This window comes from Campylobacter sp. CFSAN122748 (assembly GCF_045277125.1).
GTDB classification, from domain to species: Bacteria; Campylobacterota; Campylobacteria; order Campylobacterales; family Campylobacteraceae; genus Campylobacter_D; species Campylobacter_D jejuni.
On the sequence record NZ_CP116953.1, the window covers coordinates 1,556,364 to 1,668,024 of the forward strand.

Sequence of the window (111,661 nt, forward strand, 5' to 3'; positions counted from 1 at the left end):
GTAATTGTATATTCATTTGATGGACAAAATCTTTCGCAAAATCCACATTCCATACAGGTATTTAATTTCTCATCAATCCAACTGACTTGTTTGATATTTTTCTTATAAATATCTTTATCATCGCTAATGATTACATCGGGATTAAATAAACTATCCTTATCAAAGATACTTTTGATTTTTTTATTGATCAAATAAGCTTGCTTACCCCACTCTACCTCCACAAAAGGTGCCACCATACGCCCTGTGCCGTGTTCAGCTTTTATACTTCCACCATAAGAAGCTACTATATTAGACATTTCTTTAACTAGATTTGAAAAATTATCAAATTCAAGCTTATTGTTTAAATCCGGTGTGATAATAAAATGGATATTGCCTGCTAATGCATGGCCAAAAATGATTCCATTATCACCAAAGCCATATTTATAAAACAATTCTTGAATGCTTTTAATTCCATCGGCTAAATCCTCGATATTAAAACACACATCTTCAGTAATTACCGTTGAACCTGCCTTTCTAAGACTAGCTGCTATAGGCAAGAGTGCTTTTCTAATCTTCCACCATAAATCATATTCGGCCTTATTCTTGCTAAAATATGACTTATAAGCCAGTTTGGAAATTTCTTTTATTTTATTTATATTTTCATCAAGCTTAAGCTCATTACTATGCTCACTTTGGATCAATACACAAGTATTACCCTCTTTAATATCAGCTAAAATATCTCTTAACTCATCATAAGTTGATGCAGCTTTTAAACTTGCATAGTCCATTATTTCAGCAGAACTTACAAAATCAACTTTAGCAAATTCTTTTATAGTGTTTGCAGCATTATTGATATTATCAAAAAACAATAAAGCACAGGCCTTAAATTCCAAATCATCCAAAACAGCAAGCTTAACTTCGCTTACAAATCCCAAAGTCCCTTCAGAGCCAATAAGCAAGTGTGCTAAAATATCTATTTCATCATCATAATCAACAAAGGCATTAAGGCTATAACCTGTGGTGTTTTTGATTTTAAATTTTTTGATTATTAAATCTTTTAATTCTTTATTGGCATTAATCTCTTCTTTGATCTCTCTAAGTTCATTAATTAATTTTTTATTTTCATCTTTAAATCGAGCCACGCTTAAAGCATCACTGGTATCAAGCATACTACCATTTGCCAAAATCACCCTAATACTTCTTAAGGTTTTATAGCTATTATCCTTAGTTCCGCAGCACATTCCGCTTGAATTGTTATTTACAATCCCTCCAATTAAAGCTGAATTTATAGTAGCTGGATCAGGTCCTATTTTTTTCTTCAAAAAAGCAAGACTTTCATTAGCATGAATGCCTACTACACCACATCCTAAAGTAATTTCACTAGCGTCTTTGTTAATTTTTATTTTTTTAAAAGCAAATTTAATCACTACAAGTACTCCATCACAAGAGCTTTGTCCACTTAAACTTGTACCTGCTGCTCTAAATGTTATAGGAGTTTTATAAGTATTTGCTAATTGAATAATTTGCTTAATTTCATCTTCATTTTTAGCAATAATCACTATTTTTGGAATATAAAAATAACACGACGCATCAATGCCATAAGCATAGCATCTAGCATAATCATTAAAAATTCTATCCTTAAAAATATACTTAGCCTCATTATAAAAAGCTTTAAAATTTGCCATAGTCCCTCTTTTTAATTTATTATCAATTATATAATTTAATAATTTAAAGATAATTTTAAATTTATATTTTTGAGCATAATTTTAACACAAGTCAATTTTTTTCTCCTTTTTAAGATATAAAATATCTCTTTTACAACAAAAAGGAGAAACTATGACAAAAGAACAAATTCAAATCATCAAAGATTGTGTGCCTATTTTGCAAAAAAATGGAGAGGATTTAACCAATGAGTTTTATAAAATAATGTTTAATGATTATCCTGAGGTAAAACCTATGTTTAATATGGAAAAACAAATTTCAGGAGAACAACCAAAAGCTTTAGCAATGGCGATTTTAATGGCGGCTAAAAATATAGAAAATTTAGAAAATATGAGAAACTTTGTTGATAAAGTTGCCATAACTCATGTTAATTTAGGAGTTAAAGAAGAGCATTATCCTATAGTTGGAGCTTGCCTTTTAAAGGCTATTAAAAATCTTTTAAATCCTGACGAAGCTACTCTTAAAGCTTGGGAAGTTGCTTATGGAAAAATTGCTAAATTTTATATCGATATAGAAAAAAAGCTCTATGATAAATAATATAAGCCCATTTTGGGCCTTAATCAAATTTTTCTACTAAATTTTTAGCTAATTCCTTTATATTCTCACCCTTTAATTCGCTGATTTCACCATTTTGAGCCAAGAAAATTCTATCAGCACTATCAAAATATGCATCATCATGTGTGATAGCAAAGATTGTTTTACCTTGCTCTTTTAGCAAAGGTAAAAGTTTTTTATAAAAAAATCTTCTAAAAACAGGATCTTGATCAGCCGCCCATTCATCAAGCACTAAAATATCCCTTTCTTCAAGCAAGGCTATAAGCATAGCTAAACGCTTTTTTTGCCCTGTAGAAAGTTTGGTTAAGGTCAGTTCATTATCTTTGACACTTGTTTTATTTTTAAGTTCTAAAAACTCCAACCAAAAAGCAATTTTTTCTTCGCTTGCAAAATTTTCTTTATTTAAGGTTTTAGTAAAAAGATGAAAATCGCTAAAAACAGCAGAAATAAGAGATCTATACTCATCTAAATTTTTATCATCTATAAGCGTATCATCAACATAAATTCCGCCTTTGCTTGGCTTAAAAAGTCCTGTCAAAAGCATACAAAAAGTGGATTTACCACTTCCATTTTTACCTATTAAAAATACCAATTCACCTTTTTTAAGTTCTATATTTACAGGATTTAAGTGAAAATTTTCTTCATAAGCAAATTGAGTATTTCTAAAAGAAATTTTTTTCCATTCGCTAATATAATGTGTTTTTTTAAAACCTTCTATATAATCATCTAATTCCAATTTTGCGATCTTATCCAAAGCGATTTTTGCCAAAAGCAAAGTAGGAAAAGATCCTATCATAGATACTAAAGGGGTTCGTAAAAACAAAATAGAAAGAGCTATAGTTGTAGCATCTGCAACACTTGCCCATTCAAATTTTAAAGCTAAGTAAAACTCTACACCCACTAAAGCCAAAAGAGTTACATTTGTCCAGTTGTTTGAGAGATTGTTAAAAAGATTGCCTAAAGTACTATTTTTCTTTTTCAATCTTGCATTATTTTCAAATTCATCTTCATAGTAAAGTTTGGCTCTATCACGATTGATCAAAAGTTCTTTATGTCCATCTAGTATATTTTGGTAATTATTTTGCAAAGCATCATCATTTTCCCTTGCCTTTCTAAAATACTGATATACTTTCATCATCAAAAAATTATTAGTAATAAAAATAACCATAATCCATACCACACACAAAGCAAAAATTTGTGGTGAAAGATAACATAAATAAACACTAGTGCATAAAATCAATATACTTGATTGTAAAAAATCAGGCAATCTTAAAAGCCCAAAAGATATATTTCTCACATCACTTCCTAAAGAAGCTAAAATTCTAGCCTTACCTACTTTAGCCACTCTTAACAAAGGGGTATCTAATATCTGCTTTACTACACGCCTTTGCATTTTAAAAATAAAATTTTGTCCAAAAATACTAAGTCCAAGTTCAACTATGGTAGAACTTATAAAAAATATCAAAAGCAAAACAATAAAATAAAAAATAGGAATGTTTTGTGCATTTTTAAGCAAATAATCATTGATAAAAACAAGAGTTAAAACTCCAACAGCGCTTGTAATAAAAGAAAAAAGCAAAAAAGAAATCAACTTTAATTTATTTTGCTTAAGTAATTCCATAATAAAAGGCATTTATAAACTCCAAAATATAATTTTAATTATAACATTTTAAGAGTGATTATCAAAATTTTATTTTATCTTTTACTATAAAAACAGCACAAATAGCCAATAACGCTAAAAAAATCATATATATACTCATACCATATAAAAATGGATTTTCATTTTTACTCGCAAGTGTATTAAGCCAAAAAACGAGTTGCGGAGTAATACCGCCTGAAATTGCATAAGCAATATTATAAGAAAAAGAAATTCCTGAAAATCTTATTTTAGCTCTAAAAACTTCACTCATTAAAATAGGTGCGAACACATTAATCCCACCTAAAAAACAAACAATCGAATACAAAATACACACCAAAACCAAATTTTTAAGCTCATATAAAGCATAAAAATATAAAAAAGAAAAAAATACAAAAGTTAAAGAAAAGAAAATGCAAATTTTAAATAAACCAAATTTATCTACAAGATAACCCATAAAAGCCCCGCCTAAAGCTATTCCCAAAATTCCTAATATCTGTAAATAACTTCCTTCAACCCCACTTAAATTTAAAATACTAGGCATAAATTTAGGCATTAATAAAACAAGCACAATAACACAACCTGTTAAAACCCAAGTCATCATCATTGATGAAAATAAATTTTTTACAATATCCTTTTCTTTAAATAAATCTTTAAGCGGAAAAGAACTAAGCGATGATTCTTTTTTCATTTGTTTAAAAACAGGAGTTTCTTGCAAAAATCTACGCAAATAAATAGAAATAATCCCAAAAATTCCACCTACAAAAAAAGCAATACGCCATGCATAAGTAGCAATTTCTTCTATACTAAAAAAAGCATTAATGATTAAAATACTATACTTCCTAACAAAATTCCTAAAGCCATAGCTGAATTTAAACAGCTTAAAAAGAAAGCTTTTTGTTTTTCTTGACAATGTTCTCTTACAAAAACCCAAGCTCCAGGCAATTCTCCACCTATAGCTATGCCTTGAAAAATTCTTATAAGTATCAATAAAATAGGAGCTAAAAACCCAAGAGTTTCATAACCTGGAATAAAAGCTAAGACAAAGGTGGGAAGAACCATTAGTAAAATACTTAGCATAAACATATTTTTACGCCCAAATTTATCTCCAAAATGTGCCATAACTATACCACCTAAAGGACGTGCTAAATATCCAGCTGCAAATGCTCCATAAGTATTTAATAAAGCCCAAAATTCACTCATACCTTTAGGAAAAAATACATTGGCTATATATTCAGCAAAAAAGACAAAAATAATAAAATCATAAAATTCTAAAGTTCCTCCTAGTGAAGAAAGTCCTAAGATCTTAATTTCCTTTGTTCCAAATTTTGATTTTCTCATTGATTAATTACCTTAAATTTTAAAAACATTGTTTTTATTATACTATAATCATTTCCAAAATATTATCTAAAAAATTTAAGGATAAATATGTTTAATTTTATAACCACCCTTTTAAAAACCAATCTTTATTTTTTAGAAGAAAAAACCACAAGCAAAAGTTCAAATCAAACCCATATAATCTCGCTTAAACAATCTGATGATGAATTTTTAAATTTATTATTTTCTTTTTTAGTGCCACAAAACGATGAAGATAAGAATTTTATAGAAAAAACTCGCACAAAAATCAAAAGAAATGAGCATAATATTGCTCTGATAAAAAATCCAAATTTTAATGCTTTAATAGACACAGGGTTTTTAGATACTATTGATACATTAAAGAAAAATTACATATCCACAAAACCGATTTTAAAGATATCACTCATATTATCTTAACACATGCACATCCTGATCATATAGGAGCTTTAATGAGCGAAGAAAATCTTTTTCCAAAAGCTCAAATTTTAATCGATAAAAAAGAATATGATTTTTGGATCAAAAGTGATAGACAAGAAATTAAAAACACCTTGCTTAAACTTAAAAATATAGAATTTATTAACCACTCTAAAGATTTGATCTTTCAAAATTCAGGCATTAAAGCCATACCTGCTTACGGGCATACCCCAGGTCAAAATGCTATCATAATTGATGATAAAATAGTCTTTTGGGGAGATTTACTTCATCTTTATGATATACAAATCCCAAAACCTAAAATCGCTATAAAATTTGATATAGATCAAAATGAGGCTATACAAACAAGGGAAAAACTACTTAAAGAATTTAAAGAAAGAAAACTCAAAGTTATAGGGACTCATGCATCTTTTATCGAACCTGAATTTTTAGATTAATTACTTAAAAATTACTAAAAATTAAGTAAAAATTTTAATAATTTTTGCTAAAATTATAGCCTTTTTATTTCATGAAAGGAGAAAATTTTGGCAAAAGATGATGTAATTGAAATTGATGGCACCGTACTTGAAGCATTGCCTAATGCAAATTTCAAGGTTGAACTTGACAACAAACATGTAATTTTATGTCATATTGCAGGAAAAATGCGTATGCATTATATAAGAATAATGCCAGGTGATAAAGTAAAAGTAGAACTTACACCTTATAGCCTTGATAAAGGGCGTATAACTTTTAGATATAAATAATCTAAGTTATTTAAAAGCTAATTTTAGGTAAAATTAGAGTTTTTGCGGCAAATTACATCGAACTATATGAAGAAGTATTTTTAAAATCCACCACTTATTTTGAAAATAGTTGGTTATTCATAAAACCTGATGTAGTCGTAAATCAAGTGGAATTCATTCAAGGAGACGCTCATGAAAGTGAGACCATCGGTTAAAAAGATGTGCGACAAGTGCAAAGTAGTTCGCCGTAAAGGCGTGGTTCGCATTATTTGCGAAAATCCAAAACATAAACAAAGACAAGGATAAACATGGCTCGTATTGCAGGTGTGGATTTACCAAAGAAAAAAAGAATTGAGTATGGACTAACCTATATTTATGGTATAGGACTTTTCACTTCAAGAAAAATTCTAGATAAAGTAGGAATTTCTTATGATAAAAGAGTTCATGAGTTAAGTGAAGATGAAGCAGCAGCTATCCGTAAAGAAATTCAAGAAAACTATATGGTTGAAGGGGATTTGAGAAAACAAGTTGCTATGGATATTAAAGCACTTATGGATTTAGGAAGCTTTAGAGGCTTAAGACACAGAAAAGGCTTACCAGTTCGCGGACAAAAAACAAAAACAAACGCAAGAACTAGAAAAGGTAAGAGAAAAACTGTTGGTGCAAAATCATAAGGATAAATCATGGCAAAAAGAAAAATCGTAAAGAAAAAAGTAGTTAAAAAAAATATAGCAAAAGGTATTGTTTATATCAGTGCGACTTTTAACAATACTATGGTTACAGTGACTGATGAAATGGGAAATGCTATCGCTTGGAGTAGTGCAGGTGGTTTAGGATTTAAAGGTTCTAAAAAATCAACTCCTTATGCAGCACAACAAGCAGTAGAAGACGCTTTAAATAAAGCAAAAGAACACGGAATTAAAGAAGTAGGCATTAAAGTACAAGGACCAGGAAGTGGTAGAGAAACTGCTGTTAAGAGTGTAGGTGCTATGGAAGGAATCAAAGTAACTTTCTTAAAAGATATCACTCCATTAGCTCACAATGGTTGCAGACCGCCTAAGCGTCGTCGTGTCTAAGATATAAGAAAAATTTAGGAGAATATTATGGCAAGATATAGAGGACCAGTAGAAAAATTAGAAAGACGCTTTGGTGTTAGCTTAGCATTAAAAGGAGAAAGAAGACTAGCTGGCAAAAGTGCACTAGACAAACGCCCTTATGCGCCAGGACAACACGGAGCAAGAAAAGGTAAAATTAGTGAGTATGGACTTCAATTAAGAGAAAAACAAAAAGCTAAATTTATGTATGGAGTAAGCGAAAAGCAATTCCGTCGTTTATTTGCTGAAGCAGCAAGAAGAGAAGGAAATACAGGGGTATTACTTATCCAGCTTTTAGAACAAAGATTAGACAATGTGGTATATAGAATGGGTTTTGCTACAACACGTCGTTTTGCAAGACAACTTGTAACACATGGACATATTTTAGTAAATGGTAAAAGAGTGGATATTCCTAGCTTTAGAGTAGAAGCAGGTGCTAAAATCGAAATCATCGAAAAAAGCAAAAACAATCCTCAAATAACAAGAGCTATCGAACTTACAGCACAAACTGGAATCGTTGCTTGGGTTGATGTTGAAAAAGATAAGAGATTTGGAATTTTCACAAGAAAACCTGAAAGAGAAGAAGTTGTCATTCCGGTTGAGGAAAGATTTATCGTTGAGCTTTACTCTAAGTAATAGGGGCTAAATATGAGAAATATTACAACATCTGCTTATACGCCAACAGAATTTACAATAGAAAACATTAGTGATACTGTGGCTAAAATCAGTGCTTGGCCTTTTGAGATCGGCTATGGAATCACCCTAGCCCATCCTTTACGCCGTTTGCTTTACACTAGCACCATAGGATATGCTCCAACTGCGATCCATATTGATGGCGTAGCTCATGAATTTGATAGCATGCGTGGTATGCTTGAAGATGTAGCACTTTTTATCATTAATCTAAAAAAACTACGCTTTAAAATTAAAGGCGAATCAAATAAAGAAATAGTAGAATTTAGCTTTAAAGGCTCAAAAGAAATTTACGGCAAAGATCTAAATAATGATCAAGTAGAGGTAGTAAACAAAGACGCCTATCTAGCAACTATCAACGAAGATGCTGAACTCAAATTCACATTGATCGTTGAAAAAGGTATTGGCTATGTACCAAGCGAAGAAATTAAAGAGCTTATAAATGATCCTAAATTTATAGCTTTAGACGCTTTCTTTACACCTGTAAGAGAAGCAACCTATGATATTGAAAAAGTTTTGTTTGAAGATAATCCTGATTATGAAAAAGTGGTTTTAACTGTAACAACTGATGGACAAATCACTCCAAATGAAGCTTTTCAAAATGCTCTAGAAGCTATGTATAAACAATTATCAGTATTTGATAAAATCACCAATGTTAGAAGCGTAATTAAAAATCAAGCAACAAGCAATGAACTAGAAAATACTAAATTATTGCAAAACATTACAGATTTAAATTTAAGTGCTAGAAGTTATAATTGTCTTGAAAAAGCAGGAGTAGTTTACATAGGCGAGCTTGCTTTGATGAGTGTAAGTGAACTTGCAGGGCTTAAAAATTTAGGTAAAAAATCTCTTGATGAAATTAAAAACATCATGGAAAGCATAGGTTTTCCTGTGGGAACTTCTAAGCTTAGCGATAATAAAGAAATACTTAAAAATAAAATCGCAGAATTAAAAGCACAAAACGAAGGATAAAGAATGAGACATAAACATGGATATAGAAAACTTGGCAGAACTTCATCTCATCGTACTGCCTTATTAAAAAATTTAACTATAGCTTTAGTAAATAGCGGAAAAATCGAAACTACTCTACCAAAAGCTAAAGAATTAAGAGGTTATGTAGAAAGATTGATTACTAGAGCAAGACTTGGAGATTTTAACGCTCATAGAGCAGTTTTTGCTTCATTACAAGATAAAAACGCTACTAATAAATTAGTGACTGAAATTGCTCCAAAATTCAAAGATCGCAATGGTGGATATACAAGAATCATCAAAACAAGAATTCGCCGTGGTGATGCTGCTGAAATGGCTTTCATCGAATTTGTAGCTTAATCAAATCCTAGCTTTTGCTAGGATTAATACTTCAATTAAATACCTTAAAAATAAAAAGTTTTAAATAATTATTTTAAATAAAATTAAATTTATTTATTTTCTAAAACCCTTGCTAAAAATTCAACTACTTATGCTAATATAAGTTTTTAATTTTTAATTTCAAGGATATGTTATGCAAGAAAACACTCGTTTACGCATTGCGATACAAAAATCAGGTAGACTTTCAAAAGAATCCATAGAGCTTCTTTCAGAATGTGGTGTTAAAATGCATATCCATGAACAAAGCTTGATCGCTTTTTCTACAAATTTACCCATAGATATTTTACGCGTTAGAGATGATGATATCCCTGGGCTTATTTTTGATGGGGTTGTAGATTTAGGCATTATAGGGGAAAATGTTTTAGAAGAAAATGAACTTGAACGCCAGTCTTTAGGAGAAAATCCAAGCTATAAGCTTTTAAAAAAGCTAGATTTTGGATATTGCCGTCTTTCTCTTGCCTTACCTCAAGAAAATAAATTTCAAAATTTGAAAGATTTTGAAGGCTTAAGGATAGCTACTTCTTATCCACAACTTTTAAAGCGTTTTATGAAAGAAAATGGGATTAATTATAAAAATTGTACGCTTACAGGTTCTGTTGAAGTAGCCCCTAGGGCAAATTTAGCCGATGCGATTTGCGATCTTGTTTCAAGCGGGGCAACTTTACAAGCAAACAATCTTAAAGAAGTTAAAGTCATTTATGAATCTCGTGCTTGTTTGATTCAAAAAGAAAATGCTTTAAGTAAAGAAAAACAAGCCTTAGTGGATAAAATTATGTTGCGTGTAGCAGGAGTAATGCAAGCAAGAGAATCTAAATACATTATGCTTCATGCTCCAAAAGAAAAACTTGATAAAATTCAAGCCCTACTTCCAGGAGTTGAAAGACCGACTATCTTACCTTTAGCACACGATGAAAAAAATGTAGCTTTACATATGGTAAGTAAAGAAAATCTTTTTTGGGAAACCATGGAGGCTTTAAAAGAAGAAGGTGCGAGTTCGATTTTAGTTCTGCCTATAGAAAAAATGTTAAAGTGAGTAAAAAATGCAAATTTTAGTATATGATAATTTGGATGAAAAACAAAAAGAAGAAGCGTTAAAACGCCCTGCTATAAGTGCGAAAGATGAAATTTCAAAAATAGTAAGTTCTATCATTAAAGAAGTGCAAGAAAAAGGCGATGAAGCTTTGATAGAACAAGCTTTGAAATTTGATAAGGCTGAAATTTCAAAGATTAAAATCACTCAAGAAGAAATCACTCAAGCAAGCAATCGTTTAGATAAAGATTTACAAGAAGCTATTTTAGTGGCTTATGAAAATATCAAAAAATTTCACGAAGCCCAAATCCCACATGAAATCGCTCTTGAAACTACAAAAGGCGTTAAATGTGAAGTTTTAACACGCCCTATAGAAAAAGTAGGACTTTACATACCAGGGGGTTTGGCACCTTTGTTTTCAACGGTTTTAATGCTAGCTATTCCTGCAAAAATTGCAGGTTGTGAAAAAATCGTTTTAGCAAGTCCTGCAAAAATCAATGATGCTGTGCTTTTTTGTGCTAAGCTTTGTGGCGTGGATGAAATTTATCAAATGGGCGGTGCAGGAGCTATAGCAGCTTTGGCTTACGGTACCCAAAGTGTTTTAAAGGTGGATAAAATTTTTGGCCCAGGAAATGCCTTTGTAACCGAAGCAAAACGCCAAGTAAGTAGTGATATAAACGGAGCAGCTATTGATATGCAAGCAGGACCTAGTGAAGTTTTAGTCATAGCTGATGATTTAGCTAATGAAAAATTTGTAGCTAGTGATTTGCTTTCACAAGCTGAACATGGTGCAGATTCTCAAGTGATTTTAGTGTGTTTAAGTCAAGATTTTACTAAAAAAGCAAGTGATGAAGTCCAAAGTCAATTAGAACTTTTGCCTCGCAAAGAACTTGCAAGCAAAAGCATTGCTAATTCACGCATTATCATAGCTAAAGATTTAAATCAAGCCTTAGAAATTTCAAATCTTTACGCCCCTGAACATTTGATCATACAAACTCAAAATCCACGAGAACTTTTAAAAGGTGTAAAACACGCAGGATCAGTATTTTTAGGAGCTTATTCCCCAGAGTCTATGGGTGATTATGCAAGTGGGACAAATCATGTTTTACCTACTTATGGACTTACTAAAACGCATTCTAGTTTAGGTTTGGCAGATTTTAGTAAAAGAATGACCGTTCAAGAGTTAAGTAAAGAAGGTTTTTTAGCTTTAGGTAAAAGTGTTGAAATTTTAGCACAAAATGAGCATTTAGACGCGCACAAAAATGCAGTAACTTTTCGTTTAGAAAGCTTAAAATGAGTCAAAAAATCCTTTTTATAGATAGAGATGGCACTTTAATAGAGGAGCCAAAAAGCGATTTTCAAATCGATACTCTTGAAAAATTGCGTTTTGAAAAAGATGCTATTCCCACTCTTTTAAAACTAAAAAAATTTGGATTTAAATTTGTTATGGTAAGCAATCAAGACGGTCTTGGAACACCAAGTTTTCCAAAGGAAAATTTTGAAATCGCTCATGAAAAAATGCTTGATATTTTAAAAAGTTGCGGTATAGAATTTCAAGATATTTTTATTTGTCCGCATTTTGAAAATGAAAATTGTGCTTGCAGAAAACCTAAAACCGCTATGTTAGAAGAGTATATCAAACACGAACTTTATGATAAGGAGCAAAGTTTTGTTATAGGAGATCGTGAAAGTGATATGATCTTGGCTTCAAATTTAGGCGTGCGTGGTTTAAAATACGGCGAACTTTCTTGGAAAGAAATAGAAAATGAAATTTTAAGTTCTTTTAGAAGCGCGAGTTATCAAAGAACTACTAAAGAAACAGATATAAAAGTAAAGGTATGCTTAAATGGGGGTAAGATTAGCATTAAAACAGGTATTGATTTTTTTGATCACATGTTAGAGCAAATCGCTGTACATGGAGGTATAGGGCTTGAAATTTCTTGTAAAGGAGATTTGGAAATCGATGAGCATCATAGCGTTGAAGATGTAGCCTTAGCACTTGGAGCTTGTATCAAAAAAGCTTTAGGGGATAAAATCGGCATTGCAAGATATGGTTTTGCTTTACCTATGGATGAGTGTTTGGCAAGTTGTGCGATGGATTTTTGCAATCGTCCCCATTTAGTCTATAAAGCCAAATTTAAAAAATCTCATTTAGGGGCTTTAAGCACAGAAATGATCGAGCACTTTTTTTATTCTTTAAGCTATGCTATGGGCGTGAGTTTGCATTTAAAAGTTAAAGGCAAAAACGATCATCATAAAGCCGAAGGGCTTTTTAAAGCCTTTGCAAAAGCTTTGAAAATGGCAGTAAAAATAGAAAGTGAAAATTTAGCCAGCTCTAAAGGAGTGATATGAAAATCATCATCATCGATACAGCCTGTGCGAATTTAGCATCTTTGAAATTTTGTCTAGATAGATTAGGTTTTAATGCAACTATCAGTAGGGATTTAAAAGAACTTGAAAGTGCGGATAAGCTTTTTTTACCTGGAGTGGGTACCGCAAAAGAAGCAATGAAAAATTTAGAACAATTTAATCTTATTGATTTTATTCAAAATACCAAAAAACCTTTGCTTGGTATTTGTTTAGGTATGCAAATTTTAGGAAATTTTTCTGAAGAATTAAATCAAGAAACCTTAAAACTCATAGATTTTACAACTCAAAAATTTAAAGCTAAAGAAGGCTTTACTTTTCCACATATGGGATGGAATGAAGTTTATAGCTCTCATGCTTTGTTTAAAGGCTTAGAAGGGGCTTATTTTTATTTTGTGCATAGTTATTGTGTAGGACTTGGGAAATACACTATAGCAGATTGTGAGTATTCGCAAAAATTTAGCGCAAGCGTAATGAAAGATAATTTTTACGGAGTGCAATTTCACCCTGAAAGAAGTAGCGAGGCTGGGGAAATTTTAATTTCAAATTTTATTAAGGATATAGGATGACTCAAATCATACCCGCACTCGATCTTATAGATGGCGAAGTGGTGCGTCTTGTAAAAGGGGATTACGAACAAAAAAAAGTATATAAATACAATCCCTTAAAGAAATTTAAAGAATACGAAAAAGCAGGAGCGAAAGAACTTCATCTTGTAGATCTTACAGGTGCAAAAGATCCTAGCAAAAGACAATTTGCTTTGATAGAAAAATTAGCCAAAGAAGTCAGTGTCAATTTGCAAGTAGGTGGAGGTATACGCTCTAAAGCAGAAGTTAGAGCTTTGCTTGATTGTGGAGTAAAAAGAGTAGTTATAGGATCTATGGCAATTAAAGATGCGACTTTATGTCTTGAAATTTTAAAAGAATTTGGTAGTGAAGCTATAGTTTTAGCCTTAGATACGATTTTAAAAGAAGATTATGTTGTGGCTGTAAATGCTTGGCAAGAAGCAAGCGATAAAAAGCTTATGGAAGTTTTAGATTTTTATAGCAATAAAGGCTTAAAACACATACTTTGCACAGATATTTCAAAAGATGGCACCATGCAAGGAGTAAATGCAAGACTTTATAAACTTATCCATGAAATTTTTCCTCATATTTGCATTCAGGCAAGTGGTGGAGTAGCGAGCTTAAAAGACCTTGAAAACTTAAAAGGAATTTGTAGTGGGGTTATCGTAGGAAAAGCTTTATTAGACGGAGTTTTTAGCGTAGAAGAAGGGATAAGATGTCTAGCAAATTAAGCTACAAAGAACTTACTTTAGAAATTTTAAAACAAAGTGACAGACCTTTAAGTGTTAATGAAATTTGGCAAAAAGCTCTTGAACAAGGCTTAGATAAAAAGCTTTCTAGCATAGGACAAACTCCAATTGCTACTTTAGGGGCTAGGATATATGTTGATATAAAAGAATTGCAACACAATTCTTTGTTTATCAAAGCTTCCCAAAAACCTACAACTTTTTGGCTAAAAGAAAGAGAAAATGAACTTTTAAAGCTTGATAATAAAAATGAAATTACTAACGAAAAACAAGAAAAAAATAAATTTCATGAAAGAGATTTACACCCCTTGCTTGTAAAATTTTTATATGAAAATTTAGATTTTAATTTAAATTGCAAAACAATTTACCATGAACAAAGCAAAAAGGGTAAAGGTGGGGAAGATAAGTGGAATTATCCTGATATTGTAGGGGTTTATTTTCCTTATGATGATTATGAAAAAGAGACCATAACACTTTTAGAAAATATCAAACAAAATAGTTATAAGCTTTTTTCTTTTGAACTTAAAATTGCTTTAAATTTTTCAAATTTAAAAGAATGCTATTTTCAAGCTGTAAGCAATTCTAGCTGGGCAAATGAAGGCTATTTGGTTGTTTTACAAGAAATTGATAGCGAAGTTTTAAGTGAGTTAAGACGCTTAAATCAAAGTTTTGGCATAGGAGTGATAAAACTTGAAAAAGATATTTCAAATTCTCAAATTTTAATTAGTGCAAAAGAAAAAGAACTTGATATTCAAACACTAAATATGCTGATCAATAAAAATCCAAATTTTAAAGAATTTATTGATGATATAAACAAACAAATTAAAGTGGGCAAAGAAGCAAAAATTCAAGCTAATTTTGATGAAATTAAAAGCGATGAAGAAATGGAAAAATATCTTAAAGAAAAATGTATTTTGGAGAAATAAATGCTTACAAAACGCATAATTGCATGTTTAGATGTTAAAGATGGCAGAGTAGTAAAAGGAACACAATTTAAAAACCATAAAGATATGGGAGATATCATAGAGCTTGCTAGGTATTATTCTCAAAATGGTATTGATGAGCTTGTTTTTTATGATATTGCTGCAAGTGCTAGAAAAGAACGCATATCAAGAGAATGGGTAAGTGAAGTAGCAAAAAATATCAATATTCCTTTTTGTGTTGCAGGGGGTATTAAAAGCGAAGAAGATGCAGCTGAACTTTTGGCTAATGGGGCAGATAAAATTTCTATCAATTCTCCTGCTTTAAATGATCCAAGCCTAATCACACGCCTTGCTAAAAGCTTTGGCGTGCAATGCGTAGTAGTAGGGATTGATAGTTTTAAAGATGAAAATGGAAATTTAAAAGTATTTCAATACACAGGGGATGAAAAAACAAGTAAACATAGTGGAAAAAGCACTTTAGAATGGGTTAAAAAAGTGCAAGATCTAGGTGCAGGCGAAATTGTTTTAAATATGATGAATCAAGATGGTGTTAAAAATGGCTATGATTTAGAACAATTAGAAGCTGTATATAAAATTTGTAAAGTACCTTTGATCGCAAGTGGGGGAGCGGGAAAAATGGAACATTTTTTAGAAGCTTTTAAACTAGGTATAGATGGTGCTTTAGCTGCTTCTGTTTTTCATCAAAAACTTATAGACATTAAAGAATTAAAAATTTATCTTAAAAATCAAGGCTTAAGTATAAGGATATAATATGCAAAATTTCAAAGAACTTAATGAAAAAATCGCTTGGCAAAAAGTGGATAATCTTTTACCTGTCATCATCCAAGATGCAAAAACTTGCGAAGTTTTAATGCTAGGCTTTATGAATAATAAAGCCTTAGAAAAAAGCTTAGAAAGTGGCAAAGTAGTCTTTTTTTCACGCACAAAACAGCGTCTTTGGATGAAGGGTGAAGAAAGTGGAAATTTCTTAAATATCATAGATTTAAGCTTAGATTGTGATAATGACACGCTTTTAATTTTAGCAAATCCTGTAGGGCCTACTTGTCATACGGGCGATATTTCTTGTTTTGAAAAAATTTCTAAAAATGCAGATTTTGTTTTTCTAGACAGACTTGAAAAACTTATTAATGCACGCAAAAATGCCGATGAAAATACTTCTTATACAGCAAAACTTTTCAAAAGTGGTACAAAACGCATCGCACAAAAAGTTGGTGAAGAAGGCGTAGAAACAGCTTTAGCAGCGACAGTAAAAGATAAAGAAGAGCTTATTTGTGAAGCAGCGGATTTAATGTATCATTTAAGTGTTTTACTTGCAGATGCAAATCTTAGTTTCTCAGATGTGATTTCAAAATTAAAAGAAAGACATAAAGCTTAAAGCTTTATGTAAAATAAATTTATATCAATGCAAGGCTTCATTAAGTTTGACTGCTTTTTTATTTAAAGCTACTATCATAGCACCACTTATAGAATCTTGACGGAAATGTAGCCCATTTAAACCTTTAAGCTCTAAGCCTTTGTAAATTTCTTTATCAAAATTAAAATAAGGATTAAGTTTAGCAAGTTCTTCGGCATCTTTGAGTAAAAATTTCGTTCCTTCTAGCACTGCAATACCTGCATCAACTATACAATTATCCCCTAAAGGAATTCCTGTCACTGAATTAGCCCCTAAAAGACAAGCCTTGCCTACGCTTATAGCATTGCCACTTGTTCCACTTAAAACACCTAAAATCGAAGCTCCGCCACCTACATCAGAACCTTCTCCTACTATAGCACTTGAACTAATACGCCCTTCAACCATACAAGCTCCTGTTGTACCTGCATTAAAATTCACATAACTTGCCCCTGGCATGATGGTTGTTCCTGCTGCTAAAGACGCACCCATTCTTACTTTAGAACTTTCTAAAATTCTTGTATTATCCTCAGGGATAATATGTGCTAAAAATCTTGGGAATTTATCAACAAAATCGATTTTTGGATATTGATTGCTCATTTTTAAACGCATTTCATTTGCTCTTAAATACTCAAGCTCGATAGGCTTATCATCACTCCAAGCTACATTGCTTAAAAGTCCAAAAGCTCCATTTAAATTGATACTTCTTAAAGGTACTTTTTTAGTAGAAAGCAAATAAAGTTTTAGATAAATACTTTCTACACTTAAAGGTTCTTTATCTTCAAAAAGACAAACAAAAGAAAATTCATCGTCTTTAAATTTATCTTTGATAATCTTTAATAAATCAATATTTTGATGCCCATCTTCTTCTAAAAAAGGTTTAAAACAAGAAAGTGCAAAATCAATATCTTCTAATTTCAAAGTTTGCACAAACTCACTCGCATTAAAATCAATCTCCACGCCCCTTTGCATAAAAGCTTCAAGCATGATTGCCGCTGAGCCAAAATTTTGCTCATAGTTAATCAAAGCAAAACTTGCTTGTAAGATTTTATTTTTATTTAACTGTCCTCTATCAAGCCTTGCTATACCAAAAGCTTTAGGTTTTTTATAGCCACTTTTTTGCTCGATTTGTTTGATTAAAAGTAAAAAATCTTCTTTAGTATTAATCATTTTCTTTTCCTTATCCACTTAATTTTTAATGCGAACACGCACTTTTTCCATTCATCACAGGTTGTATAGCAGAATTATCCGCACCACCTTCATTGTTAATCTTTTCTATAAAACTCCAAATTTTTTCAGCCGCCATTAAATAACGCCTTGAACTCACACTTTCAGGGTGATAAAAACTCACAGGCTTGCCTTCATCTCCACCTTCTCTTACTATCATTTCTATAGGAATTTGTGCTAAAACTTCACTTTTATAGGCTTTTGCCATATCTTCAGCTGTTCCTTTACCAAAAATATCATACTCTTTACCATTATCAGGACATAAAAATCCACTCATATTTTCAATCACACCCGCTATAGGAATATGAAGTTTATTAAACATATCTAAAGCTCTTTTGCTATCGTCTAAAGATACGGTTTGAGGCGTGCTTACACAAACTCCTGCAGTAATAGGAATACTTTGCGCAGAAGTAATTTGTGCATCGCCTGTTCCTGGAGGCATATCTAAAAACAATACATCAAGTTCAGGCCAAATCACATCAGCTAAAAGTTGCTCGATTGCTTTCATAATCATAGCTCCACGCCACATAAGGCCTTGACCCTCTTCGATCAAAACCCCCATACTCATCATATAAACACCATGAGTTAAAATAGGCTTTAATCTCTGCCCTACTACTTCAGGCTGAGTTTTGGTTTCACCTAGCATTCTTGGAATATTTGGCCCATAAATATCCGCGTCTAAAATACCTACTCTTTTTCCCATTTTAGCCATGGAAATTGCTAAATTTACTGTAGTTGTAGATTTACCCACACCACCTTTTCCACTTGAAACCATGATGAAATTTTTTACTTGTGGAGCGATATTTTTTCCACTTCTTGAATTACTTTTTTCTTCAGGAATTTTTGGAGTAATGATATTAAGTTCAATATTTTTTAAAGCCAAACTCGATAAAGCTTCAATAGTATTTTTACGAATTTCATTAGCTACTTCAGGATTTGCTGAAACGATTTCTATATCAATGAATACACCATCATCTTGAATTTTAATATCTTTTACAAAGTTAAAACTCACTATATCCTTTTCAAAACCAGGATATTTTACAGTTTTTAATTTCTCTAAAATTTGTTCTTTCATATTTTTTCCTTGTCTTTTAAAAAAATCAATTTTACTAATAAAATGATAAAATTTAGCTTTTTATAAGTGTATAATATGGTAACATTATAAAAACCAACAATATTAAAAAGAGGAATGAAAAAATGAGTGAAATGAGCCTCATTATGTTAGCAGCTGGAAATTCTACTCGTTTTAATACAAAGGTAAAAAAACAATTTTTACGACTTGGAAATGACCCTCTTTGGCTTTATGCAACAAAAAATTTAAGCTCTTTTTATCCTTTTAAAAAAATAGTTGTTACCTCTAGTAATATCACTTATATGAAAAAATTTACCAAAAACTATGAATTCATAGAAGGTGGTGATACCAGAGCAGAATCCTTAAAAAAAGCCTTAGAGCTCATAGATAGCGAATTTGTTATGGTAAGTGATGTAGCAAGGGTATTGGTGAGTAAAAATTTGTTTGATCGTTTGATTGAAAATTTAGATAAAGCAGATTGTATTACCCCTGCTTTAAAAGTTGCAGATACAACACTTTTTGACAATGAAGCCTTGCAAAGAGAAAAAATCAAACTCATTCAAACCCCGCAAATTTCTAAAACCAAATTGCTTAAAAAAGCCTTGGATCAAAACCTAGAATTTACAGATGATAGCACAGCTATAGCTGCAATGGGTGGAAAAATTTGGTTTGTTGAAGGTGAAGAAAATGCAAGAAAACTAACCTTTAAAGAAGATCTTAAAAAACTTGATTTGCCTACACCTAGCTTTGAAATTTTTACTGGCAATGGTTTTGATGTGCATGAATTTGGAGAGAATCGCCCTTTGCTTTTAGCAGGAGTGCAAATTCATCCTACTATGGGGCTTAAAGCACACAGCGATGGAGATGTTTTAGCTCACTCTTTAACCGATGCGATTTTAGGTGCTGCAGGACTTGGAGATATAGGAGAGCTTTATCCTGATACTGATATGAAATTTAAAAATGCCAACTCCATGGAGCTTTTAAAACAAGCTTATGATAAAGTCAGAGAAATAGGTTTTGAACTCATTAATATAGACATTTGCGTCATGGCACAAAGCCCTAAACTTAAAGACTTTAAACAAGCTATGCAAAGCAATATAGCTCATACTTTAGATTTAGATGAATTTAGAATCAATGTTAAAGCCACAACAACGGAAAAATTGGGTTTTATTGGAAGAAAAGAAGGTATGGCGGTGCTTAGTAGTGTAAATTTAAAATATTTTGATTGGACAAGATTATGAAAGTTTTAATTATTGAAAATGAAATTTATCTAGCGCAAAGCATTAGCATTAAACTAAGTGATGCTGGATATAGCTGTGAAATTATTAACTCGTTTGATGAATACAATGGTGAAAAATACTATGACATTATACTGCTTTCTACAAATACTAATAATTTTCTAAAAGCCGTAGGTCAGTTTAAACATAGTATTATTATTTTGCTTATTTCTTATATAAGTACAGATACAGTTTCAAATCCTTTGAAATTAGGTGCTAGTGATTATATTCAAAAACCCTTTATGATAGAAGAGCTGATTAGAAAAATAAAGCATTATCAGGATTTTAGAAAACTTTCAATCCTTAATAAAGCTTATCAAAGCTATATCAAATCAAGATTAGAAACAATCAAAATTCCAGAGTATAATTATAAAAAATTAAAACTTCCATTGATATTAAAATCCAACAAGCAAAGCAGTGCTGATGCTTTTGTTTTTAATTATGCAAATGAATGTGACATTACTCTTTCTTTTATTGATTTAACATCTACAAATTCAGTTGAAAAAGTTATGAAACTTCCCACAGAAAACAATCTTTTATTTTTGAGTAATTTTCAAGCATTAAAAGCAGCAGAAAAGGAAAAACTCCTAGATTTTATACAAAACAAAAATGTTATTTTGCATACCAATTCAAATACAGATGATTTAAAAATAAACTGCATTAATTTAAATGATAATGAAAAAAATATCAATAGCAATGAAATTTTAACTATAGATGAGTATGTAAAATATGTTATTATAAATTACCAAAATATATTTCCTGATACTGATCTTTCAAAAAAATTAGGCATTTCACGTAAATCTTTATGGGAAAAAAGGAAGAAATATGAAATCAGCAAGAAAAAATAAAAACATTATCATAGATCAAAATGAATTTGGCATCTTATCACTTATTAAAGAAGGTTTGCTAGGCACTTGCACTCATTTAATGAATGAAAAAGAAGTCAATGAAATCATTAAATCAGGAAAATTTAAAGGAGAAAGCTTTCCCTATCCCTTAAGCTTTGCACCAAAAAATGCCGAAGAAGCACTAAATGATATAAAATCTGGCGATAGAATCGATCTCATGCTAGATGAAAAAGTAGTAGGACATATAGATTTTAAAAGCCAATTTAAAAATAATAAAAATTTTTCTGATATTTTCAGTCCTAACACTTGCTCTTTAGAAGACATGGGAACAACTTGCATAAGTGGAAAAATAGAAATTTATAATTCTCAAATTGAAAAAATAAAAGAAAATTTTCAACAAATCAAAAACAATCTTAATGCACAAAAAATTACTGCTATAGTTTCAAGTTTTGATCCTTTGCATCGTGCCCATGAAAGAATGTTTCGTTGGACTATTGATAAAGCAGATTTAGTTGTAATTTTTCTTGTAGAATCTTTTGATGTAAATGGGTTTGAATTCGAACTTAAAGAAGCATATTTGAAAAAATTTATTCAAAACTATCTTCCACCGGATAGAATTTTCATTTTTCCATTAAAAAATATTAATATTTTTCACGCTCATTTAAATCCTGGCTTAGAAAGTATTATCGCAAAAAGTCTAGGTTGTACCAAACTAGTAGTAGGACAAAATCATACAGGACTTGGAATGTTTTATGATGATAACCAACCAAAAACCATACTTGATGATTTTTCCAAGGACTATGGCATAGAAGTGATCGTTTTGCCTGAATTTGTATTTTGCGATCAATGTCGCATGATTGTTAGCACAAGATCTTGCCCTCATGGTTGTCATCACCATTTGCACTATAATTCTCAGTCTTTAAAAGATTTACTAAGAGCGGGTATCATTCCTCCAGCAATTTTCATACGCAAGGAAGTATCTAGTGTTATTTTAACTTCTCTTTTTCCAAATAGATTAAAAAATATGCAAAAAATTTATAATGAGCTTTTTCCAACTGATGGAATTTTAGAATACAAAAATGATGAAGAATTTTATCAAAAACTTTTAGAAATTCATCAAATGTCTTATATGGTGTAATAAAATGCAAAAATTATTTTTAACTTTTTTTTATTCAGGTTCTGTAAAAAAGGCAAGTGGGACTTTTGGTACTATCGCTGCTTTAATACCTGCTTTTTTTATACTTAAATATCTCGGGATTAATACTTTGTTTTTACTAAGCATTTTAATTTTTGTTGCAAGTATTCGTGTTATAGATGATTATGAAAAAAAAACAGGAATTCACGATGACAAACACATAGTTATCGATGAGGTTGCTGGAGTTTTTCTTGCTTGTGCTATTGCAGCAAGTGTTGAAAACTCGATAGTCAATTTTATTTTGGCTTTTGTTTTATTCAGACTCTTTGACATTACAAAACCTTCTATTATTGGTAAGATAGATAAAAAAGTCAAAGGCGGACTAGGTGTAATGCTTGATGATATGTTAGCAGGATTGTTTGCTGGACTTTTAAGTGCGGTAATTTATGGATTTTTACTTAAATTTAATTTAGTTTTTTGGGATATAAATTTAAAAGATTTATTTTGAAATTTTGCTTAAATTAATTAAATTTTAAATTTTATTCTTATATAATTTAGTCTTTAATTTCAAAAAAAGGAAAATATAAATGGCAAACCATAAATCTGCTGAAAAAAGAGCAAGACAAACTATTAAAAAAACAGAAAGAAATAGATTCTATAGAACAAGACTTAAAAATATAACTAAAGCCGTAAGAGAAGCTGCAGCAAATGGAAATAAAAATGCTGCTAATGAAGCTTTAAAAGTAGCTAATAAAAGCATTCATGCTATGGTAAGTCGCGGTTTCATTAAAAAACAAACTGCTTCTCGCCGTGTAAGCCGCTTAGCCCTTTTAGTAAATAAAATCGCATAATTTTCTATATAGTTTTTAATGTTAGCTAGCAAACTAGATCCTTTTTTTAAACGCTTTGAAGAGTTAAATTCTCTTCTTAGCAGTTCTGATATACTCAACGATATCAGTAAAATGACTACACTCTCTAAAGAACAAAAAAATTTAGAACCTATCGTTTTAAAAGCTAAAGAGTATTTAAAAACTTTAGACAATATAGAAGAAAATAAAGCTTTGCTAAACGATCCAGAACTTGGGGAACTTGCAAAAGAAGAACTAAAAACTTTAGAAGAATTAAAACCGAAACTTGAAGAAGAGATTAAAATTTTACTTCTTCCTAAAGATCCCAATGATGAAAGAAATATTTTTCTTGAAATTCGTGCAGGCACAGGTGGCGATGAGGCATCTTTATTTGTGGGAGATCTTGTAAAAGCTTATGCAAGATATGCTGAAAATCGCGGCTATAAACTTGAGATTGTAAGCTCTAGTGAAGGAAGCGTAGGTGGATTTAAAGAAATCATCATGCTTGTTAAAGGAACAGGGGCTTATTCAAGACTTAAATATGAAGGTGGAACGCACCGTGTTCAAAGAGTTCCTCAAACAGAATCCCAAGGACGCGTGCATACTTCTGCTATCACCGTGGCAGTAATGCCAGAAGTTGATGATATAGAAATCGAAATCAATCCAAACGATCTTAAAGTTGATGTTATGCGATCTTCAGGACATGGTGGACAAAGTGTAAATACTACTGATTCAGCTGTTCGTATCACTCATATCCCTACAGGTATAGTTGTAGTCAATCAAGATGGAAAAAGCCAACACAAAAATAAAGAAAGTGCGATGAAAGTCCTAAAAGCAAGGCTTTATGAAATGCAAGAGAGTGAAAGACTAGCAAAAGAAAGTGAAGCAAGAAAATCACAAGTAGGAAGCGGAGATAGAAGCGAACGCATTCGCACTTACAATTTTCCACAAAATCGTATCAGCGATCATAGAATAAATCTTACTTTATATCGCTTAGATGCCATTATGCAAGATGGGCTTTTTGATGAAATCATAGAACCTTTAATCACTCATCATCAAGCCCAAGCTTTACAAGAACAAAATTTATAAGATTTTATATAAATTAATGCTTATGTAGGAATTTATGTGGATTTCCACTAGCACCTACATGTGCAACATTTCCATTTTCTATATCATAAGCTTGACCAAAACCTTTTACAAAGCGTCCTTTTTTAAATTCAAGCTTTACTAGATGAAAATCAAGCATCTTACGTATAGTTTTAATGCCTCCTTCTCCTCCGGTTTGTTTTTCAAACTCATCATAAATTTGATCAAATCTTTCATCTCTCTCTAAAAAACTTGCATCTACTCTATAGCGCAATCTTTTACGAAGTATAACAGAAGCGGCTTTACTCTCATCCTCTAAAAACATTATTTCTATATTGTTTGGATTTACTTTGATGTTGTTAAAATGTTCACTTACTTCACTTATATAAATATAATTTCCCCATTGTGTGCTTACAAAAGGTGCATACGAGCAAACAACTTCTCCATTTGCATTTAAAGTTGCCAAAGCTACAGAATTAAAACTTAGCATAAATTCATTTAATTCTTTTTCTACACCACTAAAATTTTGCTCGCTCTTTGCACTCATGCAAAGGGATATTATAGCATCTTTAATCGTGTTTTCATCGGCTTTTTTAGGAAATTCCACTCGTAAATTTTCTTTATCATTGTAAACAAGATCTAAGCCATTAAAATCAACACTTTTTAGAAAAACATCTTGTACTTGCTCAATACCACCAAATTTTTTACAAAGATCGACTAAATTTGATTTATGATGATCATTCATATGAGAAATAATGCTTTCAAAATTCATTTTTATCCTTTCTTGATTTTAAAATAAAATATTAAAAAAAATGGTATCAATTATCAAATTAAAAAGCACTTAAAATATATAAATTATCTATTTTAACAAAAATTTATACTAGATTAAGTTAATAAAGGATAAATTTATTTCTAAATTATTATGATATAAATTATCATTATTTATTTTATTTAAGGAGTAAAATTTGCACCCAAATAAAAAGTTTTATAAGTTATTTAAGTTATCTTTATTTGCATTATTACTAATAACTAATTTAAATGCACAAGAATCAAATGAAGCTATCAATCTACAAAAAGTTGTTGTTAGTGCAACAGGTTTTGAACAAGATGCAGACTCAAATTTACGCAATGTAATCAGCATTGAAGGCAAAGATCTGCAAAATAAAGGTTATGTTTCCTTAGAACAAGCCTTAGAAAGAATTTCGGGCATTAGTTTTGTAAATTTTGGACTTGGACGCAATATAGACATGCGTGGACAAGGAAATAAGTCCAATATAGCTGTAAAAGTTATGATCGATGGGCGTGCTATTAATGTTCTTGATAATTCCCATGGTGTAACCCCGCTAAATAGTATCAATTTAGATAATGTAGAACGCATAGAAATCATACCTGGGGGTGGGTCTGTGCTTTATGGAAATGGTACTAGAGGGGGTGTGATTAATATCATTACAAAAAAACAAAAATCAGATGCTTTTGCTATAAATTTAAAAAGCAGTGCTTATGATCATGGTAGATTAGATGGGAATTTAGGTATCAATGGCGCCAAACAAATAAATGAAAATTTAGCTTTTAGCTTTGATATACAAAGTTTTAACCTTGATGGATATCAAGAAGGTTATAATGAAAAAGGCTATTTTATCAACACAAAAACCTATATTGATATCAATGATAATAGCGATTTAACTTTGGGTTATAATTATTTTAAAAGCAAAAATACTAGCAGTGGTTATCTAACAAAAGCACAAGCTCAAAGCAATCCAACTCAAAAAGGTAAGAGTGATAATATCACACAAATCAATCGCCCTGAAATTTCTTTGGATTATCATTACTATTTTGATGATATATGGGAATTTAACCTAGAAGCTTTTTGGCAAAATCAAAAAATCAATTATCTAAAAGATGAAATTTCTATGAAGGGAACTACAGCTTATCAAAATGGAAGTGGCTTTGAAGACACACTTACAGGGATAAGTTTAAAAAACAAGCTAAATTATGCAAATAATTCTTATTTTATTTTTGGTTATGAATTTGCAAACCATGATGCAAAAAGAAAGAGTTTGGTGTATTATAGCGTTCCAGGTGTCATAAATTATCACAGGATGACAACTTTAATGGATATGGATAAACAAAGCCATTCTATTTTCGCTCTTGATTCTCATGAATTTAATGATATTTTTAGTATTTCAGGTGGAGCAAGATATGAATTTAGCACTTATAATACCAATAGATCTTATAGAAATGAAATGAGTATGAACGGAAAACCGCCATCATCAAATCCTATGATCACAGACCAAACAACCCTTTTTGATACCGATAAAAACACCAATAATTTTGCTTTTGAAATCACCCCTAACTTTAAATACTCTGACACAGGAAAGCTTTATATCAAATACGAAAGAGGTTTTGTCTCTCCAAGTCCAGCACAATTTGTCAATAAGGATCAAAAAACTCAAAAGTATTATTCTGCAAATTTAAATCCTGAGATCTTTGATACCTTTGAACTAGGAATTGATGATTTTTGGTGGGATTTTTACGGCTTTAATCTAACTTTATTTTACACTCTAAGCAAAGATGAAATTTCTTATCTTGGAAACCCTCATTCTACTAGTGGATCTTGGTGGAAATATTATAATATAGATCAAACTCGCCGTTTAGGAGTAGAATTAAGTCTGAGTCAAAATTTTTTAGATGATGATTTAATCTTTAGAGAAAGTCTAACTTATCTTGATGCTAAAATTTCTAAAGGTGTTAATGACAGCATGAGAATTCCTTATGTTTCAAAAATCAAAGCCACAGCTGGGCTTGAATACGCTTGGAATAAAAATTTCTCAAATTTTGTTGATTTAACCTATTTTTCTAGAGCAAAAGATGGTGGAACTATAAATGAAAATACAGGAAAAATGTCTAAAAATTCTTGGATAAGGGATTATTTTTTAACAGATATTGGCATGAAATATAATTATAAAAAATTACAAATTTTAGCAGGAATTCGCAATCTTTTCGATAAAAGATACTACACCTATCAAGACAGTATAAATGATCAATACCTAGCTGGGAATGGCAGAAACTACTATATTGAATTTAAATACGCATTCTAAAATTTTAGTGATTATAGGGCTTTTGGTAGCTTATATAATCGCTTCTTTTATAGCACTTTGCTTAGGAGATGAGAATTTAAACCCAAAAGAACTTTTTTCATATATCTTTAGCCAAGATGAAATTTTAAGACAAATCATCATAGATGGACGCTTACCACGCATTATAATGGCGATTTTAATCGGTATGCTTTTAGCTAGTAGTGGGGCTATCACTCAAAATGTATTTTCAAATCCTATAGCTGATCCTTATATCATAGGTATAGCTTCTGCGGCAACCTTTGGAGCGGTTTTGGCGTATTTGTTAAAATTGAATGATTATTATTATGGAATTTTAGGTTTTGTTTGCTCTGCCTTTTTTGCCCTAGGAGTTTTTAAAATTTCTTCTAAAGCTTCTATAGCAACTTTACTCATTATCGGCATAGCAGCTTCATCTTTTTTAGGGGCTTTTACTTCTTTTTTCACTTATCTTATAGGCGAGGATTCCTTTAAAATAGTCGCTTGGCTTATGGGAAATATAGGCAATGCTTCTTGGTTTCGTGTGGGAATTTTAATCTTACCTTTAATTTTTTGTTTGTTTTATTTTTACGCTCATAAAAACGAATTAAACATACTTTTAAGCGGAGATGATGAAGCTAGAAATCTAGGGGTAAATGCTCAAAAATTAAAGATAAATTTACTCATTGTCTCATCCTTGGCTGTATCTTTTGCGGTTGCTTTTAGCGGACTTATAGGCTTTGTTGGACTCATCATTCCTCATACTATAAGACTTTTGCTTAAAAATTATGACAATGCCTTGGTTATCCCTTTATGTACAGCATTTGGAGGATTATTTTTACTTATTTGTGATACTTTAGCAAGAACTCTTTTAACCCCTGTACAAATTCCGATTGGAATTTTAACTGCATTTTTTGGAGCTCCTATTTTTTTATACTTGGCTTTAAGCACTAGGAGATTTTTATAATGCTAAAAATACAAGATTTAAACTTTGCTTATCACCAAAAAGATTTACTAAAAAACATTCATTTAGAACTTAAAAATCAGGCTTTTATAGGAATTTTAGGGCCAAATGGCTCAGGCAAAAGCACTCTTTTAAAACTTATACTTAAAAATTTAAGTCCAAATAAAGGAGAAATAAGTCTTTTTAATACAAATATCAAAGATTTTTCTCTTAAAGAATTTGCCAAAATTTGTGGCTTTGTGCCTCAAAAATCAGAATTAAACACCCCTTTAAAAGTCATCGATGTGCTTTTAATGAGTAAATATGCGAATTTAAAACACGCTTTTAGTTCTTATTCTAAAGAAGATATTTTAGAAATTAAAGAATTTGCTAAGGATTTAAGACTTGAAAATTTTCTAGAAAGAAGCATACTTTCTTTAAGCGGAGGTGAATTTCAAAGAATGCTTTTAGCAAGAGCTTTGCTTAAAAAGCCAAAAATTCTTTTTTTAGATGAACCCACTTCAGCCCTTGATTTAAACTATGCTATAGAGCTTTTAAGCCTTTGCGAAAAACGAGTTAAAGAAAAAAATATAGCCGTTGTTGCTATCTTGCATGATTTAAATTTAGCTTCTATGTTTTGTGATAAAATCCTTTTTTTAAAAGAAGGGGAAATAAAGTATTTTGGAACGAGTAAAGAGCTTTTTACTCAAGAAATTTTAAAAGAAATTTATGATTTAAACTGCGAGATTATTTATAAAAATTCTAAACCTTATATTTTAGCTTTAAAGGAGAAAAAATGAAAAAAATTTTAATTATTATGAGTTTGTTTTTAATCACACTAAATGCAAAAGAACGCCTTGTAGTGCTTGATCCTGCAAGCATAGAAACCCTTTTTATGCTTAAGGCTGAAGATCAAATCGTAGGCATTGCCACTTTACAACACTCAAATATCTATCCCAAAGATCAAACCTCAAAACTTACAAGTGTAGGCACTTTTTCAAATCCTTCGCTTGAAAAAATAGTAGCATTAAAACCAAGTTTGGTGATTTTAAGCTCTTATTCTTTAAATTTAGAAGAAGGACTTAAAAATTTTGGTATCAAAAGTATCAATTTAAAAGCCGATCGTTTAGAAGATATAACAAAAAATATCACAACCTTAGGCCAAATCACGAAAAAAGAAAAAGAAGCAGAGCTTTTAAAACAAGAATTTGCTCAAAATTTAAAAAAATTAAGCGATAAACCCTTAAATAAAAGTGCGATTTATCTTTATTCTAGCAACCCTTTAATGGCTTTTAATGATAATTCTTTAATAGCTGATATTTTAAGACTTATAGGGATTAAAAATTTAAGCCCACAAAGTCAAATTTCAAGACCTGTTATATCAGCAGAATACATACTGAAACAAAATCCGGACATACTCATTCTTGGAATCGGTGCCAAGAATAATCTTTTAGATACAAATGCTTTATTGAAAAATACTAAAGCAGTTAAAACAGGAAGTATTTATTTTAACAAAGATACACCTATATTATTACGTCTTAGTCCTAAGATAATAGATAGAATTCAAGAATTTAAAACAAAGCTAGAAAATAACAATTTTTAATCACTCAATCTTACTTTAAAAAATTCGCAAGTTTGACAAAGTTTTTCTATGCGTTTATCTTCTTCAAAAGCTTTTTTTATCATCTTGATACGCGGTGATTTAAAAAGCTTATCAAAGTTATTTTCAAAAACATTTCCCAAGTTAATATCTGCTTTAGTATCCAAACAGCAAGGCACCAAACTTCCATCACTTAAAATCCCAATTTGCTCTTTTAAAGCATGACATTTTCCTTTTTTATAAAGGGGTTCATCTTTTAAATTTGGCCATTTAAAAAGTTTATTTTGATGAAGCAAAATATGTCTTTGTAAGCGATTTTTACTTAATCCTGTATCGATCTTAGCTTCAAATTCTTTGGCCAAAAACTCATAAATTTTTAAATTTGACTTAGGCACTTTAAAATTAGTGTCTAAATTCCAAAGTCTTAGATTGATAAAAGAAAGGCTTTTTTGCTCTAAATGCTTTTTGCAAAGTTCTAAAATAGGCTTAAAATACTGCTCTAAAGAAATTTTACTTTGACTTAAAAAAGACATTAAAGAAATATTGATTTGATGGATATTCTCATACCCTAACAATAAAGCTTGATTTTTAGAATTTAGATAAAAGCCACTTGTAGTGATTTCAAGTTTCATAGCTTCATCTTTTGCGATTTTTAGATAATTTTCCAAATTAGGCAAAAGCAAAGGATCACCCAAAAGATGAAAGGTAAAAAGCTCAGCTTTATTAGAAATTTCATAAGCTAAGTTTTGAAATTTTTCTTCACTCATTACCCCGCGAATTCCTTTTTGAGAAGGACAAAAATCACATTTTAAACCACAAATATCGCTTAATTCTATATATATTTTTTTAAATTTCATTGTATTTCCTAGAGTAAACATTTTACTGAAATTTATTAAAATATGTAACATTTTTATCAATATTTTTATCTTTTTTATTTCTCTTCTTTATTTTTAAATATATTAAACAAAAATCACACTATACTTAAATAAAAATCTAAAATTAAGGAAGGGTTTATGCAAGAGCTTACTCGCACGAAAAAAATTCGCTCTATTATTGCTGCAAGTAGTGGAAATTTAGTAGAGTGGTTTGACTTTTATATCTATGCTTTTACAGCAACTTATTTTGCTCATACTTTTTCAACTTCAGATAATCCTGTTATCCAGCAAATCAATGCCTTTGGAGTTTTTGCAGCAGGATTTTTTATGCGTCCTATAGGTTCTTGGCTTTTTGGTTCTTTGGCTGATAAAGTAGGTCGTAAGAAATCTATGGTTATATCAGTGGTTTTAATGGCTTTGGGCTCTTTTATGATAGCAGCCTTACCAAGCAAAGATACAGTGGGCGATCTTGCTATTATCTTACTTTTAATAGCAAGACTCATTCAAGGTCTTAGTGTAGGCGGGGAGTATGGTATAGCAGCCACTTATCTTTCAGAACTTGCTACAGAAGGAAAACGCGGTTTTTACTCATCTTTTCAGTATGTAACCCTAATAGGTGGTCAACTTTTGGCCGTTGCAAGCATTAGTATAATGTTTTTATTTTTTAGCATTGATGATATGAAAGATTATGCTTGGAGAATACCTTTTGTAATAGGTGGAATTTTAGCACTAGGCTCGCTTTTTGTAAGAAAAATGATGAATGAAAGTGCTACAAAACTTCACCAGCATGAAAATCGTGGTACTTTAAAAGCATTATGCAAGTCTTGGAAACCTTTTTTAATGGTGCTTGGGGTTACTTCTGGAGGTTCTTTAGCTTTTTATACTATTACAACTTATACTAAAACTTTCATGGAAAACGCGGGTATGGATAAAATGCTTGTTAATAATCTTTTCTTAGGTGCTTTATTTATACTAATGATCATTCAACCTCTTTTTGGATACATAGGAGATAAAATAGGACACAAACGATCTTTAATTGTATTTTGTATTTTGGCATTGGTAGGAATTTATCCTATTTTTTCACTTATAGCCAATAACGCGCAAAATAATCCTTCTTTGACATTTATGTTAGTAGTATTATTGTTTGTTATTTTAAGTTTTTATACTTCAGTTGCTGGGATTTTTAAAGCAAAACTTTTTCCTGAACATGTAAGAGCTTTAGGGACAGGTTTGGGTTATGCTATTTCAAATGCTGTTTTTGGAGGATCTGCTCCTTGGGTTGCTTTACAATTTAAAAATGCAGGTATAGAAAATGGCTTTTTTATATATATAGCTATTTTTACAATCATCATGCTTATAGCTACTTTATGTTTGCCTAAAAAATCAGAGCTTAATTAATTTTAACGCTTTTAAAGAAAGTGCCGAAAGTGCGGTACTTTCTAACTCTTTTAAGGTTTTAAATTCATAATTTTTATTTTCATTGTTTAAAATTTGATGATAAACCTTGATATTAAGTTTATACTTAGTATAGCTGTGCTTAAACTCCCCTACAAAACCCATATCTTTAGAAAGTTTATACTCTCCTTCTTTAAAAAAAGGAAAATTATACATACCCTTATAAAGCTTATCTTGGCTTTGCCCTATGGCAAATTTTTTATTAAATTCAAACAAAAAAAGATTTAAATTTACACTCTCATAAAGTATTTTTTTAGCTCTTGGATAAAGCTCTGTATGAAATTTGCCTTGACAAAAATCATACAAAGGACAAATCCCACACTTTGCATTTTTACTCACACAAACCAAAGCCCCTATATCAAGCAAGGCTTGGTTATGATCAAAAGCATGATTTAAATTTAAAAGCTCTTTAGCTCTTTTTTCAAGTTCTTTCATGCTAGGATTTTCTAAAGCAAAAAGACGAGAAAGCACACGGCGTATATTACCATCAACAAAAGAAACCTTTTGATCATAACCAAAACAAGCTATAGCACCTGCTGTATAAGCTCCTATACCGCTTAATTTTTTTAGATCCTCAACTTCTTTGGGTAATTTAGCTTCAAACTTATCCACACATTCTAAAGCTGCCTTTTTTAAATTTCTAGCACGAGTGTAATAACCAAGTCCTTGCCAAGCCTTTAAAAGCTCATCTTCATTAGCATTAGCCAAACTTTCTAAAGTAGGAAATTTTTGCAAAAAAGGGAAATAAAACCTTTCCAAAACTGATTTAACTTGAGTTTGCTGAAGCATAATTTCGCTGATATAAACTCCATAAGCTCTATCAATATGCTTTAAACTTTCATCACAATTTTGACTTTGTAAATTACGCCAAGGTAAAGTTTTGCGTCCATTTTTTTCATACCAAAGAAGTAAATTTTCTTGTAGTTTTTCAAGCTCTTTTTTTTGCATAAATGAGAGTATAACAAAAAATTTTAAAATTTTTTGCTAAAATTAGCTCAAATTAAATTATTAAGGATATCCATGTTAGCTTTTTTTAAAGGTTTAGGTATAGGTTTTTTATGTTTATTACTTTTTGTTGCAGGAGTAGTTTTTAATGTAGAATTTTTAGGCAAAAAAGACTCTAATCATGATTTATATTTTTCAAGAAATATAGAAGTAAGCAATACACTAAAACCCGATATTTTATATGCAAATATTAATTTTTGGGCAAATGAAAATTTAAGCTCAAAAATCACATTAGACAATAGTGAAAAAGCCGAAATCACAAATACTTTCAATCAAATTTTAGAACGCTCAAAAAAAGAAAATTTTTGTAGCGGAGGAAGTTTTTCTTTAGAACCTAATTTTTCCTATAAAGATGGTATACAAACTCCAAAAGGTCAAAGATTTGATGCGAATTTAGAATGTGAATTTAAAGAAAACCAACTTGCAGATTTTAACAATCTTTTAAATGACATCAATTCTATCATAGCTAAAAATAATTTCATCAGCGTTTCAACACCAGCCATACAAACAAAATTTTCAAAAGATACACTAAACAACAACAAAGAAAATCTCTACAAAGAGCTTTTAAAAACATCATACGAATATGAAAAAACTTACTCTTTAGATCTTAATAAAACTTGTGTATTGAAAAATTTACAAGTAAATGCCAATACCAATATCGCACCTAGAATGCTAAATGCAAAATCTGATAATATAGAACTTTCATCTCCAATTATCAGCGAAAAAGAACAAATTTTAAACGCGAAAGCTTTATTTATTTGCAAATAACTTAAGGCAAAATAAACTCCTTTTAAGTTTATTTTGCTATACTTTTATCTTCAATTCTTTCAGAAATTTATGCGGGAATAGCTCAGGGGTAGAGCACAACCTTGCCAAGGTTGGGGTCGCGAGTTCGAATCTCGTTTCCCGCTCCATAATCACCCGCCCGGGTGGTGGAATTGGTAGACACAAGGGACTTAAAATCCCTCGGAATTTTTCTTCCGTGCCGGTTCAAGTCCGGCCTCGGGCACCACTTTTTCAACATTATCAGGGCGACATAGCCAAGCGGTAAGGCATGGGCCTGCAAAGCCTTGATCTCCGGTTCGAATCCGGATGTCGCCTCCAAAAGGCAAAACTTTACTTTATCGGGAGATGGCTGAGTGGTCGAAAGCGGCGGTCTTGAAAACCGTTGAGGGTCACACCTCCAGGGGTTCGAATCCCTTTCTCCCGGCCACCAAGACTTTCTAGTTTATTAAGCTTATATCATTCCTGAAATTATAAAGGATACTACAAATGAAAAATAATACTTCAGTCTTACTATTTTTGTTATATCCTAAAAAACTTAGAAAAACTATGACTAATATAATTAAAAATAAGAAATACAAATGGAAAATTTAGAATTTATTATTTTAAAACAAAAATATAAAATTTTAAAAATATGTCAAATTTTAAAATACAAGGTAGCTAAATGAAAGAATTTTATATGAATTTAGCTTTAAATGAGGCTTGGAAATATCAGTTTTTAACCTATCCAAATCCAGCCGTAGGCTGTGTAATCTTAGATAAAAATGAAAAAATTTTAGCCATAAAAGCTCATGAAAAAGCTGGATTGGCTCATGCAGAACTTAATGCCATAGCTCATGCTTTTAAAAGCTTAAGACCTGAAATTTCATTGCCTAAAGAAGTAAACGCCTTACATGAGTTTATTTGCAAAAACCATCAAGGTGTATTTAAAGATAGTATAGCTTTTGTCACACTTGAGCCTTGCTCTCATCAAGGAAAAACGCCTCCTTGCGCAAAACTCTTTAGCGAGCTAGGTTTTAAAAAAATTTTCATCAGCGTTAAAGATGAAAATAAAATCGCAAGTGGTGGAGCTGAATTTTTAAAAAAACAAGGCATAGAAGTTGAATTTGACATACTTAAAGAAGAAGGAAAAAAACTTTTAAAACCTTTTTTAAAATGGCAAAAAGGGCAATTTAAACTTTTTAAATTAGCCCTTTCTATGAATGGCTCACCTTTTGGCAAAATCGTAAGCAATAAGCTAAGTCGCACTTATGCACATAAAATTAGAGCGGTGATTGATTTGCTTGTAGTCGGTGGAGAAACCATAAGAAAAGATCGCCCTATACTAGATACTAGGCTTTGCAAAGCAAAAGCGCCTAATCTTTGTATCTTAAGCCGTCAAAATATAGATAATTTTGATAAAAATATCCCTTTATTTAAAGTTCCAAACCGCCAAATTTATACCCAAATTCCAAGTGAGGCTAAATTTTTAATGTATGAGGGTGGAGAAAATTTTCTCAAAATCTTTAAAGATGGAATAGATATGTTTTTGATTTTTCAAAGTTCAAGTTTAAATGATGAAAAAAATGTTACAATACCTTTAAATTTCAAGCCACTTTATAGGAATTTTTTAGGGAGTGATACTTATGGCATTTATGAACTTTAGTGGATTTTTTTATGCAAGAAATGATTTAAGATTATTTAAAATAGAAAAGAAAAATGAATTAAAATCCTTTTTTTACAAAGACTACACCTTATCAAGCTACAAAGATGATTTAAATTTAAACAATGAAATCTTTTTTTATCAAAGTTTAAAAGAAGGCTTATTTAAAGAAAATGATGAAATTTTAGTTTCAAATTTGGGTAAAAAGATCATACTTTTTAGAAATTTCACTCAAAATTGCGATAATTTTAATGAGGCAAAATTAAAACAAATATTGCTTTTATTTTTTTTGTTATTAGCGAGCGTATTTTTTGCAAGTTTGGCTATGATTAATGAATTTGGAGCCATAGATCTTGTTTTTTTAATGATTTGCTTATTGCTTTTAGTGATGGGAGTAATCAATCTTGGCTTGCTTTTTAAGCAAATTCGTATTCTTAAAAGTTTTTCCAAAGAAGAAATGAAAGAATTTTTAAGTCTAAGAATGAAAAAATACACTAAAGTGTAAAAACACTTTAGCATACTGTTTTTAAATTTGTAGCAAGACCACCTAAAGAAGTTTCTTTGTATTTATAATTCATATCTTTTCCTGTTTCATACATGGTTTCTATAACCTCATCAAGGCTTACCATAGGAGTAGATTTGCGTGTCATTGCCATTCTAGCAGCACTTATAGCCTTAATAGCTCCAAAGGCATTTCTTTCTATGCAAGGAATTTGCACAAGCCCTGCAACTGGATCGCAAGTTAAACCTAGATGATGTTCCATTGCCATTTCAGCAGCGTTGCATGCTTTAAAAGCATTAGCCCCTAAAACTGTTGCCATAGCTGCAGCTGCCATAGAGCTAGCACTACCAATTTCTGCTTGACAGCCTGCTTCTGCTCCGCTAATGCTTGCATTTTTCTTATAAAAAGAACCTATAAGCATTGCTGTTAATAAAAACTCTATAGCCTTTTCATCACTAAAACCTATAGTATGGTTTTTAAGATAAAGCATAACAGCAGGGATAACAGCACATGCTCCATTTGTTGGTGCGGTTACAACTTTTGCTCCGCTAGCATTTTCTTCAGCAATCGCAATAGCATATAAAGAAATAAAATCGATAATGCCCATAGGATCAGCTGTCATCGCCACTCTTTCTTTAAGTCCTTTAGCTCTACGCTTTAAATGAAGTTTTCCAGGCAAATAATCTTCATTTGGATGAGTGCCATTATAATACACTTCTTGCATTACTTCCCAAATTTCAAGACAATAAGCACGAATTTCCTCTTTAGTGTGAAATTGCAATTCGTAACGATAAGAAAGCTCTGCTAAATCCCAATCTCTTTTATCGCAAAGCTCTAAAGCTTCTTTTGCATTGTTAAGCTCTATATCTAGTTTTTTCTTTTTATTTTGGTTGGAATTTTTATCTTTTTTTTCTAATTGTGCAGCTGTTAAAACAAAGCCTCCACCTACAGAATAATAAGTTTCTTCATCAACTAACCCACCTTTACAATCATAAGCTTTAATCTTCATACCATTCTCATGTAAAGGTAAAAAATCTTTGGAAAATATCAAATCTTTTTCATAATTAAAACAAAGTTTTTTCTCACCACAAAAATCAATTTGAGCATTTTCAATAGCATTTTTATTTACTTCATCTTGTATTGCTGTGCTTAAATTTTTAGCTTCTAGGCCATTTAACCCCCAAATTACAGCCTTATCACTCAAGTGTCCTTTACCTGTTAATGACAAAGAACCATAAAGAGTAACCTCAACTCTATCAATTTCATCAAGCTTTTTAGCGACTTTTTTACAAAATAAATTTCCAGCAAGCATAGGCCCTAAAGTATGAGAAGAAGAAGGACCAACACCTATTTTAAAAATGCTTAAATTACTCATTTTTTATCCTTAATTTATAAAAGATCATGAATTGCAGCAGAAATTGCAACTATCCCCATTACCAAAATAAAAAGATCTAAAAATTTATTACGAAATCTTGCCAAAATATCAAAACGATAAATACAATAAAGTGGCATTAAAAAAAGCAAAATAGCCAAAACAGGGCCACCAATAGCCTCGATAATTCCTATAACACTTGGATTTTTATACGCAACAAGCCACGCGATAGCAAAGGTAATGATCGCTGTTAAAGTTTGAGCGAATTTACCTTGAATTCTACCATTACTTGCTTTATATAAAATACCATTTAAGCCTTCTTGAGAACCAAGATAATGCCCTAAGAAACTTTTGCTAATAGCCACAAGTGCAACAATAGGTCCAACATAAGCTAGTAAAGAAACTTCAGGAAATTTATTTGCTATAAAAGTAAGAATATTGATATTTTGATCTTTTGCTGATGCAAAATCTTCTGGTGTAAAGGTTAAAGCACAAGAAAAAACAAAAAACATTACAACAAAAACCATAAGAATAATTGCCAAAGAAATAATTTTTCTAGCGCGAGGTTCAGCATAACCACCATATTCTTTTTTACAATAACAAGCAAGTGAAGAAATGATAGGAGAGTGATTAAAACTAAATACCATCACAGGAATAACAAGCCATAAAGTAACCCAAAAATTACTTGTTGAAATTACGGAAAAATCAACATTTGCAAATAACGATAAATTCCATTGTGGAATTAAAAGCAATGAAAAAATAAATAAAAATATAATAAAAGGAAAAACAAGAAAACTCATTGCTTTTGTTACAACATTTTCACCAAGAATAGAAATCAAAACCAAAACTCCAACAATCAAAAAACTCACCCACCAACGAGCAGCATGAGTAAGATCTGCATTGAAATTGAACTGATTGATTAAGAACTCAAGCAAAGTTGTTGTAAGATTAGCACTATAAACCAATAAAATAGGCAAAATAGCAAAAAAATACAAAAGTGTAATTAAAAATCCACCGCCCTTGCCAAAATAACTTTCTGCAACAAAAGTAATATCATCTTTTGGATTAGAACTTGAAAGCACAAAGCGACATAAATTTCTATGAGCTAAGTAAGTCATAGGAAAAGCTAAAACAAGTATAACTAACAAAGGTATCAATCCACCAAGCCCAGCACTAATAGGTAACAAAAGTACGCCGGCTCCAATAGCTGTTCCAAAAAGAGATAAAACCCACCTTGTATCGTGACTAGTCCATTTAGGAGTATTCATTATTCTTCCTTAAATTTAAGATTACATCTCTTTTATTTTAGCAAAATATTTATAAATAATTATTTTTTAAAAAAAATATTTTAAATCTTATGTAACATTTTATAAATTTAATTTTATAAAAAAACAATCACTTGTATCAATAAAGTATTATTTTAAAACTAAATATATTTTGGGTTTTGCAATCAAAAAATAAAAATTTGGAAGACTATGCTTCCAAATTTTTGCATCAAATTTTCTAAGGGAGTTAAATTTTCAAAAATTAATCTAATTTTTGACCTAGGATATTTCCTTGCATATCTGTATAAACTTCCATATTGTTATTAAACTTAAATTTATAACCATTAATTTCTTTGTCTACTTCAAGAATTTGAGCATTTGATTGAGTTGCACTCACTTTTTTCATAATATTAGGTAAGATAGTATGTGGCAAAGCCTTATATTTTCCATCAACTTCTTTCCACTCTCCATTGATCATAAAATCAATTTCAGTTCCATCATTTAAAATCACATCATAAGAATCTATATCTTTTTTCACCAAACCAATTTGAGCGGTTTTAAAATTTTTAGAAATAAATTCTTTGGCATTATTTGGAAGTTCGCTAGCAGGAACAACCATATCTTTAGCTAAAAGCACCGTAGTACCCAACAAAGCAAGTAAAGTTAGTTTTGCTTTCATAATTTCTCCTTTTTTTGTCTTGGTTGGCGAAAGTTTAACTCAAAACTGTGAAGTGAATGTGAAACTTAAAAAATAATTTTCAAACTTTCATTCTCAACACTTATACCTTGACTTTTTATAAATTTTATTTCTTTTCCATCTTCAAATTTTAAAATATCTTTATCTTTTAGATTAATATCATAAGTTAAAATATGCAAAACAATATCATAAATACAAAAGAAAAGTTCTTTTTCTTCTATGTTTAAATCACAAACTTCAAGTTCTAATTTATCAAAATTTCTAAGCCCATAAGTATAAGCATTAACTCCATTTTCACTAGGATAAACACTAACATATATCCAATTATATACCGGCAAGCGATTATCATCTAACATTTTTGCATTTTCTATATAAAAACTGGGCTCTAAAACAACTGCACCTGTATAAAAACCTAAAGCATGTTTATTTTCCAAACATAAAGCTGCAATTTTCGTAAACATTTTAGCTTGTTCTAATTTGCTTTGATCTTGACTTAGCACCGCTATAAGAAGATGAGCTTTATGTTTTTTAGTTTGCTCTAAGGCATCTTTCCACATAAAATTAAAATTTGCATAGTATTCTGCTTCGTGATTAGGTATAGGATTTTTAATCAAATTTAGAGTAACTAACATATTTTCATATGAAAAAATCACGCCCTCTTTGGTAAAATTTTCATCAGCTATTTTTATATTAAATTTATCTTCTAAAATGCTTTTTAACTCCGAAAAATTAAAATCAACTTCATCAAGAAGAACAAAAGAGGTAAAATTGTGATTTAAATCTATAGTCATGTTAAACCCTATTAAATTTTTATAAATTATAACCTAATAAAAATAAATACTATAAACAAGAATTTCTTAAAAATTATGATAATTGATATTAATTATAAATTTATTTTTTATACAGTATAATCTTTTAAAATTTATAAGTATATTTTTGGAGAAAAATATGGAATTTTTAAAAGATTACATCGATTTAATTATCTTTTTAATTCTAGGAATTATGGCATTTATAGCTTTTTGGTGTGTTGTAGAAAGAATGCTATTTTTTAGAAAAATTAACTTTAAAAATTATGAGAATCAAGAGCAATTTGATGATGCGATTAGTGAAAATTTAACCACTATATATATCATCTATTCCAATGCCCCTTATATAGGACTTTTAGGCACTGTAATAGGCATCATGGTTACATTTTACGAAATGGGCTTGGCGGGCAATATAGATGTCAAATCTATAATCGTGGGGCTTTCTTTAGCTCTTAAAGCTACAGCCTTAGGACTTTTGGTTGCTATTCCTGCTTTAATGGCTTATAATGCCTTACTTAGAAAAGTTTCCCTCTTAAGCAATGCTTATAAGGCAAATAAAAATGCTTAAACTACCAAAAAATGAAGGTTTAAATATAGTCCCATTTATAGACATTATGCTTGTTTTGCTTGCTATAGTGCTTAGTATTTCAACCTTTATTGCGCATGGAAAAATTCAAATCTCACTTCCTTCAAGTGAAAATGCTACCAATATAAGCAATAATGAAAAAAAACTTCTTATAACCATAGACGAAAAAAATACTTTTTATTTAAATGATAAATTAGCTGATTTAAATGAAGTTCAAAATGCTATTTTTTCACTTGATAAAAAAACCATAGTAGAACTAAAAAGCGATAAAAATGCTAAATTTGAAAGCTTTGTAAAAATTATAGATTTTTTAAAAGCCAAAGAACATGAAAATTTTCAGATTCTTACTGAGAAAAACAAATGAAAACTTTATTTTTAAATCATAAATACCAAGCTTCTTATATAACTTTTATAGTCTTTATACCTTTACTTTTTGTCATTTTTCACTCGAATGACTTTTTTAAAATGGAAATTAAAAATGAAGATTCTTTTTCTTTGGCAATAAAACAATTTACCCAAACTAATCCAACAAATGAGACTAAACCAACAGAGTCCATTATAGAACCTATCAAACCAAAACCTCAGCCAAAAGTTATTAAAAAACTCCTGAAAAAATGCAAAAAAAGATAAAAAAAACACCTCCACACCCAATACCAAATAAAACCCCAATAGCACCAACTCAAGAAGTTAAAACTTTTACAAAAACAACTGATACAAATGTCAAACCTAAGATCACTCAATTAACACAAGGAAAAGATAATCACCCTGTATTAAAAGAAATCCAAAAAGCTATACAACAAGCACAATTTTATCCAAGGCAAGCAAAAAAATGCGTATGCAAGGAACTGTAAAAGTAGAATTTTTATGGAAAGAAAACAAAACTTTAGCAGATTTAAAAATCATCGAAAGCTCGGGATATGATTTGTTAGATAAAAGTGCTTTAGAAAGCATAAGAAAAGCTTCTTTAAATTTTCCACACTATAATGGAGATTTAAGAATTACACTACCTATTATATATGATTTTAAAACCCTAAGAGGGTAAAATTATAATTTGCTACACTCTCTTATCTACAATTTGTGCTTCTTGATTTTCAATTTTATTTTGAAAATCTTTACTTAAATTCTGACTTAATTCTTGCAAAGATTTTTGCTTCAGTTTTTCAAATTCTTCAGGATTGCTAGCCTCAAGCTTTGCCTGCTCATCAGCACTTAAAGCATTTAAACCTTTTTCTTGGGCTTTTTGAAGCAAATCTTCGTCTTCTTTTTCTTTGATATTATTTTCCTTATCATCTTTTTTATTGATTTTTTGCGGATCTATGGTTTTCATAGCACTAGCTCCACTACCTGATGCTTCTTTAATGTCGCTTAAAATTTCTCTCATGCTAGGTTCTTTAACATCACTATCATCAACTTTACCATCTTTATTTACATCTTTATCAATAAAAAAATTTAATTTTTCTTCTATATTTGCATCATCAGATATTTTTTCATCGCTTGTTTTAAAGCCTAAATTTTGCATACTTTGTTGAAGGGTATTTGTATTAAAATTTAATTTTACACTTTGTTGTTTATTATTTAAATTTGAATTTAAAGAACCAAAATTATCTTTTACACTTTCAAACCAATTTGAAACAAATTGGTTTGCTTCGCCATTAAGCCTTATACTACCATCATTTCTAGCAACATAATTCGTATAAGAACCGAAATTTTTTTGTAAACTACTATAATTTTCATCGCTTAAATTTAAAGCTATAAGTTCACCTTGCTTATTTTCAAAAACAACCTTAACACCATCGCTATTTAAACTCGAAAGATCTTGCACGGGAATTTTATCTTGATCTTCTTTTTTTAATACGCTAAGCTCTTTTTTATCAACATTATTAGTTAAAGAATGGGTTAAACTAGCAGAAGTATCGATTTTCATTATTTATCCTTTTTTACATTTTGCAAATAAGCCTAAACGACACATTTTTCTCTCATGTGAATTTTTTAAAGAATTACACTTTTTAAGTTCTTGCTCGTAGTTAACACAAGAATTTGCAAAAGCAAAAGAACTCAAAATGCTTAAAACCAAAATTATTTTTAACACTTTCCAATCCTTATTTTAAAGATTTTTTAGTTAAAATTATATCTTTTATAATCGACAAAATCTTAAAAAATTTTATATTCTTAGAAAGGAATCAATGAAAGCATTAGCTCTTTTTAGCGGTGGGCTTGATAGTATGCTTGCAATGAAACTCATCACTGCACAAGGCATAGAAGTTAAAGCTCTAAATATCAACATAGGTTTTGGAAGTACAAGTGATAAAAGCGAAATCATGAAAAAGCGTGCAGCGATGGTAGGTGCAGATTTTGAAATGATAGATGTAAGAAATTCCTATCTTCAAGAAGTGCTTTTTAATCCACAATATGGCTATGGCAAACATTTTAATCCTTGTATAGATTGTCATGCTTTTATGTTTAAAACTGCTCTTGCTATGTTAAAAGAAGAAAATGCAAGTTTTATCATCACAGGAGAAGTTTTAGGACAACGCCCTATGAGTCAAAGAAGTGATGCAATGGCAAAGGTTAAAAAACTTGCTCTTGATGAAGAAGATTTAATCTTGCGTCCTATGTGCGCAAAAAACCTACCTCTAACCAAACCTGAAAGAGAAGGTTGGGTAGATAGAGAAAAACTCGAAGGTATTATTGGAAGAAGTCGTAAAAGACAACTTGAACTTGCAGCTAAATTTGGCTTAGAAGACTTTGAAAGCCCAGGTGGAGGTTGTTTGCTAACTCTTGATAGTTTTGCTAAAAAAATTCGAGATTTCATAGAATTTGACAAAGATATGCAGGTTAATGACGCACAACTTTTAAAATATGGTCGTCATTTAAGATTACCCAATGGAGCTAAAATGATCATAGGTAGAAATGAACTTGAAAATACTCTTTTAAAAGGTTTAAAAACTCCTAAATATGAAGCAATAGAAATTGGGGATTTAATCGGAGCTTACTCTTTGGTAGATGAAAAAATTTCAGAAAAAGACTTAGAACTTGCCTTAAAAATAGCCCTTACCTATACTAAACACGAAGCAGGAAAAAGCTATGAACTTAAATTTAAAAATCAAGCTTATACAAGCATAGCTTTTGAAAATAAGGCTGATGTTAATCAATTTTTTATTAGTTAAAGTATAAAGTATTTAGCAAAACAAGCGATATAGTATTTGAATCTTTTCAAAATATTGCAATCAAGCCCATGAAAATGGGCTTTTTTTATTTTAATCCATAAGTATTTTTTAAATTGTTTAAATTCGCACTCGCATTCAAAAGCAAACAATCAGCCAAAACTAAACGCACCATAGCACTAGCTACAACACTTCCTCTAACACCTACACAAGGATCATGCCTACCTTTGAGTTCAAATTCCAAATTATTGCCAAATTTATCTATACTTTCTTGCTTGGAAAAAATAGAAGGAGTAGGTTTAAAATAAGTTTTTAAAATAAGATTTTCTCCATTTGAAATTCCTCCTAAAATTCCTCCGCTATGATTGCTTAAAAACTTGCCATCTTTTAAAGCATCATTATTACACGATCCGCGCATTTTGCTTGCATTAATACCTTCGCCTATTTCAACTGCTTTAACAGCATTAATTCCCATTAAAGCATGAGCTAATTTAGAGTCTAACTTATCATAAAGAACTTCTCCAAGTCCTATAAGCATACCACTAACTTTTGTAAAAACAGCAGCGCCTACGCTATCTTTTGAATTTCTAGCATTTAAAATTTCATTTTTAAAGTCACTTTCTAGTTTTGGATCAAGGCAAAAAATTTCACTTTTCTTAGCAAATTCAAAATCAAATTCTTCTTCTTTCAAATTTGATACAAAAGTTCCTATTCCAAAAACACCACTTTGAACACAAATGCCAAATTCACGCAAAAGCATCGCTGCAACTGCACCACCAGCCACTCTAGCAACACTTTCCCTAGCACTTGATCTACCCCCACCCCTATGATCTCTTATGCCATATTTATAAAAATAAGTAAAATCCGCATGAGCGGGACGAAATAGATCTTTTAAATTATCATAATCCTTAGAATGGGCATTTTCATTAAAAACCACTATAGCTATGGGATGACCCGTTGTATATCCTTCAAAAACCCCGCTTAAAACCTGAGCTTTATCGCTTTCTTTTCTTGGTGTTGCAAATTTACTTCCGCCTTTGCGTTTATCAAGCTCATTTTGCAAAAATTCTTCATCAAATTTAACTCCAGCAGGTATTCCATCAATAATACATCCAACAGCCACACCATGAGACTCACCAAAACTTGTAAATTTCAATCTCGTACCAAAGGTATTCACTATAAAGCTCCTAATTTCTCAAGTGCAATTTTTGCTGCCATTTGCTGTGCTTCTTTTTTGCTTCCTGCAATAGCTCTTGCAAGTTCTTTACCATCAAGCATTAAAGCAATTTCAAATTGCTTTAAATGATCAGGGCCAAAAGCACGCACTGTTTCATACTGCGGAGTTTGTCCGATTTTTCCCTGTGTAATCTCTTGTAATTTTGTTTTATAATCTTTTATAAGAATTTTTGCATCAATTTGAGGGAAATTTTTTTCTATAAGTCTTAAGGCAATAGTTTTTGCAAACTCGAACCCGGCTTCTAAATGTATAGCACCTATAATGGCTTCTAACGCATCTGAAAGTATAGAAGGCTTTTCTTTTCCTCCATTGTTTTCCTCAGCAACACTCATAAGAATAAAATCGCCCAAATTTAAACTATTTGCAATTTTTGCAAAAGACTTTTCATTCACTAAAGCTGCTCTAAGCTTAGATAAATCTCCTTCGGCATCTTTGGCGAATTTATGAAAAAGGTATTCACCTACAACTAAATCAAGCACGGCATCACCTAAAAATTCCAAGCGTTCGTTGTTGTAAGATTTTTTAAAACTTTTATGGGTTAAAGCATGTATAAGAAGATTTTTATCTTTAAATTCATAAGTTAAACTCTGCTCTAGCTTTTCAATGTTTTTCATCATTTTCCCTTGCAATTTTCAAAGCAGCTTCACGCGCCAATGTATCACACCTTTCATTTTCCAAATGTCCATTATGTGCTTTTACCCAAAAAGCCTTAATCTTATGAGATTTTGCCACTTTAATATATTCCTTCCATAAATCTATATTTTTTTTACCTTTAAAATCCTTTTTTATCCATCCTTCTAGCCATTCATTAATACTTTGAACCATTAGGTTAGAATCTGTAAAAAGCGAAATTTTACAAGGCTCTTTTAAAGCCTTCAAAGATTCAATAATTGCCATTAACTCCATTCTATTGTTAGTGGTATTAGCCTCAGCTCCAAAACCTTCCTTTTGATACTCCTTATAACGCAAAATATAAGCCCATCCGCCAAAACCTGGATTATTAAGACATGAGCCATCTGTATAAATTTCAATGTGTTTCATTGTTTTTCACTTCATAAATAATTTTACAAGTATTAAACTCATAACAAACAGGACAGTGATAAAAAAACAAAGGCATAACATTTTTACACTCAGAACAACGGTATGAAAATTCTAACCCCGCATTAAAAGAATTATCTTTTAAAATTTTTAACATTTTAAAATTAGAATTTTTAAAAACAAACTGATGCGTATCATCATGCTTTGAAATTTTACCCAAAGCATAAAAGAATTCTAAAAAATCTTGATTTTCTAAATTAAACGCTTCATTTTCTCTATAAAGCAAATCACAAATATCAAAAAAATTTTGCCCTAAAAACATATGATATTTTTCAAAAACTAAACGCCCCAACATAGGATTATCTTCTATTTTAAATTCTAAAAGTTTTTTCTTTTTTTCTTCATCAGTGATATTAAAAGTACAAAGTTCTAAAGCTTTGATAAAATCATGCTCTTTTTGCACATCTTCATTAAGCTCAAAAAGACATTCTAAAAGTTCTAAATTTTCTTTATAAGAACGAAGTTTTAAATAAACAATTTTTAAAAGTTTTAAGGCTTGTATATTTCTTGGACGCAGTTTTAAAGCTTGTAATAAAACTTCTTTTGCACGCTCTAAAAATCCTGCTTTAAAATAAACTTTTGCTAAAGAAAGGAAAATAAATTCTCTTTCTTGTTTATCTTTACATTTTTCAAGAGCAATCAAATAAATTTGAGTTGCTTTTTCAAATTCCCCACTTTTGGTAAAAATTTCGGCCAAAAAACTTAAATTTCCAAAACTCAAGCTACTATTTCTTAATAACTCTTTATGAGCGTTATCCATTTCAAATTTTTTTATAAATTTTTCAAGCTTTTGTTCTTCATCTTTGTTAGCAAATATTTTCCAAATATAATTTGCAACAGCTACAACAAATACTAAAATGGTTAAAATTATAAGCCCTACTAAAGGGTCTCTGTATTCTACAAAGAAAAAATCCATAGTCTCGCTCTAAAAATTTTATGCCAAATTATAGCCAAATCTTTGTATAATTTTAACAAGGTTTGTAAAATGATAACTAAAGAAAGTATAGAAAATTTATCCCAAAGACTTAATATTGTTGATATTATAGAAAATTATATTGAAGTAAAAAAACAAGGCTCTAGTTTTGTATGTATCTGTCCTTTTCATGCAGATAAAAACCCGTCTATGCATATCAATCCTATCAAAGGTTTTTATCATTGTTTTGCCTGCAAGGCTGGTGGAGATGCTTTTAAATTTGTAATGGATTATGAAAAATTAAGTTTTGCTGATGCAGTTGAAAAAGTTGCAAGCCTTAGTAATTTTACTTTGAGTTATACAAAAGAAAAACAAGAAAATAAAAAAGAGCTAAAGTCTATACTACCAAGCTTAAATGCGTATTTTAAAGATAATCTCAAACACCACAAAGAAGTTTTAACCTATCTTTACCAGAGAGCTTTAAATGACAAAGATATAGCCAAATTCGAATTAGGTTTTGCAGGAGCAAGTGAAGATAGTATAAGATTGTTGCAAAATCAAAAAATTCCTTTAGAAGATGCTATGAGTGTTGGAGCTTTAAAAAAAGATGAAAATAATGAATTTTACGCAAGTTTTATATGGCGTATCACCTTTCCAATCTACGATCATAAAGACTTATTGGTAGGGTTTGGAGGGCGCACTTTAAATCCCAATGTACCGGCAAAGTATGTAAATTCACCCCAAAATATACTTTTTGATAAAAGTAGAATTTTTTATGCTTTTAACATCGCTAAAGAAAATATAGCCAAAAAAAAAGAAATAATAGTATGTGAAGGCTACATGGATGCAATAGCTTTTCACAAAGCAGGGTTTAACAATGCTGTAGCAGTTCTTGGAACAGCATTAACCGAACATCATCTACCCTTAATCCGCCGTTATGATGCAAAAGTGATTTTATGTTTTGACAATGATGAAGCAGGATTAAAAGCTGCGACACGATCTGCATTTTTATTAAGCACAAACAAAATAGACGGTAAAGTGGCAATTTTGCAAGGCGGAAAAGATCCTGCTGAGCTCGTAGCAAAAAATGAAAGCACAAAACTCCATAATATACTCGATGAAGGAATAGAGCTTGGTGAATTTTATATCAGACGCTTAATATCCACTCATTCCATAATTTCTGCTCTTGATAAACAAAAAGCTTTAGAAACTATACAAAAATTCACCTTTAATCTTGAACCTTTAGTGGCAAATTCTTACACTAGTCTAGTTTCAAATTTATTAAAAGTGGATGAAAAATTTATTGTCTTATCACAAAATTCAAAAAAAACCATACAAACCCCTTTAATTTCTCAAAATAAATACAATTTTCCTAAAGAAAAAATTCACATTGCAGAATTAGAACTTATAGCCTTTTTAAAACAGCATCCAGATATATGTAACGATTTTAAGCAAATTAGTGATAGTGTTTGTTTTAAACATAAGATTTTATTGGATAAAATTTTAGAAAAAAAAGGTTATGAAGATAGTGATATTAGAGAATTTGAAAGTAAAAATATTCGAAAAAATTTAAACTATAGCGAATTCTTGTTAGGTATTTGCAAGGTTAATTTAGCTTTTTTAAACAATGTAAAAATTAAAAATTCTACACTCGCATTAAAAAAACAACTTTTTACGCTTATTGATAAAAATTTAAATCTTTTAATTAAAAATTTAAATACCGAAGAATTAAATAATTTTTTAAAAGAATATTTAAGCTTCTTAAAATATGAAAAAAACGAAGAAATTCTGCAACAATCATTTAGAAACTTAAATGGAATTTTTGGTAACAAAAACTTTACAGCTTATGATTTAGGATTTAGCATACAAAATAATGACGAACCTTTTTAATTTATTTAAATTTCAAGCCTTAATTTACCTTTTTTTAAACACAATCACGCTAAAGTATATAAAAATTTTTAAGGATAAATTATGATGCCTTTTAGTGATGAAGAGCTTATAAATCCTGTTAAAGCAAGTTTAGAAAAGAGCTTGCCTATGCTTGAACGTGATGGCGGAGGGCTTGAATTTTTAGGAATTAAAAATGGGATCGTTTATGTCCATTTAATAGGAGCTTGTAAAGGCTGTGCATCGAGTGGAACAACGCTAAAATACGGTCTTGAAAGGCAACTTAAGATTGATATTCATCCGGAAATCACTATAATCAATTTAAACGGCGGAGTAGACGAATTTGCAAAATTATAAAAAACTTGGAATTGAACATTTTTACAAGAAAGATTTTAAAACTGCAAAAATGTATTTTTCTATGGCTTATGAAAAACGCAAAAATAAACGCTTGCTAAATTTTATCTGCCTTTGTGATCTTGCTTTAAAATCTCCTAAAGAAGCTTCTTTACTTTTTGATTTTTATATAGAACATTACAAAATCTCTAGCATTGATAAAGACTTAGAAGAAATTTTAAGTACAATTGAATTTAAAAAACAGGAAAACAAACAGGAAAACGAATTTGAAGATGGGTATGCGTTAAATTATCAAGATTTTTTAAAAAGCGAAGAAGAACTTGGCTTTCAAAAAAGTTTTGAAAATATCATTAACAGCACTAAATTAGTTATTGATAATCGTGATGATTTTTTAGATTTTTTGGAAAAATTACTTGATAATGGCTATAAAGATATGACTTTAAATTACATAGAAAATGTTATGCCTCATTTTTGGGCAAATGATAGATTTATCAAACTCCAAGAAAAACTCATGGGATTTAAAAGTGAAATTAAAACTTGAAAATTCATTCATTACAGATAACACCTTAGAGTGTGAAAAAGAATGCTTTTTTTTGCAAACCACACAAAATGCTAAATTTCACGCTCAAGCCTTAGAAAAAGGTGCAAAAATCATTGATGTAAATGAGTGTAAAAAACTTTTAAAAATCGATGAAAAGATTCAAATCATAGGAATCACAGGAACCAATGGCAAAACCACAACCGCAGCAGCGATTTATTCTATCTTATTGGATTTAGGTTATAAGTGTGGGCTTTGTGGGACAAGAGGAGCTTTTATCAACGATGAACAAATCGATGAAAAATCCTTAACCACCTCCCCTATTCTTAAAACCTTAGAATACCTACAAATAGCCACTCAAAAAAAATGTGATTTTTTCATCATGGAAGTAAGCTCACACGCGCTCGTTCAAAACCGCATCGAAGGCTTAAATTTTGTTGCTAAAATTTTTACCAATATCACTCAAGATCATTTAGATTTTCACGGTACTTTTGAAAATTATAAAGAAGCAAAAGAACTTTTTTTTACCGATGAGAGTTTAAAATTTATCAACAAAGATGCTTTGGCTATTAAATTTAATGTGCGTAATGCTTTTACTTATGGCATAGAAAATCCTGCTTTATATCAAATCAAAGCTTATTCTTTAGAAGAAGGCATTAGTGCTATTGTAACAAATAAAAATCAAACTTTTCACATAGACTCGCCCTTGCTAGGACTTTTTAATCTTTACAATCTTCTAGTTGCTAGTGCTTGTGTGAATGAACTCGTAAAGCCTAATTTAAAAGACTTGGAAAAAGCTATCAGTGGATTTGGCGGGGTTTGTGGCAGGGTAGAACAAGTAGCAAAAGGTGTGATTGTAGATTTTGCTCATACGCCCGATGGCATTGAAAAAGTGCTTGACACTCTTAAAAATAAAAAACTCATCGTTGTTTTTGGAGCAGGTGGAGATAGAGATAAAACCAAACGCCCTTTAATGGGAAAAATCGTCGAACATTTTGCAAAAATTGCTATCATTACAAGTGACAATCCACGCAGCGAAGAACCAAAAACCATCATGGAAGAAATTTTATCAGGCTTTACTAAAAAAGAAAAAGTTTTAATGATAGAAGATAGAAAAGAAGCTATAAAAAGAGCTTTAGAACTAAAAGAAAATGACGATTTAGTCGTTATTTTAGGCAAAGGTGATGAAACTACTCAAGAAATTAAAGGGATAAAATATCCTTTTAGTGATAAAGTAGTTGTTAATGAAATTTTAAAAAATCAAGGATAATCAATGTTTGAAAATATGGATTTTTCTAAAATGGGAGAACTTTTAAATCAAGTTCAAGAAAAAGCAAAAAATATAGAACTAGAACTTGCAAATCGTGAATTTAGTGCCAAAAGTGGAGCAGGACTTGTTAAAATAAGTGCCAATGGAAAGGGTGAAATTATCGATGTTAGCATTGATGATTCTTTACTTGAAGATAAAGAATCCTTGCAAATTTTACTTATTTCTGCAATTAATGATGTTTTGGCTATGGTTGCACAAAATCGTTCAAGTATGGCGAATGATGTTTTAGGCGGTTTTGGAGGTATGAAATTATGAAAAAAATTTTAATTATTTGCATGCTTTTTACTTTGTCTTTTGGTATAGAAAGACCTAAATTTGAAGATTTTTTAGCAGGTTATGAAAGAAATAAGGCAAGCATGCTCAACTATGAAGGAATGCCAGCTTTTGCACTCAGTGAAAATTTACTTGCTGTGTTAAAACAGCCTAATGCTAAGCTTAACAAATATGTAAAATACGATCCATTTTTAAATTTATATCTTGTAAGAACTGACTTTAGCCTAATCCCTACTCCTATGGGTGATGAAGAAAAACTTACTCGTAATGATTGGGTTGGAATTTGGGATCCTAATAAACCTTATATAGGGCATATTAAGTATTTAGCTCAAAATATTGATGAAAAAGATCAACTTGATTTTAATTCTAAAATAGGACTTTTAGGGACTCCATGCTGTGAAATGATGGGGATTGCTTTAAATAATAGCTCTTTTATAGGCAATCGCTATTTAAAACATTTTATGAAATATAACGATGTTTATTGGGGGGATATCGGCGTTGATTTTGTTGTTCGAGAAAATAAAATTTATGTTAACAATGTAAGAAAAAATCCACAATTTTTAATCAACGATCAAGTTATAAGTGTTGATGGCTTGCCCGCCAATGATTTAAGAAAACTCAATGAAAAAATTCTTTTTGCAGATCGCGGAAGCACTCTTTATTTTCAAGTGTTGCGTGATAATATGGATTTAAATATTTCTACTGAAGTTTTTGCAAAAGATTTGAGCAAATTTAACCTTCCTGATTCTAAACCAAAACCAAAAATTACAAATTTCACAAGCAATCTTGGTTTAACGGTTAATACTAGTCTTGTTGTAACCAAAATAGATCCAAAATCAAAAGCATCAAATGCAGGATTTATGGTAGGAGATAAAATTTTACGCGTTAATAATATTATTTTAAATAATTTTAAAGAATTACAAAATATTTTAAGTGCTGGTAATGACTTTAGCATCTTAATTGAACGCAAAAGTACTAAATTACCTTTATCAAATTTCAACAATGAACTAGGCGGAAATGCCAACTCAGGTGGCGATGGTAAATTTCAATTTTTCATAAGGCTTACTAAGTGAATTTAAAAGAACTTTTTATCCATCACTTAGAAAAAAATCTACCTAAAGTTGAAAGCTTTCATCCTTTTTTTAATGAAGCTTTAGCACTTATGTTAAAAGCGGGGGGAAAGCATTTTCGCGCACAATTGCTTTTAAGCGTAGTACAAAGCAATAAACCTGAACTTTTAAATCAAGCTTTAGATGTGGCTTTAGCTTTAGAGTTTATCCATACTTATTCACTCATACACGATGATTTACCCGCTATGGATAATGCAGACTTTAGACGAGGAATTCCAACCTTACACAAAAGCTACGATGAAACTACAGCCATCTTAGTGGGTGATGCTTTAAATACTGAAGCTTTTTTAGTTCTAAGTCATGCTCATTTAAAAGATGAAATCAAAATCAAACTCATCAAAACCCTTGCCTTTAATGCAGGACTTAATGGAATGGTCATAGGACAAGCTATTGATTGTTTTTTTGAAGACAAAAGACTGAGTTTAAATGAACTTGAGTTTTTACACACACATAAAACCGCAAGATTAATCGCTGCAGCTTTAAAAATGGGTTGTGAAATTTGCGAACTTAACAACGAAGAAAGCAATCAAATTTACAAACTTGGTTTAAAACTAGGACTGATTTTTCAAATCAATGATGATATTATCGATGTAACCACAAGTCAAGAACAAAGCGGAAAGCCTACTAACAACGATATTCATAAAAATTCTTTTGTCAATTTACTTGGACTTGAACAAGCCATAAAAACAAAAGAAAATCTTCTTAGTGAATGCGAACAAGACTTAGAAAAACTTAATGAAAAACTCGCACAAATGATACAAAATTTAATAATTCAATACTTATAAAGGCAAAAAATGGACATTCAAATTTTACAAGAACAGGCAAATACTCTAAGATTTTTAAGTGCTGATATGGTGCAAAAAGCAAACTCAGGACACCCAGGTGCACCTTTGGGTTTAGCAGATATTTTAAGTGTTTTAAGTTATCATTTAAAACACAATCCTAAAAATCCCACTTGGCTAAACCGCGATAGACTTGTATTTTCAGGCGGACATGCAAGTGCTTTGCTTTATAGTTTTTTACATTTAAGCGGCTATGACTTAAGCTTAGAAGATCTTAAAAATTTCCGCCAACTTCATTCTAAAACCCCTGGACACCCTGAAATTTCAACTCTTGGAGTAGAAATCGCTACAGGCCCTTTAGGACAAGGTGTTGCCAATGCTGTAGGCTTTGCTATGGCAGCAAAAAAAGCACAAAATTTGCTAGGCAGTGATTTAATCGATCATAAAATTTATTGTCTTTGCGGAGATGGGGATTTACAAGAAGGCATTTCTTATGAAGCTTGTTCTTTAGCAGGACTTCACAAACTTGATAACTTCATACTTATTTATGATAGCAACAATATCTCCATAGAAGGCGATGTAGGTTTAGCCTTTAACGAAAATGTAAAAATGCGTTTTGAAGCACAAGGATTTGAAGTTTTAAGTATAAATGGACACGATTATGAAGAAATCAATAAAGCCTTAGAACAAGCTAAAAAATCCACAAAACCTTGTCTTATCATCGCAAAAACAACTATAGCAAAGGGTGCAGGAGAGCTTGAAGGCAGTCATAAAAGTCATGGCGCACCTTTGGGTGAAGAAGTGATTAAAAAAGCCAAAGAACAAGCGGGTTTTGATCCAAATATCAGTTTTCATATCCCACAAGCAAGCAAAATCCGCTTTGAAAGTGCTGTAGAACTTGGGGATTTAGAAGAAGCAAAATGGAAAGATAAGCTTGAAAAAAGTGCTAAAAAAGAACTTTTAGAAAGGCTATTAAATCCTGATTTTAACAAGATAGCTTATCCTGATTTTAAAGGAAAAGATCTTGCTACAAGAGATAGTAATGGTGAAATTTTAAATGTTTTAGCTAAAAATTTAGAAGGATTTTTAGGTGGAAGTGCAGACTTAGGCCCTTCGAATAAAACAGAACTTCACAGTATGGGAGACTTTGTAGAAGGTAAAAATATCCATTTTGGTATCAGAGAACACGCTATGGCAGCGATTAACAATGCTTTTGCAAGATATGGAATTTTCTTACCATTTTCGGCAACTTTTTTCATCTTTAGCGAGTACTTAAAACCTGCCGCAAGAATAGCAGCTCTAATGAAAATCAAACATTTTTTCATTTTCACACACGATAGCATAGGCGTGGGCGAAGATGGACCAACACACCAACCTATAGAACAACTTAGCACTTTTAGAGCTATGCCAAATTTTTTAACCTTTAGACCTGCTGATGGGGTGGAAAATGTCAAAGCTTGGCAAATAGCCCTAAATGCTGATATTCCGAGTGCTTTTCTGCTTTCACGCCAAAAACTCAAAGCTCTAAATGAACCTGTTTTTGGAGATGTAAAAAATGGAGCGTATTTACTCAAAGAAAGCAAAGAGGCTAAATTTACACTTTTAGCAAGTGGAAGTGAAGTTTGGCTTTGTTTAGAAAGTGCAAACGAACTTGAAAAACAAGGTTTTGCTTGTAATGTTGTTTCCATGCCTTGTTTTGAACTTTTTGAAAAACAAGATAAAGCTTATCAAGAAAGATTGTTAAAAGGTGAAGTTATAGGTGTTGAAGCAGCACATTCTAATGAACTTTATAAATTTTGCCATAAAGTGTATGGCATAGAAAGTTTTGGAGAAAGTGGCAAAGACAAAGATGTGTTTGAACACTTTGGATTTAGCGTTTCAAAGCTTGTAAATTTTATCCTTAGCAAATAAAATGAATACAAATTTCAAATTTCAAAATAACACTCTTTTTATCTTTGGAATTTGGGATAAAACAAGCATTTATAAGTTAAAAATAAAAGATTTTTTAGCTTTGATCCAAAGCAAGGAAGTGATTTTTGATTTTAAAGATCTAAAAGCAATTGATACCGCTGGAGTGAGATTTTTCCTTGCTTTGGAAAATGATCTTAAAGATAAAAATATTAAAATCACCAAAGAAGGCTTAAATTCACGCTTTCAAACCCTTTTTGAACTTTGTGAAAAAAACTACCAAAGACTAAGCAAAACAAAAAAATCACATAAAAATTTCAGTGAATACTTTATCGATCTTGGAAAATTAAGTTTAGAACTTTTAAAAATTTTAAGAAAATTCATCAATTTCACAGGAGCTTTTTTCACAAGTCTTTTTTTATGCCTTAAAAATCCTAAAAATTTTCGCTTTATTGCTTTTTTATATCATATAGAAAATTCTGCTTTTAAAGCTTTGCCTATAGTTATTTTAACCGCTCTTTTAGTAGGAGTGGTTTTAGCCTATCAGGCTGCTTATCAACTCGCACAATTTGGAGCCAATATTTTCATAGTGGATTTGATGGGAATTTCAGCCACTAGAGAACTTGCACCTTTAATCGCTGCCATAGTAATCGCAGGAAGAAGTGCAAGTTCTTATACCGCACAAATTGGAGTGATGAAAATTACTGATGAAATTGCAGCTATGAATACTATGGGTTTTCGTTCTTTTGAATTTATTATTATTCCACGTGTCATGGCTTTGGTAGTGGCCATGCCTTTAATCGTTGCCATTAGCGATGCAATCAGTATTATAGGTGGAATGATGGTTGCAAAATTAAATCTTGATATTTCTTTTGTCGAATTTTTAAGACGCTTTAGAGAAGCTGTCGATATAAAACATATCTTTATAGGACTTGCAAAAGCACCTATTTTTGGATTTTTAATAGGACTTATTGCTTGTTTTCGTGGTTTTGAGGTAAAAAACACTACACAAAGCATAGGAATTTATACAACAAAAAGCGTTGTAAATGCTATTTTTTGGGTGATAGCTTTTGATGCTTTATTCTCTGTTGTTTTAACTTCTGCAGGAATTTAAATGGTTGTTAAAGCGCAAAATATCATTACAAAATTTGGAGAAAAAATTGTCCATGATGGCGTAAGTTTTGAAATCAAAAAAAATGAAATTTTTGGTATTTTAGGAGGTAGTGGAAGTGGAAAATCCGTCCTTTTAAAACAAATGCTTATGCTTGAACATTTTGATGGTGGAGAATATGAAATTTTAGGCTATAAACTTAAAAATATCAACGAAGAAGATGCACTTGCTTTGCGTAAAAAATGGGGTGTGGTTTTTCAGTTTGCTGCACTTTTTAGCTTTTTTAATGTTTATGAAAATATCGCCATTCCTTTAAAAGAATACACTCATTTAGATGAAAATAGCATACAAGAACTGGTTTTAATGAAGCTAAAAATGGTAGGCTTAAACGAAAGTGTTTTAAAACAATTTCCAAGTGAACTTAGTGGCGGTATGCAAAAAAGAGTGGCAATTGCTAGAGCTTTAGCACTTGATAGTAAATTGCTTTTTTTAGATGAACCTACTTCAGGACTTGACCCTCATAGTAGTCGTGAATTTGACGATTTGGTTTTAGAGTTAAAAAAAAGTTTTGATTTAAATATCATTTTGGTTACACATGATAAAGAAAGTATGAAAAATTTACTCGATCGTTTTATCATTTTAGAAAATAAAAAAGTTGGATTTTGCGGTACTTATGAAGAATTACGCCTGCAAAATGAACGACTTTTTAAAAGATTTATGGAGTAAAAGTGGAAAATAGAGCAAATTATTTTTTTGTAGGACTTTTTGTTTTTGGAGTATTTTTTGCAAGCCTTGGTTTCATACTTTGGCTTGGTAGATACTCTAAAGAAGAAAGTTTTAAGTATTATGAAATTCACACACAAGAATCCGTTGCAGGACTTGGCATAAAAGCACCCGTAAGGCTTTTGGGCGTGGAAGTAGGTAGCGTAGAAGAAATCAGCATTTACAATCAAGATGAACTCGGCGTTAACATACGCATCAAGGTCAAAAATAACACACCTATAAAAGAAGATACTTTTGCTACTTTGCAACTTCAAGGTATCACAGGACTTAAATTTGTCCAACTTCAAGGCGGAAGTAAAAATAGTAAAGATCTAGTATCTATACAGGGAAAACTTCCAGTCATTCCTTTTAAAGAAAGTTTTTTAGCGACCATAGACAGACAAAGCGAACATATTTTTTCTTTGGTTAAAACGGCCGATGATAAATCAAAAGAACTTTTAAGCGAAAAAAATCTTAAAAATCTAGAAATCCTTTTGCAAAATCTAGCAGAATTAAGTGCAAATTTAAACGCTAATTCTAAAAATTTAAGCCTTAATCTTTCAAACGCAAGTTTAAAAATAGGAAAAATGGCTGATAATATAAGCCTTAGTGCGCAAAATTTCAACTCCAGTCTTAAAGACATAAAAGAAAGCACAATGATTTTAAAAAATTTCATAAAAAAAGCTGATGAAAAATTAAACACTTATGATGATATTAAAGCATCTTTGATTCAAAATTTAGAGCTTTTTAAACGAGTTTTAATTGAAAGCAATATTCTAATAGAAAATTTACAAAACAGCCCTGCTGATTTGATTTTTAAAGAAACCAAACCTAAACTAGGACCAGGAGAAAAATAATGCTAAAGCAATTATTCTATATTTTGACTTTTATTTTTATATTATGCGGATGCTCTTTAAGACACGAAACCATCAACAAAAATGAAAATATCATATTAAAAGATGAAGGAATAGACTCAAATATTTTTTTTAAAAAAACTGGTAAAATTCTTAAAATTCGCAATGCAAATGCACCTTTGTATTTAAACTCGCGAGCTATTGTTTATATAGATAATGGTTTTAGCAACAAATACGCACATTATTTCTGGGGAGATTTACCAAGCAATCTTTATTCTTTTTTAATTTTGTCAAAATTTGAACAAAGCAATATTTTTACAACCCTACTTTCTTCAACAAGCTCTTTAAGTGCGGATTATGCTCTTGAAAGTAGGATTAACTCTTTTGAGCAAATTCTTAATAACAATGAAAACTACGCTCAAATTTCTATAAGCGTAAATTTCATAAATCTTGAAAACAATCAAATAATAGCTCATAAAATTTTCAATACTAAAGAAAAAATAGAAAAAAAAGACATCCACTCTACTTATAATGCTTTTCAAAAAGCCTTGAATAAAATTGGCAATGAGATTGTTTTTTGGGTAAATTCTAACTTATCCTAATTTAGGAACACTTTTTGCTTTTTAAATATTTAGCAATATTTTTGAAAGGTAAACAATGAAAAGTGATTTAGATATATTTAAAAAACACTTAGGTGAAATTCAAGGCGTGAATGAATTTAAAGCAAATCAAATTTGCTCTCAAATCAATGATGCAAATGATTTTATAGGAGCACTTCAAGTGCTTGATATGTCTTTAAAAAAAATAGAAAAAAGTATTCTAGAAAGAATAGATGAAAATTCAGATGATATGCAAAAAAGAACTCTTGATGCCACAGCATCACAACTTATACAAAACTGCTCTTTCATGGGAACAGCTCTTTTTGGAAATATTTTCAATGTTTATGTTGGTAAAAAACTTTTTGAATTTGAAATTGCTAATCCACTTTTAATTCTTCAAACAAGTAATTACGAAGGTGTATTGGCCTATATACAAGATAAAAGAGATGAAATAAAAATCATTCTATCAGAGTTAGCAACCGCAATCACCATGGGCGAAACTATAGATAATACTGGAATTTATAACTCTACAATGGATTTTAAAAATTTATTTAAATAAGAAATAGCAATCGTTTGTTCTCTTTAAGCAAATATAATATATTTTAGCTTAAAGAGATTTTCCAAACTCTAAAAGAGAGTTAGGCTACGAATAAAAAGGGGGAGGGAAATAGCCTAACCCAAACGAGATCTTAAAAGATCTCTTTAAACTAAAATAAATATTTAGATAATTTAACAATTTTTATTAAATTATCTAAACCATATTTATGTTTTAGTTTAATACGATGTGACATTTTATTCTAAAAACACTTAATCTGCTATAAAATATCATTTAGTAACTTAACTTATTAAAGAATATTACTACAATATTATTAAAAAATTTTAAATTTTTAGGATTTTAAGAAAAAAATATTATTTTTATAATTTAATATCATATCATAGAAAGAATTTCAGCACGCCCATTAATCACGGCAACACAATGTTCATAATGAGCCGCATTCAGCCCATCAATACTTCCAGCATCCCATTTTCCATTATAATGCTTTGGTGTTCCATCTTTTTGGCATATCATAGGCTCTATGCAAAACACCATTCCATTTTTAATTTTAGGGCCACTTTTTGCACTCGCACCTTTTTCTAAATAGTTTAAAATTTCAGGCTCTCCATGGGGCTTTCGTCCTATACCATGCCCGCAATATCCACGAAGCGGGACAAAACCTCTTACATGGATAAATTCGCCTAAAGCAGCTGAAAGTTCCTTAAAACGCATTCCATCACGAATAATATCTATAGCATGATATAACGCGTCTTTAGCACAAGAGATTAAAGCTTTATCAGCGGGTGAAACTTCTCCTATAGCAATAGTTCTTGCTGCATCCCCATAATACCCATCAATCAAACTTCCCACATCAAGACCTAAAATATCACCCTCTTTGATAATTTTATCATCTGGAATTCCATGGATACAAACTTGATTTAAAGATGTGCAAATGGCACCTGGAAAACCATAAAGTCCCTTAAATGATGGCTTGGCGCCAAGGCTTAAAATATAATCTTCTGCCATTTTATCGATTTGTTTTAAGCTCATTCCTATTTTAATTTCATTCTCTAAAAAATTTAAAGTTTTTGCTACAATTTGATTTGCTATTCTTAATTTTTCTATTTCATCTGGTTTTTTCAATTCTATCATTTTATTTCCTTAATAAATTTAGCCAAATTTTAGCAGTATTTTTTAAAGATTCAACATCGCTTGAAGCATAAAAATGTAATTTTGCTTTATGATTTTTCAAATCTATATTTTCTCTTTCTTTAAGAAATTCAACTATAGCATCTCCTGAATGAATTAATTTTGTTTTATCACCAAAATACTTACTTAAAGAACGTCCTAGTAAAGGGAAATGAGTGCAAGCGAGTATCAAAGCATCTGGAGTTGTGATATTTTTAAAATAATATTCCATAGCACTTTGCAAAAAATCTCCTTCAAAAATACCTTCTTCAACCATAGGCACAAAAAGCCCTGTAGCTAAAGCATTTATATTTGTATATCCTTGAGATAACAAACGCTTTTGATATTCTTCTGATTTAATGGTTGCTTTTGTCGCAATGACTAAAATTTCTTTATTTTTATCATGCAAAGCTTTTATCGTTGCTTCAACCCCTGCATCAATTACGCCATATACTGGAAAATGTGCTTTTGCTCTTAAAGCATCTAAAGCATAAGCACTAGCGGTATTACATGCAATGATAAGCATATCAATTTGAAATTGTTCAAAAAAATCCAATGCTTCAAGACAGAACTTTATAATAGTATCTTTATCTTTCACTCCATAAGGAACTCTTGCGGTATCTCCATAATAGATAATTTCATCAAAAAGCCTAGCTTCATAGAGAGATTTTAAAACACTAAGCCCTCCTACTCCGCTATCAAATACACCTATTTTCACTTTAATACCTTCTTGCTCCTATATAACGAGCCTTCCAATAAGAACTATTTAGCTCGACTTCTTTTACTCCACCTTTAGTAGATAAATGTATAAATTTTCCCTTGCTCATATAAATACCAACATGCATACCATTTGGCCCTCTACCTGTCTTAAAAAATACCAAATCTCCTGTTTGCAATTTTGATTTAGAAACTTTTCTTCCAGAACCTAATTGAGTTTTTGTAGTGCGAGGTATGCGTATATTAAGCTGAGCTAATGCGCTCTGTGTAAATCCTGAACAATCAGCACCTTTTTTACTAGTTCCACCTAAAACATAAGGGGTTTTTTTCCATTCATTTGCAATAACCTTGAGCCTTGCTTCTTTATTTGTGTTGTAACTAGGATGATAGTTTAGATTCTGATAAAAACTACATCCACTTATAAAAAATATAATCGTAATAATAAAAAAAATATGCCTCATCAATCCCCTTAAGATCGAGTAGTAAAGAATTTAAGATAAATAAAACCCCAAATCCCAGAACAAAATGAGGCTATAAGAATAGCTAAGTTATCTGCATAATTAAAAATATCACTAACTTCATACGCCAATCCATCAATAAACAAACTCATTGTAAAACCAATTCCTGTAAGTATGCAAACCCCATAAAGTTGTTTCAAATTTGAACCTTGGGGCAAAGCTGCAAATTTAAAGCGGATTGCCAAATAAGAAAATAAAAATACACCCACTTGTTTACCTACAAAAAGCCCTAAGAAAATACCTACACTTACACCTGAAAAAATTGCTCCTATATCGATATTGGATAAATTTACTCCAGCGTTAGCAAAAGCAAATAAAGGTAAAATAATAAAAGCAATCCAAAATTTTAAGCTTTCATAAATTTCTTCTAAAAATGCTTCCCCATTTTTAGTTTGCATCGGTATAAAAAATGCTGTTATGATTCCAGCTAAAGTTGCATGTACTCCACTTTTTAAAACACTAATCCAAAGAATAACTGAGCAAATAAAATAAAAAGACTTTCTTGTTATCCCTAAAAGATTTAAAATAAGCATTACCAAAATAGCAAGTCCTGCAACGACAAAAGCAACTATTGATAATTTTGTCGTATAAAAAATAGCTATAATTAAAATAGCACCCACATCATCAAAAATAGCCAAAGAAAGTAAGAAAATTTTTAAACTTGATGGAATGTGCTTGCCACACATCATTAAAATCGCTAAGGCAAACGCTGTATCTGTGGCTGTAGGTATAGCCCAACCTTTTAAAGTATAAGCATCTCCTATATTTACCAAAGCAAACAACATCGCAGGTATAAGTATACCCCCTAAAGCAGCCATAAAAGGTAAAACAATATTTTTAGGATTTTTAAAATCCCCGTGCAAAAATTCCTTCTTAAGCTCAAGCCCTATAGCAAAGAAAAATATAGATATAAGCCCATCATTTATCCAAAGTAAAAAAGGCTTATTAAGCTCAAATTCACCTACACTAAATCCGACTTTTAAATTTAGAAATTCTCGATAATGTTCGCTAAAAGATCCATTTTGCACAAGCAAAGCAAGCAAAGTACAAACTATAAGTAAAACGCCGCCAAAAGCCTCATTTAAAACTAAAGTTTTTAATTTATGTACTATATTATTCATTTAACAATCTTAAGATAAATAAAACCAACAATGGCACTTAAAAAACTAGCTACTAAAATAGCAAGTTTATCCGCATATTCAAAAATATCACTATTTTTATAAGCCAAACCATCAATAAACAAGCTCATCGTAAAACCGATGCCTGTTAAAATACATATACCATAAAATTTTCCATATTTAATATTTTCAGGTAGTTTTGCAAGCTTAAGTTTGATAGCAATAAAACAAAAAGTAAAAACACCTAGTTGCTTTCCTAAAAATAATCCTAGAATAATTCCAAGGCTTACAGGCGAGAATACCGAACCAAGATGCATATCTCTGATATCAATCCCAGCATTAGCAAAAGCAAATAAAGGCAAGATAAAATAAACCACCCAAGGATTTAAATCCTTAAGAACTTCATGCAAATAAGGTTTTTTATTTTTTGTATCAAGCGGTATAAATAAAGAAATAATCACACCAGCCAAAGTCGCATGTACTCCACTTTTAAGCATAGCTATCCACAATACAACACCTACTAACACATACAAAGAAAGATGGGTGATGTGATAATAATTTAACAAAAGCAGAGCAAATATACAAAACAAACAAATAATAATCGCCAAAGCTGAAAGCTGATCTGTATAAAATAAAGCAATAATAACAATAGCACCCAAATCATCAAAAATAGCTAAAGAAAGTAAAAAAAGCTTTAAACTTGTAGGAATTTTATTTCCTAAAAGCATCAAAATACCCACTGCAAAAGCTATATCGGTTGCTGTAGGTATTGCCCAACCTTTCATAGCAAAATCATGGGAATAATTAATAGCAGCAAAAATTAAAGCAGGAGTAATCATACCCCCCAAAGCTCCAAATATAGGTAAAGATACAGCTCTTATATTTTTAAGCTGTCCGCGTAAAATTTCATATTTTAACTCAAGCCCTATACATAGAAAAAATATAGCTATCAAACCATCATTTATCCATAAATCCAACGATTTTGAAATTTGAAAATGATCAAATCCTACTGTAAAATTAGCATGAAAAAAATCTGTATAAATAACACTTAAGGAAGAATTTTTACATAATAAGGCTAAAAATGTAAAAAATATAAGCAAAATACCAGGGAAAGTTTCACTTAAAACCATCTTCTTTATCATTTGCATCCTTGCTCCTAAATAAATATTATAAAAAATTTAATACGATAAATAAAATGGCAAAATTATAACGAAAAAATGCTAAAGAAATAATTATTTAAAAAAACAAGCCCAAGATACCAAAAAGTTCTTAAGCTTGTTCTTAAGATATTTAAGCGTAAATATCCAAACCACTAGAGCTAGAAACTTGTGGAGCGGAGGCTTGAGAGACACCTTCCATACCTTCGATGAGTTCATTCATCAATGCCTCGTTTGTGTCCATAGATTTTTTCAAAACTGAAGTATTAACAGCAGTCATTAAATTAGCATTACCCATAGAAACATCTGAAACCATATCATCCTCCTTTTAGATTGAGTCTTAAGACTTTATTTAAATCGGATGATATTTTTAAAACTTAATATTTTTTACTAAACTTTTTAAAATTTTTCAAGGAAGCCAATATCTGAAATTAAAAATCATAAATTTTTAAGATAAAATCCTATTTTAAAAATTTTTACACTATGAAACAATAAGCAAAATATAAATGGTTGATACTTTTAGAAGCAAATGAAATAGATAAAATTTTACTTCAATAAATTTAAGTTTTATCTTATTTATACGATTTATAATATAATCTAAAAATTACAACTTAAAGAAAAAAATAAAAAATATCTTAAGTTTAGTAAACATTGCAAACTAAGAGGTTAATGAAATGATACTGATGACACCTTGTGGCGTTATAGATACCACAAATTTTGGCAAAAGTGAAGTAAATAAGCAAACTATAAACTTTTCTTTAAAATTTCAAGAAAAAAAGAAAAAGTAGAAGCTAAAGCTGAGAAAGAAGCAAATAAAGACAATAGCGATTCTACAAACATAGATATCAATAAAAAAGATAAACTTTTGGATATATCTGCTTAATCTAAAATATGCTATAACCATCTCCTTGAAGAATACACAATAAATGATTTTTTGATTTTTATTAAGCTTTTAAAACATCAAAAAAGGAAAAATTAAAAATACAAAAACAATATCCCAAAGTGCATAGCTTAAAAGAAAGCCTTGCGATACTTAAAAACAACCCATATTAAATCACAAAAATAAGATATATTTAAAAATTTATTAAAATATATCTTAAATATAATTAATAAAAAATATTATCGATACAAAAGCTTATCTTTTAGTTCTATTTAAGATTTTTAATATTATACTAGCCATTATTTATTTTGATAATAAATATTATTTTTATCAAAAACCAAGGATAATGATAATGAAAATTTTTAAAATTATATTTTTAATTATAAGTATTTCTTTATCAAGCTCAGCTTTTGCTAGAGTAGATGATTATATTAATGAAGCAAATCTTATCAAAGACATGCTAAAACAAAGCATAGAAACTTACAAAAAGGGTGATAATCTAGGTGCTAAAAAGCTTAGCGAAGATGCGTATTTTCAACATTTTGAAAATATGGAAGGCCCTATAGGAAGAAACATAGGAAGAAAAGCCATCACCATGGAGCGTAAATTTGTAAATTTGCGTCGTATGTATAAAGATGAAGCTCCTTTGACACAAATTAATGCTTTAATTGATAGTCTTTATTATGATCTTGATGAAGTAGCCCCAATCTTACAAAATGGATATCGTTTAAAAGCAGAAGCAAGCGATACAAACTATGATAAGGCTAAAGCTGAAAAATCAAGCCTAGAAGCCAATGCCAAACGCGAAGCTGATGCAGAAGCTTTAATCGCACAAATGATGGGCGTGGATAAAAAAGATTTAGCACAAAGTTCTTTAACCACCCAAGCTCCTATACCTGCAAACGACGACACAAGCAAACTTACAGATGATAATGCAAGCGCTGATTTACAAGCTGCCGCTGCAATGGACGCAAGATTGCAATTTATACTAGATAATATCTCTACCAAATTTTCACAGGCTGCTAATGCTTTTAAAGAAAAAAACTACCAAGCTAGTAAAGATTTTTTAAATGATGCCTTATTTAGTGATTATCGCAATACCAAAGTAGAAATTTTAGTAAATAAATTTACCAAAGCAGGAAACGATCAAAAAATTCAACAAGCCATACGCACCCTTATACGCCAAATCAACGATGCAAAAATAGATGAAAAAGACTTAAGAGATGACTTAGATAACATAGAAGAACAAATTTTTGATGTTTTCTTACAAATTCCAAATTCAGAACTTTCAAGTTTGCAAATTTCAGGCTTTAATGATGAAACAAAAGGCAAAGATTATGCCAAAGTTTCTAATGATATCAAACTTGCTTTAGATGGAATTTTAAAAAATTATGATGGCTTTAGTGCCTCTATAGTAGATGATTTACAAGGAATTTATCTAGATATTTTTGAAGCAAGCGGTATGGAAAATAAAATCGGTGCTGTAGATAGCGGCTTAAAACTTAAAATAGAAAGTTTCTTTTCCAAAGGTGTGGCACTGATTAAAGCAAGTGCAGATAAAAAAGAGCTTGAAGCTACTTTTAATGACTTAGAACAACTCATAGCAAGCAGTGTGGATAAAATTCAAGATTCTACTCCTTATTCGCTGTTTATATGGGCTTTAAGTATTATTTTACGTGAAGGCTTGGAAGCTTTGATTATCGTTGTAGCCATTGTTTCTTATCTTGTACAAAGTGGCAACAAAAATCGTTTAAATATCGCCTATAGTGCTCTTTTTACAGGAGTGATTTTAAGTTTTGTTACCGCTTTTGGAGTTTCTTGGCTATTCAAAGAAAATGCAGGACAAAGTAGAGAGCTTATAGAGGGTATTGCCATGCTTATAGCCGTATTACTACTCTTTTATGTGGGCTTTTGGCTACTTTCAAACGCACAAAATAAAAAATGGACAAGCTTTATCAAACAAGGTGCTATAGATGCTATATCAAACAATAGTGCAAAAACCCTTTGGATCACCGTATTTTTAGCTGTTTATAGAGAAGGTGCAGAAACTGTGCTTTTTTATCAAGCCTTGCTTTTTGATGCTAAAACAAGCACTGATTTTGGTGCTGTTTTTGGCGGGCTTGGACTTGGAATTTTAATACTTATTGTTTTATATTTTCTTTTAAAAGCAGGAGCCATTCGCATACCTGTAAAACAATTTTTCTATATCACTTCTTACATTATTTTTTACATGGTTTTTGTTTTTACAGGCAAAGGCATAGCTGAACTCATAGAAGGAAAAGTCATTATTCCTAGTCTTATACCTATGAATTTTGAACCGATTTTATGGCTTGGAATTTATCCTTACTATGAAACTTTAATCCCCCAATTTATAGTTTTGACAATGCTAATTATTGGCATTTTGATAACAAAACAAATTTCAAAAAAAGGAGTAAAATCATGATAAAAAAAGTTTTATCAGTAGTTGCTGCAGCTGCGGTTATTAGTACAAATTTATTTGCAGGCGAAGTGCCGATCGGCGATCCAAAAGAACTTAATGGTATGGAAATAGCCGCTGTTTATTTACAACCTATTGAAATGGAGCCAAGAGGTATTGATCTAGCTGCGTCTTTAGCAGATATTCATCTAGAAGCTGACATTCACGCACTTAAAAACAATCCAAATGGTTTTCCAGAAGGTTTTTGGATGCCTTATTTAACTATAGCTTATGAACTTAAAAATACCGACACAGGTGCAATTAAACGCGGAACTTTGATGCCTATGGTGGCTGATGATGGTCCTCACTATGGTGCAAATATTGCTATGGAAAAAGATAAAAAAGGTGGCTTTGGCGTAGGAAATTATGAACTTACTTTTTATATCTCAAATCCAGAAAAACAAGGTTTTGGACGCCATGTTGATGAAGAAACAGGCGTGGGTAAGTGGTTTGAACCTTTTAAAGTAGATTATAAATTCAAATACACAGGCACGCCAAAATGATTTTACACTCGGATTTTCCGAGTGTTTAAATATTTTTATTTTTATTTGAAAAATTAAAATAACAATGTTTAAAGAGTAAATTATGAGTATATATTTTGTGCATTTTCTTATCAGTGTTTTACCACTAAGTATTTTAATGGCCTTTATCACTCCTGATAAAAAATATATTTTTAAAAGTTTTTTAGTAGTTTTTTTGGGCTTTTTATTTGGATATTTTGCTTTTTTTATCGCAGCACAATTTTTAAAAACCGAAAATTTAATCTTTAATTTTGATTTTGTTTTTATAGGTTTATTGCTAGTAAGCTTTATATTTTATTTTTGGAAAAAAATTGAAATTTTAAATTTTATTTTATTGGGAATTTTAAGTTTTTGCACCGCTTTGCATTATTATTTTTTAAGTCAAGATTTCCCTATTTTTACTAGCTCTTTAATCGATAGCGAAGGTATAAGTTCTTTAGGTTTTATTGCTTTAGCCTTGCTTGTTTGTATTTTGATTTTCTTCTTTTTAAAATGGCAAAAAAATTTTAATCAAAAAACAAGCTTTATGCTGTTTTTACTGCTTATCCTTATAGAAAGCGATAAAGCTCTAGCCAATATCTTGCTTACTTTAATGCGAAATTCCATCATAGAAACTCATGCTTTTTTGGTGAGTTTTGTAGGAAAAAGTAATTATTTTGGTGTTTTTGGAATTTATGTTTATTTAATTTTCATCACTTTTTTAGCATTCTTAAGCTTAAAAATTCGCAAAAAAAATATAAGCAAAAAACAAATTTTAGATATAAATTATCGCAAAAACGAAGCTAAAACAAGTCTTATTAATCGCTATTTTTCCAGTGTTTTTATCTCCTGTGTTATAAGTTTTTGCATTGTTTTATACTTTTTTATGGTAAGCTCTAAGCCTTTAACCATAGATGAGCCTAAAGAAATTTTACCCGATAAGAATGGCAAATTTATCTTTGATATAGCTCTTTTAAGGGATAACAAACTCCACCGCTTTGCTTATATCAGTGCTGAAGGCAAAGTGATAAGGTTTTTTCTTATCAACAAAAGAGAAGATAAGGATTCTCCTGTAGCTGTTTTTGATGCTTGTATGATTTGTGGAGATATGGGCTATATCAAAAAAGATGGACAACTCATTTGCATTTCTTGCAATGTGCGTATTTTCTTGCCAAGTGTAGGTAAAAGCGGGGGTTGCAATCCTATCCCACTCAAATACGAATACGATGGTAAAAAAATCACCATAGATGTTAAAGATGTAATAGCAGGATCTAATTATTTTAGTCAAATCAAAGAAATTGAAGTGCAAGATCCTGTATCAAAAACAAAGGTTATAAACACCCAAGCTCCTTTTTCTTATAGCTATAAAGGGATTACTTATTATTTTTCAAATCAAAACAACTATGAAGAATTTAAAAAAGATCCTACAAAATATGTAGAAGAAAACGAAGCCCAATTTTTAATCCAAAGGAGAAATGATGTTGGCTAAAATGATTTTTAACTCTATATTTAAAAACAAAATTCAAAAATTTTTAGCCTTTCTTACTTGTTTTTTAGCCACGCTTTTGCTCTCTACTATGCTAAATATTACCCTAAGTATAGGTGATGAAGTAACTAAACAACTCAAAAGCTATGGCTCTAATATCCTTGTTTTACCCAAAGGCTCAAGCCTTAGTATAGAAATAGGTAATGAACTTTATGAACCCTTAAAAAACAAAAACTACCTAGAAGAAAAAAATTTATATATGATTAAAGACATTTATTGGCGTAACAACATCACCGCACTTGCTCCTTTTTTGGAAGGTAAAATCACAATTGAAAACTCCCAACAAAAAGCACTTATTTATGGTACTTATTTTCAAAAAGCCATAAAAATTAAAGATGATGATGATTTTATCACAGGTATAAAAAGTCTTTATCCTTATTTAGCAGTGCAAGGAGAATGGACAAAAGATGATAGCAATGAAATCATGCTAGGCGAAGACTTTGCTAAAAACAATAAATTAAAATTAGGAGATACTATCAAACTCATAGGAGAAAACAATCAAAGCAAAGAAGCAAAAATCGTAGGCATTTTACTTCATGGCAATCCTAAAATGTCAAATAAAATCATCGCTCCTTTAAATTTAGCTCAAGATTTACTCAACAAACAAGGGCTTTACTCAAGTGCAGAAGTAAGAGCTTTTACCATACCTGAATCAGCCCTTTCTGAAAAAGTACGTCGCATGGGAGAAGAAAAATTAGATCAGTTAGAATATGACAAATGGTATTGCTCAGCTTATGTAGGCTCAATCGCTAGTCAAATTAGCGATGGCTTACCAGGTGCTGATGCAAAAGCTCTAAATGCTATAAGCGATGCTCAAAGCTTGGTGGTTAAAAAGATCCAATCCTTAATGGGCATTACTTGCATTATTTGTCTTATTGTTGCAAGCATTGCGATTTCAAGTCTAATGAGTTCTGAAATTCATCGCAGAAAGAAAGAAATAGGACTTTTAAAAGTACTTGGTGCTAATACTTTTCAAATTTATCTCATCTTTGCTAGTGAAAATTTAATCGTAGCTTTATTTGCTGCTTTATTTGGCTTTATTTTTGGCACAGCACTTTCTCAAATCATCAGTCTTAGTATTTTTGGATATTTTATTGATATAGCCTTTATAGCTTTACCTTTAAGCTTTATTTTTGCAGGACTTATTGCCTTACTTGGTTGCTTGCTTCCTATAAAAAATATCACACAACTTTCAGCTGCAGGAGTGCTTTATGGTAGATAAGTTTTTCCTCAATGAGCTTTTTAAAAGCATTAGCTTTTCTTATCAAAGACTTTTTATTATAGTTTTAAGTGTTTTTATAGGAGCACTTACTTGCTCAGCTTTTTTAAATATTTATTTTGATATTGACACCAAACTTTCTAAAGAATTAAAAGCCTATGGAGCAAATGTAATGATAAGCCCTAAACAGGATGAAAATTTTATCTCCAATACTGAGTATGAAAAAATAAAAGAAAATTTAAAGGCTAGGGCTTTAACTCCTTTTTTGTATGATTTTTTAAATTTAGGCAGTACAAGCGGAGTGGTTTTAGGCACTGATTTTAAGGCTTTAAAAATCACTAAACCTTTTTTAGAAGTTAAAGAAGGAAGCTTTTCTCTAAATGATTTTGATGAAAATTCAGCCTTTTTAGGGGTTAATTTAGCCAAGCAACTAGGCCTAAAAACAGGTAATGAACTTCAAATTTACAATCCAAACAATGGAAAAAGCATAAAACTTACCATAAAAGGCATACTTTCAAGCAATGATGAATTTGATAGCATTGTTTTAGCCCCTTTAAGCGTGGTGCAAAATTTAAGCGATAGAGCCGGTATTAACTATGCTAATGCTGTAGTTTATGGAAATTTTGATGAAGTTAAAGCCAAAACACAAGCAATCAGCAATGAATTCATCGATGCAAAACCTATATCTTCAGTATCCTTAAGTGAAGGTTTAGTGCTTGGAAAAATCAAAGCTTTAATGTTTTTAATCATACTTGTAGTATTGATCATAGTTACTACTAGCGTTAATACAACTTTAAGTTCTATTGTATTTTCTCGCAAAAAAGAAATCGCACTGCGTTTAGCCTTGGGTGCGAAAAAAAGTGAAATTTTTAAACTTTTTGCTAGTGAATGCTTTATAGTAAGTTTTTTTGCTAGTTTAATCGGAGCTTTTTGTGGGATATTTTTAGCCAATGTCTTTGGTTATTTGATTTTTAATTCTAGTATTGATTTTAGATTTATAGCTGTTTTTATAGCCTTAATCATTTCTTTGATTTTTGCCTTTTTGGCTGCATTTTTTCCTATAAAAAGAGCATTAAAAATCAATGTGTGTGAAAATTTGAAAGGTGAATGATGAAAAAAGAACTTATTAAAATCAACAATTTAAATAAAGAATTTGGCAAAGTTAAAGCCTTAAACAATATCAACTTAAGCGTCTATGAAGGAGAATGGCTTGCCATCATGGGTCCATCAGGAAGTGGAAAATCAACGCTTTTAAACATACTATCACTCATGGATACTCCAAGCTCTGGAGAGTATATCTTGGATAATGAAAACCTAGAGCAAATGGATGAGGAGCAAAAAATCACCTTGCGTCGTGAAAAAATAGGGCTTGTCTTTCAACAATTTCATCTTATCCCCTATCTTAATGCCCTAGAAAATGTTATGCTCTCTCAGTATTATCACTCAAGTGTAGATGAAGAAGATGCCAAAATGGTTCTTGAAAAAGTAGGACTTTCGCATAGACTCACTCATTTACCTAGCCAATTAAGTGGCGGAGAACAACAAAGAGTTTGTATAGCAAGAGCTTTAATCAACAACCCAGAGCTTTTACTCGCAGATGAACCCACAGGAAATTTAGATGAAGCCAATGAACAAATCGTTCTTCAAACCTTGCAAAAATTAAAAAATGAAGGTAAAACCATAGTTTTAATCACACACAATCCTGATTTAGCCAAATTCGCAGATCGAACCCTTATCTTACAACATGGGGTGTTAAAATGAAAAAAAGCCTTTTAATCTTAAGCATTTTGTTTTTACTCAATGCTTGTTCTTTTGAAAATTCAAAAGATACTGGAAAAGTTGGAGAAAAAAGCGCTGAAATTTCAGCTAAAGATACTTTAGGAAAAGCTGTAAAACTTGCTGATGATAATACAAGTTTAAAAGTCTTAGTCTTTTTTCAAAATGGCTGCCCTTCTTGCTTAAAAGAACTCCCTTCTTTAGATGAATTCATACAAAATCACCCCAATAAAATCAGTGTTTATGCTATAAATTCCATCGATAATGCCAATGTGGTTAAGGTTTTAGCCGAACAATTTGACTTTAAAAATGTAAAAGTTTTAAAAGACGATCTTAAAATCACCAATGATCGTTACGCTGTGTTTGCAACCCCTACTACCATCATCATTAAAGATGGGATGATAAAAGATAGAATTTTAGGAGAAAAACCATGGGAATTTTTCGAATCCAAGCTTATTTCTTTGCTTTAATCATAGCTTTATTTTTTGTAGCTTGTGATAGTGGAGAAAATTTTAAAGCTTTAAATAGCAATAAAACCTATAATTTTGCCTACAATGGTTTTGAAAAAAGCCTAAAACTAAATGATAAAGCACAAAATTTTGCCTTAGTATTTTTCACAAAAGATTGCGGAGTTTGCAAAGAACAAATTCCTATTTTACAGAATTTGGCTAAAAATTATGATTTTAATATCTTTGTGGTTTTAGGCGATGCAAACGATGCAAACGATGCAAAAGCTTGGGCTGATGAAAAAGGTTTATCTAATTTAGCAATGTTTTATGAAAAAAGAGCAGCTAAATACCTTTCAAGTGCCATTGGGGAAATATATGGAGTACCTGTGCTTAGTTTTTTCAAAGAAGGAAAAATGGATGAAAAATTCATAGGCTTAACTCCTTATAGCATACTTGAAAAAGAAATCAAAAAAGTAAAAAGCTAAAAATTTACTTTAAAGCTTTTTATCCCCTATAAAATATCCATAAAGCCCATAGCTTCCATCTTTTTTCATCAAAATTACAGGATATTTTTCACTATAACCTTGTTCCATTCCTGGACTTCCTTGCGGCATGCCAGGAGCTGAAATTCCTATAACATCTTTAGGTTTGTTTTCAAGCAACCATGCTATAGCACTTTCAGGAACATGCCCTTCAATAGCATAGCCTTCAATCACACCTGTATGGCAACTTTGATACTCATCTTTTATACCCATTTTTTCTTTGATTTTAAGAAAATCATTGGTTTTATGAACACTAACCTCATAACCCTTAGCTTTCATATAATCAGCCCAAAGATCACAACAGCCACAAGTAGGACTTTCATAAATTTGCATTTCCTTAGCCTGCGTAAGAGTGAGTAAAAAAAGAATGGTTAAAATTGTTTTTTTCATAATTGCTATCCTAAGTAAAAAATATATAATAATACTTTTATAAAGTTAATATCATCACATTTTTAACACTAAAAATGAATTTACAAAAATTTAATCAAGAAAAGACTTTTAATGAGTGTTGATTTTGTCTTTGCAGCAAAGATATAAAAGATAAAACGATTTAAAAAACTAGAAATTTTTAACTTAAAAAGCTTAAAAATTTAGATATATTTTATACTATGTTTTTTATAGTTAAAACCTTTATGGCGTGAAAGCTCTAAAATATAGAGCTTTCAAGTATTATTTGAAATTATAGAACTTATCAGCAGCTCCACCATCACAAGAAACCTTATCGCTTGATTTTGTATATTTATCCCCTTTAACACATTCAATATTCCATTCAGCAGCCCAATTTGTTTTTCTATCTACAACTAAGAATTCATTATAATAAACAATCTTTCCTTTTGCTATCTTTTGTTTCATTACTTTAAAAGAACCCCTTTGAATAACATTATAGTGTTCTGGATCATCTTTCTTGATGCTTTCTATAGCGTAAATCTCTAAGTTATCAGTGTTAAATTGACTTTTCATTTCTTCTTTAGCATCTTCTAAAGCCATTTTTGCATAGGCATCATCTCCCCCTGATACTTTAACTAAATTAGAATCATGTATAGTGATGATCACACCTGCAAATGCTGACACATTTAAAGCAACTAAAACTGCTAAAGCTAAACCTAATTTTTCATTTTAATCTCCTTGAATTGAATTTTGTATATTTTAATTATTTTTCAAATCTTTTGCAAGATAATTTTTAAATTTATCTAAATTAAATTTGCATTTTATCTAACAATCATAAGAAATTTTAAAATGAAATAAAAATTTATGAGAAATCAACTCTTGTTTGAAAATGATAAAAGTAAGTGGTGCGGATGAAAGGACTTGAACCTTCACGCATTGCTGCACCAGATCCTAAGTCTGGCGTGTCTGCCAATTTCACCACATCCGCAAAGTGGTACGCCCAAGAGGATTCGAACCTCTGACCTACGGCTTAGAAGGCCGTTGCTCTATCCAGCTGAGCTATGAACGCATATAAAATCTTGGTGGTGCGCCCGATAGGAATCGAACCCATAACCTACAGATCCGAAGTCTGTCGCTCTATCCAGTTGAGCTACGAGCGCTAGTGGGGTGAGTGATGGGAATTGAACCCACGACCCTCAGGACCACAATCTGATGCTCTAACCGACTGAGCTACACTCACCATTTTGTATAAATTTATAAAAAATGGTCGGGGTGAAAGGATTCGAACCTTCGGCCCCTTGGTCCCAAACCAAGTGCGCTAACCAGACTGCGCTACACCCCGAATAAATAAAAGGAAATATTTTATCACAAAATAATTTTAAAGTCAAGGATTTTCATCTCTTAGTCTTAAAAACACCGGAAAGCGAGGTAAGGAATTTTTGGTCAATCCATTAAATTTATAAGTCACAATACTACCAATTTTTGGAGGATTTTTTCTATCTTCATCTTTTAAACCACTGCCTATTTTAATGATTTGTCCATTAGGCATTTTACAAAGTAAGGCACCTACTTGATTTTCAAATTTACCCTTGCCCTTGCGAAATCCTACCAACTCACATTCTGCATCATCATAGGGTTTTAATTTCGTGGCATTTTTACTTCTGCCTTTTTCATAAGGACTTAAATTTTTGCGTATGACAATACCTTCACCTTGATTTTTTATAATGCTTTCGTAAAATTGATTTAAATTGTTTTGATTTTCAACTGGAATTTGAGGAATAATTTTTATATAGGCACTAGGATATTTTTGCAAATACTCTTCTAAAACAGCCAAACGATTTTTAAGGGTGCAAGTAGAAATTTTAAATTCTTCACAAGCATTTGGCACATCAAAAATATTATAAGTTACTTCCTTCCATAAGGTCAAATTGCTATCGCCACTACGAATTAAAGCTGAAATTTCATCAAATTTATTTCTTGCTATCCAAAGCTCACCATCAATAGCAAAAGGAGGGAAATTTTTTGTAAAAAAGTCAGGAGTTTTTATTTTGTAATTTTGGCGAGTTTTTAGATATTTCCCATCCCAAATTCCACGCACTCCATCAAGTTTTTCGCTCATCAAATAAGCATTAAAATCTTTAGAATTAAAATCTTGCTTATCGAATTTGCTAAGAAGTAAAATTTCATTAGCAAAAACTAAACAAGCGCAACATATTAAAAAAATAAATCTCATCAAAGCAGATTAATCATATATCCAGTTGCATCTTTTTGAATATTATAATTATAAGTTCCATCAAGATATATTACAAGTCGATAATATCCTTTATGAGATCCAAAGTCTATGCGTTTAAAAATAGAATTACTAAGGCGTATATTTTTTGTAGGGCTAATCAAATTAGATCTAAAATCTATAACGATTTTGCTTGGATTTCCTACTGAAAAATCTGTGATCATTTCATCACTAGTGTTAAGTTTTATTTTGTTTTTATAAACCGCGTAAGAAATAAAATCATAAATCTTTGCAACCTGCAAAGGTATTTCAACATTGGCTGTTGAGTTTGATTCTTGTTTAGAGCTATTTTTTTCAGGTATAGTAACTGAAACATCAAGTACTTTTGAAGGATCAGGGCTTTTAAATCTTGATATAGTATAAGTATCGTGCCAATCAATACTTTTATTGACATCTAAATCGATCTTATCTTCACTTCCATCTAAATTGATATAATTAAAAGTGATGCTTTTTAAAATTCTTGCACTAGAATTAAATTTAACTTCCTCTTTTTGAAATTCAGGTGGAGCAACCAAGGTTATATTTTGATCTGTCTTGAAAGGATTTTCATCAGCATATAAAAGAGAGGTAAAAATAAAAAATATTGCCAAAATTCTAGTTTTCATTTGGGTATAATCCTTTTAATTCAAAATAATCTTTTTGTGCTTTAGCATTTTGTTCTTTGAGCAAAATAATCTTTTTATTAAGCTCTTCTTTGGTATTTTCTAAGCTTAATAAAGTATCTAAAGAATACTGCCCAAAAAACATATTGCCAAAATAAATCGCTCCAATTACAACAAGAAAAGCCCAAAAAATCATTTTTATAACATGGGTATAAAAACTTTTTTTTCTTGTGCTTTCGTCGTATTCTTTAAGTAAATCACTCAGAGCTTTTCTCCTAAGTATTCATCGCTTTCAAGTTCAATTTCAAGTAAGCGATTGTATTTTGCGGTTCTTTCACCTCTTGCTAGGGCTCCTGTTTTGATTTGTCCTGTATTTAAAGCTACAGCAAAATCTGCTATAAAAGCATCTTCACTTTCGCCACTTCTATGACTCATCACACATTTATAGTTATTTCTTTGCGCTAAACGCACAGTTCTCATAGTTTGGGTAATAGTTCCGATTTGATTTGGTTTAATAAGCACAGCATTTGCCATTTTTTTGATGATGCCTTCTCTTAAAATATCTTCATTAGTTACAAATAAATCATCGCCTACAAGCTGAATTTTATTGCCCAATTTTTCAGTAAGCTTGATCCAACCTTCAAAGTCATTTTCAGCTAAGCCATCTTCGATACTGCAAATTGGATATTTTGCACAAAGTTCTACATAGTGTTCGATCAAATCCTCACTTGAAAAAGCCTTGCCTTCCATGTGATATTTGCCATCTTTGAAAAATTCTGTACTTGCTACATCAAGAGCGATTTTTACACGATTTTCATAACCTGCTTTTTTGATACAAGTCATTAAAAGATCGATAGGTTCTGTGTTGTTAGCTAAATTTGGAGCAAAACCGCCTTCATCACCTAAAGCCGTAGAATGTCCAGAATTTGCGAGTTCTTTTTTTAATATCGCATAAATTTCACAAACTGAACGCAAAGCTTCTTTAAAACTGGTAAAACCGAAAGGCATGATCATAAATTCTTGAAAATCTACATTGTTGTTTGCATGAGCACCGCCATTTATGATATTACACATTGGCACGGGTAAAATGCTCGCATTTGCACCACCTAAGTAGCGATACAAAGGCATTCCCAAAGCAGCCGCAGCCGCACGAGCTGTTGCCATGGATACGCCTAAAGTCGCATTTGCACCTAAATTTGAGTAATTATTTGTTCCATCAAGCTCACGCAAAGTATCATCAAGTTGAGTTTGATTAAAAGCATCTAGTCCTAAAATTTCATCTGCAATGGTTTCATTAACATTTGCAACAGCTTTTAAAACGCCTTTTCCGCCAAATCTTTCATCATTATCACGCAATTCTAAAGCTTCTTTTGAACCTGTACTTGCACCACTTGGAACTATGGCCGCACCTACACTTCCATCGCTTAGCGTAATTTCGGCTTTTACGGTTGGATTTCCTCTACTATCAAGAACTTCATAGGCTCTAACATCTTCAATTACTAACATTATTCTTCTCCTTCGTCATCTTCGCTACCGCTGATCATACCTTCTATTCCCATAGAATTTTGAATTGCTTTTGTGATTTCATCTGCAATTTCAGGGTTTTCTTTTAAGAAAGCTTTTGAATTTTCTCTACCTTGTCCAAGTTTTTTATCTTTATAAGAAAACCACGCACCACTTTTATCTACGATATCAAGTTTTACACCATAATCGATCAATTCACCTTCACGGCTTAAACCCTCTCCAAACATCACATCAAATTCAGCTTGTCTGAATGGAGGAGCAACTTTATTTTTAACTACTTTTACTTTAACGCGGTTTCCTATAGGTTCTTCGTTTTGTTTTAAGGTTGCTACTTTTCTAACATCTAAACGCACAGAAGCATAGAATTTTAATGCATTTCCACCTGTTGTAGTTTCAGGAGTGCCATAACCCATAGCACCGATTTTCATACGAATTTGGTTGATAAAAATTACTGTGGTATTCATTTTATGAACTATACCTGTAAGTTTTCTTAGAGCTTGAGACATAAGTCTTGCTTGAAGTCCTACATGTTGATCGCCCATATCGCCTTCAATTTCTGCTTTTGGAGTAAGTGCTGCAACGCTATCTACTACGATAAGATCTACTGCGCCACTTCTTGCTATAGTTTCTACAATTTCTAAGGCTTGTTCTCCAAAATCAGGCTGAGAAACATACAAATCATCTGTATTTACACCCAAATTTTTAGCATATTTTACATCAAGCGCATGTTCTGCATCGATAAAAGCACAAACTCCACCTGCTTTTTGGCATTCTGCGATAATATGTAAAGTTAGAGTGGTTTTACCTGAACTTTCAGGTCCATAAATTTCTATAATTCTTCCTTTTGGAACACCGCCTATACCTAAAGCAAGATCAAGCCCAACTGAACCTGTGCCTATGCTATCGATTTGCTCAACTTCTTTATCCCCTAGTCTTAAAATAGTGCCTTTTCCAAAGGTTTTATCTAAACTTTTTAGGGCAGCGTCTAGAGATTTTCTTTTATTATCATCCATAACTTTCCTTAAAAATTCTAAATTTTTAGTTAGAATTCTAACAAAATAAAATTAAATAATGATTTATTTTGCTAGAATTAAAGCAAAGATTTACAAGGAAGCATAGATGAAAAAAATTACTATTGCACATTCTCCTGATGCTGATGATATTTTTATGTATATGGCTATTAAATTTGGGTGGATAGGGAATGATTTTGCTTATGAAAATACAGCTTTAGATATACAAACTTTAAATGAATTTGCCTTGAAAAATGAATTTGATGCTACGGCTATTTCTTTTGGGCTTTATCCTTTAATCGCTTCTGAGTATGCGCTTTTACGCACAGCAGTAAGTTTTGGTGAAGGTTATGGGCCAAAACTCATCAAGAAAAAAGACACGCATTTAAAAAGAAATTTTAAAGTCGCTTTGAGTGGAGCAAATACCACCAATGCTTTGATTTTTCGCATGAAATATCCTGAAGCAAGAATTATTTATAAGAATTTTTTAGACATTGAAAATGCGGTTTTAAGTGGCGAAGTAGATGCGGGAGTTTTGATCCATGAAAGCATTTTAGATTTTGATCAAAGTCTTTACGTGGAAGCAGAACTTTGGGATATATGGCTTGAATTTGCTAAAGAAAATTTGCCTTTGCCTTTAGGTGGAATGGCTTTGCGTCGTTCTTTACCTTTAAGCGACGCGATTAAGATCGAAAGAGATTTAACCAATGCTGTAAAAATTGCCGATGCAAATCGTAAAATTTTAGCCCCTATGCTTATGGAAAGAAAACTTATCCGTGTTGATGAAGAAAAACTTGATACTTATCTTAATTTATATGCCAATAAAAACTCTATTAGCATGAATCAAACTCAACTTTTAGCTGTAGATACGCTTTTTAAACTAGGATATGATTATAAATTTTATGATAAAATCATACATGTAAATGATTATCTTATCCCTAGCGAATACGAAGAAGCTAGAAATTCTTAAAAAGGATAAAAATGGACGAAAGTACCTTAGTTGCTCTTGGAGTGCAAACCTTTAAAATCACACTTTTACTTTCCTTGCCTATGCTTTTAGCAGGACTTATTGCAGGGCTTGTGATCAGTATTTTTCAAGCAACTACACAGATTAATGAAATGACACTTTCTTTTGTTCCTAAAATCATCTTGGTTGTAGTTATTTTAATCTTTTTAATGCCTTGGATGACTACAACTATGATTGATTTTACTGAGAATATACTAAATCAAATTCCAACTTTTATCAAATGATCATTGATTTTAAAAAATACTCTTCTGTGCGTATAGGAAATGAATTTGAAGTTTTAGTTTTGGATCAAATTTGTGATTTTGATGGTTTTTTAATAGGTGGTGCAAACAACCTTTTAGTTAGCCCAAAACCTAAAAATATAGGAATTTTAGGAGATGGTTTTGATTTTATACAAATTTTAGATCGGAATAAAGATTTTATACATCTTCGCATAGGCTGCAAAACAAAATCAAGTAAAATATATCGCTTTGCTAAAGAAAATAATCTTAAGGGTTTTGAGTATTTAAGCAAAATTCCTGGCACACTTGGTGGTCTTTTGAAAATGAATGCAGGGCTTAAAGGAGAGTGTATCAGTCAAAATTTAATCAAAATTGCTACTTCTCAAGGCGAAATTCTAAGAGAAAATATAAATTTTGATTATCGTTTTTGTCCTTTAAATATGCCTTTTTTTTGGGCTGAATTTAAACTAAATTTTGGCTTTGATACCCTTAAAGATGAAGCTTTAAAAAATGCAAGAAGCAACCAACCTAGTGGAGCAAGCTTTGGCTCTATCTTTAAAAATCCAAAAAACGACTTTGCAGGACGTTTAATCGAAGCTGTAGGACTTAAAGGATTTAACAAGGGAGATGCTATGTTAAGCGATAAACACGCAAATTTTTTAATCAATAAAAAAAATGCAAGTTTTGAAGATGCGTTTTTTCTTATCAAATTGGCTAGAAAAAAAGTCTTTGAAGAATTTGGCATAAACTTAGAAAATGAAGTGATTATTATCTAAAAATTTTTCAATATATCTTTAATTTTTTTATTTCATTATCTATAACACTAGCTAACATTTTTGGCATTTGATTTACAATATCTTGATAATTTTGTTTTGTATCTTGATCTTTTAATGTCAAATTTAATTTTGCATTTTTTGCTGCAAGAATTTTTCCATTGCTTGTAGAAATAATTTTAAAATTAACACTAGCCACACCCTCTTTACTAGTTGTGATAAAATAATTTGTAATATTTACATAAAAATCTTGCAAATTTACCACCACAACATAATCTGTAAATTTAGCATACATTTTAGCCTTATCTTTTTCTTGTGTTAAAAAAGGACTTACATTTATAAGTTTTGCATCCTTAGGGCTAAAATATGACAAAGTTTTAGGACTTTGATAAATACCATTTGCAGCAGAATTAACCCAATTAAGCTTTAAACTTTGAATCAAATTTTTAGCAAATAATGTAGAAAATTCCTTATCACTCACCCTAAAACCATCTAAAAAATAACCAAAATTTTTCCTAGAAGTTAATACAATAGCAAAATCAATATCCTTATCTTTGGTGATTTGCGATTTTTTTTCAATTAAAGTAGAACTATCAAACAATGCTTTTTGTTGATTTAAATTTGGATTTGCAACATTTTGATTTAGATCTATTACTTCAAAGCTATCTGCGCTTTTTTCAATTTTAATAACCTTTTTCTGAGAAAAATTATTCGCTAAAAGATTAGAACTTAAAACTAAACTTAAAAACAAAATGAAACAATACCTCATCTTCATCCTTATAAACTATTTAAATATAAAATTATACTCTTTATTTTATAAAAAATCTTGTAAAAAATTCCTAGATGAAACACAAATAAAAGGACTGGATTTATAATTTAAAGGGCTATATAAAATGTATTTTTTAGAAAAATCTCCCATAAATCCTCCATTTTGATTAATCAAAAAATCTCCTGCTACAATATCCCAAATATTAAGCTTTTCAAATCTTTTATAAACTCCTGCCCTAGCCTCTAAAATAGCACAAAATTTCAATCCAGAGCCTATATTAATAGCTTCTAATTGATGCTCTTTTGCAAAGTCTTCATCTTCTTTGCTAAGATGATTAACACTCAATAAGGCTTTATATTTATTTTTCTCGTATTCTTGCTGGTCAATTTGCAAAGGTTTATCGTTTTTATAAACCTTGGTTTTTGCATGAGCATAGAATATATCACCTTTTGATGGATTTTGTATGAGTGATAAAACAGGGCGATTGTCATGAACCAAACTTATCATAACGCAAAATTCATCACTGCCTTTTAAAAAACCACTTGTTCCATCAAGAGGATCGATAAGCCAAAAAGTTTTTAATTCTTCACACTCTTCTTTGCTGAGTAATTTTTCTTCTGATAGAATTTTAATATCCGTAGAACCCAAAATATCATTTAGAATTTTATTAGAAGCAAGATCTGCTGATGTAATCGGGCTTTTATCTTCTTTTTCCCAAGTTTTGAAATTTTTTCTCTCTTCCAAAATAGCTTTAGAAGCTTGATTGCTAGCATTTATAGCAATTTCTAAAAATTTATCAAGATTAAGCATGATTATAAACTTTCTATAAGATTTTTTAAAATTATACAAGAAGATTTTGTGGAATTTTTAATTTCCACAAAAATTTTAATTATATTTTACTAGTTTCACCCAAATAAAGTTGTCTTGGACGGACTATTTTAAGACTTTCTTGCTCTTTTTGCTCTATCCACTGAGCTATCCATCCTGGGGTGCGTCCTATAACAAATAAAGTAGCAAACATTTCATTTGGAATACCTAAGGCTTTTAAAATAAGTCCACTATGAAAATCAACATTCGGATATAGCCCTCTTTGAACAAAATAATCATCACTTAAAGCAATCTCTTCTATACGCGTTGCTACTTTAATAAGATTGGTATCAATACCCAACTCATCAATAAGTTGATCACGAAGTTTTTTAAGTACTTTTGCTCTAGGATCAAAATTTTTATAAACCCTATGCCCAAAGCCCATCAAGCGGAAAGGATCGTTTTTATCCTTAGCTCTTTTGATGAATTCATCTACCCTATCAACACTACCTATTTGCTCAAGCATTCTAATAACACCTTCATTAGCTCCACCATGTGCATGACCCCAAAGCGCACCAATACCTGCTGCTATACAGGCATAAGGATGAGCGTGAGTTGAACCCACAGCACGAACTGTTGAAGTTGAAGCATTTTGCTCATGATCTGCATGAAGCATAAAAACTGTATCAAGTGCTTTTACTTCTATAGGTTTAAGCTCTACATGATCGTAAGGATAGGTTCTTAACATATATAAGAAATTTTCTGTAAAACCACGATCTAAATTTGGATAAGCCATAGGAAAGCCGTGTTTATATCTATAAGCAGTGGCCACTATAGTAGGGATTTTAGCTACTATTCTAGCTGCCATTTCCATATATTCTTCTTTTACATTCATGTTTAAATGATCAGGATAAAAAGCACTAAGCGATGAAACAGCACCTTGTAAAACTGCCATAGGATGAGCATTATCAGGGAAAGAATCAAAAAGACGATGCATACCTTCATGGATAAAAGAACGCTTTTTCATTTCATAACGAAATGCTTCAAGACGCGTAGCATCAGGCAATTCTTTATAAAGTAAAAGATGAACCACATCTAAATAAAGTTTGTTTTCAGCAAGCCACTCTATAGGATAGCCACGGTGCATTAAAATTCCGTTTTCTCCATCAATATAAGTGATTTTTGATTTACAAGTAGCTGTAGAAGTCAAGCCCTCATCATAAGAAAACATTCCTGTTTGTTTATAAAAACTTGACATATCTACAACGCTTGGCCCAGTTGTACCGTCATATATAGGAAATTCATAGCTTTTTCCATTTCTATTATCGGTTATAGTAACGGAATTTGACATTTTCGCTCCTTTTATTGTTACTTTTATTAATTCTAACAAAAAAGGACGATTATGAGTTTTTTTATTATTAAATTTTTAAGATTTTATTTGCTTTTTTGAGTAAAAAAGTAACTTTCATTTTTTAGAATTAGAAAGAAATTTAATCATACTCATAACAATAACAGCCTCAAATAACGCTGTTAAAATAAGTGCTGAATAAAGCTTCTCATCAATAACCTTGCCCGAATAACCCAGAGTAGCTGTTGCTATAAGCAAGGTTAAAGGCATAGAATGACTAAGACCAAATAAAATCATATTTTTAAAACCAATTCTTTTTAAAAAAACACTTGCACATAAAATTCTTAAACCCACCATAACAAACATAAGTAAAAATGCTTGTAAAACGATTTTATAATCTAAAATCATTTTAAGATCAAAGGTTGAACCTATATGGATAAAAAAAATAGGGATCAAAAACCCGTGTCCAAAAGTAGAAAGCTTGTGCTCAAGATCTTTTTTATGATCAAAAAAAGTAGCTATAAATGAACCTGCTATAAAAGAACCAAGAACGATTTCAAGTTTTGTAATAACCATAGCAACAATGATCAGTATAAAAATGGACATACAAAATCTTATATCTTTTTCATTTTTATCTTCCCATGGCATAAGCACAACTTTAAGCTGAGGATACCACCAAAAAAGCACACCAAGCATTTTAAATCCAAGCAAACAAAGCCCCAAAAAGATATTAAGATATAAAATACTTTGCGCTACATCAATAATACCTGTTCCTTCGCGCAAAAAAGCTCCCGCTATAGTCAAAAGCACAATAGAAATCACCTCAGCTAAAGTAGCTACTATCATAGCAATATTTAGCCAATAACACTCTTTTCCAAAATCCTTAAAAAGTAAAGATAAAAGCCCTACACTCATCACAGGCATAATGATAACAAATACTAAAGAAAGTCCAAAAATCCATACTATAAAAGAAGATAAAGTATAAAGTAAAAAAATATAAAAAAAACTTTTTTTGGCGACTTCTTTCTCCATATTAAAAAAGGCTCTTAAATTTACCTCCATACCCGCTATAAACATTAGATAATAAAAACCTACATTGGCTAAAAGTGCAAAATTTTCACTTTTTCCTATGAAACCAAAATACGCTATTATTGCCCCTAAAATAATTTCAGTAGCTGAAAGAGGCAAGCGTAAAATTCTCGCAATATGCGGAGAAAAAAGCAAACACAAGGCTATAACAATGAGAATTTTTAAATCGATTAAAGCCTGTGTATCAATGACACTCTGATGCAAAAGTAAATCCCATTTCTTTTAATTTTATTATATCTTGACTTGGTTCTTCACCTTTAGTGGTTAAATAATCCCCTATAACAATAGCCCCAGCACCTGCTTGAAAAATTTCATATTGTCTTTCTTGTAATACCACTTCACGCCCACCTGCTACCATTACCACGCTTTGCGGTAAAGCCTCTTTGGTATCACGAACAATTTTTAAGGCTTCATCAGCGCTAAGTCTTGGAACTTGTAGTTTTAAATTTTCATTTGCTATAAAAAAATTAATAGGCGTTGAAAAAGGTTGTAATTCTTGCAAAGATTTTCTAAAACTTAGCCTATCTTCTTCACTCTCACCCATACCATAGATTCCACCACAACAAAGCATAAGCCCTGCTTCTTTAGCGTTTAAATTGGTTTGAAATCTACTTTCCCAAGTATGCGTGGTGCAAATTTGTGGAAAAAATTCCTTAGAAGTTTCAAGATTGTGATTATAAGAAAAAATTCCTGCTTTTTTAAGTTCTTTGAGTTGTTCCACGCTTGCCATGCCATTACAGGCAATTAAAAGCAAGTTAGGCACTTCTTTTTGCACGGCCTTAGCAGCTTCGCAAACATACTCAAGCTTTTCATCATCAAGCCCAAGTCCTGCTGTAACCAAACAAAAACCCAAAGCTTCATTTTTCTTTGCCATTTTTGCTTCTAAAACGATTTGTGAAAGTTCTTTACGACGATATTTTTGAATATCTGTTTTTACATGAGCGCTTTGGGTGCAGTATTTACAGTCTTCTGAACAATTTCCACTCGCTATATTTGAAATAGCACAAAGCATGATTTGCATTCTAATCCTTCATTTCTTTTTTGATTTTACACTTTAAACATTCTAAGAATGTACCTTTTTTAAGCTCTTTTATCACTAAAGTTTCGCCACACTCTTCGCATTTTTCTTCACTTGGTTTGTATTTGCTTATAAAATTGCATTTTGGATAAGCACTACAGCCATAAAATTTACCACGTTTTGAAAAGCGTTCTACGATTTCACCTTTTTGACAACTTGGACAAGTAATGCCTGTACCATTAGCTTTAGCTTTTGCGGCTGTATTTTCGCTTTCGTTTTTGCTTTCACTTTTTAAATTTCTTGAATACTTGCATTTTGGGAAATTTAAACACGCTACAAATTCTCCAAAACGCCCTTTTCTAATAGCAAGCTCTCCGCCACAATCAGGACAACTTTCGCCTAGTTTTGTGACAGTTTTTTGACTAGCTATTTTTGTTTTTCCTTCTTCGATTTTTCTCATAAAAGGATAGTAAAATTCTTTTAAAGTTTCTTGCCAATCTGCCTTATCTTCTGCGATTTCATCTAGGGTATTTTCAAGGTTTGAAGTAAATTTACTATCTACTATATCACTAAAATTTTTCTCAAGCACTTCGGTTACATTAAAAGCAACATCGCTAGGAATGAGTTGTTTTTTATCTATTATTACATAATCACGGCTTGTAAGTATAGAAATGGTTGGTGCATAAGTAGAAGGGCGACCTATGCCTAAACTTTCAAGTTTTTTTACAAGTCCTGCTTCTGAATACCTTGAAGGTGGTTCGGTAAAATGTGAGTTCATTTCTAAATTTTGCACTTTTAAATTTTGGCCTATTTTAAAATTTGGCAAAATTTTATCCTTATCCATATCACCATAAACTTTATAATATCCATCAAAAAGGATTTTTCTACCGCTTATTTTAAAAACTGCTCTATCATTTTTTACAAATACATTTTGAGTTTGAGAGATAGCAGGACTCATCTGACAGGCTAAAAAGCGATTGTAAATAAGTGTGTAAAGTTTTAACTCATCTTTGTCTAAAAATTTAGCCGAAATTTCTGGAGTAAAACTTAAATTTGTAGGGCGTATAGCTTCATGAGCTTCTTGAGCGCCTTTAGTCTTTGTAGTATATACATTTGCTTTGCTTGGAAGATAGTCTTTGCCAAAATTTGCTTGTATGAATTTTCTTGCATTTTCTACTGCTTCTTTGGCTAAATTTAAACTATCGGTTCTCATATAAGTAATAACCCCCATCACGCCTTCATGGGTATTTACTCCTTCATAGAGCTTTTGAGCTATCATCATGGTTTTTTTAGGGTTAAAACCAAGGCGATTGCTGGCACTTTGCTGCAAGGTTGAAGTCATAAAAGGAGGAGGCGGAGCGATTTTTCTTTCTTTGCTTTCAATGTCGCTTATAGCATAAGCTTCATTTTTACAAGCCTCTAGTATAAGCTTAGCACGATCTTTGTTGGTAATGGTAAGTTTTTCTATCTTAGCTTTGTCAAACTCAACCAGTTCTGCATCTAAATCTTTTTGAAAAATCATATCAATACTAAAGTATTCTAGGGGTACAAAGGCACGAATTTCTTTTTCACGATCGACTATGATCTTTAAAGCCGCACTTTGAACACGCCCAGCACTAAGTCCTCTTTGAATTTTTTGTCCTAATAAAGGGCTGAGTTTATACCCTACAATGCGATCTAAAAGACGTCTGGTTTGCTGAGCATTTACAGAGTGCATGTTTAATTTTCTTGGATTTTTTAAAGCATTTTCTATAGCGCTTTTAGTGATTTCATGAAAAACAATGCGTGGTAAGGTGTTTTCATCTTCTCCTATAGCTTTTGCAATATGATAGGCTATAGCCTCTCCTTCTCTATCTTCATCCGTTGCAAGATAGACTTCTTTGGCATCTTTGGCTTTGCTTTTAAGTTCTTTAACTAAGGCGCTATGATCACTTGTGATTCTATACTCAGGGATAAATTCATCATCTTCTATTTTAATCCCAAAGCTTGATTTAGGCAAATCTCTAATATGTCCTTTAGAAGCGATAACTTCATAATCTTTTCCCAAAAAATTTCCTATGGTTTTAGCTTTTGCAGGAGATTCTACTATGATTAAATTTTTCTTCATTTTGCACCCTTGTTAAATAAAAAGCTGAATTTAGCTAAAAATATTTAAAATTCTACTTATAAAATATATTTTAATCAAGCTAAAATATTTTAAAAACAAAACTATCATAACAAAATAAATAAAATATAATTTTAAGTAATTTTAAATACAAACCATAATTTTTGGAGTATAATAAAATAAAAAAGGTAAAAATTATGAATGACAAAACTTATAAATTTCATCCAAATGACACAAAAATGGATAAAAAAATAATTCAAATTACTGAAAAGTCCGGATTTAAAGCAGCTGTGTTTTCTATGGCTGCTATGACTATGCTAGGAAGTGTGGTCATTTCATCTGCTCTGCCTGCTATCAACAGACATTTTGAAGAACTTTTAACCCAAAGTGGCGCTACTCTTGCTTCAAGTTTCACATTAGCTCATCTTGATATACTTGTTCGCTTAGTTTTAACCATCCCTGCTATTTTTGTTGTCATTTTATCTCCATTTGCTGGTATTTTAATGGATAAATTTGGCAAATTAAAATTCATTCTTCCAGCTATGGTGGTTTGGACTATTTCTGGAGTAAGTGGCTTTTTCTTAAATGATATTTATGCTATACTGACTTCAAGAGCTATTTTTGGTATGGCAACTGCTTTTATAATGACAGGCGCTTCGGCTTTGCTTGGGGATTATTATAGTCGTGGTGGCTTTAATCGCAGAGAAAATGCTTTAAGTCTTCAAGGATTTTTTTGTGCAGTAGGGGGTGCTGTTTTTATTTCTATTGCGGGATTTGTTTCAAGTTATTCTTGGCGTTATCCTTTTTTGGTATATGGACTTGGAATTTTAATTACCTTAATGGCTATCATTTATCTTTTTGAACCTAGAAAATTTAAATTCTATAATCATACAAAAATAGAAACAAAAACAAATTATTGGCAATTTTTCCCTATCTATTTTATAGGTTTTTTTATCATGGTAGTTTATTATATTTCGCCAACTCAACTTCCTTACTATATAGAAGAACATTTGGGATTGGATCCTAAATATATAGGTATTTCGATGTCTGTATCTGCACTATGTTATGGTTTTTTCTCTCTAAGCTATAGATATATTATAAAATTCTTAAGTATTAAAACTATCTATGTTTTAACTCTTTTTATCGTATCTTGTTCTTTTTTGCTGCTTTTTTTAGTAGATAGCTTTTTCACAGTTTTAATCGCCTTAGCTTTGCTTGGAATGGGCGGAGGTATTATGCTTGTAAATAATACGGCTTATCTTTTTTCAATCTGTCCTGAAAATGCTCGCTCTAGGGCTTATGGAATTTTAGCAAGTTGTATATTTTTAGGACAATTTTTAAGTCCTATTATCTCTCAACCTATCGTTAGACAAATGGGTCTTGTAGATGCTTTTTTAATATGGTCAATAGTAATTTTTATAGTGTGCATTGTGTTTTTATTTTTAAAGCAAAAACCTAGAATAAATTAGCAAGAAAAATCTTGCTAATTTTATTTATTACAAACCTACCGCACTTAAAGTTTGGTATTTACTCATATAAATTTGAGCTTCAATTTTTCTCATCGTATCAAGTGCTACTTGAACTACAATAAGTACAGAAGTGCCGCCAAAATGAAAAGGCACACCCATAAATTTCACCAAAACCCAAGGTAAGGTTGCAACAAGCCCTAAATAAATAGAACCTGATAAAGTTAAACGAGAAGCTACTTCGTTAAGATAACTTGAAGTTCCTTCACCTGGACGAATTCCAGGGATAAAACCGCCTTGTTTTTTCAAATTTTCTGCTATGTCTTTAGCGTTAAATACGATAGAAGCATAAAAATAAGCAAAGAAAATTACAAACAAGAAAGTTAGAACATGAAACAAATAACCATTTGGATTTAAAAAGTCATTAATGGCTTGTAGATAAAGATTTGTACTAGTTTGTAAAATTGTTGTTGGAAACATCAAAATCGCACTAGCAAAAATCGGTGGAATAACCCCACTAAGATTGAGTTTAATAGGAATATAATTCATAATGCGTTTGTTTTGATTTTGCATTACAACTTTACGAGAATAAGAAATAGGAATTCTTCTTTCTCCAAGTTCTACATAAATAATCACGCCTATGGTGATTAAAATCAAAGCAAAAATTGCAAAAGCGGTTAAGAAATTCATCTCGCCTGAATTGATTTGTCCTACAGTTCCTGAAATCGCTCTTGGAATACCTGAAACAATACCTGCAAAAATGATTAAAGAAATACCATTTCCTATACCTCTTTGTGTGATTTGTTCGCCAAGCCACATTAAAAGCATAGTTCCAGCAAGCATAGAAATAGCACAAAGTGCGATAAACATATTTAAATCTTCTACCATTATAGCCCCTGCACCACCACGACCGTGCAAGCTTTGCAAACCTATAGCAACGCCTATACTTTGAACCAAAGTAATCACAATAGTCGCATAACGGATAATTTGCATATATTTTTGCATACTATCACGCTCTTTTTTCATCTTACCAATATTTGGAAAAGTTGCTGCAAGAAGCTCCATAATAATAGAAGCAGTAATATAAGGCATAATACCTAAAGAAATGATAGAAAAGCGTTCAGCCGCTCCACCACTAAAAACATTAAATAAACCCAAAGCATTGTTTTGATTGTTATTAAAAAATTCCGCAATCACATCAGCATTGACGCCAGGAACTGGCACATAAGCCAGAACCCTATAAGCAAATAAAAATGCTAAGGTGATTAAAATCTTATTCGTCAATGCTCTATTCATTATTTTGATCCGGTGACGCTAATATTCTCGTCTTTGATTTTTGATACTAAGTCTTTTGCACTTGCACCAATTAATTTGATTTTATTCACAGATTTTGAAATTTTGTGAACACTTTTAATGCTCTCAAATGTAATTTCACTAAGCTCTTTTACAGCTGTGATTTTTTCAACATTGATCACATAAGGTTTTTGAATTTTAGAAGTAAAACCTACTTTTGGTAGTCTTCTTTGAAGTGGTTGTTGACCCCCTTCAAAACCTCTTTTGTCATTATAACCTTTTCTAGCAGTTTGACCTTTACCCCCTTTAGTAGCAGTCTTACCCATGCCAGAACCTTGACCACGGCCAATTCTTTTAGTTTTATGCGTTGAACCCGCTGCTTTTGTTAAATTCATCTTCTTATCCTTTTAACATTGTTAAAGCTTTGATTGTAGCACGAACCACATTAGCTGAATTATTTGAACCCAAAGACTTGGTTAAGATGTCTTTAATACCTGCAAGTTCCACGATAGGGCGTGTAGAACCACCTGCGATAACTCCTGTACCTTCGCTAGCTGGTTTAAGTAAAATTCTACTTGCGTTGTATTTCACCTCTACATCGTGAGCGATAGTTGAGCCTTTAGTTTTAACTTCAACGATATTTTTAAACGCATCGTCAACAGCTTTACGAATGGCATCTGGAACTTCCTTAGCCTTACCATAACCAACACCTACTAAACCTTTGCGGTTTCCAACAATAACTAAAGCAGTAAATCTAAATCTTCTACCACCTTTAACAACCTTAGTAACTCTGCCGATATCGACGATTACTTCTTCAAATTCTTCTCTATTATATTTTTCCATCGATTTACCCCTTATAGCCTAATGCCATTTTCTCTTAAAGATTCAGCCAATGCTGCGATAACACCATGATATACATAACCATTTCTATCAAAAACAGCTTGTTCTATCTTTTTAGCTTTTAAAGTTTTAGCAAATTCAGCAGCGATTTTTTTAGCACCTTCTTTATTTGCTTTAACGCCAAGTTTGCGTCCATCAACTGCTGCTAAAGTTACAGCTTTTACATCATCAATCGCTTGGATATATAGAGTTCTGTTCGATTTAAATACAGAAATTCTTGGAAAATTTTCACAACCTGAAATTTTCGCTCTAATTCTTTTTTTTCTTTTGATTCTTAAAGTTAATTTTCTTTTTAATACATTTGCTCTCATATTCTACCCTTACTTCTTAGATGTCTTACCAGCTTTGCGGATAATGCGTTCATCAGAATACTTAACGCCTTTTCCTTTATATGGCTCTGGTGGTCTAAATTCACGAATTTGAGCAGCAACTTGACCTACAACTTGTTTATCACTTCCTTTAACTGCAATAGTATTTTTATCCACTACAATTTCAATTCCTTCTGGAATATCATAATTAATAGGATGAGAAAAACCAAGGCTTAGTTCTAAAACTTTACCTTTTAAAGCTGCTTTATAACCAACTCCATTGATTTCAAGAGTTTTTGAAAAACCTTGAGTTAAACCTACAACGATATTGTAAGCTAAAGCTCTGTAAGTTCCCCAATAAGCTCTACTTTGTCTGTCTTCACCTTTTGGAGAAAAAAGAATATTATTATCTTTAATCTCAACATTTACATTTGCTTTAGTATCAAGTTCTTTTGCTAAATTTCCTTTTTTAAATTTAAGCAAATTTCCTTCTAATTTTACTTCTACTCCTGCTGGAATAGCAATCGGTTGTTTACCTATACGAGACATATTTTTCCTTTTTATTTGTCTAGGATATTTCTACTTTTTTAAAAGAATGGATACCCAATGCCATAAAAAGCAGATTTTTTACCAAATGGTACATAAAATTTCGCCGCCAACACCTGCTTTATAAGCTTCATCATTAGCTAAAACGCCATGACTTGTGCTAACTACGATAGTACCATAACCATTTTTAAAACGCTTGATTTCATCTTTACCTTTATAAACACGACGACCAGGCTTAGAAATTCTTTTAAGCTCATTGATAACACTCTTACCTTTTTCATCGTATTTTAAAACTACATTGATAAATTTCTTTTTATCTTCTTCAATAACATTAAAACTCTCAATATAGCCCTTAGCTTGAAAAATTCCAACTAAAGCTTCTACAACTTTAGAATGTAAAAGCTTGGTTGTTTCAAGCTTTCTCATTCCTGCATTTCTGATACGAGTGAGTGAATCTGAAATAATATCATTTATCATATTTTATCCTTACCAACTTGCTTTCTTAAGACCTGGAATCAAACCTTCGTTGCCCATTTTTCTTAAGCAAACTCTGCAAATTCCAAAATCTCTATAAACCGAATGCGGACGCCCACAAATTTGGCATCTTGTATAAGCTCTAACTTTAAATTTAGGCTTGCGTGCCGCTTTTGCAATCATTGATTTTTTAGCCATCTTACTTTCCTTTTGTAAATGGCACACCGATAAGTTCTAATAACTTTTGTGCCTGTTTGTCATTTTGTGCTGTTGTAACTATAGAAATGTTCATACCATGAGTTCTTAAAATTTTATCATACTCCACTTCTGGGAACATCAACTGCTCATCAAGACCGAAGTTATAGTTTCCGCGTCCATCAAAACCATCTCTACTTAAACCTCTAAAGTCTTTCACCCTTGGCAAAGCAATAGAAATTAATTTATCAAGAAAAGCATACATATTTTCTTTTCTTAAAGTTACCATTACACCCACAGGAAAACCTTCGCGAACTTTAAATCCTGCAACTGATTTTTTAGCTTTAGTAATCACAGCCTTTTGTCCTGCAATTAAAGAAATAGTATCTGCAACATTTTGCAATACTTTTTGATCTTTAGCCAACTCACCAGCACCTACGCTGATAACTACTTTTTCGATCACAGGGATAAGCATAGGATTTTTAATATCAAATTCTTTAACCAATGCAGGTTTAATGCTTTGATTATATTTTTCTTTTAATCTCATCATCGCTTACTCCTGAACTTTTGCCACATTGGAAATATCCATTGGCATTTCTTTATTGATAAAACCACCATTTGGGTTTTTCTCACTCGGCTTAATAGCTTTTTTAGCGATTTTACATCCTTCAACTACCACTTTAAGTGTTTTTGGATATACCGCTAAAACTTTACCTGTTTTACCTTTATCATCACCTGTGATAACCTTAACGCTATCACCTTTTTTGATTTTTAATTTAACCGCCATTATAATACCTCCGGTGCTAGTGAAACGATTTTCATAAAGCCACCATATCTAACTTCTCTGCCCACTGGCCCAAAGATACGAGTTCCGATAGGCTCTCTTTTGTTGTCAAGAATAACCGCAGCATTTTCATCAAAACGAATCAAAGAACCATTATCTCTATGAATTTCTTTTTTAGTTCTAACGATAACCGCTTTTACCACTTGACCTTTTTTAACTTTTCCATTTGGTAAAGCTTTTTTAACAGATGCAACGATTACATCACCTACGGTAGCGTATCTTCTTTTGCTACCCCCTAAAACCTTGATACACATTAATTCTTTTGCACCGCTATTATCAGCAACTGCAAGTCTTGTAAAACTTTGAATCATTACTCAACTCCTGTAGCTAATACAGATTTTAAGCGAAATGATTTTCTTTTTGAAAGTGGTCTGCATTCTACTGCAACAACAGTATCACCCACTTTAACTTCATTTCTCTCATCATGAATTAGATATTTTTTAAAGCGTTTAACAATTTTTCTATATCTTGGATGAACCACTTTTCTTTCAACCAAAACACTTGCGGTTTTTTCACCAGCGATTTTAACAACAACGCCTTGAATTTCTCTTTTAAATGCCATTTTCTATCCTTATCTTAAAGCGTTAATTGCTGTATTTATTCTAGCAATGTCTTTTTTTACTTGGCTAATCTCTTTTGGATTAGTAAGTTGCATTGTTTTTAGCTTTTGTTTTAAAGTGAATAAAAGCACCTTTTTTTCTTTTAGCATTGTTGCAAGCTCAGCTGCTGTTTTATCTTTAATCTCAGTATATTTCATTTTGGCTCTCTCTTGTAACAAACTTAGTTTTAAATGGAAGTTTATGCATAGCTAAAGTCAATGCTTCTCTTGCCATTTCTTCGCTTACTCCTGCCATTTCATAAATAATACGACCTGGCTTGATATTCATTACCCATTCCTCAACAGCACCTTTACCTTTACCCATACGAGTTTCTAAAGGTTTTTTTGTCAAAGGCTTATCTGGAAAAACTCTAATCCAAGTTTTTCCTTGTCTTTTAACAAAACGAGTTAAAGCGATACGCGCTGCTTCGATTTGGCGTGAGTTAATGCGTCCTGCTTCAGTTGCTTTTAATGCAAATTCACCAAAAGTAAATTCTGTTCCACGATTAGCATAACCTCTGTTACGCCCTTTCATCATTTTGCGATATTTAGTTCTTTTTGGCATTAACATGATTATTTACCCCTTCTTGTGCGTCTTGGCTTTTTAGCTGGAGCACTTTCTTCAGTTTTTTCAGGTTGCATACCTTTGTGCAATACTTCACCTTTAAAGATCCATACTTTAACTCCTATGTTTCCATAAGTAGTTCTAGCTTCTGCAAAACCATAATCGATTTTTGCTCTTAAAGTATGAAGTGGAACGCGTCCTTCAAGATACCATTCTGTTCTTGCCATTTCAGCACCGCCTAAACGACCGGAAACTAAAACTTTAATCCCTTTAGCACCTGCTTTTTGCGCACCTTGGATTACTTTTTTCATTGCTCTTCTAAAAGCAATTCTTTTTTCAAGTTGAGTTGCAACACTTTCAGCAGCAAGTTGAGCTGAAGCTCCTGCTTTTCTTTCTTCTTTGATATTGATATTTACATCTTTACCGATTAAATCTTGCAATTCTTTTCTTAAATTATCAACATCACTACCTTTTTTACCGATGATGATACCTGGTCTTGCAGCAACTACAGTAACGCGAAGTTTTTTAGCAGTTCTTTCTACTAAAATTTGGCTAATTCCTGCGTAATAAAGTTTTCTTTTTAAGAAAGCTCTGATTTTGTAATCTTCACCGATATTTTCTACTAAATTTGCTTTAGTTGGAAACCATCTTGATTCCCAGTTTCTATTGATTCCTAGTCTTAGACCAATTGGATTAACTTTTTGTCCCATTAGCTTTCCTTTTTCGCTGTTGCTTTTTTAGTGCTTGTTGTTTTTTTAGCTGGAGCTTTTGTTGTAGTAGTTTTTTTAGCTACTGTTTTTTTCTCTTCAGCTTTCACTTCCGCTTTTACCACTTCTACTAAAATATGTGAAGTTGGTTTTCTAATACGACTTGCACTTCCTCTAGCTCTTGGTCTAAATCTTTTTAATACCGCAGCTGCGTCAACACGACAACTTTTTACAACCACTTCGTTTGCTTCAAAGCCACCATTTGCTACTGCACTTGAAATTGCATTTGCGATATATTTTGCACCTTTATTTGGCATAAATTTTAAACTAGCCATAGCTAATTCTGCATTCATCCCCTGAACTTCTCTAGCAATCAATCTTGCTTTAGTTGGAGATAATCTTATGAATTTAATTAATGCTTTACTCATATCTTATCCCTTACTTACCAATTTTCTTTTGCACAGAGCCTTTATGCCCTTTAAATGTGCGTGTTGGAGCAAATTCACCAAGCTTATAACCGATGTGATTTTCAGTAATATAAACTGGAATAAAGCTTTTACCATTATGAACATTAAATGTAAGTCCTATCATATCAGGAGTAATTGTGCTTCTTCTTGACCAAGTTTTAATTGGTTTATTATCATTAGCCTCTTTAGCAGCGATGACTTTTTTCATTACATGATCATCAACAAAAGGACCTTTTTTTAGTGATCTAGCCATCTTACTTTCCTTTTCTTCTTGAAATTATTAGCTTATCGCTAGCTTTTTTACGACGAGTTTTCGCACCTTTGGTTGGTTTACCCCATGGAGTTACTGGATGACGGCCTGAATTTTTCTTACCTTCACCCCCACCGTGCGGGTGATCTACTGGGTTCATAGCTGAACCACGAGTTTGTGGGCGGATACCTCTATGGCGATTTCTACCTGCTTTACCGATAGTTATATTAGCCCATTCTTCATTTCCAACTTCGCCGATACTTGCCATACATTCAGCCAAAACTTGTCTCATTTCACCACTTGCAAGTCTTAAAATAACATATTTTTCTTCTTTACCCATAAGTTGTGCATAAGCACCCGCAGAACGAATCATTTGACCGCCTTTACCTGGTTTTAACTCAACATTATGAACAATAGTACCCACAGGAATGTTTTTAAGTTTCATTGCATTACCTGGTTTAATATCAAGTCCGCTTTCAGCAGCTGCAACGATATCACCAACGCTTAATCCACATGGTTGAAGAATATATCTTTTTTCCCCATCTTTATAAGCAATCAAAGCAATTCTACAATTTCTGTATGGATCATACTCGATCGCTTCTACTTTACCTTCTATACCGAATTTACGACGTTTAAAATCAATAATTCTGTAAAGTTTTTTAGCACCCGCTTCTTTATGACGACTTGTAATTCTTCCATAGCTGTTACGACCTGCGTGTGCTGGAAGTTTAACAAGTAGTGAGCGTACACTTGGTTTAGCTGTAATATCTTCAGAACTTAAACCTGTGATATATCTTCTACTTGGAGTATATGGTTTATAAGTTTTAATTGCCATCTTAAGCCTCCGTATTTTCTAAGCTAACACCTTCAGGTAGCTTAACATAGAATTTTTTGTAATTGTTTCTTTGACCTAAACGACCTCTAAAACGCTTAATTTTTCCATCCATTCTTAAGGAATTGATGCTTTTTGGAGTTACACCAAAATACTCTTTTAAAACCGCTTTTAAGCCTGTTTTAGTCATTTTTGGCGAAGTTTGAATAACTACGACACCTTGCTCTTGCAAATTCAAACTTTTTTCTGTGTAAAGTATAGTCTTTATATCAGTAATATCTGCCATAATTATCCCTCTTTTGTAATAGATTCTAACGCTGATTTTTCCATAATAACAGCATTAAATACAGATACTAAATAAGCATTTACTTCAGTTACATCAACTACATAGCAATTTGCTAAATTTCTGTAAGCTAAAAGTGTTTTTTCATCTAGTAAATCTTTAACGATTAAAGCATCTTTAACGCCAAGTTTTTTAATCACAGCGTTTGCATCTTTTGTTTTACCACTTTCAATAGCCAAAGAATCAGCAGTAAATAACACACCTTTAGCTGCTTTATCTGCTAAAGCTCTTTCAAGCGCCAATCTTTTTTGTTTTTTATTTACTTTTTGGAAGTAGTTTCTTTCATTTGTTGGACCAAAAGCAACCGCACCGCCTACCCAAACGTTAGTTCTTGTTGAACCCGCTCTAGCACCGCCACGACCTTTTTGTCTCCAAGGTTTTTTACCACCACCACTTACATCACTTCTACCTTTAGTATGAGCTGTATTTGCTCTTAAACTTGCAAGGTAAGATTTTACATACAAGTAAAGATTGTGTGGATTTACTTCCGCATATTTTGAAGGTAAATCAAGTTCACCTGCTTTTTCTAATTTATCATTTAAAACAACTACTTTACTCATTTTGCAATCCTTATTTTACCCATAGCACCATTATAACCTGGTACTGCACCTTTAACTACTAAAATTTTATTTTCAGCATCATAAGATACAACTTCGTTTTTAACGGTCACTTTAGTATTTCCATAGTGTCCTGCCATTTTCATACCTGGTTGAACACGACCTGGCCATTCTCTATTACCAATAGATCCATGGCGTCTATGAAATCTAGAACCGTGACTTGCTGGACCCCCTGCGAAGTTATGTCTCTTCATAACACCGCTATAACCTCTACCTTTAGTGTTAAAGCTTACTTTTAAAATTTTTGCTTCATTTAATGGAGTTTCATCTAAATCTCCTGCTTCAGTATTTGCTACTTCTAAAGTCGCAAATCTATTGTATTCTGCAGAAAGATTGTATTTTTTTTGTTGTCCTGCGACACATTTATTACTTGCTTTACCTTTTGGATATGCTACTAAAGCCTTTCCGCCTTCAACTTCACATACTTTTGCATTTACAACTCTTAGTAAAGTTACAGCGATACTTGGATTAGTAATTGTTCTGCTCATTCCAATTTTTTCTACAATATATTCCATATCTTATCCTTACTTACCCATAGCTCTTACTTCAACGCTTACTTCTGGCGCTAAATCAAGCTTCGTTAAAGAATCAACTGTATCTGGAGTCGCTGCTACTATATCTAGCATACGCGCGTGAATTCTTATTTCAAACTGCTCACGAGAATCTTTGTTAATGTGTGGAGATTTTAAAACTGTATAGCGTTTGATTTTAGTAGGCATTGGTATCGGACCTCTAATATCCGCACCTGTTCTTTTAACAGCTTCTACGATTGCTGCAACTGTTCTGTCTAGTACTCGATGGTCATAAGCTTTTAGCTTAAGCCTAATTCTTTCCATAATATTTCCTTTAAAAAGAACTCGTTAGTTAAAAACTAACCAATTTATAAAAATTGAAATGAGAGTATATAAAATCTTGTTTTCAAAGTCAAGGAATTTGATGAAATTTTTCTATTATTTTCCTTTTAAAAAGGATAAAATAGAATTTTTAGAATTTAAAAATTATCATTATTTTTTAAATTTTTGTATATAATGGTCAATATCTTATTTCATTAAATTTTAAAAAATCTCTTAATTTTTCATATTCGCCATTTTCTAAATAACGATGTTTTCCCGCCTTCAACATACCAAGATCTAAAGCCCCAAAAGCAACACGCTTAAGATCCATGACTTCAAGATCAAAATGTCCAAAAAAGCGTCTAAGCTCTCTATTTTTACCTTCATTTATAACCACTCTAAGCTTAGTATAGCCTCCACTTGATCCAAAAATTTCAAAGTCTATAAAAGGAGCAAAACTCATAGAGGTAATTTTAGTTTTTGCATGTGCGCCTTTTTTTTCATTTTTAATCTCAAGTCCATTTTGCATGGCTTCGATGACTTGTTTGCTCACCGTGCCTTTAACTTTAAGGTAGTATTCTCTTTCTAAATCGCTATGCATTAAAGCATCGGCAATCACAGGAGAATCTGTAAGCAAAAGTAAGCCTTCACTTGCATAATCCAGCCTACCTACGCTAAGCCAAGTACTAAATTGTCTTGGCAAGGTATCATATATAGTTTTTCTTCCACGATCGTCTTTTTTACTGACAATTTCACCTTTTTGTTTATGGTAGATTATCACGCTAAATTGCGTTCTTTTTTGTACTCTTTTACCTTTAACAAAAACTTTATCATCAAATTTAACTTCATCGCTTAAAAGGGCAATTTTGTTGTTTATTTTTACTAAGCCTTGTTTGATAAGTTCATCGGCTTCACGGCGTGAATAGCGGGTGTTATGGGATATAAATTTATTAATTCTCATTTGATCTTCCTTAAAAAGGGCGTTTTTGCCCTTTTTTACATTACAAAAATAGTTGGAACTATGGTTGGGTATTTTTTAATCTTTCTAAAGATGTGTTTTCTTAAAACTTGGCGGATTTGATTTTCTAAAAATCTTGGATCATTGAGTACTTCATCTTTAACATTGATGAAAAATTGTCCTAAAACTTCAGCCATATCTTTGCTAAAAGCATGATCGTGTTTGTCAGCTACTAGCCCATAGCTAAATACTCTTGGTTTGTTGATCAGTGTTTTTGTAGCTTTGTCAATTTGTGCGATAATAACTACTATACCACTATCTGCAAGTTTTTGACGATCTATAACTACATCATCGGCGATTTGTTTATTGATTTGATTATCTACAAAAACTTTACCTGTTTTTACGGTTTTTATGCGTTTGACATATTTTTGGCAAAGTTCTACTTGATCGCCATCACTCATAAGATAAATATTTCTTTCAGGGATACCGCACTTCATCGCTGTTTCTTTGTGTTTGGTGATGTGATTGTATTCTCCATGAACTGGTAGGAAAAATTTAGGCTTAGTAAGGGTTAGCATAAGCTTTTGCTCTTCTATACTAGCGTGTCCGCTTACATGAATTTCACTAAATTCTTGATACGCTACTTTAGCTCCTGCTTTTAAAAGATAGTCAAGCACCGCAGAAACACTTGCCTCATTTCCTGGTATGGCTTTAGCTGAAATAATCACTTGATCTGTAGGTTTGATTTTTATAAATTTATGCTCATCAGTTGCCATTCTATAAAGCGCACTCATGGTTTCGCCTTGACTTCCTGTAGTTACGATAAGCACTTCATTGTCTTTATATTTACTTACTTCATCAGCATCGATGAAAATTTTTCTATCAAGTTTGATGTAGCCTAATTCCATAGTGGTATAAAGATTTCTTTCCATAGAACGACCGATCACACAAACTTTTCTACCGTATTTTAAACCATAAGTGATAGCTTGATAAACGCGGTGGATATTAGAACTAAAAGTACTCATGATCACCCTGCCTTTGGTACGTGCAAAGATTTGATCAAAAGTTGGCCCTACGGAGCTTTCACTTTTTGTATAACCTTCTTTGTACGAATTTGTACTATCGCTTAAAAGACATAAAACCCCTTCTTCTCCATAATGTGCCAAACGTCCTAAGTCTGTTGGATAGCCATCGATTGGAGTTTGATCAATTTTAAAATCACCTGTGTGGATAATCGTTCCTGCTTTTGTTTTGATCGCAAGTGCTGAAGCATCAATGATAGAATGCGTGATGTGGATCCACTCTATATCAAATTCGCCTATCTCATAAACACGGCGTTTTTCTACAGGGCGAAACCATTTGCGTTCTGCTTTTAAGCCATGTTCTTCAAATTTGTTTGAAATCATTCCTAAAGCCAAAGGTGTAGCGTAGATAGGAAATTGGAATTCTTTAAAGAAATAAGGCACTGCACCGATATGATCTTCGTGTGCATGAGTGATCACTATACCACGAATTTTATCTTTAATTTTTCTTACATAGTCAAAATCAGGGATGATAATATCTACCCCATGCATAGTTCCATCAGGAAAACTCATACCTATATCTACTATAATTGCATCTTTATTGGTTTCAAAAACACTGATATTTCCACCAATTTCTCCTAAACCTCCTAAAGGAGTGATGCGGATTTTATGCTCGCTAGAATTATTATATTTTAAAGGGTGTAAGCGGTTTTCATGTGAAACACGGTTAGCTTCTATGCATTCTGCAAGAGCGATTTGCCAATCTTCATTACCTGTGAGTTTTGAAGGAAGATTGCGATTTTTCTTCTTTTTTTTCTCAGTTTTATTTTCTGAGTTTTCAGAATTTTCCTTGTTGGAATTTTGATCAATTTTTGGAGTATCATTTTCATTTTGCAAAGAATCAGCTAATTTTTTTCTACGATTTTTATATTTATAGCGTTTATTGTTTTTTGAATTTGAGTTCGGATTTTGTTCGTTTTTATTTATCTCTTTGTTTTCGTCCATATTCATCCTTTAATTTGTCATAAATTTTAAGGTATAAATCAACGCAAATTTCATGTGGTCTGATGTTTTCTTTTAAGCCAAAAGTGCTTAAAACTTCTAAAACTTTTGCTTTATATGTTTTTAAATTTCCTAAGAGTTGTTTTCTAGGAGCTTTAAAACAATCTTTTAGAAAATTTTTGAAATTTTCTATTTCGCAAAGTTCATCAAAATCCTTAGTTTTAATCAAACTCATCACCGCTGACATAACTTTTGGTGGAGGATTAAAACATTGTGGATCAACATCAAAAAGTATTTTTCTTTCGCAAATCATTGCACTTAAAACACCTAAGGAAGAAAACTCACTATTTCCTTCTTTAGCGCAGAATTTTTCAGCCATTTCCCTTTGTACCATTACAATAAGCCCTAGACAATTTTTATCTTCTAAAGCTTTTAATATAATGTGACTTGCAACATAATAAGGCAAATTTGCAACCAAAAAATATGGTTTTTCATCAAGACTAGGATTAAAAGCTTCGCTTGCATCTTGATGGATCAAGTTAAATTTTCCACATTCAAGTTCTTTTTGAAATTTCTTTTTTAAAATAGGTATGAGATCATTATCGATTTCATAAGCTTTTACTTGAGAAATTTTTAAAAGTTCTTGCGTTAAATCACCTAAGCCAGGCCCAATCTCAATGATATTGTTCATCTCTTTGGGTATGGCTTGGATGATTTTTGCTAATACGCTTTTATCGATTAAAAAATTTTGTCCGTATTGTTTTTTTGCTTTAACCATAAGAAATAATTTTATCTAAAAATTCTTAATTAAGTCTTTTTAGGTAGAATTATTTTTTGTAAAATTTCATAAGGATCAAAATGATTGTTTGTGCGGGTGGAAATGAAAATTTTTCTTTTGCAAAAGCTATAGGCATAGGTTTGGTTGAATCAGCTTTTCATTTGAGTCAACTTTGCTTCAAAGAAAAACCATCAAAACTTATATTTATAGGAACTTGTGGGCTTTATGATAAGGGAGAGATTTTAGAAATTTATAGAAGTTCGCACGCTTTTAATGTAGAATTTTCTAAAATTTCACATGCATTTTATACTCCTGCAAAATATGAAATTTGCTTAGAAAAAGAAAATGTTTCTCGTGAAACAATAAAAATCAATTCTTCAAATTATATTTGTCAAAATTCAAAAGCAGCAAAAGAATTTTCAAAATTAGGTTTTTTTGCAGAAAATATGGAAGCCTTTTCTGTTTTGAGCGTAGCTAAAAATTTAAATATTGATGCAGAGTGTATTTTGTGTGCAACAAATTTTTGCAATGAAAACGCTCACGAAGATTTTATAAAAAATCATCAAAAGGCAAAAGAAAAATTAGAAGAATACTTAAAAAAATATCATTATATTTAAAAATTCAAAAAAGGAAAATAATTTTGAAAGAGCTTGTTAATATTTTAGATTTTTTACCTGAAGAATTAGGAGAAAAAATCAAACCGATGTTTCGTGTGAAACAAATTTATCAATGGATTTATCAAAAATACGCCAATAATTTTTCCGATATGTCAAATTTACCAAAAGATCTACGTTTAGAACTTGCGCAAAATTTTCATTTCTCTCCTGTAAAATGTGTTAAAAATGAGCAAAGTAAAGATGGAAGTATAAAATATCTTTTTGAACTCGTTGATGGTTTAAGGATAGAAAGTGTGCTTTTGCCTATGAAAGAAGAAAAAATAGACGAAGAAGGCAAAAGAATTTCTCATGCGAGATATACTATCTGTGTTTCTTCTCAAGTAGGTTGTAAAAGTGGATGTAGTTTTTGTCTTACTGCCAAGGGTGGTTTGAAAAGAAATTTAAGTGCAGGTGAGATAGTCGGACAAATTTTATGGATCAAAAAACAAAACAATATCCCTTATGAACGCCGTGTAAATATAGTATATATGGGTATGGGCGAGCCTTTGGATAATCTTAAAAATGTTTCTAAAGCGGTAAAAATTTTAGCGCAAAATGAGGGACTTGCTATAAGTCCTCGCCGTCAAACCATCAGTACTAGCGGTTTGGCAAAACAAATCAAAGAATTAGGTCAAATGAACTTAGGTGTTTTACTTGCTATATCATTGCATGCGGTTAATGATGAGCTTCGAACCGAACTTATGCCTATCAATAAAGCTTATAATATCGCTGCGATTATGGATGCGGTGCGTGAATTTCCTATAGATCAAAGAAAAAGAGTGATGTTTGAATATCTTTTAATTGATGGTATCAATGATAAGCTTGAACACGCTAAAGAATTAGTCAAGCTTTTAAATGGCATTAAAGCCAAAGTGAATTTAATACTCTTTAATCCACATGAAGGAAGTTTATATAAACGCCCTAGTTTAGAAAATGCGATTAAATTCCAAGATTTACTAAGTAATAAAGGTGTAACTTGTACTATAAGAGAAAGTAAAGGACTTGATATCTCAGCTGCTTGTGGACAGCTTAAAGAAAGGGCAAAAGAACAATGACGATGTTAGATATTTTCGAAATCATTTTTATAACAACTGTTGTAATTATAGGTTTTGGTGGAATTGTTTTTGTAGTAACAAAAGAAAAAAAATAATTATTACACTTAATGGTGTCAAGGGGGAGACTTGAACTCCCGACCTCCGGCTTATGAGACCAGCGCTCTAACCAGCTGAGCTACCCTGACTAAAAATAAAAATATAATTATACTACTTTTTACTAAAAATTTTCTGATTTTTAAAAAAAATAATTTTATTTTCAATATTTAAAAAATTTCTTTATTTTTAAAGCTTTTATAGATATAATAAACGCTTTATTTCATAGACAGGTGTCCGAGCGGTTGAAGGAGCACGCCTGGAACGCGTGTAAAGTGCAAGCTTTCGAGGGTTCAAATCCCTTCCTGTCTGCCATTCTTATTTTTAATATTTAAAATACTATTGTTTTGTCAAAAGTTATTTTATTGTTTATAAATTCTTAAATTTTTGATAAAATATTAAAAATTTTATTTATTAGGTTTTTTATAATGCTACAATCAAGACTTTTGATGAATTTAAGAGGAATAGGAATATCTTTTATACCAAGATATTTTTTTCAAATAAATTTAGATAAAATTTTTAATGATATTTTAAAATACAATATTAAAGACTTAGAAGAAATACAAACTCGAGTTAAATATTATAATCAAATAAATGAATTTTTTACACCTACAGCAAAGGAAAAAATAGGAAAATTTCCTTTTAAAAGCACCTCTTATGCTTTTGATGCTTATGAAGTCAGTAAATACTTCAAAGATGAATTTTTATGGAATAAAGAATTTGGCGATGTAAGACATACTTTTAAAGAAGTAACTATTTGCAAATCGAGATCTTTGGAAAATAATATAAATAATATTTTATTAAAACTTGATAAAAATAGGCACTTTTGCTTTTTAAAAGATAACATAAACTATGAAAATAAAAAGGATATAGCAATATTTAGAGGAGCAGTATATCAAAATCATCGAAAAGAATTTTTTGATTCTTATTTTGGTAGAACTTTTTGCGATATAGGAGATACTTCAAAACAACCTAGCCAATGGAAAAAAAACTTTTTAAACAAAAAAGAACAAATGAAATATAAATTTATAATTTCTTTAGAGGGTAACGATGTAGCAAGCAACTTAAAATGGGCTATGAATTCTAATTCTTTAGTTTTAGCTCCAAAAATAACTTGCGAAACTTGGTTTATGGAAGGAACTTTAAAACCAAATTATCACTTTGCTTTGATTGATAATGAGAATTTGTCAGCAGTAATTGAATATTTTAAAAGTCGCCCAAAAGATGCATTGGAAATTATTAATAATGCTCATCAATATATTAAGAAATTTTTAGATAAGAAAAAAGAATTCCATATAGGAATTTTGGTTTTGACCAAATATTTTTATTATTCTAGACAGCTTGAACTTAACAAAAAAAGAGATATTTTAGAATTAATCAAATAGTAAAATTACTCTCATTAATTCTCTAATTTTTCATAAAAAATAAATCTTTTTATACATATATTACATCATAAATTAAAAATTTGATTTTAGTTTTCAGCCAAAAACAAGTAATATTGCGATAAAATCTCAGACTTATAAAGGGGCATTAGCTCAGCTGGGAGAGCACAACGCTGGCAGCGTTGGGGTCAGCGGTTCGAACCCGCTATGCTCCACCATATGGTTCCGTAGCTCAGCTGGTAGAGCACTACCTTGACATGGTAGTGGCCGTTGGTTCAAGTCCAATCGGAGCCACCATCACCCTTCCTTATACAAAGGATTATCATGCAAAACACTATCATACAAAAAGCCGTCAATAAAGATTTAAATTCTATACTTGAAATCACAAAAGATGCTTTAAATGCTATGAAAGCTATGAATTTTCACCAATGGGATGAGAATTATCCCAATGAAATAGTTTTTCAAGAAGATATACAAGCACAAGAACTTTATGTGTTTAAAGAAAATGATGAAATTTTAGGCTTTATCTGTATCAATGAAAAATTTGAACCTGAATTTTACAAACAAGTTATTTTTAACAAAAATTATGATGATAAAGCCTTTTATCTACACCGTTTAGCTGTCAAACAAAATGCAAAAGGCAAAGGCGTGGCACAAAAACTTTTAAATTTTTGCGAAAATTTTGCCTTGGAAAATCACAAGGCAAGTTTAAGAGCAGATACTCATAGTAAAAATTTTCCTATGAATTCGCTTTTTAAAAAGCTTGATTTTAATTTTTGTGGAAACTTTGACATACCTAATTACCAAGATCCTTTTTTAGCTTATGAAAAAATTCTAAACCAAAAAGCTTTTTGAGTTTTTTTCATAGGCTTTGATTTGTGCTTCATGTTTTAAAGTTAAAGCTATATTATCAAGTCCTTCCAAAAGACAAATTCTGTGAAAATCATCTAAATCAAAAGAAAAAATCTTATCTTTAAAAAATACTCTTTTTTCCAACAAAGAAATTTCTATATTTTTATCTTGGGATTTTTTTAACTCATCAACTATTTCCAAAACCTCATCTTTAGCAAGTTCTATAGTGAGCAAACCGTTTCCTAAGGCATTGTTTTTAAAAATATCCGCAAAAGAAGGTGCGATAATAGCTCTAATACCATAATCAACCAAAGCCCAAGGCGCATGCTCTCTTGAAGAGCCACTACCAAAATTTTCAAAACTCACCAAAATAGAGCTATTTTGATATTCTTTTTTATTGAGATTAAAATCCATATTTAAAACACTTTCTTTATCATCTAAATAACGCAAATCATGGAACAAATGCTTGCCAAAACCTTGCTTAGACACTGCAAGTAAAAATTGCTTAGGTATAATTTGATCTGTGTCTATATTGGCATATTCTAAAGGACAAGCTATACCTTTGTGTATAATAAATTTTTGCATATTAAACTCCTAAATACTTTCTATTATCACAAATAACACCTTCTATGGCACAAGCTGCTGCACTTGCAGGACTCATCAAATGAGTGATAGAACCTTTGCCTTGTCTGCCTACAAAGTTACGATTTGAAGTTGAAGCAACTCTTTGACCTGAATTTGCTTTGTCATCATTCATACCAAGACACATAGAACACCCTGCATATCTCCACTCACACCCTGCCTCGATAAAAATCTTATCAAGTCCTAAATTTTCAGCTTCTTTTCTTACTTGCATTGAACCAGGCACAATTAAAGCTTTAACATTTTTATGAATTTTGCGCCCTTTTAAGATATCAGCGGCTATTTTAAGATCTTCTAAACGCCCATTTGTGCAAGATCCTATAAATACAATGTCGATTTTTACCCCTTCTATAACTTGATCTTGCTCTAAATTTACATAATATAAAGCATCAAACAAAGATTTTTGCTCGCTTTGATTTTTAAAATCACTTATTTTTGGAATTTTTTCATCTATGCCAATCACTTGCGAAGGATTTGTTCCATAGCTAATTTGTGGTTTTATCTTGCTTACATCTAGAGTAATACTCTCATCATATTTTGCTCCTTCATCACTTCTTAAACTCTTCCAATACTCACAATACTTTTGAAATTCTTCTCCTTTAGGTGCAAATTCCTTTCCCTTAATATACTCAAAAGTGATCTCATCAGGAGCTATCATACCTACTTTCGCTCCAAATTCTATAGCCATATTACAAAGAGTCATTCTAGCTTCCATACTTAGATTTCTTATAAGTTCTCCGCAAAATTCTATAGCATAGCCTGTGCCTTTTGCTGTGCCGTATTGTGCGATCAAATACAAAATCAAATCCTTAGCATAAACGCCTTTTTGAAACTGCCCTTTACATTCGATTTTCATAGTTTTAAGTTTGGCTTGTTTTAAAGTTTGCGTTGCCATGACATGCTCTACTTCACTCGTGCCTATACCAAAGGCTAAAGCTCCAAAAGCCCCATGTGTTGCCGTATGAGAATCCCCACAAACTAAAGTAACCCCAGGTAAAGTAAAGCCAAGCTCAGGACCTACTATATGAACTATGCCTTGATTTTTATCTCCAAGTCCTAAAAGCCTTACTCCAAATTCCTTAGTATTTTGCATCAAAGTTGTAATTTGCTCTTTTGCCATATCAGAACAAGCATTTAAATCCACGCTTTTAGTTGAAACATCATGATCTATGGTAGCCAAAGTTAAATCCGCTCTTGCCATTCTACGCTTAGCCATTTTAAGCCCTGAAAATGCTTGAGGGCTTGTTACTTCATGGATTAAATGTCTATCGATATAAAGTATAGGAAGTTCGTTTTTGCCTTCATAAACCACATGAGCATCAAAGACTTTCTCATATAAAGTTTTAGCCATTATTATTCTCCTTTAAAATTTCTAAAATACAATCCCCCATTTCATCGGTATTTAAATACGACTTAGCATTTAAATCCTTAGTCATTTTTCCTTGTGCCAATGCTAAAGATATAGCATTTTCTATATCCTGTGCGGCTTGTTCTTCTTTGAAACTATACTTTAACATCAAAGCCGCACTTAAAATTTGAGCTATGGGATTAGCTATATTTAAATGAGCTATATCAGGCGCACTTCCACCTGCTGGCTCATAAAGTCCAAAACCTTTATCGTTTAAACTTGCTGAACTTAACAAACCCAAAGATCCATTAATGGCAGCTAACTCATCACTCAAAATATCACCAAAAAGATTTGAACAAAGCATAACATCAAAAATGCTAGGATTTTTTACAATCTGCATCGCAGCATTATCCACATACATGTACTCTAAGTTTATATCTTGATAATCTTTTGCAACATTTGCCACCACTTCTCGCCACAAAATAGAACTTGCTAAAACATTCGCCTTGTCGATTAAATGCACTTTTTTCTTTCTTATTCTTGCACTTTCAAAAGCGATATGAGTTATCCTTTCTATCTCTTTTTTAGTGTAAATTTCAGTATCATACGCACTTTCTTTGCCTAAATCTTGCTTACCAAAATAAATCCCACCTGTAAGCTCTCTAACACATAAAATATCCACTCCTTTTTGGATAATCTCATTTTTTAAAGGTGAAGCATGAGTTAAACTTTCATAAATTTTACAAGGACGCAAATTTGCAAACAAATTAAAATGCTTTCTTAAAGGCAAAAGCGAGGTTCTTTCAGGTCTTTGATCTATGGGTAAATTATCCCACTTAGGCCCACCCACAGAGCCAAATAAAATCGCATCACTTTGCTCACAAAGCTTTAAAGTTTCATCACTTAAAGCCACTCCATAAGCATCTATACTTGCACCGCCTATTTTAGCTTCATTAAATTCAAAACTAAAATTGTATTTTTGTGAGATAAAAGTTAAAATTTTTAAAGCTTCTTTCATCACCAAAGGCCCTATGCCATCTCCTGCTAAAACAGCTACTTTATAAGTTTTCATGCCATTTTCCTTTCTTCTACTTTTAAAGAGCGATAAATCGCATTGTAAGCACTCACAAAAGCTTGTGCTGAAGCTTCTATAACATCTGTTGAAAGTCCTTTTCCATGGAATTTTCTCCCTTTAAATTCCAAATCCACATCCACTTGCCCTTGAGCATCTACTCCTGAACTTTTTGCATTGATACTATAAGCTTTTAACACAGGCTTTAAATTTGTTATCCTAGCAATGCAGTTAAAAACTGCTTCAACAGGACCATTTCCTGTGCAAGCTTCAGTTTTTAGCTCTTCTTTGATACGCATACAAACACAAGCGGTTGGGATATTGCCACTAATCACGCTTAATTTTTCAAGTATAAATTCATTTTCTTCTTCATTTTCATAGCTTAAAAACATCAAAGCTTCCAAATCATAATCATATACTTGACCCTTTTTATCCGCAAGGCGTAAAAAACGCTCATAAACATCATCTAAATTATAAGTATTTTCATCATAGCCTAAATTTTCAAGGCAAGTTTTTATCATAGCCCTTCCACTTCTTGCCGTCATTAACATACGATTGTCATGAATTCCTATGGCACTAGGGCTTATGATCTCGTAAGTTTGCCTATTTTTAAGCACTCCATCTTGATGAATGCCTGAACTATGAGAAAACGCATTGCTACCCACTATAGCTTTATGCGAAGGTATGCTTTCATTAGTGATAGCTGAAACTAATTTTGAAGTTTTAAAGATATTTTCACATTTAATATCAGTATAAAAACCTTTTAAATAATCTTTCCTAGTTTTTATCGCCATAACCACTTCTTCTAAAGCACAATTGCCCGCCCTTTCGCCAAGTCCATTTATAGTGCACTCTATCTGTCTTGCACCTTGTAAAATAGCACTTAAGCTATTGCCCGTTGCCATACCTAAGTCATTGTGACAATGCACAGAAATGATAGCTTTGTCTATATTTGGCACTTTGTTAAATAAAATTTTGATGATATTAGCAAATTCACTTGGCAAGGTATAGCCTACGGTATCTGGGATATTTATAGTTTTAGCGCCTGCTTTTATCGCATTTTCCACCATAAAACAAAGATTATCTATCGGAGTTCTTCCTGCATCTTCGCATGAGAATTCTACATCATCAGTATAAGATCTTGCTCTTATAATCGCTCTTTTTGCCATAGACAAAATTTCATCAAAATCTTTTTTTAATTTATCTTGCATATGCAAAGTCGAAGTGGCTATAAAAGTATGAATTCTAAAATGCTTTGCCACTTTTAAAGCTTCATAAGCCATATCTATATCTTTATCCAATGCTCTAGAAAGTGCACAA

At 31.4% G+C, this 111,661-nt stretch carries 127 protein-coding genes, 13 tRNA genes and 4 pseudogenes (2 of these 144 only partly in view); 73 read left to right on the forward strand and 71 right to left on the reverse strand.

Features of this window, described 5'->3' with window-relative positions:
- Window positions 1–1,664, reverse strand: partial view of an FAD-binding and (Fe-S)-binding domain-containing protein gene (locus OT390_RS08020; protein ID WP_394535953.1) — the 5' portion only. Its footprint begins 1,108 nt before the window's first position; the window shows 1,664 of its 2,772 coding nt (coding positions 1–1,664); its start codon is at window positions 1,662–1,664; its stop codon lies beyond the left edge, outside the window.
- A gap of 151 nt (window positions 1,665–1,815) precedes the next feature.
- Here OT390_RS08020 and cgb point away from each other — a divergent pair, with 151 nt between their 5' ends.
- Complete coding sequence (cgb, locus tag OT390_RS08025; RefSeq protein WP_002867582.1) at window positions 1,816–2,238, forward strand: single-domain globin Cgb; 423 nt, start codon at window positions 1,816–1,818, stop codon at window positions 2,236–2,238.
- 19 nt (window positions 2,239–2,257) lie between these two features.
- On the opposite strand, the gene OT390_RS08030 is transcribed toward cgb, so the two are convergent.
- Window positions 2,258–3,889 (reverse strand): multidrug ABC transporter permease/ATP-binding protein, encoded by a 1,632-nt coding sequence (locus OT390_RS08030; RefSeq protein WP_002851469.1) that lies wholly within the window; start codon window positions 3,887–3,889, stop codon window positions 2,258–2,260.
- Between the two features lie 49 nt (window positions 3,890–3,938).
- Window positions 3,939–5,233, reverse strand: a pseudogene (locus tag OT390_RS08035) (MFS transporter).
- 87 nt (window positions 5,234–5,320) lie between these two features.
- On the opposite strand from OT390_RS08035, the pseudogene OT390_RS08040 reads away from it, so the two are divergent.
- From OT390_RS08040 to hisIE, 16 genes and pseudogenes are all read left to right on the forward strand, one after another.
- Window positions 5,321–6,117, forward strand: a pseudogene (locus OT390_RS08040) (MBL fold metallo-hydrolase).
- A gap of 87 nt (window positions 6,118–6,204) precedes the next feature.
- Window positions 6,205–6,423: a translation initiation factor IF-1 gene (infA, locus tag OT390_RS08045; protein ID WP_002781436.1), complete on the forward strand. Its 219-nt coding sequence runs from the start codon at window positions 6,205–6,207 to the stop codon at window positions 6,421–6,423.
- A 171-nt stretch (window positions 6,424–6,594) separates the two neighbouring features.
- On the forward strand, window positions 6,595–6,708 hold the full coding sequence (gene rpmJ, locus OT390_RS08050; RefSeq protein ID WP_002781429.1) for a 50S ribosomal protein L36: 114 nt from the start codon (window positions 6,595–6,597) through the stop codon (window positions 6,706–6,708).
- A 2-nt stretch (window positions 6,709–6,710) separates the two neighbouring features.
- Window positions 6,711–7,076, forward strand: coding sequence for a 30S ribosomal protein S13 (gene rpsM / locus OT390_RS08055; RefSeq protein ID WP_002800121.1), 366 nt, complete (start codon window positions 6,711–6,713; stop codon window positions 7,074–7,076).
- Window positions 7,077–7,085: 9 nt separating this feature from the next.
- On the forward strand, window positions 7,086–7,478 hold the full coding sequence (gene rpsK / locus OT390_RS08060) for a 30S ribosomal protein S11 (protein WP_002779544.1): 393 nt from the start codon (window positions 7,086–7,088) through the stop codon (window positions 7,476–7,478).
- A 27-nt stretch (window positions 7,479–7,505) separates the two neighbouring features.
- On the forward strand, window positions 7,506–8,132 hold the full coding sequence (rpsD, locus tag OT390_RS08065) for a 30S ribosomal protein S4 (protein ID WP_002858938.1): 627 nt from the start codon (window positions 7,506–7,508) through the stop codon (window positions 8,130–8,132).
- Window positions 8,133–8,144: 12 nt separating this feature from the next.
- Window positions 8,145–9,158, forward strand: a complete 1,014-nt coding sequence (locus OT390_RS08070) for a DNA-directed RNA polymerase subunit alpha (RefSeq protein ID WP_002855748.1) — start codon at window positions 8,145–8,147, stop codon at window positions 9,156–9,158.
- 3 nt (window positions 9,159–9,161) lie between these two features.
- Complete coding sequence (gene rplQ / locus OT390_RS08075; protein WP_070290235.1) at window positions 9,162–9,515, forward strand: 50S ribosomal protein L17; 354 nt, start codon at window positions 9,162–9,164, stop codon at window positions 9,513–9,515.
- 172 nt (window positions 9,516–9,687) lie between these two features.
- Entirely contained in the window at window positions 9,688–10,587 is a 900-nt protein-coding gene (gene hisG / locus OT390_RS08080; RefSeq protein ID WP_002858407.1) for an ATP phosphoribosyltransferase, read from the forward strand.
- Window positions 10,588–10,594: 7 nt separating this feature from the next.
- A complete protein-coding gene (hisD, locus tag OT390_RS08085; protein ID WP_002860059.1) occupies window positions 10,595–11,881 on the forward strand; it encodes a histidinol dehydrogenase in 1,287 nt (428 codons plus the stop codon).
- A complete protein-coding gene (gene hisB / locus OT390_RS08090) occupies window positions 11,878–12,936 on the forward strand; it encodes a bifunctional histidinol-phosphatase/imidazoleglycerol-phosphate dehydratase HisB (RefSeq protein WP_002898901.1) in 1,059 nt (352 codons plus the stop codon). The genes hisD and hisB overlap by 4 nt, the downstream gene beginning before the upstream one ends.
- Entirely contained in the window at window positions 12,933–13,520 is a 588-nt protein-coding gene (gene hisH, locus OT390_RS08095) for an imidazole glycerol phosphate synthase subunit HisH (RefSeq protein ID WP_002851270.1), read from the forward strand. The genes hisB and hisH overlap by 4 nt, the downstream gene beginning before the upstream one ends.
- Window positions 13,517–14,248: a 1-(5-phosphoribosyl)-5-[(5-phosphoribosylamino)methylideneamino]imidazole-4-carboxamide isomerase gene (gene hisA / locus OT390_RS08100; protein ID WP_002876242.1), complete on the forward strand. Its 732-nt coding sequence runs from the start codon at window positions 13,517–13,519 to the stop codon at window positions 14,246–14,248. Before hisH ends, hisA begins: the two co-directional genes overlap by 4 nt.
- Window positions 14,233–15,189, forward strand: a complete 957-nt coding sequence (locus OT390_RS08105; RefSeq protein ID WP_002851346.1) for a COG2958 family protein — start codon at window positions 14,233–14,235, stop codon at window positions 15,187–15,189. The genes hisA and OT390_RS08105 overlap by 16 nt, the downstream gene beginning before the upstream one ends.
- Window positions 15,190–15,957: an imidazole glycerol phosphate synthase subunit HisF gene (gene hisF / locus OT390_RS08110; protein WP_002860062.1), complete on the forward strand. Its 768-nt coding sequence runs from the start codon at window positions 15,190–15,192 to the stop codon at window positions 15,955–15,957.
- Between the two features lies 1 nt (window position 15,958).
- The gene (hisIE, locus tag OT390_RS08115; protein ID WP_002868303.1) at window positions 15,959–16,582 is read left to right on the forward strand and encodes a bifunctional phosphoribosyl-AMP cyclohydrolase/phosphoribosyl-ATP diphosphatase HisIE; all 624 of its coding nucleotides are present in this window, start codon (window positions 15,959–15,961) and stop codon (window positions 16,580–16,582) included.
- Window positions 16,583–16,606: 24 nt separating this feature from the next.
- Here the strand turns inward: hisIE and OT390_RS08120 are convergent, their stop codons facing one another.
- Window positions 16,607–17,767: a tetrahydrodipicolinate N-succinyltransferase N-terminal domain-containing protein gene (locus tag OT390_RS08120; protein ID WP_002851311.1), complete on the reverse strand. Its 1,161-nt coding sequence runs from the start codon at window positions 17,765–17,767 to the stop codon at window positions 16,607–16,609.
- A gap of 25 nt (window positions 17,768–17,792) precedes the next feature.
- A complete protein-coding gene (locus tag OT390_RS08125) occupies window positions 17,793–18,899 on the reverse strand; it encodes an Mrp/NBP35 family ATP-binding protein (protein WP_002884737.1) in 1,107 nt (368 codons plus the stop codon).
- Window positions 18,900–19,021: 122 nt separating this feature from the next.
- Between OT390_RS08125 and OT390_RS08130 the strand changes: the two genes are divergently transcribed.
- The 6 genes from OT390_RS08130 to prfA all read left to right on the forward strand — a co-directional run bounded on the left by OT390_RS08130 (window position 19,022) and on the right by prfA (window position 24,093).
- Window positions 19,022–20,137, forward strand: coding sequence for a bifunctional 2-C-methyl-D-erythritol 4-phosphate cytidylyltransferase/2-C-methyl-D-erythritol 2,4-cyclodiphosphate synthase (locus tag OT390_RS08130; protein WP_002851397.1), 1,116 nt, complete (start codon window positions 19,022–19,024; stop codon window positions 20,135–20,137).
- The gene (locus OT390_RS08135; protein ID WP_002851295.1) at window positions 20,134–21,021 is read left to right on the forward strand and encodes a response regulator; all 888 of its coding nucleotides are present in this window, start codon (window positions 20,134–20,136) and stop codon (window positions 21,019–21,021) included. Before OT390_RS08130 ends, OT390_RS08135 begins: the two co-directional genes overlap by 4 nt.
- Window positions 20,999–22,159, forward strand: coding sequence for a sulfate adenylyltransferase (locus OT390_RS08140; RefSeq protein WP_002851486.1), 1,161 nt, complete (start codon window positions 20,999–21,001; stop codon window positions 22,157–22,159). The genes OT390_RS08135 and OT390_RS08140 overlap by 23 nt, the downstream gene beginning before the upstream one ends.
- 4 nt (window positions 22,160–22,163) lie before the next feature.
- Window positions 22,164–22,664 carry a phosphatidylglycerophosphatase A gene (locus tag OT390_RS08145; RefSeq protein WP_002851418.1) on the forward strand — a complete coding sequence of 167 codons (501 nt, stop codon included), beginning with the start codon at window positions 22,164–22,166 and terminating at the stop codon, window positions 22,662–22,664.
- A gap of 79 nt (window positions 22,665–22,743) precedes the next feature.
- A complete protein-coding gene (rpsT, locus tag OT390_RS08150; RefSeq protein ID WP_002851317.1) occupies window positions 22,744–23,007 on the forward strand; it encodes a 30S ribosomal protein S20 in 264 nt (87 codons plus the stop codon).
- Window positions 23,008–23,025: 18 nt separating this feature from the next.
- On the forward strand, window positions 23,026–24,093 hold the full coding sequence (prfA, locus tag OT390_RS08155; RefSeq protein ID WP_002851189.1) for a peptide chain release factor 1: 1,068 nt from the start codon (window positions 23,026–23,028) through the stop codon (window positions 24,091–24,093).
- Window positions 24,094–24,106: 13 nt separating this feature from the next.
- Here prfA and OT390_RS08160 read toward each other — a convergent pair whose 3' ends face one another.
- A complete protein-coding gene (locus OT390_RS08160; RefSeq protein ID WP_394535951.1) occupies window positions 24,107–24,862 on the reverse strand; it encodes a HugZ family heme oxygenase in 756 nt (251 codons plus the stop codon).
- 193 nt (window positions 24,863–25,055) lie between these two features.
- On the opposite strand from OT390_RS08160, the gene OT390_RS08165 reads away from it, so the two are divergent.
- Genes OT390_RS08165 through OT390_RS08180 form a run of 4 tightly spaced genes read left to right on the forward strand, consistent with a single transcriptional unit; the run spans window position 25,056 to window position 29,728 of the window.
- The gene (locus OT390_RS08165; RefSeq protein ID WP_406611485.1) at window positions 25,056–27,188 is read left to right on the forward strand and encodes a TonB-dependent receptor; all 2,133 of its coding nucleotides are present in this window, start codon (window positions 25,056–25,058) and stop codon (window positions 27,186–27,188) included.
- Entirely contained in the window at window positions 27,163–28,149 is a 987-nt protein-coding gene (locus OT390_RS08170; RefSeq protein ID WP_032587426.1) for an iron ABC transporter permease, read from the forward strand. Before OT390_RS08165 ends, OT390_RS08170 begins: the two co-directional genes overlap by 26 nt.
- Complete coding sequence (locus OT390_RS08175; protein ID WP_032587418.1) at window positions 28,149–28,925, forward strand: ABC transporter ATP-binding protein; 777 nt, start codon at window positions 28,149–28,151, stop codon at window positions 28,923–28,925. Before OT390_RS08170 ends, OT390_RS08175 begins: the two co-directional genes overlap by 1 nt.
- The gene (locus OT390_RS08180; RefSeq protein WP_032587416.1) at window positions 28,922–29,728 is read left to right on the forward strand and encodes an ABC transporter substrate-binding protein; all 807 of its coding nucleotides are present in this window, start codon (window positions 28,922–28,924) and stop codon (window positions 29,726–29,728) included. Before OT390_RS08175 ends, OT390_RS08180 begins: the two co-directional genes overlap by 4 nt.
- Here the strand turns inward: OT390_RS08180 and OT390_RS08185 are convergent.
- On the reverse strand, window positions 29,725–30,582 hold the full coding sequence (locus OT390_RS08185) for a radical SAM/SPASM domain-containing protein (RefSeq protein ID WP_032587415.1): 858 nt from the start codon (window positions 30,580–30,582) through the stop codon (window positions 29,725–29,727). The two genes, OT390_RS08180 and OT390_RS08185, sit on opposite strands and share 4 nt — an antisense overlap.
- Window positions 30,583–30,738: 156 nt before the next feature.
- Here OT390_RS08185 and OT390_RS08190 point away from each other — a divergent pair, with 156 nt between their 5' ends.
- A complete protein-coding gene (locus OT390_RS08190; protein ID WP_002867563.1) occupies window positions 30,739–31,998 on the forward strand; it encodes an MFS transporter in 1,260 nt (419 codons plus the stop codon).
- Here the strand turns inward: OT390_RS08190 and mutY are convergent.
- The gene (gene mutY / locus OT390_RS08195; RefSeq protein WP_002868837.1) at window positions 31,984–33,003 is read right to left on the reverse strand and encodes an A/G-specific adenine glycosylase; all 1,020 of its coding nucleotides are present in this window, start codon (window positions 33,001–33,003) and stop codon (window positions 31,984–31,986) included. The two genes, OT390_RS08190 and mutY, sit on opposite strands and share 15 nt — an antisense overlap.
- A gap of 72 nt (window positions 33,004–33,075) precedes the next feature.
- Here mutY and OT390_RS08200 point away from each other — a divergent pair, with 72 nt between their 5' ends.
- From OT390_RS08200 to OT390_RS08230, 7 genes are all read left to right on the forward strand, one after another.
- Window positions 33,076–33,828 carry a hypothetical protein gene (locus tag OT390_RS08200; RefSeq protein WP_002882730.1) on the forward strand — a complete coding sequence of 251 codons (753 nt, stop codon included), beginning with the start codon at window positions 33,076–33,078 and terminating at the stop codon, window positions 33,826–33,828.
- Between the two features lie 71 nt (window positions 33,829–33,899).
- Window positions 33,900–33,974: transfer RNA gene (locus OT390_RS08205), tRNA-Gly, on the forward strand.
- A 9-nt stretch (window positions 33,975–33,983) separates the two neighbouring features.
- A tRNA-Leu gene (locus OT390_RS08210) sits at window positions 33,984–34,072 on the forward strand.
- Window positions 34,073–34,090: 18 nt separating this feature from the next.
- Window positions 34,091–34,164, forward strand: a tRNA-Cys gene (locus OT390_RS08215).
- Between the two features lie 21 nt (window positions 34,165–34,185).
- Window positions 34,186–34,273, forward strand: a tRNA-Ser gene (locus OT390_RS08220).
- 234 nt (window positions 34,274–34,507) lie between these two features.
- A complete protein-coding gene (gene ribD, locus OT390_RS08225; RefSeq protein WP_002860076.1) occupies window positions 34,508–35,488 on the forward strand; it encodes a bifunctional diaminohydroxyphosphoribosylaminopyrimidine deaminase/5-amino-6-(5-phosphoribosylamino)uracil reductase RibD in 981 nt (326 codons plus the stop codon).
- Window positions 35,469–35,990, forward strand: coding sequence for a hypothetical protein (locus OT390_RS08230; protein WP_002860077.1), 522 nt, complete (start codon window positions 35,469–35,471; stop codon window positions 35,988–35,990). The genes ribD and OT390_RS08230 overlap by 20 nt, the downstream gene beginning before the upstream one ends.
- Window positions 35,991–35,997: 7 nt before the next feature.
- Here OT390_RS08230 and OT390_RS08235 read toward each other — a convergent pair whose 3' ends face one another.
- From OT390_RS08235 to OT390_RS08250, 4 genes are all read right to left on the reverse strand, one after another.
- On the reverse strand, window positions 35,998–37,362 hold the full coding sequence (locus OT390_RS08235; protein WP_020247147.1) for an L-serine ammonia-lyase: 1,365 nt from the start codon (window positions 37,360–37,362) through the stop codon (window positions 35,998–36,000).
- Between the two features lie 14 nt (window positions 37,363–37,376).
- Complete coding sequence (locus OT390_RS08240) at window positions 37,377–38,627, reverse strand: serine/threonine transporter (protein ID WP_002889173.1); 1,251 nt, start codon at window positions 38,625–38,627, stop codon at window positions 37,377–37,379.
- 259 nt (window positions 38,628–38,886) lie between these two features.
- Window positions 38,887–39,303 (reverse strand): PepSY-like domain-containing protein, encoded by a 417-nt coding sequence (locus OT390_RS08245; protein ID WP_394535949.1) that lies wholly within the window; start codon window positions 39,301–39,303, stop codon window positions 38,887–38,889.
- 65 nt (window positions 39,304–39,368) lie between these two features.
- Window positions 39,369–40,112 carry a DUF4261 domain-containing protein gene (locus OT390_RS08250; RefSeq protein ID WP_002889175.1) on the reverse strand — a complete coding sequence of 248 codons (744 nt, stop codon included), beginning with the start codon at window positions 40,110–40,112 and terminating at the stop codon, window positions 39,369–39,371.
- Window positions 40,113–40,269: 157 nt separating this feature from the next.
- On the opposite strand from OT390_RS08250, the gene exbB reads away from it, so the two are divergent.
- The 3 genes and pseudogenes from exbB (at window position 40,270) to OT390_RS08265 (ending at window position 41,755) form a co-directional block, all read left to right on the forward strand.
- Window positions 40,270–40,695 carry a TonB-system energizer ExbB gene (exbB, locus tag OT390_RS08255; protein WP_002871878.1) on the forward strand — a complete coding sequence of 142 codons (426 nt, stop codon included), beginning with the start codon at window positions 40,270–40,272 and terminating at the stop codon, window positions 40,693–40,695.
- Window positions 40,688–41,077: a TonB system transport protein ExbD gene (gene exbD / locus OT390_RS08260; protein ID WP_002851470.1), complete on the forward strand. Its 390-nt coding sequence runs from the start codon at window positions 40,688–40,690 to the stop codon at window positions 41,075–41,077. Before exbB ends, exbD begins: the two co-directional genes overlap by 8 nt.
- A pseudogene (locus OT390_RS08265) lies at window positions 41,074–41,755 on the forward strand (TonB family protein). Before exbD ends, OT390_RS08265 begins: the two are co-directional and overlap by 4 nt.
- Before the next feature lie 12 nt (window positions 41,756–41,767).
- Here the strand turns inward: OT390_RS08265 and OT390_RS08270 are convergent.
- Together OT390_RS08270 and OT390_RS08275 are read right to left on the reverse strand one after the other, a co-directional pair.
- Entirely contained in the window at window positions 41,768–42,637 is an 870-nt protein-coding gene (locus OT390_RS08270; RefSeq protein WP_002889088.1) for a hypothetical protein, read from the reverse strand.
- A gap of 3 nt (window positions 42,638–42,640) precedes the next feature.
- Complete coding sequence (locus OT390_RS08275) at window positions 42,641–42,802, reverse strand: hypothetical protein (protein ID WP_002870203.1); 162 nt, start codon at window positions 42,800–42,802, stop codon at window positions 42,641–42,643.
- A gap of 94 nt (window positions 42,803–42,896) precedes the next feature.
- Here OT390_RS08275 and OT390_RS08280 point away from each other — a divergent pair, with 94 nt between their 5' ends.
- Complete coding sequence (locus OT390_RS08280; RefSeq protein ID WP_002935063.1) at window positions 42,897–43,880, forward strand: MnmA/TRMU family protein; 984 nt, start codon at window positions 42,897–42,899, stop codon at window positions 43,878–43,880.
- Between the two features lie 85 nt (window positions 43,881–43,965).
- Here the strand turns inward: OT390_RS08280 and aroC are convergent, their stop codons facing one another.
- Genes aroC through OT390_RS08300 form a run of 4 tightly spaced genes read right to left on the reverse strand, consistent with a single transcriptional unit; the run spans window position 43,966 to window position 47,128 of the window.
- The gene (aroC, locus tag OT390_RS08285) at window positions 43,966–45,054 is read right to left on the reverse strand and encodes a chorismate synthase (RefSeq protein WP_394535948.1); all 1,089 of its coding nucleotides are present in this window, start codon (window positions 45,052–45,054) and stop codon (window positions 43,966–43,968) included.
- Window positions 45,054–45,728 carry a ribonuclease III gene (gene rnc / locus OT390_RS08290; protein ID WP_002851153.1) on the reverse strand — a complete coding sequence of 225 codons (675 nt, stop codon included), beginning with the start codon at window positions 45,726–45,728 and terminating at the stop codon, window positions 45,054–45,056. The genes aroC and rnc overlap by 1 nt, the downstream gene beginning before the upstream one ends.
- On the reverse strand, window positions 45,715–46,155 hold the full coding sequence (gene rnhA / locus OT390_RS08295; RefSeq protein WP_042963139.1) for a ribonuclease HI: 441 nt from the start codon (window positions 46,153–46,155) through the stop codon (window positions 45,715–45,717). Before rnhA ends, rnc begins: the two co-directional genes overlap by 14 nt.
- A complete protein-coding gene (locus OT390_RS08300; protein WP_002870200.1) occupies window positions 46,142–47,128 on the reverse strand; it encodes a CDC27 family protein in 987 nt (328 codons plus the stop codon). The genes rnhA and OT390_RS08300 overlap by 14 nt, the downstream gene beginning before the upstream one ends.
- Window positions 47,129–47,197: 69 nt before the next feature.
- Between OT390_RS08300 and dnaG the strand changes: the two genes are divergently transcribed.
- The 13 genes from dnaG (at window position 47,198) to OT390_RS08365 (ending at window position 59,212) form a co-directional block, all read left to right on the forward strand.
- Window positions 47,198–49,015, forward strand: a complete 1,818-nt coding sequence (gene dnaG / locus OT390_RS08305) for a DNA primase (RefSeq protein ID WP_002870199.1) — start codon at window positions 47,198–47,200, stop codon at window positions 49,013–49,015.
- 81 nt (window positions 49,016–49,096) lie between these two features.
- Window positions 49,097–49,369 (forward strand): NifU family protein, encoded by a 273-nt coding sequence (locus OT390_RS08310; RefSeq protein WP_394535947.1) that lies wholly within the window; start codon window positions 49,097–49,099, stop codon window positions 49,367–49,369.
- Window positions 49,356–49,907, forward strand: coding sequence for a histidine kinase (locus tag OT390_RS08315; protein WP_406611486.1), 552 nt, complete (start codon window positions 49,356–49,358; stop codon window positions 49,905–49,907). Before OT390_RS08310 ends, OT390_RS08315 begins: the two co-directional genes overlap by 14 nt.
- Window positions 49,891–51,174 (forward strand): UDP-N-acetylmuramoyl-L-alanyl-D-glutamate--2,6-diaminopimelate ligase, encoded by a 1,284-nt coding sequence (locus OT390_RS08320; protein ID WP_052797067.1) that lies wholly within the window; start codon window positions 49,891–49,893, stop codon window positions 51,172–51,174. Before OT390_RS08315 ends, OT390_RS08320 begins: the two co-directional genes overlap by 17 nt.
- Before the next feature lie 3 nt (window positions 51,175–51,177).
- Window positions 51,178–51,489: a YbaB/EbfC family nucleoid-associated protein gene (locus OT390_RS08325; RefSeq protein ID WP_002870244.1), complete on the forward strand. Its 312-nt coding sequence runs from the start codon at window positions 51,178–51,180 to the stop codon at window positions 51,487–51,489.
- Complete coding sequence (locus OT390_RS08330; protein ID WP_002870243.1) at window positions 51,486–52,580, forward strand: PDZ domain-containing protein; 1,095 nt, start codon at window positions 51,486–51,488, stop codon at window positions 52,578–52,580. The genes OT390_RS08325 and OT390_RS08330 overlap by 4 nt, the downstream gene beginning before the upstream one ends.
- Window positions 52,577–53,422, forward strand: a complete 846-nt coding sequence (locus OT390_RS08335; protein ID WP_002851379.1) for a polyprenyl synthetase family protein — start codon at window positions 52,577–52,579, stop codon at window positions 53,420–53,422. The genes OT390_RS08330 and OT390_RS08335 overlap by 4 nt, the downstream gene beginning before the upstream one ends.
- A 9-nt stretch (window positions 53,423–53,431) precedes the next feature.
- Window positions 53,432–55,330, forward strand: coding sequence for a transketolase (gene tkt, locus OT390_RS08340; protein WP_002858974.1), 1,899 nt, complete (start codon window positions 53,432–53,434; stop codon window positions 55,328–55,330).
- 1 nt (window position 55,331) lies between these two features.
- Window positions 55,332–56,441, forward strand: coding sequence for an ABC transporter permease (locus OT390_RS08345; RefSeq protein WP_002876124.1), 1,110 nt, complete (start codon window positions 55,332–55,334; stop codon window positions 56,439–56,441).
- A complete protein-coding gene (locus tag OT390_RS08350; RefSeq protein ID WP_016818306.1) occupies window positions 56,442–57,164 on the forward strand; it encodes an ABC transporter ATP-binding protein in 723 nt (240 codons plus the stop codon).
- A gap of 2 nt (window positions 57,165–57,166) precedes the next feature.
- Complete coding sequence (locus tag OT390_RS08355; protein WP_406611487.1) at window positions 57,167–58,057, forward strand: MlaD family protein; 891 nt, start codon at window positions 57,167–57,169, stop codon at window positions 58,055–58,057.
- The gene (locus OT390_RS08360; protein WP_002875844.1) at window positions 58,057–58,656 is read left to right on the forward strand and encodes an ABC-type transport auxiliary lipoprotein family protein; all 600 of its coding nucleotides are present in this window, start codon (window positions 58,057–58,059) and stop codon (window positions 58,654–58,656) included. Before OT390_RS08355 ends, OT390_RS08360 begins: the two co-directional genes overlap by 1 nt.
- Before the next feature lie 55 nt (window positions 58,657–58,711).
- Window positions 58,712–59,212, forward strand: coding sequence for a flagellar FLiS export co-chaperone (locus OT390_RS08365; protein WP_002855995.1), 501 nt, complete (start codon window positions 58,712–58,714; stop codon window positions 59,210–59,212).
- 369 nt (window positions 59,213–59,581) lie between these two features.
- Here OT390_RS08365 and map read toward each other — a convergent pair whose 3' ends face one another.
- The 6 genes from map to OT390_RS08395 all read right to left on the reverse strand — a co-directional run bounded on the left by map (window position 59,582) and on the right by OT390_RS08395 (window position 64,202).
- Window positions 59,582–60,340: a type I methionyl aminopeptidase gene (gene map, locus OT390_RS08370; protein WP_002858416.1), complete on the reverse strand. Its 759-nt coding sequence runs from the start codon at window positions 60,338–60,340 to the stop codon at window positions 59,582–59,584.
- Between the two features lies 1 nt (window position 60,341).
- Window positions 60,342–61,094 carry a glutamate racemase gene (murI, locus tag OT390_RS08375; RefSeq protein WP_002851499.1) on the reverse strand — a complete coding sequence of 251 codons (753 nt, stop codon included), beginning with the start codon at window positions 61,092–61,094 and terminating at the stop codon, window positions 60,342–60,344.
- A gap of 1 nt (window position 61,095) precedes the next feature.
- Window positions 61,096–61,554, reverse strand: coding sequence for a C40 family peptidase (locus OT390_RS08380; RefSeq protein WP_002860097.1), 459 nt, complete (start codon window positions 61,552–61,554; stop codon window positions 61,096–61,098).
- Window positions 61,555–61,562: 8 nt separating this feature from the next.
- Window positions 61,563–62,732, reverse strand: a complete 1,170-nt coding sequence (gene nhaA / locus OT390_RS08385) for a Na+/H+ antiporter NhaA (protein ID WP_002872280.1) — start codon at window positions 62,730–62,732, stop codon at window positions 61,563–61,565.
- Complete coding sequence (gene nhaA, locus OT390_RS08390) at window positions 62,729–63,877, reverse strand: Na+/H+ antiporter NhaA (RefSeq protein WP_025398631.1); 1,149 nt, start codon at window positions 63,875–63,877, stop codon at window positions 62,729–62,731. Before nhaA (OT390_RS08390) ends, nhaA (OT390_RS08385) begins: the two co-directional genes overlap by 4 nt.
- Before the next feature lie 142 nt (window positions 63,878–64,019).
- Window positions 64,020–64,202, reverse strand: a complete 183-nt coding sequence (locus OT390_RS08395) for a YjfB family protein (protein WP_002856010.1) — start codon at window positions 64,200–64,202, stop codon at window positions 64,020–64,022.
- A 358-nt stretch (window positions 64,203–64,560) separates the two neighbouring features.
- On the opposite strand from OT390_RS08395, the pseudogene OT390_RS08400 reads away from it, so the two are divergent.
- The 9 genes and pseudogenes from OT390_RS08400 (at window position 64,561) to OT390_RS08440 (ending at window position 73,217) form a co-directional block, all read left to right on the forward strand.
- Window positions 64,561–64,769: pseudogene (locus tag OT390_RS08400) on the forward strand (hypothetical protein).
- Window positions 64,770–65,118: 349 nt separating this feature from the next.
- Entirely contained in the window at window positions 65,119–67,209 is a 2,091-nt protein-coding gene (locus OT390_RS08405) for an FTR1 family protein (RefSeq protein ID WP_032587411.1), read from the forward strand.
- Window positions 67,206–67,745: an iron transporter gene (locus tag OT390_RS08410; protein ID WP_002778842.1), complete on the forward strand. Its 540-nt coding sequence runs from the start codon at window positions 67,206–67,208 to the stop codon at window positions 67,743–67,745. The genes OT390_RS08405 and OT390_RS08410 overlap by 4 nt, the downstream gene beginning before the upstream one ends.
- 82 nt (window positions 67,746–67,827) lie before the next feature.
- The gene (locus tag OT390_RS08415; RefSeq protein WP_002874565.1) at window positions 67,828–69,231 is read left to right on the forward strand and encodes a Fe-S-containing protein; all 1,404 of its coding nucleotides are present in this window, start codon (window positions 67,828–67,830) and stop codon (window positions 69,229–69,231) included.
- Window positions 69,218–70,510, forward strand: a complete 1,293-nt coding sequence (locus OT390_RS08420) for an ABC transporter permease (RefSeq protein ID WP_079264878.1) — start codon at window positions 69,218–69,220, stop codon at window positions 70,508–70,510. Before OT390_RS08415 ends, OT390_RS08420 begins: the two co-directional genes overlap by 14 nt.
- A complete protein-coding gene (locus OT390_RS08425) occupies window positions 70,500–71,618 on the forward strand; it encodes an ABC transporter permease (protein ID WP_394535946.1) in 1,119 nt (372 codons plus the stop codon). The genes OT390_RS08420 and OT390_RS08425 overlap by 11 nt, the downstream gene beginning before the upstream one ends.
- Complete coding sequence (locus OT390_RS08430; RefSeq protein WP_002860103.1) at window positions 71,615–72,268, forward strand: ABC transporter ATP-binding protein; 654 nt, start codon at window positions 71,615–71,617, stop codon at window positions 72,266–72,268. Before OT390_RS08425 ends, OT390_RS08430 begins: the two co-directional genes overlap by 4 nt.
- Window positions 72,265–72,753 (forward strand): TlpA disulfide reductase family protein, encoded by a 489-nt coding sequence (locus OT390_RS08435; protein ID WP_002851267.1) that lies wholly within the window; start codon window positions 72,265–72,267, stop codon window positions 72,751–72,753. The genes OT390_RS08430 and OT390_RS08435 overlap by 4 nt, the downstream gene beginning before the upstream one ends.
- Window positions 72,714–73,217 carry a conjugal transfer protein TraF gene (locus tag OT390_RS08440; RefSeq protein WP_032586388.1) on the forward strand — a complete coding sequence of 168 codons (504 nt, stop codon included), beginning with the start codon at window positions 72,714–72,716 and terminating at the stop codon, window positions 73,215–73,217. The genes OT390_RS08435 and OT390_RS08440 overlap by 40 nt, the downstream gene beginning before the upstream one ends.
- A 9-nt stretch (window positions 73,218–73,226) precedes the next feature.
- Here OT390_RS08440 and OT390_RS08445 read toward each other — a convergent pair whose 3' ends face one another.
- The 12 genes from OT390_RS08445 to recA form a co-directional block, all read right to left on the reverse strand.
- On the reverse strand, window positions 73,227–73,664 hold the full coding sequence (locus OT390_RS08445) for a DUF411 domain-containing protein (protein WP_032586389.1): 438 nt from the start codon (window positions 73,662–73,664) through the stop codon (window positions 73,227–73,229).
- Between the two features lie 279 nt (window positions 73,665–73,943).
- Window positions 73,944–74,345 (reverse strand): hypothetical protein, encoded by a 402-nt coding sequence (locus OT390_RS08450; RefSeq protein WP_002902906.1) that lies wholly within the window; start codon window positions 74,343–74,345, stop codon window positions 73,944–73,946.
- A gap of 219 nt (window positions 74,346–74,564) precedes the next feature.
- Window positions 74,565–74,649 (reverse strand) — tRNA-Leu (locus tag OT390_RS08455).
- Window positions 74,650–74,653: 4 nt separating this feature from the next.
- Window positions 74,654–74,730: transfer RNA gene (locus tag OT390_RS08460), tRNA-Arg, on the reverse strand.
- Between the two features lie 14 nt (window positions 74,731–74,744).
- A tRNA-Arg gene (locus OT390_RS08465) sits at window positions 74,745–74,821 on the reverse strand.
- Window positions 74,822–74,824: 3 nt separating this feature from the next.
- A tRNA-His gene (locus OT390_RS08470) sits at window positions 74,825–74,901 on the reverse strand.
- A 24-nt stretch (window positions 74,902–74,925) separates the two neighbouring features.
- A tRNA-Pro gene (locus OT390_RS08475) sits at window positions 74,926–75,003 on the reverse strand.
- Window positions 75,004–75,045: 42 nt separating this feature from the next.
- The gene (locus OT390_RS08480) at window positions 75,046–75,894 is read right to left on the reverse strand and encodes a DNA ligase (protein ID WP_394535945.1); all 849 of its coding nucleotides are present in this window, start codon (window positions 75,892–75,894) and stop codon (window positions 75,046–75,048) included.
- Window positions 75,894–76,556 carry a glycoprotein CgpA gene (cgpA, locus tag OT390_RS08485; protein ID WP_002866836.1) on the reverse strand — a complete coding sequence of 221 codons (663 nt, stop codon included), beginning with the start codon at window positions 76,554–76,556 and terminating at the stop codon, window positions 75,894–75,896. The genes OT390_RS08480 and cgpA overlap by 1 nt, the downstream gene beginning before the upstream one ends.
- Window positions 76,546–76,749: a hypothetical protein gene (locus OT390_RS08490; protein WP_002839177.1), complete on the reverse strand. Its 204-nt coding sequence runs from the start codon at window positions 76,747–76,749 to the stop codon at window positions 76,546–76,548. The genes cgpA and OT390_RS08490 overlap by 11 nt, the downstream gene beginning before the upstream one ends.
- A gap of 65 nt (window positions 76,750–76,814) precedes the next feature.
- On the reverse strand, window positions 76,815–78,059 hold the full coding sequence (gene eno / locus OT390_RS08495) for a phosphopyruvate hydratase (RefSeq protein ID WP_052802173.1): 1,245 nt from the start codon (window positions 78,057–78,059) through the stop codon (window positions 76,815–76,817).
- Entirely contained in the window at window positions 78,059–79,090 is a 1,032-nt protein-coding gene (gene recA, locus OT390_RS08500; RefSeq protein ID WP_002851424.1) for a recombinase RecA, read from the reverse strand. The genes eno and recA overlap by 1 nt, the downstream gene beginning before the upstream one ends.
- A 106-nt stretch (window positions 79,091–79,196) precedes the next feature.
- On the opposite strand from recA, the gene OT390_RS08505 reads away from it, so the two are divergent.
- The 3 genes from OT390_RS08505 to OT390_RS08515 are packed head-to-tail and all read left to right on the forward strand — an operon-like array spanning window position 79,197 to window position 81,111.
- The gene (locus OT390_RS08505; RefSeq protein ID WP_032584517.1) at window positions 79,197–80,057 is read left to right on the forward strand and encodes a menaquinone biosynthesis family protein; all 861 of its coding nucleotides are present in this window, start codon (window positions 79,197–79,199) and stop codon (window positions 80,055–80,057) included.
- A gap of 11 nt (window positions 80,058–80,068) precedes the next feature.
- On the forward strand, window positions 80,069–80,338 hold the full coding sequence (gene fliQ / locus OT390_RS08510) for a flagellar biosynthesis protein FliQ (RefSeq protein WP_002851290.1): 270 nt from the start codon (window positions 80,069–80,071) through the stop codon (window positions 80,336–80,338).
- Window positions 80,335–81,111 (forward strand): UDP-N-acetylmuramate dehydrogenase, encoded by a 777-nt coding sequence (locus OT390_RS08515; protein ID WP_032586395.1) that lies wholly within the window; start codon window positions 80,335–80,337, stop codon window positions 81,109–81,111. The genes fliQ and OT390_RS08515 overlap by 4 nt, the downstream gene beginning before the upstream one ends.
- Before the next feature lie 7 nt (window positions 81,112–81,118).
- On the opposite strand, the gene OT390_RS08520 is transcribed toward OT390_RS08515, so the two are convergent.
- The 6 genes from OT390_RS08520 to topA all read right to left on the reverse strand — a co-directional run bounded on the left by OT390_RS08520 (window position 81,119) and on the right by topA (window position 88,246).
- A complete protein-coding gene (locus OT390_RS08520) occupies window positions 81,119–81,883 on the reverse strand; it encodes a hypothetical protein (RefSeq protein ID WP_074471015.1) in 765 nt (254 codons plus the stop codon).
- Window positions 81,884–81,922: 39 nt separating this feature from the next.
- Window positions 81,923–82,687, reverse strand: coding sequence for a 3'(2'),5'-bisphosphate nucleotidase CysQ (locus OT390_RS08525; protein ID WP_032586398.1), 765 nt, complete (start codon window positions 82,685–82,687; stop codon window positions 81,923–81,925).
- 79 nt (window positions 82,688–82,766) lie between these two features.
- On the reverse strand, window positions 82,767–84,035 hold the full coding sequence (locus tag OT390_RS08530; RefSeq protein WP_002851494.1) for a citrate synthase: 1,269 nt from the start codon (window positions 84,033–84,035) through the stop codon (window positions 82,767–82,769).
- Window positions 84,036–84,149: 114 nt separating this feature from the next.
- Window positions 84,150–85,325, reverse strand: a complete 1,176-nt coding sequence (locus tag OT390_RS08535) for a cation:proton antiporter (RefSeq protein ID WP_032586400.1) — start codon at window positions 85,323–85,325, stop codon at window positions 84,150–84,152.
- Window positions 85,306–86,142 (reverse strand): biotin synthase, encoded by an 837-nt coding sequence (locus OT390_RS08540; RefSeq protein ID WP_002866830.1) that lies wholly within the window; start codon window positions 86,140–86,142, stop codon window positions 85,306–85,308. Before OT390_RS08540 ends, OT390_RS08535 begins: the two co-directional genes overlap by 20 nt.
- Window position 86,143: 1 nt before the next feature.
- Window positions 86,144–88,246, reverse strand: coding sequence for a type I DNA topoisomerase (topA, locus tag OT390_RS08545; protein ID WP_394535944.1), 2,103 nt, complete (start codon window positions 88,244–88,246; stop codon window positions 86,144–86,146).
- A gap of 194 nt (window positions 88,247–88,440) precedes the next feature.
- Here topA and OT390_RS08550 point away from each other — a divergent pair, with 194 nt between their 5' ends.
- Window positions 88,441–89,712: an MFS transporter gene (locus OT390_RS08550; protein WP_002902893.1), complete on the forward strand. Its 1,272-nt coding sequence runs from the start codon at window positions 88,441–88,443 to the stop codon at window positions 89,710–89,712.
- A gap of 27 nt (window positions 89,713–89,739) precedes the next feature.
- Here the strand turns inward: OT390_RS08550 and secY are convergent, their stop codons facing one another.
- The 24 genes from secY to rsmA form a co-directional block, all read right to left on the reverse strand.
- Window positions 89,740–91,005, reverse strand: coding sequence for a preprotein translocase subunit SecY (secY, locus tag OT390_RS08555; RefSeq protein ID WP_032586405.1), 1,266 nt, complete (start codon window positions 91,003–91,005; stop codon window positions 89,740–89,742).
- Window positions 91,005–91,397 (reverse strand): 50S ribosomal protein L15, encoded by a 393-nt coding sequence (gene rplO, locus OT390_RS08560; RefSeq protein ID WP_032586407.1) that lies wholly within the window; start codon window positions 91,395–91,397, stop codon window positions 91,005–91,007. The genes secY and rplO overlap by 1 nt, the downstream gene beginning before the upstream one ends.
- Before the next feature lie 4 nt (window positions 91,398–91,401).
- Entirely contained in the window at window positions 91,402–91,845 is a 444-nt protein-coding gene (gene rpsE, locus OT390_RS08565) for a 30S ribosomal protein S5 (protein ID WP_002779428.1), read from the reverse strand.
- Window positions 91,846–91,856: 11 nt separating this feature from the next.
- Window positions 91,857–92,213 (reverse strand): 50S ribosomal protein L18, encoded by a 357-nt coding sequence (gene rplR / locus OT390_RS08570; protein ID WP_002785535.1) that lies wholly within the window; start codon window positions 92,211–92,213, stop codon window positions 91,857–91,859.
- A 9-nt stretch (window positions 92,214–92,222) separates the two neighbouring features.
- Entirely contained in the window at window positions 92,223–92,759 is a 537-nt protein-coding gene (rplF, locus tag OT390_RS08575) for a 50S ribosomal protein L6 (protein WP_002851302.1), read from the reverse strand.
- Between the two features lie 78 nt (window positions 92,760–92,837).
- Window positions 92,838–93,233 (reverse strand): 30S ribosomal protein S8, encoded by a 396-nt coding sequence (rpsH, locus tag OT390_RS08580; RefSeq protein ID WP_002851353.1) that lies wholly within the window; start codon window positions 93,231–93,233, stop codon window positions 92,838–92,840.
- 9 nt (window positions 93,234–93,242) lie between these two features.
- Window positions 93,243–93,428 (reverse strand): type Z 30S ribosomal protein S14, encoded by a 186-nt coding sequence (locus tag OT390_RS08585; RefSeq protein WP_002851478.1) that lies wholly within the window; start codon window positions 93,426–93,428, stop codon window positions 93,243–93,245.
- A gap of 1 nt (window position 93,429) precedes the next feature.
- Entirely contained in the window at window positions 93,430–93,975 is a 546-nt protein-coding gene (gene rplE, locus OT390_RS08590) for a 50S ribosomal protein L5 (protein WP_002851453.1), read from the reverse strand.
- 3 nt (window positions 93,976–93,978) lie between these two features.
- A complete protein-coding gene (gene rplX, locus OT390_RS08595; protein WP_002779437.1) occupies window positions 93,979–94,212 on the reverse strand; it encodes a 50S ribosomal protein L24 in 234 nt (77 codons plus the stop codon).
- Window positions 94,212–94,580 carry a 50S ribosomal protein L14 gene (gene rplN / locus OT390_RS08600; protein ID WP_002779438.1) on the reverse strand — a complete coding sequence of 123 codons (369 nt, stop codon included), beginning with the start codon at window positions 94,578–94,580 and terminating at the stop codon, window positions 94,212–94,214. Before rplN ends, rplX begins: the two co-directional genes overlap by 1 nt.
- Complete coding sequence (gene rpsQ / locus OT390_RS08605; RefSeq protein WP_002851549.1) at window positions 94,580–94,831, reverse strand: 30S ribosomal protein S17; 252 nt, start codon at window positions 94,829–94,831, stop codon at window positions 94,580–94,582. Before rpsQ ends, rplN begins: the two co-directional genes overlap by 1 nt.
- 9 nt (window positions 94,832–94,840) lie before the next feature.
- Complete coding sequence (gene rpmC / locus OT390_RS08610) at window positions 94,841–95,026, reverse strand: 50S ribosomal protein L29 (RefSeq protein ID WP_002851566.1); 186 nt, start codon at window positions 95,024–95,026, stop codon at window positions 94,841–94,843.
- A complete protein-coding gene (gene rplP, locus OT390_RS08615; protein WP_002779441.1) occupies window positions 95,013–95,438 on the reverse strand; it encodes a 50S ribosomal protein L16 in 426 nt (141 codons plus the stop codon). Before rplP ends, rpmC begins: the two co-directional genes overlap by 14 nt.
- A 2-nt stretch (window positions 95,439–95,440) precedes the next feature.
- A complete protein-coding gene (rpsC, locus tag OT390_RS08620; RefSeq protein ID WP_032586408.1) occupies window positions 95,441–96,142 on the reverse strand; it encodes a 30S ribosomal protein S3 in 702 nt (233 codons plus the stop codon).
- Entirely contained in the window at window positions 96,142–96,567 is a 426-nt protein-coding gene (rplV, locus tag OT390_RS08625) for a 50S ribosomal protein L22 (RefSeq protein ID WP_032586410.1), read from the reverse strand. Before rplV ends, rpsC begins: the two co-directional genes overlap by 1 nt.
- 10 nt (window positions 96,568–96,577) lie before the next feature.
- Entirely contained in the window at window positions 96,578–96,859 is a 282-nt protein-coding gene (gene rpsS, locus OT390_RS08630) for a 30S ribosomal protein S19 (protein WP_002884204.1), read from the reverse strand.
- 1 nt (window position 96,860) lies between these two features.
- A complete protein-coding gene (gene rplB, locus OT390_RS08635; RefSeq protein ID WP_406611488.1) occupies window positions 96,861–97,691 on the reverse strand; it encodes a 50S ribosomal protein L2 in 831 nt (276 codons plus the stop codon).
- Window position 97,692: 1 nt separating this feature from the next.
- Window positions 97,693–97,974 (reverse strand): 50S ribosomal protein L23, encoded by a 282-nt coding sequence (locus OT390_RS08640; protein WP_002851441.1) that lies wholly within the window; start codon window positions 97,972–97,974, stop codon window positions 97,693–97,695.
- A 2-nt stretch (window positions 97,975–97,976) separates the two neighbouring features.
- Complete coding sequence (gene rplD / locus OT390_RS08645; RefSeq protein ID WP_002783544.1) at window positions 97,977–98,591, reverse strand: 50S ribosomal protein L4; 615 nt, start codon at window positions 98,589–98,591, stop codon at window positions 97,977–97,979.
- Entirely contained in the window at window positions 98,588–99,163 is a 576-nt protein-coding gene (gene rplC, locus OT390_RS08650; protein ID WP_002779987.1) for a 50S ribosomal protein L3, read from the reverse strand. The genes rplD and rplC overlap by 4 nt, the downstream gene beginning before the upstream one ends.
- A gap of 9 nt (window positions 99,164–99,172) precedes the next feature.
- The gene (gene rpsJ, locus OT390_RS08655) at window positions 99,173–99,484 is read right to left on the reverse strand and encodes a 30S ribosomal protein S10 (protein ID WP_002779353.1); all 312 of its coding nucleotides are present in this window, start codon (window positions 99,482–99,484) and stop codon (window positions 99,173–99,175) included.
- 196 nt (window positions 99,485–99,680) lie between these two features.
- Complete coding sequence (locus OT390_RS08660; RefSeq protein ID WP_002853086.1) at window positions 99,681–100,442, reverse strand: pseudouridine synthase; 762 nt, start codon at window positions 100,440–100,442, stop codon at window positions 99,681–99,683.
- A gap of 35 nt (window positions 100,443–100,477) precedes the next feature.
- Window positions 100,478–102,472 carry a ribonuclease J gene (locus tag OT390_RS08665; RefSeq protein ID WP_002860132.1) on the reverse strand — a complete coding sequence of 665 codons (1,995 nt, stop codon included), beginning with the start codon at window positions 102,470–102,472 and terminating at the stop codon, window positions 100,478–100,480.
- Window positions 102,441–103,241, reverse strand: coding sequence for a 16S rRNA (adenine(1518)-N(6)/adenine(1519)-N(6))-dimethyltransferase RsmA (rsmA, locus tag OT390_RS08670; protein ID WP_032586412.1), 801 nt, complete (start codon window positions 103,239–103,241; stop codon window positions 102,441–102,443). Before rsmA ends, OT390_RS08665 begins: the two co-directional genes overlap by 32 nt.
- Window positions 103,242–103,321: 80 nt before the next feature.
- Between rsmA and OT390_RS08675 the strand changes: the two genes are divergently transcribed.
- The 3 genes from OT390_RS08675 to OT390_RS08685 are packed head-to-tail and all read left to right on the forward strand — an operon-like array spanning window position 103,322 to window position 105,047.
- Window positions 103,322–103,858, forward strand: coding sequence for a purine-nucleoside phosphorylase (locus tag OT390_RS08675; RefSeq protein WP_002859707.1), 537 nt, complete (start codon window positions 103,322–103,324; stop codon window positions 103,856–103,858).
- A 23-nt stretch (window positions 103,859–103,881) separates the two neighbouring features.
- Window positions 103,882–104,952 carry a 23S rRNA (adenine(2503)-C(2))-methyltransferase RlmN gene (gene rlmN / locus OT390_RS08680; RefSeq protein ID WP_032587514.1) on the forward strand — a complete coding sequence of 357 codons (1,071 nt, stop codon included), beginning with the start codon at window positions 103,882–103,884 and terminating at the stop codon, window positions 104,950–104,952.
- Window positions 104,949–105,047 (forward strand): hypothetical protein, encoded by a 99-nt coding sequence (locus tag OT390_RS08685; RefSeq protein ID WP_002860136.1) that lies wholly within the window; start codon window positions 104,949–104,951, stop codon window positions 105,045–105,047. The genes rlmN and OT390_RS08685 overlap by 4 nt, the downstream gene beginning before the upstream one ends.
- Window positions 105,048–105,060: 13 nt before the next feature.
- On the opposite strand, the gene OT390_RS08690 is transcribed toward OT390_RS08685, so the two are convergent.
- Window positions 105,061–105,137, reverse strand: a tRNA-Met gene (locus OT390_RS08690).
- Window positions 105,138–105,272: 135 nt separating this feature from the next.
- On the opposite strand from OT390_RS08690, the gene OT390_RS08695 reads away from it, so the two are divergent.
- The 5 genes from OT390_RS08695 to OT390_RS08715 all read left to right on the forward strand — a co-directional run bounded on the left by OT390_RS08695 (window position 105,273) and on the right by OT390_RS08715 (window position 107,282).
- A tRNA-Ser gene (locus OT390_RS08695) sits at window positions 105,273–105,360 on the forward strand.
- 113 nt (window positions 105,361–105,473) lie between these two features.
- Window positions 105,474–106,430, forward strand: coding sequence for a glycosyl transferase family 90 (locus OT390_RS08700; RefSeq protein ID WP_394535942.1), 957 nt, complete (start codon window positions 105,474–105,476; stop codon window positions 106,428–106,430).
- A 139-nt stretch (window positions 106,431–106,569) separates the two neighbouring features.
- Window positions 106,570–106,645, forward strand: a tRNA-Ala gene (locus OT390_RS08705).
- Window positions 106,646–106,648: 3 nt separating this feature from the next.
- Window positions 106,649–106,724, forward strand: a tRNA-Val gene (locus OT390_RS08710).
- A gap of 27 nt (window positions 106,725–106,751) precedes the next feature.
- Window positions 106,752–107,282 (forward strand): GNAT family N-acetyltransferase, encoded by a 531-nt coding sequence (locus OT390_RS08715; RefSeq protein WP_002867511.1) that lies wholly within the window; start codon window positions 106,752–106,754, stop codon window positions 107,280–107,282.
- Here the strand turns inward: OT390_RS08715 and leuD are convergent.
- The 4 genes in view from leuD to leuA are tightly spaced (at most 1 nt apart) and all read right to left on the reverse strand, a layout consistent with a single transcriptional unit that may run on beyond the window.
- On the reverse strand, window positions 107,262–107,864 hold the full coding sequence (leuD, locus tag OT390_RS08720) for a 3-isopropylmalate dehydratase small subunit (RefSeq protein WP_002853150.1): 603 nt from the start codon (window positions 107,862–107,864) through the stop codon (window positions 107,262–107,264). The two genes, OT390_RS08715 and leuD, sit on opposite strands and share 21 nt — an antisense overlap.
- 1 nt (window position 107,865) lies before the next feature.
- On the reverse strand, window positions 107,866–109,278 hold the full coding sequence (leuC, locus tag OT390_RS08725) for a 3-isopropylmalate dehydratase large subunit (RefSeq protein ID WP_074471020.1): 1,413 nt from the start codon (window positions 109,276–109,278) through the stop codon (window positions 107,866–107,868).
- A complete protein-coding gene (gene leuB / locus OT390_RS08730) occupies window positions 109,265–110,341 on the reverse strand; it encodes a 3-isopropylmalate dehydrogenase (protein ID WP_032587517.1) in 1,077 nt (358 codons plus the stop codon). The genes leuC and leuB overlap by 14 nt, the downstream gene beginning before the upstream one ends.
- Window positions 110,338–111,661 carry the 3' portion of a 2-isopropylmalate synthase gene (leuA, locus tag OT390_RS08735; RefSeq protein ID WP_032587519.1) on the reverse strand. Its footprint extends 212 nt past the window's final position, so the window shows 1,324 of its 1,536 coding nt (coding positions 213–1,536); the start codon falls outside the window, past its right edge; it ends in the stop codon at window positions 110,338–110,340. Before leuA ends, leuB begins: the two co-directional genes overlap by 4 nt.

Excerpts from the sequence above, each read along its gene's own strand:
- cgb (WP_002867582.1), top strand. The coding sequence starts at position 1,816 with ATGACAAAAGAACAAATTCAAATCATCAAAGATTGTGTGCCTATTTTG.
- OT390_RS08030 (WP_002851469.1), bottom strand. The coding sequence starts at position 3,889 with ATGCCTTTTATTATGGAATTACTTAAGCAAAATAAATTAAAGTTGATT.
- rpmJ (WP_002781429.1), top strand. The coding sequence starts at position 6,595 with ATGAAAGTGAGACCATCGGTTAAAAAGATGTGCGACAAGTGCAAAGTA.
- rpsM (WP_002800121.1), top strand. The coding sequence starts at position 6,711 with ATGGCTCGTATTGCAGGTGTGGATTTACCAAAGAAAAAAAGAATTGAG.
- rpsK (WP_002779544.1), top strand. The coding sequence starts at position 7,086 with ATGGCAAAAAGAAAAATCGTAAAGAAAAAAGTAGTTAAAAAAAATATA.
- rpsD (WP_002858938.1), top strand. The coding sequence starts at position 7,506 with ATGGCAAGATATAGAGGACCAGTAGAAAAATTAGAAAGACGCTTTGGT.
- OT390_RS08070 (WP_002855748.1), top strand. The coding sequence starts at position 8,145 with ATGAGAAATATTACAACATCTGCTTATACGCCAACAGAATTTACAATA.
- rplQ (WP_070290235.1), top strand. The coding sequence starts at position 9,162 with ATGAGACATAAACATGGATATAGAAAACTTGGCAGAACTTCATCTCAT.
- hisG (WP_002858407.1), top strand. The coding sequence starts at position 9,688 with ATGCAAGAAAACACTCGTTTACGCATTGCGATACAAAAATCAGGTAGA.
- hisD (WP_002860059.1), top strand. The coding sequence starts at position 10,595 with ATGCAAATTTTAGTATATGATAATTTGGATGAAAAACAAAAAGAAGAA.
- hisB (WP_002898901.1), top strand. The coding sequence starts at position 11,878 with ATGAGTCAAAAAATCCTTTTTATAGATAGAGATGGCACTTTAATAGAG.
- hisH (WP_002851270.1), top strand. The coding sequence starts at position 12,933 with ATGAAAATCATCATCATCGATACAGCCTGTGCGAATTTAGCATCTTTG.
- hisA (WP_002876242.1), top strand. The coding sequence starts at position 13,517 with ATGACTCAAATCATACCCGCACTCGATCTTATAGATGGCGAAGTGGTG.
- OT390_RS08105 (WP_002851346.1), top strand. The coding sequence starts at position 14,233 with ATGTCTAGCAAATTAAGCTACAAAGAACTTACTTTAGAAATTTTAAAA.
- hisF (WP_002860062.1), top strand. The coding sequence starts at position 15,190 with ATGCTTACAAAACGCATAATTGCATGTTTAGATGTTAAAGATGGCAGA.
- hisIE (WP_002868303.1), top strand. The coding sequence starts at position 15,959 with ATGCAAAATTTCAAAGAACTTAATGAAAAAATCGCTTGGCAAAAAGTG.
- OT390_RS08120 (WP_002851311.1), bottom strand. The coding sequence starts at position 17,767 with ATGATTAATACTAAAGAAGATTTTTTACTTTTAATCAAACAAATCGAG.
- OT390_RS08125 (WP_002884737.1), bottom strand. The coding sequence starts at position 18,899 with ATGAAAGAACAAATTTTAGAGAAATTAAAAACTGTAAAATATCCTGGT.
- OT390_RS08130 (WP_002851397.1), top strand. The coding sequence starts at position 19,022 with ATGAGTGAAATGAGCCTCATTATGTTAGCAGCTGGAAATTCTACTCGT.
- OT390_RS08135 (WP_002851295.1), top strand. The coding sequence starts at position 20,134 with ATGAAAGTTTTAATTATTGAAAATGAAATTTATCTAGCGCAAAGCATT.
- OT390_RS08140 (WP_002851486.1), top strand. The coding sequence starts at position 20,999 with ATGAAATCAGCAAGAAAAAATAAAAACATTATCATAGATCAAAATGAA.
- OT390_RS08145 (WP_002851418.1), top strand. The coding sequence starts at position 22,164 with ATGCAAAAATTATTTTTAACTTTTTTTTATTCAGGTTCTGTAAAAAAG.
- rpsT (WP_002851317.1), top strand. The coding sequence starts at position 22,744 with ATGGCAAACCATAAATCTGCTGAAAAAAGAGCAAGACAAACTATTAAA.
- prfA (WP_002851189.1), top strand. The coding sequence starts at position 23,026 with ATGTTAGCTAGCAAACTAGATCCTTTTTTTAAACGCTTTGAAGAGTTA.
- OT390_RS08160 (WP_394535951.1), bottom strand. The coding sequence starts at position 24,862 with ATGAATTTTGAAAGCATTATTTCTCATATGAATGATCATCATAAATCA.
- OT390_RS08175 (WP_032587418.1), top strand. The coding sequence starts at position 28,149 with ATGCTAAAAATACAAGATTTAAACTTTGCTTATCACCAAAAAGATTTA.
- OT390_RS08180 (WP_032587416.1), top strand. The coding sequence starts at position 28,922 with ATGAAAAAAATTTTAATTATTATGAGTTTGTTTTTAATCACACTAAAT.
- OT390_RS08185 (WP_032587415.1), bottom strand. The coding sequence starts at position 30,582 with ATGAAATTTAAAAAAATATATATAGAATTAAGCGATATTTGTGGTTTA.
- OT390_RS08190 (WP_002867563.1), top strand. The coding sequence starts at position 30,739 with ATGCAAGAGCTTACTCGCACGAAAAAAATTCGCTCTATTATTGCTGCA.
- mutY (WP_002868837.1), bottom strand. The coding sequence starts at position 33,003 with ATGCAAAAAAAAGAGCTTGAAAAACTACAAGAAAATTTACTTCTTTGG.
- OT390_RS08200 (WP_002882730.1), top strand. The coding sequence starts at position 33,076 with ATGTTAGCTTTTTTTAAAGGTTTAGGTATAGGTTTTTTATGTTTATTA.
- ribD (WP_002860076.1), top strand. The coding sequence starts at position 34,508 with ATGAAAGAATTTTATATGAATTTAGCTTTAAATGAGGCTTGGAAATAT.
- OT390_RS08230 (WP_002860077.1), top strand. The coding sequence starts at position 35,469 with ATGGCATTTATGAACTTTAGTGGATTTTTTTATGCAAGAAATGATTTA.
- OT390_RS08235 (WP_020247147.1), bottom strand. The coding sequence starts at position 37,362 with ATGAGTAATTTAAGCATTTTTAAAATAGGTGTTGGTCCTTCTTCTTCT.
- OT390_RS08240 (WP_002889173.1), bottom strand. The coding sequence starts at position 38,627 with ATGAATACTCCTAAATGGACTAGTCACGATACAAGGTGGGTTTTATCT.
- OT390_RS08245 (WP_394535949.1), bottom strand. The coding sequence starts at position 39,303 with ATGAAAGCAAAACTAACTTTACTTGCTTTGTTGGGTACTACGGTGCTT.
- OT390_RS08250 (WP_002889175.1), bottom strand. The coding sequence starts at position 40,112 with ATGACTATAGATTTAAATCACAATTTTACCTCTTTTGTTCTTCTTGAT.
- exbB (WP_002871878.1), top strand. The coding sequence starts at position 40,270 with ATGGAATTTTTAAAAGATTACATCGATTTAATTATCTTTTTAATTCTA.
- exbD (WP_002851470.1), top strand. The coding sequence starts at position 40,688 with ATGCTTAAACTACCAAAAAATGAAGGTTTAAATATAGTCCCATTTATA.
- OT390_RS08270 (WP_002889088.1), bottom strand. The coding sequence starts at position 42,637 with ATGAAAATCGATACTTCTGCTAGTTTAACCCATTCTTTAACTAATAAT.
- OT390_RS08280 (WP_002935063.1), top strand. The coding sequence starts at position 42,897 with ATGAAAGCATTAGCTCTTTTTAGCGGTGGGCTTGATAGTATGCTTGCA.
- rnc (WP_002851153.1), bottom strand. The coding sequence starts at position 45,728 with ATGAAAAACATTGAAAAGCTAGAGCAGAGTTTAACTTATGAATTTAAA.
- rnhA (WP_042963139.1), bottom strand. The coding sequence starts at position 46,155 with ATGAAACACATTGAAATTTATACAGATGGCTCATGTCTTAATAATCCA.
- OT390_RS08300 (WP_002870200.1), bottom strand. The coding sequence starts at position 47,128 with ATGGATTTTTTCTTTGTAGAATACAGAGACCCTTTAGTAGGGCTTATA.
- dnaG (WP_002870199.1), top strand. The coding sequence starts at position 47,198 with ATGATAACTAAAGAAAGTATAGAAAATTTATCCCAAAGACTTAATATT.
- OT390_RS08310 (WP_394535947.1), top strand. The coding sequence starts at position 49,097 with ATGATGCCTTTTAGTGATGAAGAGCTTATAAATCCTGTTAAAGCAAGT.
- OT390_RS08325 (WP_002870244.1), top strand. The coding sequence starts at position 51,178 with ATGTTTGAAAATATGGATTTTTCTAAAATGGGAGAACTTTTAAATCAA.
- OT390_RS08330 (WP_002870243.1), top strand. The coding sequence starts at position 51,486 with ATGAAAAAAATTTTAATTATTTGCATGCTTTTTACTTTGTCTTTTGGT.
- tkt (WP_002858974.1), top strand. The coding sequence starts at position 53,432 with ATGGACATTCAAATTTTACAAGAACAGGCAAATACTCTAAGATTTTTA.
- OT390_RS08345 (WP_002876124.1), top strand. The coding sequence starts at position 55,332 with ATGAATACAAATTTCAAATTTCAAAATAACACTCTTTTTATCTTTGGA.
- OT390_RS08350 (WP_016818306.1), top strand. The coding sequence starts at position 56,442 with ATGGTTGTTAAAGCGCAAAATATCATTACAAAATTTGGAGAAAAAATT.
- OT390_RS08360 (WP_002875844.1), top strand. The coding sequence starts at position 58,057 with ATGCTAAAGCAATTATTCTATATTTTGACTTTTATTTTTATATTATGC.
- OT390_RS08365 (WP_002855995.1), top strand. The coding sequence starts at position 58,712 with ATGAAAAGTGATTTAGATATATTTAAAAAACACTTAGGTGAAATTCAA.
- map (WP_002858416.1), bottom strand. The coding sequence starts at position 60,340 with ATGATAGAATTGAAAAAACCAGATGAAATAGAAAAATTAAGAATAGCA.
- OT390_RS08380 (WP_002860097.1), bottom strand. The coding sequence starts at position 61,554 with ATGAGGCATATTTTTTTTATTATTACGATTATATTTTTTATAAGTGGA.
- nhaA (WP_002872280.1), bottom strand. The coding sequence starts at position 62,732 with ATGAATAATATAGTACATAAATTAAAAACTTTAGTTTTAAATGAGGCT.
- nhaA (WP_025398631.1), bottom strand. The coding sequence starts at position 63,877 with ATGCAAATGATAAAGAAGATGGTTTTAAGTGAAACTTTCCCTGGTATT.
- OT390_RS08395 (WP_002856010.1), bottom strand. The coding sequence starts at position 64,202 with ATGGTTTCAGATGTTTCTATGGGTAATGCTAATTTAATGACTGCTGTT.
- OT390_RS08405 (WP_032587411.1), top strand. The coding sequence starts at position 65,119 with ATGAAAATTTTTAAAATTATATTTTTAATTATAAGTATTTCTTTATCA.
- OT390_RS08410 (WP_002778842.1), top strand. The coding sequence starts at position 67,206 with ATGATAAAAAAAGTTTTATCAGTAGTTGCTGCAGCTGCGGTTATTAGT.
- OT390_RS08415 (WP_002874565.1), top strand. The coding sequence starts at position 67,828 with ATGAGTATATATTTTGTGCATTTTCTTATCAGTGTTTTACCACTAAGT.
- OT390_RS08420 (WP_079264878.1), top strand. The coding sequence starts at position 69,218 with ATGATGTTGGCTAAAATGATTTTTAACTCTATATTTAAAAACAAAATT.
- OT390_RS08425 (WP_394535946.1), top strand. The coding sequence starts at position 70,500 with ATGGTAGATAAGTTTTTCCTCAATGAGCTTTTTAAAAGCATTAGCTTT.
- OT390_RS08430 (WP_002860103.1), top strand. The coding sequence starts at position 71,615 with ATGATGAAAAAAGAACTTATTAAAATCAACAATTTAAATAAAGAATTT.
- OT390_RS08435 (WP_002851267.1), top strand. The coding sequence starts at position 72,265 with ATGAAAAAAAGCCTTTTAATCTTAAGCATTTTGTTTTTACTCAATGCT.
- OT390_RS08440 (WP_032586388.1), top strand. The coding sequence starts at position 72,714 with ATGGGAATTTTTCGAATCCAAGCTTATTTCTTTGCTTTAATCATAGCT.
- OT390_RS08445 (WP_032586389.1), bottom strand. The coding sequence starts at position 73,664 with ATGAAAAAAACAATTTTAACCATTCTTTTTTTACTCACTCTTACGCAG.
- OT390_RS08480 (WP_394535945.1), bottom strand. The coding sequence starts at position 75,894 with ATGAGATTTATTTTTTTAATATGTTGCGCTTGTTTAGTTTTTGCTAAT.
- cgpA (WP_002866836.1), bottom strand. The coding sequence starts at position 76,556 with ATGAAAACTAGAATTTTGGCAATATTTTTTATTTTTACCTCTCTTTTA.
- OT390_RS08490 (WP_002839177.1), bottom strand. The coding sequence starts at position 76,749 with ATGATTTTTTGGGCTTTTCTTGTTGTAATTGGAGCGATTTATTTTGGC.
- eno (WP_052802173.1), bottom strand. The coding sequence starts at position 78,059 with ATGTTAGTAATTGAAGATGTTAGAGCCTATGAAGTTCTTGATAGTAGA.
- recA (WP_002851424.1), bottom strand. The coding sequence starts at position 79,090 with ATGGATGATAATAAAAGAAAATCTCTAGACGCTGCCCTAAAAAGTTTA.
- OT390_RS08505 (WP_032584517.1), top strand. The coding sequence starts at position 79,197 with ATGAAAAAAATTACTATTGCACATTCTCCTGATGCTGATGATATTTTT.
- fliQ (WP_002851290.1), top strand. The coding sequence starts at position 80,069 with ATGGACGAAAGTACCTTAGTTGCTCTTGGAGTGCAAACCTTTAAAATC.
- OT390_RS08515 (WP_032586395.1), top strand. The coding sequence starts at position 80,335 with ATGATCATTGATTTTAAAAAATACTCTTCTGTGCGTATAGGAAATGAA.
- OT390_RS08520 (WP_074471015.1), bottom strand. The coding sequence starts at position 81,883 with ATGAAGATGAGGTATTGTTTCATTTTGTTTTTAAGTTTAGTTTTAAGT.
- OT390_RS08525 (WP_032586398.1), bottom strand. The coding sequence starts at position 82,687 with ATGCTTAATCTTGATAAATTTTTAGAAATTGCTATAAATGCTAGCAAT.
- OT390_RS08530 (WP_002851494.1), bottom strand. The coding sequence starts at position 84,035 with ATGTCAAATTCCGTTACTATAACCGATAATAGAAATGGAAAAAGCTAT.
- OT390_RS08540 (WP_002866830.1), bottom strand. The coding sequence starts at position 86,142 with ATGCAAATCATGCTTTGTGCTATTTCAAATATAGCGAGTGGAAATTGT.
- topA (WP_394535944.1), bottom strand. The coding sequence starts at position 88,246 with ATGAAGAAAAATTTAATCATAGTAGAATCTCCTGCAAAAGCTAAAACC.
- OT390_RS08550 (WP_002902893.1), top strand. The coding sequence starts at position 88,441 with ATGAATGACAAAACTTATAAATTTCATCCAAATGACACAAAAATGGAT.
- secY (WP_032586405.1), bottom strand. The coding sequence starts at position 91,005 with ATGAATAGAGCATTGACGAATAAGATTTTAATCACCTTAGCATTTTTA.
- rplO (WP_032586407.1), bottom strand. The coding sequence starts at position 91,397 with ATGAATTTAACAAAAGCAGCGGGTTCAACGCATAAAACTAAAAGAATT.
- rpsE (WP_002779428.1), bottom strand. The coding sequence starts at position 91,845 with ATGGAAAAATATAATAGAGAAGAATTTGAAGAAGTAATCGTCGATATC.
- rplR (WP_002785535.1), bottom strand. The coding sequence starts at position 92,213 with ATGAGAGCAAATGTATTAAAAAGAAAATTAACTTTAAGAATCAAAAGA.
- rplF (WP_002851302.1), bottom strand. The coding sequence starts at position 92,759 with ATGTCTCGTATAGGTAAACAACCGATTGCTATTCCAGCAGGAGTAGAA.
- rpsH (WP_002851353.1), bottom strand. The coding sequence starts at position 93,233 with ATGATAAATGATATTATTTCAGATTCACTCACTCGTATCAGAAATGCA.
- OT390_RS08585 (WP_002851478.1), bottom strand. The coding sequence starts at position 93,428 with ATGGCTAAAAAATCAATGATTGCAAAAGCGGCACGCAAGCCTAAATTT.
- rplE (WP_002851453.1), bottom strand. The coding sequence starts at position 93,975 with ATGATGAGATTAAAAGAAAAATATAATCAAAGCATTAAACCTGCATTG.
- rplX (WP_002779437.1), bottom strand. The coding sequence starts at position 94,212 with ATGGCGGTTAAATTAAAAATCAAAAAAGGTGATAGCGTTAAGGTTATC.
- rplN (WP_002779438.1), bottom strand. The coding sequence starts at position 94,580 with ATGATTCAAAGTTTTACAAGACTTGCAGTTGCTGATAATAGCGGTGCA.
- rpsQ (WP_002851549.1), bottom strand. The coding sequence starts at position 94,831 with ATGGCATTTAAAAGAGAAATTCAAGGCGTTGTTGTTAAAATCGCTGGT.
- rpmC (WP_002851566.1), bottom strand. The coding sequence starts at position 95,026 with ATGAAATATACTGAGATTAAAGATAAAACAGCAGCTGAGCTTGCAACA.
- rplP (WP_002779441.1), bottom strand. The coding sequence starts at position 95,438 with ATGTTAATGCCAAAAAGAACTAAATATCGCAAAATGATGAAAGGGCGT.
- rpsC (WP_032586408.1), bottom strand. The coding sequence starts at position 96,142 with ATGGGACAAAAAGTTAATCCAATTGGTCTAAGACTAGGAATCAATAGA.
- rplV (WP_032586410.1), bottom strand. The coding sequence starts at position 96,567 with ATGAGTAAAGCATTAATTAAATTCATAAGATTATCTCCAACTAAAGCA.
- rpsS (WP_002884204.1), bottom strand. The coding sequence starts at position 96,859 with ATGGCTAGATCACTAAAAAAAGGTCCTTTTGTTGATGATCATGTAATG.
- rplB (WP_406611488.1), bottom strand. The coding sequence starts at position 97,691 with ATGGCAATTAAAACTTATAAACCATATACTCCAAGTAGAAGATATATC.
- OT390_RS08640 (WP_002851441.1), bottom strand. The coding sequence starts at position 97,974 with ATGGCAGATATTACTGATATAAAGACTATACTTTACACAGAAAAAAGT.
- rplD (WP_002783544.1), bottom strand. The coding sequence starts at position 98,591 with ATGAGTAAAGTAGTTGTTTTAAATGATAAATTAGAAAAAGCAGGTGAA.
- rplC (WP_002779987.1), bottom strand. The coding sequence starts at position 99,163 with ATGGAATATATTGTAGAAAAAATTGGAATGAGCAGAACAATTACTAAT.
- rpsJ (WP_002779353.1), bottom strand. The coding sequence starts at position 99,484 with ATGGAAAGAATTAGGCTTAAGCTAAAAGCTTATGACCATCGAGTACTA.
- OT390_RS08660 (WP_002853086.1), bottom strand. The coding sequence starts at position 100,442 with ATGAGAATTAATAAATTTATATCCCATAACACCCGCTATTCACGCCGT.
- OT390_RS08665 (WP_002860132.1), bottom strand. The coding sequence starts at position 102,472 with ATGAATATGGACGAAAACAAAGAGATAAATAAAAACGAACAAAATCCG.
- rsmA (WP_032586412.1), bottom strand. The coding sequence starts at position 103,241 with ATGGTTAAAGCAAAAAAACAATACGGACAAAATTTTTTAATCGATAAA.
- OT390_RS08675 (WP_002859707.1), top strand. The coding sequence starts at position 103,322 with ATGATTGTTTGTGCGGGTGGAAATGAAAATTTTTCTTTTGCAAAAGCT.
- OT390_RS08685 (WP_002860136.1), top strand. The coding sequence starts at position 104,949 with ATGACGATGTTAGATATTTTCGAAATCATTTTTATAACAACTGTTGTA.
- OT390_RS08700 (WP_394535942.1), top strand. The coding sequence starts at position 105,474 with ATGCTACAATCAAGACTTTTGATGAATTTAAGAGGAATAGGAATATCT.
- OT390_RS08715 (WP_002867511.1), top strand. The coding sequence starts at position 106,752 with ATGCAAAACACTATCATACAAAAAGCCGTCAATAAAGATTTAAATTCT.
- leuD (WP_002853150.1), bottom strand. The coding sequence starts at position 107,864 with ATGCAAAAATTTATTATACACAAAGGTATAGCTTGTCCTTTAGAATAT.
- leuB (WP_032587517.1), bottom strand. The coding sequence starts at position 110,341 with ATGAAAACTTATAAAGTAGCTGTTTTAGCAGGAGATGGCATAGGGCCT.